Annotated in this window: 103 protein-coding genes and 1 riboswitch (2 of these 104 running past the window's edge); of the genes, 46 read left to right on the top strand and 57 right to left on the bottom strand. The window is 60.4% G+C overall.

The window, feature by feature from the left end; all coding sequences use genetic code 11:
* From EDF61_RS10765 to EDF61_RS10740, 6 genes are all read right to left on the bottom strand, one after another.
* On the bottom strand, positions 1-695 hold the 5' portion of the coding sequence (locus EDF61_RS10765; RefSeq protein WP_286172202.1) for an asparaginase. The gene continues 301 nt to the left of window position 1, outside the view; only the first 695 of its 996 coding nucleotides appear in the window; it begins with the start codon at positions 693-695; its stop codon lies off the left edge, out of view.
* Positions 692-1,396: a FadR/GntR family transcriptional regulator gene (locus EDF61_RS10760; RefSeq protein ID WP_105656225.1), complete on the bottom strand. Its 705-nt coding sequence runs from the start codon at positions 1,394-1,396 to the stop codon at positions 692-694. Before EDF61_RS10760 ends, EDF61_RS10765 begins: the two co-directional genes overlap by 4 nt.
* Before the next feature lie 136 nt (positions 1,397-1,532).
* Positions 1,533-1,970, bottom strand: a complete 438-nt coding sequence (locus EDF61_RS10755; protein WP_133834082.1) for an SRPBCC family protein — start codon at positions 1,968-1,970, stop codon at positions 1,533-1,535.
* Between the two features lie 9 nt (positions 1,971-1,979).
* The gene (locus tag EDF61_RS10750; RefSeq protein WP_133834081.1) at positions 1,980-2,960 is read right to left on the bottom strand and encodes a TIGR03086 family metal-binding protein; all 981 of its coding nucleotides are present in this window, start codon (positions 2,958-2,960) and stop codon (positions 1,980-1,982) included.
* Complete coding sequence (locus tag EDF61_RS10745; protein ID WP_133834080.1) at positions 2,957-3,295, bottom strand: ArsR/SmtB family transcription factor; 339 nt, start codon at positions 3,293-3,295, stop codon at positions 2,957-2,959. Before EDF61_RS10745 ends, EDF61_RS10750 begins: the two co-directional genes overlap by 4 nt.
* 137 nt (positions 3,296-3,432) lie before the next feature.
* Entirely contained in the window at positions 3,433-4,383 is a 951-nt protein-coding gene (locus tag EDF61_RS10740) for a beta-ketoacyl-ACP synthase III (protein ID WP_133834079.1), read from the bottom strand.
* A 247-nt stretch (positions 4,384-4,630) separates the two neighbouring features.
* On the opposite strand from EDF61_RS10740, the gene EDF61_RS10735 reads away from it, so the two are divergent.
* Positions 4,631-5,461: a metallophosphoesterase family protein gene (locus EDF61_RS10735; protein ID WP_133834078.1), complete on the top strand. Its 831-nt coding sequence runs from the start codon at positions 4,631-4,633 to the stop codon at positions 5,459-5,461.
* A gap of 64 nt (positions 5,462-5,525) precedes the next feature.
* Positions 5,526-6,086, top strand: a complete 561-nt coding sequence (locus EDF61_RS10730; RefSeq protein ID WP_133834077.1) for a histidine phosphatase family protein — start codon at positions 5,526-5,528, stop codon at positions 6,084-6,086.
* A gap of 98 nt (positions 6,087-6,184) precedes the next feature.
* Here EDF61_RS10730 and EDF61_RS10725 read toward each other — a convergent pair whose 3' ends face one another.
* The 5 genes from EDF61_RS10725 to EDF61_RS10705 all read right to left on the bottom strand — a co-directional run bounded on the left by EDF61_RS10725 (position 6,185) and on the right by EDF61_RS10705 (position 12,087).
* On the bottom strand, positions 6,185-8,707 hold the full coding sequence (locus EDF61_RS10725) for a hypothetical protein (RefSeq protein ID WP_133834076.1): 2,523 nt from the start codon (positions 8,705-8,707) through the stop codon (positions 6,185-6,187).
* Positions 8,708-8,945: 238 nt separating this feature from the next.
* Positions 8,946-10,115, bottom strand: a complete 1,170-nt coding sequence (locus tag EDF61_RS10720) for an acetyl-CoA C-acyltransferase (protein WP_133834075.1) — start codon at positions 10,113-10,115, stop codon at positions 8,946-8,948.
* Positions 10,112-10,762 carry a 3-oxoacid CoA-transferase subunit B gene (locus EDF61_RS10715; protein WP_133834074.1) on the bottom strand — a complete coding sequence of 217 codons (651 nt, stop codon included), beginning with the start codon at positions 10,760-10,762 and terminating at the stop codon, positions 10,112-10,114. Before EDF61_RS10715 ends, EDF61_RS10720 begins: the two co-directional genes overlap by 4 nt.
* Positions 10,763-10,764: 2 nt before the next feature.
* A complete protein-coding gene (locus EDF61_RS10710) occupies positions 10,765-11,469 on the bottom strand; it encodes a CoA transferase subunit A (protein WP_133834073.1) in 705 nt (234 codons plus the stop codon).
* A 162-nt stretch (positions 11,470-11,631) separates the two neighbouring features.
* Entirely contained in the window at positions 11,632-12,087 is a 456-nt protein-coding gene (locus EDF61_RS10705) for a VOC family protein (RefSeq protein ID WP_133834072.1), read from the bottom strand.
* 102 nt (positions 12,088-12,189) lie between these two features.
* On the opposite strand from EDF61_RS10705, the gene EDF61_RS10700 reads away from it, so the two are divergent.
* Together EDF61_RS10700 and EDF61_RS10695 are read left to right on the top strand one after the other, a co-directional pair.
* Positions 12,190-12,960 (top strand): IclR family transcriptional regulator, encoded by a 771-nt coding sequence (locus EDF61_RS10700; protein ID WP_133834071.1) that lies wholly within the window; start codon positions 12,190-12,192, stop codon positions 12,958-12,960.
* Positions 12,961-13,085: 125 nt separating this feature from the next.
* Positions 13,086-14,186: an alanine racemase gene (locus EDF61_RS10695; RefSeq protein WP_133834070.1), complete on the top strand. Its 1,101-nt coding sequence runs from the start codon at positions 13,086-13,088 to the stop codon at positions 14,184-14,186.
* A 9-nt stretch (positions 14,187-14,195) separates the two neighbouring features.
* Here EDF61_RS10695 and EDF61_RS10690 read toward each other — a convergent pair whose 3' ends face one another.
* Entirely contained in the window at positions 14,196-15,194 is a 999-nt protein-coding gene (locus EDF61_RS10690; protein WP_133834069.1) for a DNA topoisomerase IB, read from the bottom strand.
* Positions 15,195-15,401: 207 nt separating this feature from the next.
* On the opposite strand from EDF61_RS10690, the gene EDF61_RS10685 reads away from it, so the two are divergent.
* Positions 15,402-17,090, top strand: a complete 1,689-nt coding sequence (locus EDF61_RS10685; RefSeq protein WP_133834068.1) for a long-chain-fatty-acid--CoA ligase — start codon at positions 15,402-15,404, stop codon at positions 17,088-17,090.
* On the opposite strand, the gene EDF61_RS10680 is transcribed toward EDF61_RS10685, so the two are convergent.
* The 5 genes from EDF61_RS10680 to EDF61_RS10660 all read right to left on the bottom strand — a co-directional run bounded on the left by EDF61_RS10680 (position 17,087) and on the right by EDF61_RS10660 (position 22,816).
* A complete protein-coding gene (locus EDF61_RS10680; protein WP_133834067.1) occupies positions 17,087-18,682 on the bottom strand; it encodes a dipeptide ABC transporter ATP-binding protein in 1,596 nt (531 codons plus the stop codon). The two genes, EDF61_RS10685 and EDF61_RS10680, sit on opposite strands and share 4 nt — an antisense overlap.
* The gene (locus EDF61_RS10675; protein WP_133834066.1) at positions 18,679-19,476 is read right to left on the bottom strand and encodes an ABC transporter permease; all 798 of its coding nucleotides are present in this window, start codon (positions 19,474-19,476) and stop codon (positions 18,679-18,681) included. The genes EDF61_RS10680 and EDF61_RS10675 overlap by 4 nt, the downstream gene beginning before the upstream one ends.
* Positions 19,473-20,405 carry an ABC transporter permease gene (locus tag EDF61_RS10670; RefSeq protein WP_133834065.1) on the bottom strand — a complete coding sequence of 311 codons (933 nt, stop codon included), beginning with the start codon at positions 20,403-20,405 and terminating at the stop codon, positions 19,473-19,475. The genes EDF61_RS10675 and EDF61_RS10670 overlap by 4 nt, the downstream gene beginning before the upstream one ends.
* Positions 20,406-20,411: 6 nt before the next feature.
* Positions 20,412-22,076 carry an ABC transporter substrate-binding protein gene (locus tag EDF61_RS10665; RefSeq protein WP_133834064.1) on the bottom strand — a complete coding sequence of 555 codons (1,665 nt, stop codon included), beginning with the start codon at positions 22,074-22,076 and terminating at the stop codon, positions 20,412-20,414.
* Positions 22,077-22,207: 131 nt separating this feature from the next.
* Complete coding sequence (locus EDF61_RS10660) at positions 22,208-22,816, bottom strand: NAD(P)-dependent oxidoreductase (protein ID WP_133834063.1); 609 nt, start codon at positions 22,814-22,816, stop codon at positions 22,208-22,210.
* Positions 22,817-22,899: 83 nt separating this feature from the next.
* On the opposite strand from EDF61_RS10660, the gene EDF61_RS10655 reads away from it, so the two are divergent.
* Positions 22,900-23,268 carry a winged helix-turn-helix transcriptional regulator gene (locus tag EDF61_RS10655; protein ID WP_105656244.1) on the top strand — a complete coding sequence of 123 codons (369 nt, stop codon included), beginning with the start codon at positions 22,900-22,902 and terminating at the stop codon, positions 23,266-23,268.
* On the opposite strand, the gene EDF61_RS10650 is transcribed toward EDF61_RS10655, so the two are convergent.
* On the bottom strand, positions 23,265-23,774 hold the full coding sequence (locus EDF61_RS10650) for a GNAT family N-acetyltransferase (RefSeq protein ID WP_133834062.1): 510 nt from the start codon (positions 23,772-23,774) through the stop codon (positions 23,265-23,267). The two genes, EDF61_RS10655 and EDF61_RS10650, sit on opposite strands and share 4 nt — an antisense overlap.
* 118 nt (positions 23,775-23,892) lie before the next feature.
* Here EDF61_RS10650 and EDF61_RS10645 point away from each other — a divergent pair, with 118 nt between their 5' ends.
* A complete protein-coding gene (locus EDF61_RS10645) occupies positions 23,893-25,029 on the top strand; it encodes an acyl-CoA dehydrogenase family protein (RefSeq protein WP_133834061.1) in 1,137 nt (378 codons plus the stop codon).
* A 10-nt stretch (positions 25,030-25,039) separates the two neighbouring features.
* Here EDF61_RS10645 and EDF61_RS10640 read toward each other — a convergent pair whose 3' ends face one another.
* Entirely contained in the window at positions 25,040-25,744 is a 705-nt protein-coding gene (locus EDF61_RS10640; protein ID WP_133834060.1) for an NUDIX hydrolase, read from the bottom strand.
* A 247-nt stretch (positions 25,745-25,991) separates the two neighbouring features.
* Here EDF61_RS10640 and EDF61_RS10635 point away from each other — a divergent pair, with 247 nt between their 5' ends.
* Positions 25,992-26,762 carry a 3-hydroxybutyrate dehydrogenase gene (locus tag EDF61_RS10635; RefSeq protein WP_133834059.1) on the top strand — a complete coding sequence of 257 codons (771 nt, stop codon included), beginning with the start codon at positions 25,992-25,994 and terminating at the stop codon, positions 26,760-26,762.
* Between the two features lie 28 nt (positions 26,763-26,790).
* On the opposite strand, the gene EDF61_RS10630 is transcribed toward EDF61_RS10635, so the two are convergent.
* Complete coding sequence (locus EDF61_RS10630) at positions 26,791-27,849, bottom strand: YeiH family protein (RefSeq protein WP_133834058.1); 1,059 nt, start codon at positions 27,847-27,849, stop codon at positions 26,791-26,793.
* Between the two features lie 72 nt (positions 27,850-27,921).
* On the opposite strand from EDF61_RS10630, the gene EDF61_RS10625 reads away from it, so the two are divergent.
* Entirely contained in the window at positions 27,922-28,854 is a 933-nt protein-coding gene (locus tag EDF61_RS10625) for a LysR family transcriptional regulator (protein WP_133834057.1), read from the top strand.
* 125 nt (positions 28,855-28,979) lie between these two features.
* On the opposite strand, the gene EDF61_RS10620 is transcribed toward EDF61_RS10625, so the two are convergent.
* The gene (locus EDF61_RS10620) at positions 28,980-30,215 is read right to left on the bottom strand and encodes an aminotransferase-like domain-containing protein (RefSeq protein ID WP_133834056.1); all 1,236 of its coding nucleotides are present in this window, start codon (positions 30,213-30,215) and stop codon (positions 28,980-28,982) included.
* Between the two features lie 429 nt (positions 30,216-30,644).
* Positions 30,645-31,034 carry a helix-turn-helix domain-containing protein gene (locus EDF61_RS10615; protein ID WP_105662004.1) on the bottom strand — a complete coding sequence of 130 codons (390 nt, stop codon included), beginning with the start codon at positions 31,032-31,034 and terminating at the stop codon, positions 30,645-30,647.
* Positions 31,035-31,414: 380 nt separating this feature from the next.
* Here EDF61_RS10615 and EDF61_RS10610 point away from each other — a divergent pair, with 380 nt between their 5' ends.
* The 3 genes from EDF61_RS10610 (at position 31,415) to EDF61_RS10600 (ending at position 33,690) form a co-directional block, all read left to right on the top strand.
* Positions 31,415-32,590, top strand: coding sequence for an NAD(P)-dependent malic enzyme (locus EDF61_RS10610; protein ID WP_133834055.1), 1,176 nt, complete (start codon positions 31,415-31,417; stop codon positions 32,588-32,590).
* 175 nt (positions 32,591-32,765) lie between these two features.
* Positions 32,766-33,209 (top strand): DUF4262 domain-containing protein, encoded by a 444-nt coding sequence (locus EDF61_RS10605; protein WP_105656254.1) that lies wholly within the window; start codon positions 32,766-32,768, stop codon positions 33,207-33,209.
* Between the two features lie 73 nt (positions 33,210-33,282).
* The gene (locus EDF61_RS10600) at positions 33,283-33,690 is read left to right on the top strand and encodes a DUF4262 domain-containing protein (protein ID WP_166650781.1); all 408 of its coding nucleotides are present in this window, start codon (positions 33,283-33,285) and stop codon (positions 33,688-33,690) included.
* A 24-nt stretch (positions 33,691-33,714) separates the two neighbouring features.
* Here EDF61_RS10600 and cycA read toward each other — a convergent pair whose 3' ends face one another.
* Positions 33,715-35,196, bottom strand: a complete 1,482-nt coding sequence (gene cycA / locus EDF61_RS10595) for a D-serine/D-alanine/glycine transporter (RefSeq protein ID WP_133834053.1) — start codon at positions 35,194-35,196, stop codon at positions 33,715-33,717.
* 608 nt (positions 35,197-35,804) lie between these two features.
* Here cycA and EDF61_RS10590 point away from each other — a divergent pair.
* Entirely contained in the window at positions 35,805-36,650 is an 846-nt protein-coding gene (locus EDF61_RS10590) for an HpcH/HpaI aldolase/citrate lyase family protein (RefSeq protein WP_105656257.1), read from the top strand.
* An 87-nt stretch (positions 36,651-36,737) separates the two neighbouring features.
* Here the strand turns inward: EDF61_RS10590 and EDF61_RS10585 are convergent, their stop codons facing one another.
* The 4 genes from EDF61_RS10585 to EDF61_RS10570 form a co-directional block, all read right to left on the bottom strand.
* A complete protein-coding gene (locus tag EDF61_RS10585) occupies positions 36,738-38,228 on the bottom strand; it encodes an alanine/glycine:cation symporter family protein (RefSeq protein WP_133834052.1) in 1,491 nt (496 codons plus the stop codon).
* 227 nt (positions 38,229-38,455) lie between these two features.
* Positions 38,456-38,578, bottom strand: a complete 123-nt coding sequence (ykgO, locus tag EDF61_RS10580; RefSeq protein ID WP_073707785.1) for a type B 50S ribosomal protein L36 — start codon at positions 38,576-38,578, stop codon at positions 38,456-38,458.
* The gene (locus EDF61_RS10575; RefSeq protein ID WP_133834051.1) at positions 38,568-39,629 is read right to left on the bottom strand and encodes a GTP-binding protein; all 1,062 of its coding nucleotides are present in this window, start codon (positions 39,627-39,629) and stop codon (positions 38,568-38,570) included. The genes ykgO and EDF61_RS10575 overlap by 11 nt, the downstream gene beginning before the upstream one ends.
* A 111-nt stretch (positions 39,630-39,740) precedes the next feature.
* A complete protein-coding gene (locus EDF61_RS10570) occupies positions 39,741-40,598 on the bottom strand; it encodes a fumarylacetoacetate hydrolase family protein (RefSeq protein WP_133834050.1) in 858 nt (285 codons plus the stop codon).
* 220 nt (positions 40,599-40,818) lie between these two features.
* On the opposite strand from EDF61_RS10570, the gene EDF61_RS10565 reads away from it, so the two are divergent.
* From EDF61_RS10565 to EDF61_RS10550, 4 genes are read left to right on the top strand one after another with little or no spacing between them, the layout of a single operon-like run.
* A complete protein-coding gene (locus EDF61_RS10565; RefSeq protein ID WP_105656261.1) occupies positions 40,819-41,460 on the top strand; it encodes an ABC transporter permease in 642 nt (213 codons plus the stop codon).
* Positions 41,453-42,715: a betaine/proline/choline family ABC transporter ATP-binding protein gene (locus tag EDF61_RS10560; protein WP_133834049.1), complete on the top strand. Its 1,263-nt coding sequence runs from the start codon at positions 41,453-41,455 to the stop codon at positions 42,713-42,715. The genes EDF61_RS10565 and EDF61_RS10560 overlap by 8 nt, the downstream gene beginning before the upstream one ends.
* Complete coding sequence (locus EDF61_RS10555; RefSeq protein ID WP_133834048.1) at positions 42,712-43,440, top strand: ABC transporter permease; 729 nt, start codon at positions 42,712-42,714, stop codon at positions 43,438-43,440. Before EDF61_RS10560 ends, EDF61_RS10555 begins: the two co-directional genes overlap by 4 nt.
* Positions 43,437-44,414 carry a glycine betaine ABC transporter substrate-binding protein gene (locus EDF61_RS10550; protein WP_208294260.1) on the top strand — a complete coding sequence of 326 codons (978 nt, stop codon included), beginning with the start codon at positions 43,437-43,439 and terminating at the stop codon, positions 44,412-44,414. The genes EDF61_RS10555 and EDF61_RS10550 overlap by 4 nt, the downstream gene beginning before the upstream one ends.
* A gap of 149 nt (positions 44,415-44,563) precedes the next feature.
* On the opposite strand, the gene EDF61_RS18805 is transcribed toward EDF61_RS10550, so the two are convergent.
* Positions 44,564-44,722: a hypothetical protein gene (locus EDF61_RS18805; RefSeq protein WP_166650780.1), complete on the bottom strand. Its 159-nt coding sequence runs from the start codon at positions 44,720-44,722 to the stop codon at positions 44,564-44,566.
* A gap of 221 nt (positions 44,723-44,943) precedes the next feature.
* Here EDF61_RS18805 and EDF61_RS10545 point away from each other — a divergent pair, with 221 nt between their 5' ends.
* Positions 44,944-45,492, top strand: a complete 549-nt coding sequence (locus tag EDF61_RS10545; RefSeq protein WP_105656264.1) for a YceI family protein — start codon at positions 44,944-44,946, stop codon at positions 45,490-45,492.
* 113 nt (positions 45,493-45,605) lie between these two features.
* Here the strand turns inward: EDF61_RS10545 and EDF61_RS10540 are convergent, their stop codons facing one another.
* The 5 genes from EDF61_RS10540 to EDF61_RS10520 all read right to left on the bottom strand — a co-directional run bounded on the left by EDF61_RS10540 (position 45,606) and on the right by EDF61_RS10520 (position 50,748).
* Entirely contained in the window at positions 45,606-46,049 is a 444-nt protein-coding gene (locus EDF61_RS10540) for a DUF4190 domain-containing protein (RefSeq protein ID WP_133834047.1), read from the bottom strand.
* Positions 46,050-46,176: 127 nt separating this feature from the next.
* A complete protein-coding gene (locus EDF61_RS10535) occupies positions 46,177-47,349 on the bottom strand; it encodes an MFS transporter (RefSeq protein WP_133834046.1) in 1,173 nt (390 codons plus the stop codon).
* A gap of 536 nt (positions 47,350-47,885) precedes the next feature.
* Positions 47,886-48,518: a LutC/YkgG family protein gene (locus tag EDF61_RS10530; protein WP_133834045.1), complete on the bottom strand. Its 633-nt coding sequence runs from the start codon at positions 48,516-48,518 to the stop codon at positions 47,886-47,888.
* Complete coding sequence (locus EDF61_RS10525) at positions 48,515-49,966, bottom strand: LutB/LldF family L-lactate oxidation iron-sulfur protein (protein WP_133834176.1); 1,452 nt, start codon at positions 49,964-49,966, stop codon at positions 48,515-48,517. Before EDF61_RS10525 ends, EDF61_RS10530 begins: the two co-directional genes overlap by 4 nt.
* 17 nt (positions 49,967-49,983) lie before the next feature.
* Complete coding sequence (locus EDF61_RS10520) at positions 49,984-50,748, bottom strand: (Fe-S)-binding protein (protein ID WP_105656268.1); 765 nt, start codon at positions 50,746-50,748, stop codon at positions 49,984-49,986.
* 146 nt (positions 50,749-50,894) lie between these two features.
* Between EDF61_RS10520 and EDF61_RS10515 the strand changes: the two genes are divergently transcribed.
* Both EDF61_RS10515 and EDF61_RS10510 read left to right on the top strand, forming a co-directional pair.
* Entirely contained in the window at positions 50,895-52,571 is a 1,677-nt protein-coding gene (locus EDF61_RS10515) for an L-lactate permease (protein ID WP_105656269.1), read from the top strand.
* 24 nt (positions 52,572-52,595) lie between these two features.
* Positions 52,596-53,303, top strand: a complete 708-nt coding sequence (locus EDF61_RS10510) for a FadR/GntR family transcriptional regulator (protein ID WP_133834044.1) — start codon at positions 52,596-52,598, stop codon at positions 53,301-53,303.
* A 74-nt stretch (positions 53,304-53,377) separates the two neighbouring features.
* Here the strand turns inward: EDF61_RS10510 and EDF61_RS10505 are convergent, their stop codons facing one another.
* The 6 genes from EDF61_RS10505 to EDF61_RS10480 form a co-directional block, all read right to left on the bottom strand.
* Entirely contained in the window at positions 53,378-55,105 is a 1,728-nt protein-coding gene (locus EDF61_RS10505; RefSeq protein ID WP_166650778.1) for an ATP-dependent nuclease, read from the bottom strand.
* A 35-nt stretch (positions 55,106-55,140) separates the two neighbouring features.
* Positions 55,141-58,335, bottom strand: a complete 3,195-nt coding sequence (locus EDF61_RS10500; RefSeq protein ID WP_133834042.1) for a type I restriction endonuclease subunit R — start codon at positions 58,333-58,335, stop codon at positions 55,141-55,143.
* A 57-nt stretch (positions 58,336-58,392) separates the two neighbouring features.
* A complete protein-coding gene (locus EDF61_RS10495) occupies positions 58,393-59,502 on the bottom strand; it encodes a PDDEXK nuclease domain-containing protein (protein ID WP_133834041.1) in 1,110 nt (369 codons plus the stop codon).
* Between the two features lie 72 nt (positions 59,503-59,574).
* Positions 59,575-60,675 carry a restriction endonuclease subunit S gene (locus EDF61_RS10490; RefSeq protein ID WP_133834040.1) on the bottom strand — a complete coding sequence of 367 codons (1,101 nt, stop codon included), beginning with the start codon at positions 60,673-60,675 and terminating at the stop codon, positions 59,575-59,577.
* Positions 60,672-62,243 (bottom strand): class I SAM-dependent DNA methyltransferase, encoded by a 1,572-nt coding sequence (locus EDF61_RS10485; RefSeq protein ID WP_133834175.1) that lies wholly within the window; start codon positions 62,241-62,243, stop codon positions 60,672-60,674. The genes EDF61_RS10490 and EDF61_RS10485 overlap by 4 nt, the downstream gene beginning before the upstream one ends.
* Before the next feature lie 31 nt (positions 62,244-62,274).
* The gene (locus tag EDF61_RS10480; protein WP_133834039.1) at positions 62,275-64,317 is read right to left on the bottom strand and encodes a hypothetical protein; all 2,043 of its coding nucleotides are present in this window, start codon (positions 64,315-64,317) and stop codon (positions 62,275-62,277) included.
* A 224-nt stretch (positions 64,318-64,541) separates the two neighbouring features.
* Here EDF61_RS10480 and EDF61_RS10475 point away from each other — a divergent pair, with 224 nt between their 5' ends.
* The 3 genes from EDF61_RS10475 to EDF61_RS10465 are packed head-to-tail and all read left to right on the top strand — an operon-like array spanning position 64,542 to position 66,494.
* A complete protein-coding gene (locus EDF61_RS10475; protein WP_133834038.1) occupies positions 64,542-65,015 on the top strand; it encodes a hypothetical protein in 474 nt (157 codons plus the stop codon).
* Between the two features lie 2 nt (positions 65,016-65,017).
* A complete protein-coding gene (locus EDF61_RS10470) occupies positions 65,018-65,653 on the top strand; it encodes an Rv1352/Rv1906c domain-containing protein (protein ID WP_133834037.1) in 636 nt (211 codons plus the stop codon).
* Between the two features lie 52 nt (positions 65,654-65,705).
* Positions 65,706-66,494 (top strand): TM2 domain-containing protein, encoded by a 789-nt coding sequence (locus tag EDF61_RS10465; RefSeq protein ID WP_133834036.1) that lies wholly within the window; start codon positions 65,706-65,708, stop codon positions 66,492-66,494.
* Between the two features lie 164 nt (positions 66,495-66,658).
* Here EDF61_RS10465 and EDF61_RS10460 read toward each other — a convergent pair whose 3' ends face one another.
* The gene (locus EDF61_RS10460; protein WP_286172200.1) at positions 66,659-67,258 is read right to left on the bottom strand and encodes a hypothetical protein; all 600 of its coding nucleotides are present in this window, start codon (positions 67,256-67,258) and stop codon (positions 66,659-66,661) included.
* Positions 67,259-67,495: 237 nt separating this feature from the next.
* Between EDF61_RS10460 and EDF61_RS10455 the strand changes: the two genes are divergently transcribed.
* Positions 67,496-68,266: an SDR family oxidoreductase gene (locus EDF61_RS10455; protein WP_133834035.1), complete on the top strand. Its 771-nt coding sequence runs from the start codon at positions 67,496-67,498 to the stop codon at positions 68,264-68,266.
* Entirely contained in the window at positions 68,256-69,311 is a 1,056-nt protein-coding gene (locus tag EDF61_RS10450) for an L-idonate 5-dehydrogenase (RefSeq protein WP_133834034.1), read from the top strand. Before EDF61_RS10455 ends, EDF61_RS10450 begins: the two co-directional genes overlap by 11 nt.
* A 76-nt stretch (positions 69,312-69,387) precedes the next feature.
* Here the strand turns inward: EDF61_RS10450 and EDF61_RS10445 are convergent, their stop codons facing one another.
* Complete coding sequence (locus tag EDF61_RS10445; protein ID WP_133834033.1) at positions 69,388-69,939, bottom strand: OsmC family protein; 552 nt, start codon at positions 69,937-69,939, stop codon at positions 69,388-69,390.
* Between the two features lie 31 nt (positions 69,940-69,970).
* A riboswitch (SAM riboswitch) is annotated at positions 69,971-70,092 on the bottom strand.
* A gap of 140 nt (positions 70,093-70,232) precedes the next feature.
* On the opposite strand from EDF61_RS10445, the gene EDF61_RS10440 reads away from it, so the two are divergent.
* Positions 70,233-73,448, top strand: coding sequence for a DEAD/DEAH box helicase (locus EDF61_RS10440; protein WP_133834032.1), 3,216 nt, complete (start codon positions 70,233-70,235; stop codon positions 73,446-73,448).
* 62 nt (positions 73,449-73,510) lie between these two features.
* On the opposite strand, the gene EDF61_RS10435 is transcribed toward EDF61_RS10440, so the two are convergent.
* Complete coding sequence (locus EDF61_RS10435; protein ID WP_166650777.1) at positions 73,511-73,954, bottom strand: MarR family winged helix-turn-helix transcriptional regulator; 444 nt, start codon at positions 73,952-73,954, stop codon at positions 73,511-73,513.
* 423 nt (positions 73,955-74,377) lie between these two features.
* On the opposite strand from EDF61_RS10435, the gene EDF61_RS10430 reads away from it, so the two are divergent.
* A complete protein-coding gene (locus EDF61_RS10430) occupies positions 74,378-75,175 on the top strand; it encodes a dioxygenase family protein (RefSeq protein WP_133834030.1) in 798 nt (265 codons plus the stop codon).
* Positions 75,176-75,262: 87 nt separating this feature from the next.
* On the opposite strand, the gene EDF61_RS10425 is transcribed toward EDF61_RS10430, so the two are convergent.
* From EDF61_RS10425 to EDF61_RS10400, 6 genes are all read right to left on the bottom strand, one after another.
* Positions 75,263-77,224: a S8 family peptidase gene (locus EDF61_RS10425; RefSeq protein WP_105656277.1), complete on the bottom strand. Its 1,962-nt coding sequence runs from the start codon at positions 77,222-77,224 to the stop codon at positions 75,263-75,265.
* A 642-nt stretch (positions 77,225-77,866) separates the two neighbouring features.
* On the bottom strand, positions 77,867-78,808 hold the full coding sequence (locus EDF61_RS10420) for an AEC family transporter (RefSeq protein ID WP_105656278.1): 942 nt from the start codon (positions 78,806-78,808) through the stop codon (positions 77,867-77,869).
* 122 nt (positions 78,809-78,930) lie between these two features.
* Positions 78,931-80,259 carry an enolase C-terminal domain-like protein gene (locus EDF61_RS10415; protein WP_105656279.1) on the bottom strand — a complete coding sequence of 443 codons (1,329 nt, stop codon included), beginning with the start codon at positions 80,257-80,259 and terminating at the stop codon, positions 78,931-78,933.
* 3 nt (positions 80,260-80,262) lie between these two features.
* Positions 80,263-81,864 (bottom strand): aldehyde dehydrogenase (NADP(+)), encoded by a 1,602-nt coding sequence (locus EDF61_RS10410; RefSeq protein WP_105661988.1) that lies wholly within the window; start codon positions 81,862-81,864, stop codon positions 80,263-80,265.
* 50 nt (positions 81,865-81,914) lie between these two features.
* Entirely contained in the window at positions 81,915-82,853 is a 939-nt protein-coding gene (gene kdgD, locus EDF61_RS10405; protein WP_105656281.1) for a 5-dehydro-4-deoxyglucarate dehydratase, read from the bottom strand.
* A 138-nt stretch (positions 82,854-82,991) separates the two neighbouring features.
* A complete protein-coding gene (locus EDF61_RS10400; RefSeq protein ID WP_105656282.1) occupies positions 82,992-83,882 on the bottom strand; it encodes a LysR family transcriptional regulator in 891 nt (296 codons plus the stop codon).
* A 151-nt stretch (positions 83,883-84,033) separates the two neighbouring features.
* On the opposite strand from EDF61_RS10400, the gene EDF61_RS10395 reads away from it, so the two are divergent.
* From EDF61_RS10395 to EDF61_RS10375, 5 genes are all read left to right on the top strand, one after another.
* Positions 84,034-85,032: a Bug family tripartite tricarboxylate transporter substrate binding protein gene (locus tag EDF61_RS10395; RefSeq protein ID WP_105661987.1), complete on the top strand. Its 999-nt coding sequence runs from the start codon at positions 84,034-84,036 to the stop codon at positions 85,030-85,032.
* Positions 85,033-85,081: 49 nt separating this feature from the next.
* Positions 85,082-85,666 carry a tripartite tricarboxylate transporter TctB family protein gene (locus EDF61_RS10390; protein WP_133834029.1) on the top strand — a complete coding sequence of 195 codons (585 nt, stop codon included), beginning with the start codon at positions 85,082-85,084 and terminating at the stop codon, positions 85,664-85,666.
* 23 nt (positions 85,667-85,689) lie between these two features.
* Entirely contained in the window at positions 85,690-87,219 is a 1,530-nt protein-coding gene (locus tag EDF61_RS10385) for a tripartite tricarboxylate transporter permease (protein ID WP_105656285.1), read from the top strand.
* Positions 87,216-87,608 carry a universal stress protein gene (locus tag EDF61_RS10380; RefSeq protein ID WP_105656286.1) on the top strand — a complete coding sequence of 131 codons (393 nt, stop codon included), beginning with the start codon at positions 87,216-87,218 and terminating at the stop codon, positions 87,606-87,608. Before EDF61_RS10385 ends, EDF61_RS10380 begins: the two co-directional genes overlap by 4 nt.
* A 419-nt stretch (positions 87,609-88,027) precedes the next feature.
* On the top strand, positions 88,028-89,386 hold the full coding sequence (locus EDF61_RS10375; RefSeq protein WP_105656287.1) for a GntT/GntP/DsdX family permease: 1,359 nt from the start codon (positions 88,028-88,030) through the stop codon (positions 89,384-89,386).
* Between the two features lie 94 nt (positions 89,387-89,480).
* Here the strand turns inward: EDF61_RS10375 and EDF61_RS10370 are convergent, their stop codons facing one another.
* The 3 genes from EDF61_RS10370 to EDF61_RS10360 all read right to left on the bottom strand — a co-directional run bounded on the left by EDF61_RS10370 (position 89,481) and on the right by EDF61_RS10360 (position 92,878).
* Positions 89,481-90,194, bottom strand: coding sequence for a FadR/GntR family transcriptional regulator (locus EDF61_RS10370; RefSeq protein WP_133834028.1), 714 nt, complete (start codon positions 90,192-90,194; stop codon positions 89,481-89,483).
* Between the two features lie 66 nt (positions 90,195-90,260).
* Positions 90,261-91,394: an L-talarate/galactarate dehydratase gene (locus EDF61_RS10365; RefSeq protein WP_105656289.1), complete on the bottom strand. Its 1,134-nt coding sequence runs from the start codon at positions 91,392-91,394 to the stop codon at positions 90,261-90,263.
* Between the two features lie 260 nt (positions 91,395-91,654).
* Positions 91,655-92,878 (bottom strand): mandelate racemase/muconate lactonizing enzyme family protein, encoded by a 1,224-nt coding sequence (locus EDF61_RS10360; RefSeq protein WP_105656290.1) that lies wholly within the window; start codon positions 92,876-92,878, stop codon positions 91,655-91,657.
* A gap of 280 nt (positions 92,879-93,158) precedes the next feature.
* On the opposite strand from EDF61_RS10360, the gene EDF61_RS10355 reads away from it, so the two are divergent.
* The 4 genes from EDF61_RS10355 to EDF61_RS10340 all read left to right on the top strand — a co-directional run bounded on the left by EDF61_RS10355 (position 93,159) and on the right by EDF61_RS10340 (position 97,427).
* Positions 93,159-94,085 (top strand): carbohydrate ABC transporter permease, encoded by a 927-nt coding sequence (locus EDF61_RS10355; protein WP_105656291.1) that lies wholly within the window; start codon positions 93,159-93,161, stop codon positions 94,083-94,085.
* Positions 94,078-95,058, top strand: a complete 981-nt coding sequence (locus EDF61_RS10350; protein ID WP_286134060.1) for a carbohydrate ABC transporter permease — start codon at positions 94,078-94,080, stop codon at positions 95,056-95,058. The genes EDF61_RS10355 and EDF61_RS10350 overlap by 8 nt, the downstream gene beginning before the upstream one ends.
* A gap of 96 nt (positions 95,059-95,154) precedes the next feature.
* Positions 95,155-96,510 carry a Gfo/Idh/MocA family protein gene (locus EDF61_RS10345; protein ID WP_105656292.1) on the top strand — a complete coding sequence of 452 codons (1,356 nt, stop codon included), beginning with the start codon at positions 95,155-95,157 and terminating at the stop codon, positions 96,508-96,510.
* A gap of 8 nt (positions 96,511-96,518) precedes the next feature.
* Positions 96,519-97,427: an NAD-dependent epimerase/dehydratase family protein gene (locus tag EDF61_RS10340; RefSeq protein ID WP_105656293.1), complete on the top strand. Its 909-nt coding sequence runs from the start codon at positions 96,519-96,521 to the stop codon at positions 97,425-97,427.
* Positions 97,428-97,503: 76 nt separating this feature from the next.
* Here the strand turns inward: EDF61_RS10340 and EDF61_RS10335 are convergent, their stop codons facing one another.
* From EDF61_RS10335 to EDF61_RS10315, 5 genes are read right to left on the bottom strand one after another with little or no spacing between them, the layout of a single operon-like run.
* Complete coding sequence (locus EDF61_RS10335) at positions 97,504-98,598, bottom strand: M24 family metallopeptidase (protein ID WP_105656294.1); 1,095 nt, start codon at positions 98,596-98,598, stop codon at positions 97,504-97,506.
* A 2-nt stretch (positions 98,599-98,600) separates the two neighbouring features.
* Positions 98,601-100,730: a DUF6807 family protein gene (locus EDF61_RS10330; RefSeq protein WP_105656295.1), complete on the bottom strand. Its 2,130-nt coding sequence runs from the start codon at positions 100,728-100,730 to the stop codon at positions 98,601-98,603.
* A gap of 30 nt (positions 100,731-100,760) precedes the next feature.
* Positions 100,761-101,669: a sugar phosphate isomerase/epimerase family protein gene (locus tag EDF61_RS10325; protein ID WP_133834027.1), complete on the bottom strand. Its 909-nt coding sequence runs from the start codon at positions 101,667-101,669 to the stop codon at positions 100,761-100,763.
* The gene (locus tag EDF61_RS10320; RefSeq protein WP_402696964.1) at positions 101,666-102,904 is read right to left on the bottom strand and encodes a dihydrodipicolinate synthase family protein; all 1,239 of its coding nucleotides are present in this window, start codon (positions 102,902-102,904) and stop codon (positions 101,666-101,668) included. Before EDF61_RS10320 ends, EDF61_RS10325 begins: the two co-directional genes overlap by 4 nt.
* Before the next feature lie 11 nt (positions 102,905-102,915).
* Positions 102,916-104,052, bottom strand: a complete 1,137-nt coding sequence (locus EDF61_RS10315; protein WP_133834173.1) for a Gfo/Idh/MocA family protein — start codon at positions 104,050-104,052, stop codon at positions 102,916-102,918.
* A gap of 174 nt (positions 104,053-104,226) precedes the next feature.
* On the opposite strand from EDF61_RS10315, the gene EDF61_RS10310 reads away from it, so the two are divergent.
* From EDF61_RS10310 to EDF61_RS10265, 10 genes are all read left to right on the top strand, one after another.
* Complete coding sequence (locus EDF61_RS10310) at positions 104,227-105,246, top strand: LacI family DNA-binding transcriptional regulator (RefSeq protein ID WP_133834025.1); 1,020 nt, start codon at positions 104,227-104,229, stop codon at positions 105,244-105,246.
* Between the two features lie 173 nt (positions 105,247-105,419).
* Entirely contained in the window at positions 105,420-106,736 is a 1,317-nt protein-coding gene (locus EDF61_RS10305) for an ABC transporter substrate-binding protein (RefSeq protein ID WP_105661977.1), read from the top strand.
* A 571-nt stretch (positions 106,737-107,307) separates the two neighbouring features.
* Positions 107,308-108,237 (top strand): N-acetylglucosamine kinase, encoded by a 930-nt coding sequence (locus EDF61_RS10300; protein ID WP_133834024.1) that lies wholly within the window; start codon positions 107,308-107,310, stop codon positions 108,235-108,237.
* Between the two features lie 96 nt (positions 108,238-108,333).
* A complete protein-coding gene (locus EDF61_RS10295; protein ID WP_105656303.1) occupies positions 108,334-108,651 on the top strand; it encodes a bifunctional 3-phenylpropionate/cinnamic acid dioxygenase ferredoxin subunit in 318 nt (105 codons plus the stop codon).
* Positions 108,652-109,785, top strand: coding sequence for an NAD(P)/FAD-dependent oxidoreductase (locus tag EDF61_RS10290; protein ID WP_133834023.1), 1,134 nt, complete (start codon positions 108,652-108,654; stop codon positions 109,783-109,785).
* A gap of 7 nt (positions 109,786-109,792) precedes the next feature.
* Positions 109,793-111,049, top strand: coding sequence for an MFS transporter (locus tag EDF61_RS10285; protein ID WP_133834022.1), 1,257 nt, complete (start codon positions 109,793-109,795; stop codon positions 111,047-111,049).
* A 152-nt stretch (positions 111,050-111,201) separates the two neighbouring features.
* Entirely contained in the window at positions 111,202-111,690 is a 489-nt protein-coding gene (locus tag EDF61_RS10280; protein ID WP_105661972.1) for an Lrp/AsnC family transcriptional regulator, read from the top strand.
* A gap of 200 nt (positions 111,691-111,890) precedes the next feature.
* Complete coding sequence (locus EDF61_RS10275; RefSeq protein WP_105656307.1) at positions 111,891-112,136, top strand: hypothetical protein; 246 nt, start codon at positions 111,891-111,893, stop codon at positions 112,134-112,136.
* Positions 112,137-112,494: 358 nt separating this feature from the next.
* Entirely contained in the window at positions 112,495-112,866 is a 372-nt protein-coding gene (locus EDF61_RS10270) for a hypothetical protein (protein WP_105656308.1), read from the top strand.
* A gap of 163 nt (positions 112,867-113,029) precedes the next feature.
* Positions 113,030-113,218, top strand: coding sequence for a hypothetical protein (locus EDF61_RS10265; RefSeq protein WP_038993331.1), 189 nt, complete (start codon positions 113,030-113,032; stop codon positions 113,216-113,218).
* Here EDF61_RS10265 and EDF61_RS10260 read toward each other — a convergent pair.
* Positions 113,215-113,395, bottom strand: partial view of a LapA family protein gene (locus EDF61_RS10260; RefSeq protein ID WP_105656309.1) — the 3' portion only. It continues 41 nt past the right edge of the window; the window shows 181 of its 222 coding nt (coding positions 42-222); its start codon lies off the right edge, out of view — the gene reads right to left on this strand; it ends in the stop codon at positions 113,215-113,217. The two genes, EDF61_RS10265 and EDF61_RS10260, sit on opposite strands and share 4 nt — an antisense overlap.

The following is a 113,395-nucleotide window of genomic DNA, read 5'->3' as shown; positions in this document are numbered from 1 at the left end:
GCGGCCACGCGTGCCTCGGCGGTGCCTTGCGCGGCGCTGGCCAGCTTGCCGAAGGCGCGGGCCAATCCGGCCAGGGTCATCCGGTAGACCGGGGTGCCGCAGCCGTCGGTGCTCACCCCGGAGATCTGTTCGCCCGAAAGATCCTCCACGGTGTCCTGCAGCAGCTGCAGGAGGCGCTCGTCGTGCAGGTAGTTGGCGGTGTCCCAGCCCTTGAGCTCGCACAGGGCCGCCAGTGCGGCGTGCTTGCCCGAGCAGTTCTGCGCGAGCGCGGTGGCCTTGCCGCCAGCGGCCAGGTAGTCCTGGCGCTCGGCAACGCCGTAGGGCAGGTCGGTGGAATTGCGCAGCGCTGTGTGGTCCAGGCCGGCGGCGGCCAGCGTGGATTCGGCGACCTGCAGGTGGCGCGGGCTCCCGGAGTGGCTGGCCGAGGCCAAGGCCAGCTGCTGGTCGTCGAGCTGCAGTCCGGCGCGCAGCATGCCCACGGCGAACAGCGGCTTGAGCGCCGAGCGCGGGTAGAACGCGGCCTGGGCATCGCCGCGGCTGGCGGCGATGGAGCCGGCGGGATCCAGCAGCACGGCCGAGCCGTAGTGGATGGACTCCACGGCCTCGCCGCGGGTGGCGATGACCAGCGGTTCGTGCTGCGGCAGTGCCTCAACGACCAGCGAAGCGCGCAGGGTCTGGGGATCGGCGGGGGTCACTTCTTGCTCCTGACTATGGTGGATACTGCTTGCTGCACCGCATTGAGGTGCTTGGCCATCGCATTGTTGGCCGCTTGCGGGTCTTGGGCGGCGATGGCCTGGTAGATTTCCTGGTGCTCCGAGTTCGACGGCGACCGGCGGCCGGCAACCAGGTTCACGGTCTCGGACTGGCGGGCCATGGCCTCGCGGATGTCCGCGACGACCTTGGAGAACACCGAGTTGCCGCTGGCCTGGGCGATCGCGGCATGGAAGGCGGCGTCCAGCTCGACCCAGGCTGCCGGGTCGTCTTCCTGCTCCATCGCCTCGATCAGCCCGCTGATCCGCTCCAGGTCCTCGGCGGTGCGCCGGGTGGCGGCGAGGGTGGCAGCCGGGATCTCGATATGCGGACGGGCTTCGTGCAGGTCGTCGGAGGAGAACGTGCCCAGTTTCAGCTCGCGGGTGGGCCGGTGGGAGACCACGAAGGTGCCGCGCCCGGTTTCGGTGCGGGTCAGGCCCAGGGCCGCGCAGGAGCGCAGCGCTTCGCGGATGACCGAGCGGCTCACGCCGTAGTCGGCCGCGAGGGCAGCTTCGGATCCCAGTTTCGCGCCGATGGCGATTTCCTGGGCTTCAATGGCTAGGCGGAGTGCATGGAAGACGCCTTCGGCAGCGGATCGTCGTTCGATCGGTTGCTGTCCGGGTGTCCAGCTGTCAGACAGGTTCACGTGTACCAGTCTGGGGTGTGATCCACTTAACGTCAAGTCGAGAACTGGAGCAATCGGGAATGCTCAGGTCAGTGACGCGCGAACACCGCGGACACGATGCCACAGGCAAGGTATCCGCGGTGTTCGCCGCTGGTCCTCAGTCTTTCTCCAGGATGCTTTTCAGCGCCCGGAGATCAGCCATATTGGCTCGCCGCATCATCATTTCCATCAGCGGGCCGGCCAGTTTGCCGAAGCCAGTTGGCTCGCCGTCATTGCGCAGGTGGACCCGAGTCGCCGTTGGCCCTATCGCTTCGAAGCGATAGGTGGTGCGCATGGGAAACGGGCCCTGCGCGGTGGCCATGACCAGTTCCTCGTTCTGCGCGAACCTGGTGACTTCGTAGGTGTAGGAAAGCTTCCGTCCAAGGAACCTGGCTTCGAAGGCGGTGTGTGATCCGAGGCCGAAGCCATGGGGATCCAGCCGGCGCACCGAGTGGATATTCCGGTACCACGCTGGAGCGTTCAGCGGGTTCATCGCGTAGCCGGCCACCACCGAACGTGGCCGGTCGATAGCGATGCTCGTGGAGACGTCAACCATGGGAGGTCCTCAGGCTCCTGCGGGAACGCGGCCGGTGAACGCAATCAGGCGATCCAGGCTGCTGGCGGATTCGGCGACCATGGTTTCTTCCGCGAAGGAACCGGAGGTGCGCTGAGCCGGTCCCACAGTCTTGCGTGCCAAGCCCAGTACGTATTCCGCGTGGCCAGGATGGATCGCGAACTCCTGGCCGGTCGCCTGGGCGAAGTCCCACCCGTGAACCATCAGTTCCAGATTCAGGATCCCGGCAACCACTGAAGCCGGCATGACAGCGAATCCGAGATCAATCTCGCCGGCAACGCCGCGAGCGGCAAAAGCCTCCAGGGTCGGCTGCACCAGGTTGGCGATGCGAGCTTCCGGCGCCAGGGCCGGGTCATCGGATACCGCAGCGCCCAGGGCACCGCCGATCATCGAGACCGAACCCGCAAGGTGATCCAGCAGCTCGCTCACGGAGAACTCGGAGCAGGGAGTGGCTTTGGCCAGGTCCGCTGCGCAGATGTTGTTCAGGATGAACTGCAGGGCTGCCACGGAGCCCTCGGCGGAAACGATCGGATTCTGCGGCTCGGGCACGGCGTTCCACTCGTCGATGGCTGCTTCGCCGGTTTCGGCAAACTCCTTCAGCCGATCCAGGAAGTGGTTCCATCCCTCGGCGTGGCCCGAGGACTGCTCGGCGTCCAGCCCCTCATGGCGCAAGGTCAGGGCCGTGCCCTGATCCAGCGGTTCCAGGGTGATGAAAACCGTCGAATCGCCGGGCGGAACGGCATCCGAACCTTCCCATCCCATGGTGAAGACCAGGCGCTTGCCGGGCTCGATTTCGGTGAAAGTGCCCGAGGCCTGGTGGCCCGGACCCATGGTGAAGCGGTAGCTGCCGCCGGTCTGCAGGTCAACGCGGTTGGCAACGGTTTGCCAGCGGCGAAGGCGTTCCGGGTTGGTGACCAGTGCAAAGGCGGTGTCGGCGTCAATGGGGAGGATGACTGTTCGTTCAAAGCTCATGGCTTTTCTCCTGGTGGCTGGTGCGGTGGCCCATTGAACGACGCCAATTCGGCGGCCTCGGCAACGAGCAGGTCGAGTTCGGTATTCCAGAACGAGTCAAGGAGGGCCTTGAGCTTCGTGATGCCTGCAGGGTCCAGCGAGTAGTAGCGGCTGCGGCCATCCTTGCGGGCTTGCAGCAGTCCTACGTCAATCAACAGCAGCAGGTGTTGCGAGATGGCGGAGCGGCTGACGGCGAAGTTCACGGCCAGTTCCGTCACCGTGCGTTCCCCGGAACCCAGCAACTGAATCAAGCGCCTGCGCGTTGGCTCGGAAGCGACTTCCAGTAGATCAAGCATGAAAAATACGTTAGCAGTCACTAACGCGTTGTTGCAAGGGGTTCGGAGCAGCTTTTTAGGCTGATGCGGAAGGCGCCGTTAAAGCACTAGTGGGCGCCACGGCAAAATGCCGTAGCGCCCACTCATGGCGAAAATACTTAAGGGATCGTGATGATCTGGCCGGCGTAAGCCAGGCCGCCACCGAAGGCGAAGAGCAACGCCTTGGAACCCGAAGGCAATGGCTCATCCGAAGCCATCAACTTGGAAAGGGCCAGCGGAACCGAAGCGGCCGAAGTGTTGCCCGAGTACACCACATCGGTGGCCACGCGCGCGTTCGGTGCGCCGATCTTCTCTGCCAATGGCTCGATGATGCGCAGGTTGGCCTGGTGCAGGACAATGGCATCCAGCTCCTCAGGCTTCATGCCGGCACGGTCGATGATTTTCGAAGCGATCTTCGGCAGCTGCGTGACGGTCCAGCGGTAAACGCTCTGGCCGTTCTGCGCGAACTTCATGTTGTTTTCCTCTTCGATGCGCACTGCATCGGACAGGGATGGAACCGAACCCCAGACCACCGGCGAGATGCCGTTGTCTTCCGATGCGGTGATCACGAAAGCGCCAGCGCCGTCCGCGGTCAGCACGCAGGTGGTGCGATCGGTGAAGTCGGTGTAGTCGGTGAGCATCTCCGAGCCGATAACCAAGGCATTCGTCGCCGAGCCAGCGGCAATGGCGCCCTGGGCCAGGCCAACTGCGTGGGCAAAGCCTGCGCAAGCCACGTTCACGTCCACCGCTGCCGGCCCTTGGTCCATGCCCAGGGCGTTAGCTACGCGTGCGGCCATGTTCGGCGAACGGTCCGTAGCGGTGCAGGTGGCGACGATGATCATGTCGATATCGGCTGCCTTGATGCCAGCTGCGTTGCCCAGCGCCATCTCCGCGGCCTTGAGGGCCATGGAGTCTACGGTTTCAACACCGGTTCCCCAGCGGCGTTCTTCGATGCCGACACGTCGGGTGATCCATTCATCACTGGTTTCCACCAACTTTTCCAGCTCGGTGTTAGGGACGATGCGCTCTGGCTGGAAGTGGCCAAAGGCGACGACTTTGCTGCCGGTCATGGATATAGCTCCTCGGTGGATTCAAATCTTCTCTTCTAAGATTAGTCGTTTTGGATGCTACTCGCCGTTCATATGCGCCAGAAAGCATGTGTCAGCCAGTTTTACCTGCCTTCCATGACCCATTTGTCCGATTATCGGCAAAACCCCGATTCTTCAGGACTTCATATGGCGTCGACACCCTGTTCACCTGCTGGCCAGAACCCCGGCGTTCAATGGGATGAAATGCAGCAGCCGTGAAGGAGGAAAAATGGAACCTCTGACGATGATCCAATTGAGCGACACCCACCTGCGTCCCGAAGGGCAGCTGCTTCACGGATCCATTGATTCGTGGCAACGAACAGAACAGGCGCTGGAAGCAGCCGCGTGCCTGGATCCGGATGCCATTGTGGTGACCGGCGATATCGCAGACCGCGGTTCGGACATCCATGAGCGGGCCGCAGGGATCTTCAACCAGGCCCAGCGCGAACTGGATTGCCCGGTCATCACCGTTCCGGGCAACCATGATCCGTTGGGCGCGATTGGAGAATCCTTCAACACCAGGCGCCTGTCCACCGGTCCGCATCCAGCCGACACGGTGCACGAGGTCCTGGGGCTTCGGATTATCGGTTTGGACAGCGGGGGATTCCAATTGGCCCGGGGACGCTTGGAACAGCGGCAGCTCGATTGGCTTGCCTCGCTGCTGGCGGTTCCGGCGCCGCGCGGATCCCTGCTTCTGCTGCACCATCCTCCGGTGGAAGCCGCCAATGAAGCCCGCGCCGGCCGCGGGCTGGAGAACCCGATGGAGCTGGCGGCCATCGCCGCCGGAAGCGATATCCGTGCAATCCTTTGCGGCCACTACCATCAGGCGTCCACCAGCCAGCTGTTGAGCACCCCGGTGTTCATGGCTCCTGCAGTGTCCTACAACATGAATCCATTTGCCCCGACGCAGATCGTTGACGAGCCTGCAGCGGGATTCAACGTCATCAAGGTCGGGGCCAAATCGGTCGACGCGTTCGCTGCAACCAGCGGCCAGTACGCCGCGCTGCACGCCAGCACCCCGCTGCCAGCGCCGGTCAAGAGTTCGCAGACCGGCAACTGACTCCAAGAACACTACTTCGCACCGGGCACCTGTTGCTTCGGTGCATGCCAGAAAGAAGAAGACGATGAGCGCAAAGAAACTGATCCTGATCCGCCACGGACAGACCGAATGGAACAAGGCAGGACGCCTGCATGGACGCAGCGACCTGCCACTGAACGATACCGGCATCCGCCAAGCCCAGCAGCTGGCCACCGAGCTGGCACCCGAAGGTACTTGGGACGCAGTGTATTCCTCCCCGTTGTTCCGTGCCCGCCAAACAGCGCAGATCCTCGCCAATAGCCTGGGCATCCGTGCCCTGCACGAAAACCAGGAACTGATGGAGCAGGACTTCGGCGATCTCGAAGGCACCTTGGTGGCCGATGGCGCCGACGAACAGCGTCAGCTGCTGGTTGGCACCGGAGAAACCGAAGATCATCTGGTGGGGCGTGCAGTGAACGCATTGTTCAAGATCTGCCATCAGCATCCCGGGCAGAACGTGATGGTCGTGAGCCACAGTGCCTTGATCTGCTCGGTAATCGCCGCGCTCACCGGCGAAAGCAATCCGCGCATGGCCAATGGAACCTATGTCGAGCTGGATGCGCAGCTACTGGTCAACCACGTCTCGCGCGAACCGCTGTGGCATTAGGAAGCAAAGGGCAAAGCCGCGTGCCGGCCATAGATCATGGCCGGCACGCGGCTTTGCGTTCTAGTCAGCGGCGGGCTAGCAGCAGCTGAAGCAGCGGCTTACCACCAGGATGCGCCTTCGACGGTGACCTGGGGCTTCTCGCCGTACCAATCCACGCTGCCCGTGAAGCTGCGGGTGAGCTCTTCTTCGTCGTAATCAATGAACTCCATGTCATTGAGCTTGTACTTGAAGACGATCTCGGAGCTTGAGAAACTGCCCGATTCCTCGATGGCCACGCTTTCAGCATGCGACTTCACAGAGAACGATGCGATGTCCTTGGACTGCAAGGTGCTCGGGCAACCGTCATCGAGGTTGGTTGGAACGGTCACGCAGGCAGTAGCGAACTTCTTGACCTCATCCAGAACCAGCTCGTCGAGCTTCTCGGTGGTGGTCGTAACCAGCGCCGCCTGTGCCGGCTGCGAATCAGGATGGTTGACGCGCAATTCCTGCGCTTCGCTCGTCAGGTATTCATTGCCAGGCGCTGAGACATCATAGATGCCCGGGTAGGCGTAGAAGCTGCCGGTGAAGGAACGTCCCTCGCCGTAGTAGTCCTCGCTTTCAAGCAGCTTGACCTTGGCCTTGCCGACAGTGACTTCCGAGCTCTTATCGGAGGTGATCTCCACCGGAACAATCAATGCTTCATTGAGCACCCAGGTATCGAGCAGGCCGAAGTCCTTGTCGCCCGCGTCGACATTGAAGGAGCGTTCGTGGCGCTCGCCGTTGATGGAGTAGATCGCTCGCACACGGGCCGAGTCCTTGCCCTTGGATTCCTCGATGACATCAACGAGTTCCAAGCGCTGCTTGGCGTTGCCCAGGACATCGCCGCTGAGCAGGACGCGCGAGGCGTTGTCGATCCCCGGGTCGACCATCTCGGTCGCCTTGCCGGCCTGGCCCTCGGCAAGCAGCGCGAGGTATTTCTCAACTTCAGCTTCGGGCTTGCGCTGCCCGTTCAGGTAGGCGATGGCACCGAAGCCCAGACCGGCAATGACTGCCAGCGCAAGAACCGAGAAGCCAACGGCCTTGGCCTTCTTCTTGGACTCTTCCGAGGCCGGGGCCAGCGCCGGAGCCGGTTCACCAGCCATCGGCTGGCCGTCGGCGGACACGGCAGGGGTGGATTGGGCTGCGGCGGCAACTGGAGCAGCCTGGCTGGGTGCGGCTGCAACCGGCGAAGCCGGAGCAACGGCAGGTGCCTGGCCGGAAACCCATCGCGCTGCGGCGTCCTTGCCGGCAATCACTGCCAGCAGGGATGGGGCGAAGCGGTAGACCTGCAAGGGCAGGATTTCTGCCAGCAGCGAGACAACTGCGGCCCCGAGTGCCAGGAAGATCACCGAGTACCAGGTGATGCCGTAGGACATGCTGCCGCTCATGTTGCCCATCTCGTTGGCGGTGATGGCGCCACCCAGGGAGATGTTGGTCAGCCCGGCAAGAATCATCCACAGGACCAAAGCCGCTACCGGCAGCTGCCAAGCGCGCTGCATGTTGAAACCAGCGGCCAGTCGACCACGGTGCACGCCAATACGGATAGCCGCCAGGAGTACCAGGAGGGCGCTCAGGACCAGGAGCCAAGCACCCTTGCCGTCGGCGATATCCCAGATGCGCAGGACGGATTCGGGCATGGCATCGGCGGTGTATTCGCCCAGGAAGCTGGCCATGCCGGAGACATTCGGAGCCAGCGCCCCGAGGAAGCCCAACGCTGCCACATATGAACCGATGGTTCCCAGCAGCGGGAGCAGGATCAGGCCCAAGCTCCAGGGCATGTCATCTGGACGCTGGGTGAATGCGGCAATGATGCCGACCAAGGCGAAAGCCGCCAAGGTCGAAACGGCCAGGGCCACGGCCTCGCGGACGCCGGTAAGCAATGGGGATCCGGCGTTGGCGCGCTGGGGTGCGGTGGCAAGGAACTGCGAGAAGAAAACGGCCAAGGCAATCGTGAAGAAGACACCTGCATATCGCGGGGACACCGCGGCGGAGAAGAATTCGCCACCCTGGATGCTGAGCTTCCCGAAGAGCGCAATGACCAGGAAGACCAATGCCAGGACCAGCGCGTGCAGTCCGGAGGCCAATGCAGCGCTCTTCCAACCGCCGTTGCGTGCGCCACGACGCAGCTTGCGCACGATCAGGTAGTTCGCGGCGCAGATTGCCACGATGGAGGTGACCGAAACGAGGGCGAATGCGAGGCTGAGCTCGCCGAACATGCCGAATCCGCCCCCGGATCCGGTGATCTTCAGCCCGCCGCCCAGGACGGCACCGAAGACCATGATGAAGGCCTTGAAGGAATTGAGCTGGGACGCCACGTTGAATTCAGCGGAGCTGCCGCCACCGATCTCCTTGGCCATCGAGGCCAGGGGGATCAGGTAGCAAAGAGCCAGGACGATGCCAATGGCCGCAATGGCGCCGGCTTGGAATCCAAGAAGCTCCAGGCTGGCACGCGACTTCAGTTCCAGGACCGCGTTGGTGAATTTCCTGACCTGCCGGTTCTGCCCGGCATTCTGGAACGGGTTCGCCGGTGCCGCCGGCGCTGGCAATGGATCCGAAGGTGCCGGTGGCACCTTTGGATCATCAGGCAATTGCGTATTTTCCAAGGTGAGTCCTCACATGGTGCGATGATGGCGTCACATCCGGGCGTTCTTGGAAACTTAAAGTCGAACAATTGGAATATGACCTTCCAATTACAAAACAAGTAAGTGGAAGAACAAAGTCCAGTTAAGAAATATGCGGCGGCTTAAGGAGCGAGTTCCGCCTTTCACTTCACCGGTAAATGGAAAAGCCGGTGCGGTTGGATCCCAGAAGACCCAACCGCACTGGCTAATCGGACAGCGGCTACAGCGAACGCAGCACCACTGCGGTGCCCTGGCCGCCACCACCGCAGATGCCGATGGCACCCAGCGAGCCGGCCGGCATCTCGTGGAGCTGGCGGGCCAACGTGCCAATGATGCGTGCACCGGAAGCGCCAATCGGGTGGCCCAGGGCAATCGCGCCACCATGCGGATTCACGATGGAGGCATCGAGACCCAGCGCCTTGGTGGACTGCACCGCGACAGCGGCGAAAGCTTCATTGATTTCGACGGCCTTCAGGTCCTGGGCTTTGGCCCCGGCCTTCTCCAGGGCTGCGCTGATGGCATTGGATGGCTGCTCGTGCAGGGTGCGGTCCGGGCCGGCAACGAAAGCGTGCGAGAGAATTTCAGCCAACGGCTCCAGGCCCAGGCGCTCAATGGCCGCATCGCTGGCCAGCACCACGGCTGCTGCGCCGTCGGTGATCTGCGAGGAGTTGCCCGCAGTAATGGTGCCTTCCTTGGCAAAGGCCGGACGCAGCTTGCCCAAGGATTCCACGGTGGTTGCTTCGCGGATGCCATCATCTTCGCTGATCGTGGTGTCGCCGCGACGGCTGGAAATGGTAAATGGCGCAATCTCGCCGGCTGCGAAATCGCGGGCCGCGGCAGCGCGCTGGTGGGATGCGGCCGAGACCGTATCCTGGGCCTCGCGGGTCATCGACAACTTGGCATTGTGCTCCTCGGTGGAAGCGCCCATCGAACGCTTCTCGGCAGCATCGGTCAGGCCGTCGTATTCCAGGGTGTCAATCAGTTCAATGGCACCGTACTTGGTTCCGGCACGGGCGCGCTGCACGTGCGGAGCCAGGGACATGGATTCCTGGCCGATAGCCAGGACAACGTCTGCCTCGCCGCTATTGATCAGGCGGGCTCCTGCCACAACGGCCTCGGCACCTGAGAGGCATACGGCATTCACGGCGATGGCCGGAACGTCCAGCGCAATGCCGGCACCCACAGCGGATTGGCGGGCCGGGTTCTGGCCGGCGCCACCTTGCAGCACCTGGCCGGCGATGACCTGCTGGACCTCGCTGGGATCAATTCCGGCACGTTCCAGCGCGGCCTTGCCGGCATGGGCGCCGAGCTCGGTGGCCGGGACGGAGGCGAAGGCGCCGTTGAATTTCACGAATGGGGTACGGGCGTAGCCCACAATTTTTGCGGTCATGCTTTCAGATCCTCCACAATATCCACGGCAAATTCTGCTGCCGTGATGTCCTTGATGGTTTCCACGCTTTCACCCGGGGCTACTGCACGCAGGGTCAAGGTCGAGTTTTCTATATCAAACACTGCTCGGTCGGTGATGATGCGGTTGACCACGCCGACTCCGGTGAGCGGCAGGTCGCATTTCTCCACAATCTTGGATGTCCCGTCCTTGGCCACGTGATCGGTCAGAACGATCACGCGCGGGGTGCCGGCGACCAGGTCCATGGCGCCGCCCATGCCCTTGACCAGCTTGCCCGGGATGGTCCAATTGGCCAGATCGCCATTGGCAGCCACTTGCAGGGCGCCGAGGATCGCGGTCTGGACGTGGCCGCCGCGGATCATGCCGAAGGAGGTCGCCGAATCGAAGAAGCTGCCGCCGGGCAGGATGGTCACGGTCTGCTTGCCTGCATTGATCAGATCCGCATCTTCTTCACCTTCATAGGGGAAGGGACCCATGCCCAGCAGGCCGTTTTCGCTTTGCAGCTTGACCGAAACGCCTTCCGGCAGGTTGTTGGCCACCATCGTGGGGATTCCAATACCGAGATTCACATACTGGCCATCGGTTAATTCGCTAGCGGCAATGGCCGCCATTTCATCGCGAGTCCACATGCTCAGGCCTCCTGTCGGCTGCGCACGGTGCGCTGTTCAATGTCCTTGACCGCATCGGCCTGCACCAGGGTCTGCACAAAGATGCCGGGGGTCTCCACCAGCGACGGATCCAGGTAGCCCTCGGCAATTTCCTCGGCTTCGGCGAAGGTATGGCGGCCGGACATGGCGGCCAGCGGGTTGAAGTTCTTCGAGGTCATCCGGTAGCGCAGGTTGCCTTCGGCGTCGGCCTGGTGCGCCTTGACCAGTGCGATATCGGCAAAGATTCCACGCTCGAGGATCGCTGGCTTGCCGTTGAATTCCATGACTTCCTTGCCTTCGGCGATCGGAGTTCCCACGCCGGTGGGGGTGAAGAAGGCGGGAATGCCCACCCCGCCGGCGCGCAAGCGCTCGGCCAAGGTCCCCTGCGGGCAGAATTCAACTTCCAGGTCCCCATCGAGGAACTGCTGTGCGAACAGCTTGTTCTCCCCGACGTAGGAGGCCAGGACCTTGGAGACCTGCTTATTTTCCAGCAGGATGCCCAGCCCTTTGCCGTCTACGCCCATGTTGTTTGACACGATGGTCAGGTTGGTTGCCTTCGAATCCCGCAGTGCGGTGATCAGGCGGTTGGGGATGCCGGAGAGGCCGAAACCGCCCACTGCGATGGTCATGCCATCCTTGACGACGGCAGCCAAGGCGGCGGCTGCGTCATCCCGAAACTTCGTTGTCATCGATTCCTCCATGTGTCCACTATGTGGAGCGCGGATCTGCTTATCCTCTAACGTACGTAGTCGCAGGGGAGCATGCAATAGACCCGGTGCATTGCCGGGTAACTGGTCGGATGGTGAGGAGGAATGGCCAAGGGGTCCATATTATGGACACATCTGAGAGGGCTAGACGATGTCGAACTCGTTACCTTCGATATCGAGCATGCAGATAGCGAAATGGCCCATCTCCGGCATGTCGTGAACGGTGCGGACTTTGGCCCCCAGTGCCACCAGGCGCTCTGCCTCGTCGGTGATGATTTGCCTGCGTTCCTCGAAGCGAACGCCGCGGCCGCCGCTGACCAGCAAGTCCAGATGCAGGCGATTCTTGATGCTCTTGGCCTCCGGTACCTGCTGGAACCAAATCCTTGGCCCACCACCTTGCGGATCGACCAGCGACTCCGGTTCATCACCGGTTCCGGGCGGCAATTCATCATCCGGCACGCCCATGGACTGCCAGTAGGCGCGCCACGTGGGATGCCCGTCCGGGGCGGGCTCGGGAACGTAGCGCAAGGCTTCGGCCCAGAACCGGACCATTGCTTGCGGGCGGGCGCAGTCGATGACGATTTGCCATGTATTTTCCATGTGCTGAATTATCCGCCGACCAGCTCGATAGCAACAGGGGTACGGCGACAAAGTATGAAGCGGGAATTATCCGGCCCGTAACCGATCGTCCATAATGTGGTCATGAGCAATTCCCCGGCTGGAACCCAAGTCGTAGGGCGGCTGGCTGCCGTGCTTCGCACCGTGAGCACAGCAATGCCCGAGGGCATCACCACGACGCAAACTGCCCGGAGCACCGGTTTGGCCCGGCCCACCGTGCATCGGCTGCTCAGCGCGTTGGCCACCGAAGGATTCTGCGACCACGATCATCGCACCGGCCGCTGGCTGCTTGGCCCCGAGCTCTACCTCATGGGCGCGGTGGCAGCCGAGCGCTACGACATCAGCGAACTGGCCCGCGAGCATGTCGCCGCGCTGGCCGAGGCGACCGGGGAAAGTGCGTTCCTCTCGGCGCGGCGAGGCGACGAAACCGTGTGCTTGCTGCGCCAGGATGGAGCCTTTCCCATCCGCTCGTTCGTGCTGTATGAAGGACGGCGCTTCCCGCTGGGAGTCGCTTCGGCCGGAATCGCGATCCTTGCTTTCCTGCCTGAACAGGGCATTGAGCGCTACCTGCGCGATGCCGATCTAGAGCCAGGATATGGGCCGGCGCATTCGCGCGAAGAGCTGCGCAAAAAGGTCGCCGAAACCCGCCAGCTGGGCTATTCGGTCAACCCCGGCTTGATCGTCGAGGGCAGCTGGGGCATGGGTGCTGCGGTTTTCGACAACTCGGGACAGCCTGCCTGGGCACTGAGCCTGACCGGGATCCAAACGCGCTTTGAAGCGGACCGCCGCGAAGAGCTGGGCAACCTGCTGCTGCACCACGCGCATGAGTTGTCCACCAAGCTGTCGGCCCGGTGAAGCACGCTGCCACGCTAGTTTTTCCTTCCCCTGTACAAAGCTTCCTGCGGTAATCTTTCAGATCGGCGGGAATGCCTATTTCCAGGATTCTCCGTGACGCAGCCAAGTGCAGAAGGACGGAAAATTTGGGCACTATCCCGGCCGGAATCAACACCCCGCAGGTCATCGTTGACGTAGCGAAGCTCCAGCAGAACATTGACCGGGTGGCCCACCGGGTGGCGAGCCAGGGCCTGAAACTGCGCCCGCATGCCAAGACGCATAAGATGCATGAAATCGCCGAACGCCAGATGGACGCCGGTGCCGCCGGACTCACCGTGGCAACTGTCGGCGAAGCCCTCGCGTTTGCGCTGCACGGGGTCGCGAAGATCTTCATCGCCTACCCTCTGTGGGTCAATGAATCCCAGGCGGCACGCATCCTGGAGCTGATGCGCCGTGCCAAGCTGAGCATCGGCACGGACTCTGTCCAGGCCGTGCAGCAGATGGCCAGGATGCTGGGGGAGAAGGCCTCCAAGATCAAGCTCGTCATCGAGATCGACAGCGGCCATCACCGAAGCGGCACCAGCCCGCAAGGCGCGGTGGAAATAGCCGATGCCGCCCGTGCGGCAGGCATGCGCGTGCATGGGATCTTCACCTTCCCCGGCCACAGCTACTCGCCGGACGGCATCGACGCGGCACTCAACGATGAGCACAAGGCCCTGGCCGAAGCGGCGTGCCTGCTGCGCGAGGCCGGGCATGCCATCAAACGCATCAGCGGGGGCTCCACCCCGACCGCCGAACTGAGCGACAACTCGGTGCTGACCGAGGTGCGTCCAGGGGTGTACGTCTTCGGCGATGCGCAGCAGTTCGAGCTGGGGCGCGTGCGCTGGGAGGATATTTCCCTGACCGTCGCGTCCACCGTGATCAGCCGCCATGAAGGCGATAGGCAGATTCCCCGGCGCATCGTGCTGGACGCCGGCAGCAAGGTGCTCGGAAGCGACCGCCCGGCCTGGGCCACCGGATACGGGCGCATCGCCCAGTGCCCTGAAGCCCGCATCAGCGCACTATCGGAGCATCACGCCACCGTGCTGTGGCCCGAGCACTTGGACCTGCCAGCCCACGGCGAGCAGCTCCACGTCATCCCGAACCATGTCTGCGTCGCGGTGAACCTGGTCGACAACGTGCTGGCAGTGCATGAGGACGGCACCAGCGAGGTATGGGATGTAGCGGCCCGCGGACTGAACTTCTAGATTCTGAACCTAGCTGGCCCTTTCAAGGAACCGCAGCAGGCAGCGCGAAGCCGGATCCAAATGGTTCTTGGTCCCCAGCTGCCGTTTGGAACGGCGCAGCGCCGCCAATTTTTCCGGATCGTCCGCCAGCTCCAGCACACGGGGATCGATATAGGAGCCGGCCGCGATTTCGGGAGTATTGCCCAGTTTTCCGGCGGCCTGCTCGATGGCCAGCTTGCGCAGATTCCTGGCATCATCGGCAGCCATAGCCGAGGCGGGAGCCTCGATCAGTGCCCTGAAAGCCGCTAAGCTGCCGCCCCAGGTCCTGAAGTCCTTGGCGGTGAATCCGCTACCCAGGTGCTCCTCGAGGTACCGGTTGATTTGCGCAGGCTGGAGCAGGTGCGAGTGCCCATCGTCATCCAGGTAGCGGAAAAGCTCGTAGCCCGGCTGATCGCGCAATTGGATCAGCACTCGTGCCAGTCGCCGGCTCCTGATTTTCACATGCTGCTGCTGGCCGCTCTTGCCGGGAAACTCGAGGGTGGCGCAATGCCCTTGGACCTCCAGATGCTTGGCTCGCAGCGAAGCGGCCCCGAAGGATTGGTTGGAACGCGAGTAGGCGTGCGTGCCGATGCGCAGCAGGTGCAGATCCAGCAGCAGGACCACGGCCGCAGTGACCCTGTCCTTGTCGTTTCTTCCCCGGCGCAGATCCCGCAGCAGCTGGCGGCGGAGATTGGGCAGTGCGCGGCCGAACGCCGGCAACCGGTCGAATTTGGCGGCATCCTGCCGCTCGCGGAAATCAGGGTGGTAGATCATTTGGGTGCGCCCTGCCGCATCGATTCCGCGAGCTTGGACCTTGGCCCGCGCACTGGCCGCGATCTGGACCTGTTTCCATGCCGGCGGGATCGACAATTGCCTGATCCGATCCAGCAGGTGCTGGTCCTTCACCGTGCGTGCCCCTTCCAGATAGAAGAAGCCGGTTCCCGCGCGCCGGCGCGTGATGGGAAGCCGTTTGCTTCGGCGTGCTGCCATGGACGCCTCCCGGTAGTTGCGTAGCCGTGCAATCACGCACACGCTATCGCCGATCGCTGCCCTGCTCCGGGTGTTCGCAGGAAAATCCCAGCTGTGCGGTGCCGGGGTATTTCTGCCAGCGGGCGGATCCGCCACCTGCAGCGCGTCGTTTGCGCCTGGGAAGCCCTGGAATCGCGCCGCGCTTCGTTACAGGGCATGATTGGAGGTATGGAAAATAGTGCTGCGCCCGCATGGGTGGCAAATTACCAGCCGGGAGTCCCGGCCGAAATCGAGCTGCCCACCGAACCGCTCAGCCGCATGTTCGAGCGCTCCGTGCGTGAAGCCGGCCAGAACCCTGCGACCGAGTTCTTCGGCCGCCGCACCAGCTACGCCGATCTGGGCGCGCAGGTAGCCAAGGCCGCCGAGGGCCTGCGCAAGCTCGGCGTGCGCGCCGGCGACCGCGTTGCGCTGATCCTGCCCAACTGCCCGCAGCACGTGATCGCCTTCTACGCGATCCTGCGCCTTGGCGCCGTCGTGGTGGAGCACAACCCGCTGTACACTTCGCGGGAACTGCGCCACCAGTTCGAGGACCACCAGGCGCGCATCGCGATTGCCTGGGACAAGGTCGTGGCCAACGTCCAGGAATTCCCCAAGGACGTGCAGCTGGACTCGATCGTCTCGGTCAACCTGCTGGAAGCCTTCCCCGCGGTCAAGCGCCTGGCGCTGAACCTGCCGGTCAAGAAGCTGCGCGAGACCAAGGCGTCGCTCACGGCCCGCACCTCGGGCACCGTGGCATGGAAGGACCTGCTCTCCGGTGCGCAATTGGATGCGAACCACCCGCATCCGGATGTCGATGACCTGGCGGTCATCCAGTACACCTCGGGGACCACCGGCCATCCCAAGGGCGCCATGCTCACCCACTTCAACCTCTATTCCAACGCCTTGCAGGGCGAGGCCTGGATGCTCGGGGCGCAGGAGCGCGAGGAAATCCTCTACGCGATCCTGCCGATGTTCCATGCCTTCGGCATGACCCTGTACCTGACCTTCGGCGTGAAGAAGCAGGGCCTGCTGGTGCTCTTCCCGAAGTTCGATCCGCAGATGATCCTGGATGCCTGGAAGAAGTCCCCGGCCACCGTGTACTGCGCGGTGCCGCCGATCTACGAGCGCACCGCCCTGGCGGCCAAGGAGCGCGGTGTCTCGCTGAAGAGCGCCAAGTACTGCATCTCCGGGGCGATGAACCTGCCCGACCATGTGGTGGAGCTGTGGGAATCGATGTCCGGCGGCCTGCTGGTAGAAGGCTACGGCATGACCGAGTCCTCGCCGGTGGCCTTGGGCAACCCGTTCCACCCCAGCCGCCGCACCGGCACCATCGGCGTGCCCTTCCCCTCGACACTGATGAAGGTCGTCGACGTGGAGGACCCGAGCCGGGAAGTGGCCCAGGGAGAACCGGGCGAATTGCTGATCAAGGGCCCGCAGGTGTTCCAGGGCTACTGGAACAACCCGGAGGAAACGGCCAAGGCCAAGACCGGGGACGGCTGGCTGCGTTCGGGCGATGTGGTCACCGTTGACGAGGACGGCTTCGCCCAGGTGGTGGACCGCGCCAAGGAGCTGATCATCACCGGCGGCTTCAACGTTTCACCGACCGAGGTCGAGATCGCCCTGCGCCAGCACGCTGACGTGGCCGATGCCGCGGTCTTCGGAAAGCCGTTGGCCCGCGGCGGCGAAATGGTAGTTGCCGCGGTGCAGCTCGAAGAGGGGTGCGGGCTGAACGAGGACGCGCTGCGCGCCCACTGCCGCGAGCTGCTGGCCGCCTACAAGGTGCCTAAGCGCATTGTGCAGATCGATGAGATGCCGCGCTCGCTGCTGGGCAAGATCCTGCGCAAGCAGGTCAAGGACCAGATGGTCGATCTGGTCTAGCGCAACCGCGGCATCGCCGAGAGCAGCAGTTTCGTGTAGTCATGCTGCGGGGCGCCGAAGACTTGGTCAGTAGAGCCCTGCTCGATGATTTTGCCTTCATGCATCACCGCAACGGAGTCGCTCATGTGCTCGATCACCGACAGGTCATGGCTGATGAACAGGTAGCTGGTTCCGGTGTCCAGCTGGATCCGATCCAGCAGGTCCAGCACCGTGGCTTGGATTGATACATCCAAGGCCGAGACCGGCTCGTCAAGGACCAGCACCTGCGGCTTGGGCGCTAGCGCGCGTGCAATCGCCAGGCGCTGGCGCTGCCCGCCGGAAAGCTCGCGCGGGCTGCGGCCCAGCAATTCGGTGGACAGCTCGACTTGTTCGAGCAGTTCAGCCGCCGGCTTGCGGTACTCGGCTGCGCGCTTGGACTTGCCGCGGCTCAGCGCATCGGCCAGCAGCTGCCCCACCGAATAGCGCGGATCGAAAGACCCCAACGGGTTCTGGTAGATCGCACCCATTTGTTCGCGCAGTTTTCGGCGCTGGGATTCGAGGGCCGGGGCAAAGTGCTCGCCGAGCAGCTTGACGTTGCCTGCATCAGGCTTCTGCAAGCCCAGCACCATGCGCGCGGTGGTGGTCTTCCCGGACCCGGATTCGCCGACAACGCCCAGGGTCTTGCCCCGGGGCAGTTCGAAACTGATCGCATCCACGGCCTGGTGCTTGCCGAACGTTTTGGACAGCTGCGTGACTGATAACGCGGGGGCAGTAGTGGCGGGTGCTTCTGGCGGTGGTGCCGTCAACGGCTTGCTGGCTGCCGACAACGGGGCGAAGCGCGGTATCCCCGAAGGCACGGCCCGCAGCAATTGGCGGGTGTACTCGTGCTGCGGGTCGCCCAGGATCTGCCCGGTGCTGCCGGCCTCAACGATTGCACCGTTGCGCATCACCGCAATGTCGTCGGCCAAATGCGCTACCTGGGCCAGATCGTGGCTGATCATCAGCACGCCGCGGCCCTGCTCCTTGAGCTCGCGCAGCTGCGAAAGGACCAGTGCTGTCAGCGCCGAGTCCAAGGCGGTGGTTGCCTCATCGGCGATGACTACCTGCGGGTTGCCGGCCAGGGCCTGGGCAATCAGGGCACGCTGGCGCATGCCGCCAGAGAGCTCGGTGGAACGCTGCTTGGCACGGCGCCCGGGCTCGGGCATGCGCACGGATTCCAGCACCTGGAGCACTCGCTGCTGGCGTTCGGATTTGGACATCTTGCCGTGCGCCTTGAGCGCATCACCGATTTCCCGGCCCACCGGGCGCAGCGGATCGAGCGCCATCAGCGCATCCTGCAAGATCATGGACACCGAATTCCCGCGGATCTGCTGCCAGCCGCGGTCGGCGAGCTCCAAGGCGTCCTGCCCGCAGACAGCTAGCTCGGCGGCGCTGATCGTGCCGCCGGAGAGGCCAAGCAGGCTGCGGGCGGTGACGGATTTGCCCGACCCGGATTCGCCGACCAATGCGAGGCAACGTCCGGCCTTTACGGTGAAGGAAATGTTCTTCACCGCCACGGCGGAACCGAAACGGACCGAAAGGTCCTTGACCGTAATCAGTGCTTGCTCGTTCATGCTGTCCTTGCCCTTCCGCCCAGCGCGCGGCCAATCAGCGTGGCGCCTGCGGCCACGACAACTATCGCCAAGCCGGGGAACAAGCTCATCCACCACGCGAAGTGCAGGTAGGTGCGCCCGGCCGAAAGCATGGCACCCCATTCGGGCGCTGGCGGGGGAGTGCCCAAGCCCAGGAAGGACAGGGCAGCAGCCCAGATCACGGCTTGGCCGATCCCCAAGGTCACCAGAGCCAGCAGGGGCTTGAGGGCGTTGGGAACCAAATGGTTGCGGACCAGCAGCCACGAGCCGCGGCCCAGCACGGTGGCTGCCTCCAGCATTTCCGAACTCTTCAGCGTGCGGATCTGGCTGCGCACCAGCCGGGCATATCCCGGTGCGGTGGACAGGCCCACCGCGACGATGGCCGGCCCGACACCGGGGCCGGTGAAGGCAATGATCAGCAGTGCCAGCAGCAAGGACGGAATCGCGTAGAGCGCTTCGAGCACGCGCAGGATGATCTCGTCGAGCCAGCGCGGGGACAATGCCGCAACTGTGCCCAAGACGATGGCCAATCCCATGCCCAATCCTGTGGCCGCCAGGCCAATAGCCAACGAGTCGCGGGCACCATGGATGACACGGGTATAGATGTCGCGGCCCGATTCGTCGGTTCCGAAGAAATGCGCGGCGCCGGGTTTGCTGAATGCCTCGGCCGGGTTGATGGCCAATGGATCGCCCGGGGCCAGCACCGAAGGAACCAGCGCGATGAGCATCCACAAGGCGATGAATGCGGCGGCGAAGATTTTTGCGGTGCGGCTCATGAGCTCGCCCCTGCCGGATTGATGGCTCGTTCGATGCCTTCGGTGATCGCCATGACCACGATGTAGACCAGTGCAGAGAAGAGCGCGATCCCGGTGACCATCGGGATGTCGCGGGCCAGCACCGCAGAAAGCAGCGAGCGCCCCAGGCCCGGACGGGCGAAGATCGCCTCGACCACCACCGCGCCGGAAAGCAGCGAGGAGAAAGCCCAGCCGGTCAGGCCCAGGGCAGGCAAGGCGGCATGGCGCAAGCCATGGTGCCAGAAGACCGCCAGCCGGCTTTCGCCACGGGCACGCGCGGCCAGCGCGAACTGGCTGCCCAGGGCTGCGCTCAGCGAATCGCGCATCAGCTGGGTGAGGAACCCGGCCAGCGGCAATGCCAAGGTCAGCACGGGAAGTACCAAACCCTGGGCGCTGCCGTTATCCACGGCCGGCAGCCAGCCGAGCATCGAGGAGAAGAGCATGATCAGCACCGCGCCGAGCCAGAAGTGCGGCACGGCGGCGGCAATGATCTCCACGATATTTCCCAGCCAGGCGCCAAAGCGGTTGGCCCGCATGGCCGATGCCGCGAAGCCCAAGGCCAGCACCCAGGCGGCCGCCAGGGCCAGTAGCGCAAGCCAGAGGGTATTGGGCAGGAGATCGCCCATGATGCCGGCGACCGGCTGCTTGAGCGAATAGGAGGTGCCGAAGTCCAAGGTGGCCAGCTTGCCCAGGTACATCAGGTACTGGGAGATGAGCGGCAGGTCCAGTCCGTACTCGGCGCGGGCCGCGGCCAGCGCTTCGGCCGAGGCCTGGGAACCGGGGCCGCCCATGATTGCTTCGGCCGGGTCGCCGGGGATCAGCCGGATGGCGATGAAGATGGCGGTGGCCACCAGCCACAGCACCACCAGCGCGCCGCCGATCTTGCGCCCGGCCCAAGCAATCGTGCCCATGGGGTGCTACTTGGTGATGAAGGTGTCGTAGTAGACCGGCGAGGACACCGCGGTGGTGGCGCCGATGCCGTGCACGTTCTTGCCGTAGAGGAAGTGGTTCTGCTGGTCGTAGAGCGGCAGCACGTAGTAGCCCTCCAGGACCAGCTTCTGGGCCTGCTCGTACAGCGCAGCGCGCTGGGCTTCATCGTTGGCCTCTTCGGCCTGGGCCAGGATCCCATCGAGCTTCTCGTTCTTCACCTGCGCGTTGTTGGCGAAGTAGCCCGATGGCGCCGGGACGGTCGAGTCGGAGTGGTACAGGATGCGCAGCACCGACGGGCCGACCTTGGTGTAGGGAGCCGAGACCAGATTGTAATCGTGCTTGGCCAGGGCGCCGTACCAGCTGGACAGGTCCAGCAGCTGGATCTTCACGTCGAAGCCCACGGCCTTGGCCTGGGCCTGGAACTGCTCGAACAGGGACTGCTCGGCAGGAACCGATTGGTTGGTGGAGACCGGGAAGACCAGCGACAGGCGCTTGCCGTTCTTCACGCGGTAGCCTTCGGCGTCGCGTTCGCTCCAGCCTGCTTCATCGAGCAGCGCGTTGGCCTTGGCAACGTCGGTGGTGAACAGCGATTCATCGGAGTAGCCCAGCGGTTCGGCTGAAGACAGCAGCGAGTAGCTGCGCTCGGTGGTGCCGAAATAGAGGGCCTTGACGCCGGCGCTGGCATCCACGGAGCGGATGAACGCCTCGCGAACGCGCTGGTCATCGAATGGCGCCTTGGAGCTGTTCAGCTCCAGGCGGTTGGAAGCACCCGGGCGCGGAGCGTCCAGATGGCCCAGCGAGCCGTCCTGCTTTGCCGTGGCGATGGTGTCCGGCTGCGCGTTGTCGATGACATCGACTTCGCCCGAGACCAGGGCTGCGTAGCGGGTGGCGGCCTCAGGGATGAAGCGCCAGGTGATGGCCTCCAGGTAGGCCTTGGAATCGGAGCGCTCCGCGTTCTTGACCGGCGGCACGTAGTCTTCGTTGCGGACCAGGTTCACGGCCTTCTGGTGCTCCCAGGATTCGACCTTGAACGGGCCGGTGCCTACCGGTGAGGCGCAGTTGGTCGCCTGGTCGCGTTCCAGCGCCTTGGGGGATTCGATGGCGGTCCATGGCATGGACAGCGATTCCAGCAGCGCGTTATCCGGGGCGGAGAGCGTCAGCTTGGCGGTGAGCTCATCGGCGATCTCGATATCCACGACCTTGCCCACGGCCAGGTAGCCGGTGGAGGACGCGGTATTCGGATCCTTCAGGTGCTCGATGTTGGCTTCGATGGCTTTGGCGGTGAGCTTCGTGCCGTCGGTGAAGGAAATCCCATCGCGCAGGGTGATGGTGCGAGTCAGGCCGTCCTCGGAAACTTCGGTGCTTTCGGCCAGCCACGGGATGATCTTCCCGTCCGCATCCTTGGTGAACAGGGATTCGAGGTACTGGCTTGCTACCAGGGCTTGCGGGTAGTTGCCGCCCACATGCGGATCCAGGCAGGCCGGCTCGGCGTCGCCCGAAGCATAGACCAGGGTGCCGCCGGCAACCGGCTTCGCCTCCTCTGCGGGGGCATCGGGTCCTGCCCCTGCCGAGCAGCTGGCTAGAAGGGATCCAAGGAGCGGGAGCGCGATAGCGCAGCCAAGGATCTTGGACGCGCGCGAGTTTCGTTGCATGGGGAAGGGCTTACCTCGATGAACTAGTGGTGATGACCAAACCAACTCTAGCCATCTGGAACGCATTCGTCAGATCGGAGCGAATCGCTCCGATCCGACGAAACCTGGCTAGCGGAGATCCACGAGGGGATCTACTTTTCGCTGGCCACGGTCATGCGGCGGTTCTGGTGGACCGGGCTTTCGATTTCATCGAGGATCGCCACGGCGAAGTCCTGGGAGGAAACGAAGTCGCCTGCTGGCGAATCGGTGCCCAGGATGTAGCTGCCGGTGCGGCGTGCAGGCATGATCACCGGGGCTGGAGCCGCGACGGTCCAGGTGATGCCGGAAACCGAGGTGAACATGTCGTAGACCTCGGCGCAGGTGGTGGCTTCGGCCTTGTATTCCTCCGGGAAGCCCGGGGTGTCGACCAGGCGGACGCCGTCTACCTCGGTAGCGCCGGCGCCGCCGACAACCAGCAGGCGGGCTGGGACCAGGGTTTCGGTGATCTGCTCGAAGGCATCCAGGTATTCCTGGTGGTCGCCACCGGTGCGCGATGGCGGTACGGCAATGACGAGCACGTCGTTGTTCTTTCCCAGGTCGCGGTAGGTTGCCCCGTCGCCCAGCTCGGCGGCCACGGTGGTGGTTCCGTCGATTCCCTTGCCCGAACGGGAGACCGAGGTGACCTCATGGCCGCGTGAAATGGCTTCGGCAACGACTTCCGAGCCGACCATGCCGGTAGCTCCGTAAACTGCAATCTTCATGGTGTTCTCTTTCCTTGGGAAATTGGGTCCGGCACAATGGTATCTTTTAGATACCGCCCACTACAACGAAACTAGGTTTCCTCATGGATAGCCATGGCTCTTTTGACGTGTTCGTGCAGCAATGCCCTTCACGTGAAATCATGCAGCGCCTAGGCGATAAATGGACTCCGCTGGTCCTCTTGTCCCTGGCTGGCGGCCCGCAACGTTTCTCCGCATTACGCCAGCGCATCGGCGCGGTCACCCCGAAAGTGCTCACCAATACCCTGCGCAACCTGGAGCGCGACGGGCTGGTGCAGCGCACCGTATATGCCCAGGTGCCGGTGCGGGTCGACTACGAGCTGACTGATTTGGGACGCGGGATCCTGGAACCCATGGAAATCCTGCGCCTGTGGTCCGAGGAGCATGTGCCCAAAGTGCTCGCTGCCCGTGAGCGGTTCGACGCGCGCGGCTAATGGCCAGGTGGAGCAGCAGGACGCAGCGGCAGGAACATGAAGTGCTGGCCCACCAGCCCCTTGGTCGGATGGTTGAAGGCGCCCGGAATGGTGCCCAGGATCTTGAAGCCCAGCGATTGCCATAGACGCACTGCAGCCTCATTGGTCTCGACGACCGCATTGAACTGGATGCCGTGATAATTTTCCTGCCGGGCCCAGTCGATCATGTATTCGCCCAGTGCTCGTCCCACGCCGCGATTGCGGCATTCCGGATCGACCAGGAAGGACGCGGTGGCGATGTGGGCTCCCCGTCCGGGCTTGTTTGGCCCCATCTTGGCCGAGCCGATGATCCTGCCATCTGCCACGGCAACGACCGTTTGCCCTGGTGGCGTCTCCATCCACCAGGGGCGGGCTTCTTCAAGGGTTTGGCCTTGGGGGAAGGCGTAGGTCTGTCCCTCATCCATGATTTTGCGGTAGAAGCCGAAGATCCCAGGCCAATCCCCGGCGGTGCTTGTCCGGATTTGCATGCGCTTAGCCCAACTCTTTCGAAATGAATGCTTCGGAACTCATCCTATTGGCCCTCATTGTATCTTGCGTCACATAGACTGAGGTCAAAGACGCAAGGTGCAGGCAAAGGAGCCGGTGTTGTTTGAAGCAAGCGAAGACCAGAAGTCGTTGATCGAGATGGTCCATGATTTCGCCGAGACCAGGATTGCTCCCAATGCCCTGAAGTGGGACCAGGAACAGCACTTCCCGGTGGATGTGCTGGCCGAAGCCGGACAGCTGGGCATGGGCGGAATCTATGTTTCTGAAGATCATGGCGGATCCGGTCTGAGCCGCAGCGATGCGGTGCTGGTCTTCGAGGAACTCGCCAAGGCCGACCCGACCCTGGCCGCCTACATTTCCATCCACAACATGGTCGTGTGGATGGTCGACACCTTCGGCAACGACGCGCAGCGCGCCAAATGGCTGCCATCAATGACCGCCATGGACGACCTGGGCTCCTACTGCCTGACCGAGCCCGGAGTCGGCTCCGATGCGGCGGCCCTGTCAACCCGTGCCCGCAAGGACGGTGACGAGTATGTGCTCAGCGGCGTCAAGCAATTCATCTCGGGAGCTGGAAGCTCGGCGCTCTACATCGTCATGGCCCGTACCGCTGATACCGGTTCGCGCGGCATCAGCGCCTTCCTGGTTCCCGGCGATGCCGAGGGCCTGAGCTTCGGGCCGAACGAAAAGAAGATGGGCTGGAAGGCGCAGCCCACTCGCCAGGTGATCATGGAAGGCGTGCGCATTCCCGCCGACAACCTGCTGGGCGAGGAAGGCCAGGGATTCTCCATGGCCATGCAGGCACTCAATGGCGGCCGCCTGAACATCGGGGCCTGCTCGCTGGGTGGCGGGCAGAGCGCGCTGGAGAAGTCGGCGCTGTATTTGAAGGAGCGCCAAGCCTTCGGCGGACCGCTGACCAGACAGGAAGCGCTGGTCTTCAAGCTGGCCGAAATGGACATGGAGCTGGAAGCCGCCCGCTCCTTGCTGCGCCGCGCCGCCGCCGCACTGGACGCGAAGAGCCCGGACCGCGTCCGCCTCTGCGCGATGGCCAAGAAGATGGCCACGGACGCCGGATTCAACGCCGCCAACAGCGCTATCCAGCTGCACGGCGGCTACGGCTACCTCGCGGACTACGGGATGGAGAAGATCACCCGGGATCTGCGCGTGCACCAGATCCTGGAAGGCACCAACGAGATCATGTCGCTCATCGTCGGACGCACGCTGCTGGAATCCTGACCGGTGGCAATCAGGCGTTGAACTGCTTTTCCGAATTCCGCACAGCGTTTCCCGAGAGGGAATCGCGGGGATCCGGATGAACCGATGAGATGGCTGGCTCGCTGGCAATGATCTGCTCGATGCTGCCCTGCTCCATCGCATCCCGCAAGGTGCGCTGGGTAGGGCGCATCATTTTAATCTCGCCGCGTTCCAGGGAAGCGAAGAGCTCCTGGGGGCTGATCCATGTGGAGATCACCGCTTCGGTGGTCTGGTGGAGCGGTTCCTGGCCGGCGCGCAATGCCGCGACAAAGAAGTACGTATCGAACCGCCGCGGGAAACCGGCTGGGGTGACCCAATTGGCCCAGGGGCGCAGTTGGCCAGGATCCAGCAGCAGCCCTGTCTCCTCGAAGACTTCACGACGTGCTGCGGCCAGGATCTCCCCGGCCAGATGCTCCGCGCGATCTGGTCCTTCCCCAAGGATCGAGGTGCGCGCCCATTGCCGGGCGTGCTCGCTGAGCAAGGCGGGATCCAGCTCTCCTGCCGCCACCGCTTGGCCGTCTTGGGCATCAACGCGGCCGCCGGGATAAACCACCATGCCGGCTGCGAAGTCCATGGTGTTCACGCGATGCTGGACGAAAACCTCAAACCCGCCAGCTGCCTCGCGCAGCAGCAAAACACTGGCCGCTTTGCGGATCGGGACCTCGGCGGGAGTCGCAGGTATCGGGGAAGTCGTCATTGCCTACCATGTCCTTGGCTCTTGGAAGTGAAAATAGCCTTCGAGAGCCAGCTTAGCTTCCAGCGCACAGCAAACGGGCAACCGGCAGAAGCCGCTGTGCATGCTTGCACATTGACCTGCGGAATCTGCACAGCAAATGCCGTTGACCGGATTCCTGACGGAGCCTAGTTTGAATCACAGAGACCTGCGCGAAGCTGCGGGCATCGCAACTGGAAGCCGCAGGGGAGCCGAGCAGAGGATGAGCGCAATGGCGGAACAAATTGGCCCATGGCCCCAGGGGTTAAAGGGGCGCCGCGCCTTGGTTACCGGTGGCGCCTCCGGCATAGGCCTGGCCAGTGCCCGGGCATTGGCCGACGCCGGTGCCACCGTGACGATTGCCGACCTCAATGAACAGGCCGCTGAAGAAGCGGCCCGCGAGCTCGGCGGAAAAGCATGGGCTGTGGATCTTTCGGATACCGCGTCGCTGGAAGATCTCAGCGTGGATACCGACATCCTGATTAACAACGCCGGCGTGCAAAGGGTGGCTCCAATCCATGAGTACGACCCCGAAGCCTGGAGGCTGATCCATCGGCTCATGCTGGAGTCGCCGTTCCTGCTGATCCGGGCAGCACTGCCCGGCATGCGCGAGCGCGGCTTCGGCCGCATCATCAATATTTCTTCGATCCACGGACTCCGGGCCAGCGCATTCAAGAGCGCCTACGTTGCGGCCAAGCACGGGTTGGAGGGACTGTCGAAGGTCACTGCATTGGAAGGTGCCGACTACGGGATCACCAGCAACTGCATCAACCCGGGCTATGTGCGTACCCCGTTGGTGGAGCGGCAGATTGCCGATCAAGCGAATTCGCATGGCATTGACGAGTCGGATGTCATCCAGGAGATCATGCTTGCCGAATCGGCCATCAAGCGCCTGGTTGAGCCAGAGGAAGTCGCTTCGCTGGCGGCCTGGCTCAGTGCCGATGCCGCGGGCATGGTGACCGGAGCGTCCTACACCATGGATGGCGGCTGGAGCGCGAAATAGGTGCGGCGGGATCACCTAGCTGCCATGCCTAGGCCGGCGGGAACAGCAGGGTTCCGCCGATCGACACGGCGATGATCACCACGGTGGACAGCAACCCCAGCAGCAATGAACGTCCGCCGGTTTTTGCGATGCTGCGCAGGTGGACCCCGAGCCCCAAGGCGAACATGGCCGCGGCAAGCAGGAGCGTCTGCGCGCTGGCCGCAACTGCAAGCCACGCCTCGGGAACCAGCCCGGTGGTGCGCAGCAGCATTGCCGCCAGGAACCCGAGGACGAACAGCGGCACCAGTGGCGGGTTCTTGCCGCCTTGCACCGATTGGCGCCGCCGCATGTAGACGCCGACGCCGGCAATGATTGGAGCCAGCAGGACCACCCGGGCCAGCTTGACGGTCACCGCCACGGCCAAGGCGCCGGCACCTACCGAACCGCCGGCGGCGACGACTTGTGCGACCTCATGGGTGGACGCGCCGATGAGCATGCCGATGCTGCGTTCATCCAGCCCGAGCAGCAAGCCCACCGCCGGCATGAGCGGAATCATCAATGTCCCGAAGAGCACTACCAGCCCGATCGCGGTGGCGACCTGATCCTGCTTGGCCTTGACGACGTTCTCCGCACCTGCGACCGCGGCGGCACCGCAGATGGAGAAGCCGGTGGCGATGAGCAGGCGCTGCGGCAGATCCATGCCGAGCTTCTTGCCGATCCACAAGGTGGCCAAGAACGTGATGCCAACCGAGAGGGCCACCACCAGCAGTACCCCGGGGCCCAAGCCGAGGATGGTGCCCAGCGAGAGCTGCAAGCCCAGCAGCACAATGCCCAGGCGCAGCAGCTTCTTGCCGGCAATTGCCGTGCCGGGGGCAAAAGCCTGCGGGACCGGGGCAAGATTGCGCCACAGCGCACCGAGCAGGATAGCCAGCAGCAGGGCGCTCAGGCCATGGATGTAGCGGCTGGCGAACATGCACAAGATGCCGGCGGCAAGGCAGAGGAGCAGTCCCGGAAGAGCCGGAGCGAAACGCGAAGCAGGTTTTCGATGTCCGGACTGGTCACGTTTGGAGGTGGCAGATTCTTTGACGGGACTTGTGGAGTCGTGCATGGAAATAATTCTTCTCCGGCATGGCGAATTGCGGTATACCACTTCTTGCTATCGCGGACATATGATCATGATATGGAAAGCAGCTCGTCATCTCTCGAAGACATTGCCCGCTGGATTCAACCCTCCTCATTGGAGTTGCTGGTCGGCATCGCCGATCACGGGAGCCTGAGCGCCGGTGCCCGTGCGGCCGGGATGGCGCAGCCAAATGCCACCCGCGCATTGAAAACGTTGGAGCGCCGGCTGGGATACCAGCTTGTGGCACGCAAGACCACCGGATCGCGCTTGACGGCAGAGGGAGTGCTGACCGTCCAGTGGGCTCGTGAAGTCCTGTCCAGCCTGGAAGCCTTCGCCGCTGGCGCGCGCTCGCTGGCTGAAACCGGAGAGGGAGAGCTGGAATTCGGAGCCAGCATGACGGTGGCAGAATTCTTGGCGCCAAATTGGATCGGACTACTGCATCGTGCCCTGCCACGAGTCATCCCTCGAATGAAGATCATGAATTCCCAAGATGTTATTCGTGCAGTGCAGCAGGAGGAATTGGGACTAGGATTCGTGGAAACCCCGCACATTCCTCTGGGCCTGAAAAGCCGGCAGGTACTTCACGATGAAATGCTCGTGGTCACGTCGCCTTCACATGCTTGGGCACAACGGAAGGAACCGCTGAGCCTTCACGAATTGCAAAGCACGGCGCTGATAGAACGCGAGGAAGGCTCCGGCACCCGGGCATTCTTGGATTACATTGCCCATGCCGAACGCCCGAATCCGGTCGCTGTCTTCAACTCGAACGCAACGATTTGCCAGTGCGTGGCGCGCGGAATGGGACCCGCTGTGCTCAGCCATTTGGCGGTAGAGAGCCAATTGGAGCAGGGGCTGCTCGTCGAGATCCCGTTTGATGGGCCGGCGCTGTTACGCGAGCTGCGGGCGATATGGCCTGCGCACCGTGTCTTGAAAGCGACCGAGCAGAAGCTGCTTGAGATTTCCGTGGAATCCCGGATCGCGCAGGGCTAGCCGGAGATCCAGCCCCGACTGGATCTGTGCGGACTTGGCCAGGAGGCGGACAGCAAGCTTCCCATCAAGGATGCAGGGGCGGCCATTTGTACCGGGCCGTGGGCTCCCGGTACAAGCCTCCGGACTTAGAGTTTGAAGATCTCGTTCTTGAGCAGACCCGACAGACGCTGGACGCCTTCGTCGATGGTCTTCTCGTCAACGGAGCAGAATGCCAAGCGCAGCTTATTGTCGGCTTGGCCGCTCGGGCTGAATGCCGCGCCTGGAATGAAAATGACCCCGGCCTTCACGCCCTGCTGCAGCAGCGCGTAGGTGTCAATGCCTTCAGGCAAGGTCAACCAGACGAAGAAGCCGCCTTCGGGACGAGTGTGGGTGACACCTGCCGGCAGGTACTTGGCCAATGCTTCGAGCATCGCGTCGCGGCGGGAACGGTACAGGTCGTTGTACTTGGTGATCTGCCCCTTCCAGTCATGCTCGTTGAGGTAGGCGCTGATGATCATCTGGTTCAAGGTCGGTGGGCACAGGGCTACCGCCTCGCCGGCCAGGTAGAAGCGGCGGAAAAGGTGGGTCGGGACCGCGGCCCAGCCGATGCGCAGGCCGGGCGCGAAGATCTTGGAGAAGGAACCCATGTAGATGACGTTTTCCGGGTCCAGGCTCCGCAGGGTAGGCGCAGGAGTTCCTTCGTACCGCAGCATTCCGTACGGGTTGTCTTCCAGGATCAGGATGCCGGCTTCGCGGCAGATGTCCACGATTTCCTGGCGGCGTTCGGCCGCCAGAGTGATCCCTGATGGGTTGTTGAAGTTCGGGATGGTGTAGAGGAATTTGATGCGCTCGCCGGCGGCGCGCAATTCGGCGATGCGGGCACGCAAGGCATCAGGAATCAAGCCATTTGCATCGGTGCCCACGGGGCGGGCGGACACCTGGTAGGCCTCGAAGGTATTCAGGGCCCCGACGTAGGTCGGATCTTCGCAGAGCACAGTGTCTCCGGGATTGCAGAAGACCTTGCAGGCCATGTCTTGTGCTGACTGGGAGCCGTTGGTGACCACCACATCTTCGACCCCCACGTTCGTGATGCCTTCAGCTGCCATGACATCGATAATTTGTGCACGCAGTTCAGGAGTGCCAAGTCCGGAGCCGTATTGCAATGCTTCGGGGCCCTGCTCGACGATGATGCGCCGGGCCATTTCACCGACCTTTTCCAGCGGGAGCAGCTGCAGGTAGGGGTTGCCTCCGGCCAGGGATACCAAGGAAGGGTCCAAGGAGAGCTCGAAGACGTCGCGCACCGCGGACTGCTTGATTCCGGCCGCGCGCTCGGATAGCAAGGATTCGTGCGAAGTGGTCAGCGATTCTGATGCGGTGGTCATGGTTCTCCTCGGCAAGGCTCCAGGGGCGGGGGAGCGGGGTTCCTGCGCTGGGTGCGGCACAGGAATTGTTTTCAAATAGAATACTTTGGTATTCCAGCAGGAAATTCAAGGCTTGGCAAGAGCTGAGTTTTCAACCACGTGATTCTTTGCTCCAGGCGAGGCGTTGCGTTCCTCGATCTTCAGCTGGCCCAACGCCGCATTGACGCGGCCGTGAAGTTTCTCGGAAAGGTTTCGCGGCTAGCTCCCGGCCAGCCAGCACTGCCGGACCAAGAGGACCAGTAATTCGACGCAGTCCGCCGAAGCCCGGAAATACCCAAGACCGGGAGGCGCCCATCCATGCGAACAGGGAATAACCCGGGACCCTGATCAGCAGGCGATCCCATCATCCGACTTCCTGCGGGCCGCTGGCGTATTCGCCGGCTGGTTGGCTCACTTCTCGGTTTCGGTGCGGGAATCCAGCCAAGACTGGATGGCGCTTGGGCGAATGCGGCGATGCGTTCCACGGTATTCCACCGGAATAATCCCCGCATCGGCCAGCTTGCGCAGGTAGCTGTTGGAAATCCCGGCCATTTGGGCTGCTTGGGAAGTATTAAGGAGCAGCTCGGGTGTGCCGATGCTGACGGACTCGCCATCTGCAAACCGCGAGAGCACCTCGATCAGCGCCTGGTGCGCTTCTTTGGGCAACTTCAACGCGGTGCCGTTGACGAACACGGTCGTGTCATCCGACTCGTCCAGCGCGCGGCGTAGCCGCGCGGTGGTCTTCTCATCTAACGCCTCGAAGGTGCGGACCCTGCCCAGTGCTGAAGTCGGTGATGCCATGGCCCTTATTTTGCCTGAGATGTCCTTCGGGCGCACCTCATGACGCTGCAAATGGACTGCCTGTCGCAACTCCTTTATGACACAGATGCGACGAATGGGGGTTGTACAGCGCCAAGCGGTTCCCGTATGGTGGAAAACGTAGGTCTAAAGAAAGTACTGACCAGCCATCTTCCGGCACACCATGACGGATCCTTCAGCCTCACCCGGCGGAGCCCCTCTGGGAATTGTGTACATGGAAGCCTGACGCCCTCCTTAATTGCCTGTGGGTCACGCTCCATTGCGGTCGGATGAATGGTCATGCGCGTTCCTACGCTCTGCCACCAATTTCGTGGGTACTGCGTTTTCGTCAATCAGAACTTTCTTGAAAGAAGAGCTATTCAATGTCTGTTGAATCCACTAAAGACCTGTCCACCATCACCGACGAAGAGATTTTCGACGCCCATCTTGGCGGCAAGCTTTCCGTCTCATCGCAAATGCCGCTGAACACCAAGCGCGACCTGTCCATCGCCTACACTCCGGGTGTAGCCAAGGTATCCCAGGCCATCGCAGATGATCCAGCCAAGCACGCCACCCACACCTGGGCCTCCCGCCTGGTTGCTGTGGTTTCGGACGGCACCGCTGTGCTGGGCCTGGGCAACATCGGCGCCGCTGCCTCGCTTCCGGTCATGGAAGGCAAAAGCGCCCTGTTCAAGGAATTCGGCGGTCTGGATTCGATCCCGCTGGTATTGGACACCACCGACGTCGGTGAAATCGTCGAAACCGTCATTCGCCTGCGTCCGAGCTTCGGCGCCGTGAACCTGGAAGACATCTCCGCCCCGCGCTGCTTCGAAATCGAAAAGCGCCTGATCGAGGCGCTGGATATCCCGGTTATGCACGATGACCAGCACGGCACCGCGGTGGTAGTGCTGGCAGCTCTGATCGGCGCTGCCCGCCAGACCAAGCGCGACATCAGCTCGTTGAAGGTCGTCATCTCCGGCGCTGGTTCGGCTGGCGTCGCCGTCACCAACCTGCTGCTTTCGGCCGGCGTGGATGACGTCATCGTGCTCGACTCGCGTGGCACCATCCACCGCGATCGAGACGACCTTAATCCGGTCAAGGCCGACCTGGCCAGCCGCACCAACCGTGAAGATGTCATGGGTGGCCTGGCTGAGGCACTGGACGGCGCGGATGTCGTAGTAGGACTTTCCTCCTCGACCTTCGAAGAAGCTGCCGTGGCGAAGATGAACAAGGACGCCATCATCTTCGCGCTGTCCAACCCGACCCCGGAAATCATGCCGGATGCTGCCGCGAAGTATGCGGCCGTGGTGGCCACTGGCCGCAGCGACTTCCCGAACCAGATCAATAACGTGCTGGCCTTCCCGGGCATCTTCCGCGGCGCCCTGGACTCGGGCGCCAAGAAGATCACCGAGGGCATGAAAGTCGCGGCGGCCCATGCCATTGCCGACCTGGTTGGCGATGATCTGGCAGCGGATTACATCATTCCTTCGGCAACTGATGACCGCGTGATGCCTGCTGTTGCCGCGGCTGTGGCTGCGGAAGCAGATAAGGCCAAGTAGAAAAAACTGGCGAAAAAGCACTGCCTGCAACGACTCGTTGCGGGCAGTGCTTTTTTCATGCGCCGGCCTGTTCTGAGGCCGTTGTCTTGGGATATCCACAATCGTAGAAAGTTCCTGCCGGGGCGAGGAATTCGCGCCACACTTGCTGGCATCAGATCAACCAAGGAGGAATGCGATGAGTAATCCTGAAGGCGTCCATCTCAGTGTCCGCAGCTCGTTGCCCGAAATGCAGCTACTTGGCGTTGTTGCGCTGCGCGAAATATCAGAGAAGGGGTATGCCGTAGTCCTCAGCACTATGGCAAGGCAGCAACAGGTCCTGGGGTACACACTGGGATTGGCGAAACGAGGGCATCCTGAAATCGTCAGTATCGGTGGAGACGAAGATGATGTTTTTGGGCTTCTCACGCATCTGGCATCACAAGTCGTCGAGCATGGACAAGTCTTTTCCGAAGGTACCCACAACACATCGCTATTTAGCGAGCTCATTTTCTCGGAGCCAGAGGCGGAACTGAACACTCTTCCCCTCACCAGTCTGATCCTTGGCGACATCCCGATAAGAACTCTGCATTGCACGGAACCCAGGGACTTCGCCGTGATCCAGCAACAGTCGGCTCACTAGGAACTGCGCCGCATCGTCAAAAGATGAGCAGGCAGAGGAAAGGAACTTGACCATGTGCGATATGTGCAGTGGCATGACACGCAAGCAACTGGAAGCCCTGATCGACCAGCGGATCCGCGACTACGGACATGAAGTGATTTTTGTTGAGTCGGACCGGATCAGCCCATCGCTTGCCTACACCGTTGGCCTGAGTCGCATCGGGCACCCAGAATTCCTTGTTCGAGGGCTGGACATGGATGACAGCATCCAGATGCTCAACGGATTTTCTGCGTCCGTGCTGGAATGGAATGAGGTTTTCGCCCACAGGCACACCGGCCGCTGGAAGGACGGAACACTGTTGTACTTCTCCAAGATCAGTACCGGGATCCGCAAGCAGGTGCCCTTGGCTTATCAGAGATACGGAGAAAGCCTGGGGCTGCTAGAAGTCTTACTCGTCGGCAGGGATATCCCTTACGAATATGTAGTTGCCCGGCACAATTAGGCCTTGGCATCCTTTGCCAAGGGTCTAGCTTCGCCGATGGATTGCAGCGGCCTCGTTCTCCGCGCGGACTTTTGCCCGATGTGCTGCGCGCAGAGCCTGATGGCCATCGGATTTGCGCACCTTCAGGTAGAACATTCCAACTACCAGGAACCACAGGGGCGTAGCCAGCAACGCAGCACGCGTATCGGCCTGCGTGGTCAATGCCCACAGGACGAATACGAAGAAAGCTAGGACCATGTAGGGGGCTCCCATGCCGCCGGGGACCTTGAACTTGGAGGCATCATGCAGCTGCGGGCGGCGCTTGCGGAAGGCCAAATAGCTGATAAGGATCATTGACCAGACGAACATGAAGCACAGGGCAGACACCGTGGTCACCAACGTGAAGGCCTGGGCTACGGAGTCACCCGCGTACAACAGCACGACGGCAGCAAGAAGGAAAATGCAGGAGAACAGCAACGCATTGCGTGGCACCTGCGTGGCAGAAAGCTTGCTGAACTTCCGCGGAGCGTCTCCATCTTGCGACAGGGCGTACAGCATGCGCGATGTTGAATAGATCCCGGAATTTGCACTTGAAGCGGCGGCTGTCAGCACGACAAAGTTGACCAGACCCGCAGCTGCGGCTAAACCAGCCATCGAGAACATGCCAACGAATGGCGATGCATCAGCGGAGAACTTGTACCAGGGGGTGACGGCCATCAGGACGGTCAAGGCACCGACGTAGAACAGGATCACGCGCAGCGGAATGGAATTGATGGCCTTAGGGAGATTCTTTTCAGGATCCTTGGTTTCAGCCGCAGCCGTACCTACCAATTCAATGCCGACGAAGGCGAAAACGGCGATCTGGAAGCCCGCGACGAAGCCCATGAAACCAGTGGGGAACATGCCACCGTGCGCCCACAAGTGGGCGAAGGAAGCGGTGTCTCCCTCGGGAGAACTGAATCCGGTGGCAATCATTGCCAAGCCGCAAACGATCAATGCCAGGATTGCAACGATTTTCACCAATGAGAACCAGAACTCGGTTTCACCAAAAGCCTTGACGGTGGGCAGGTTCAGCCCGACCAATAGCAGGATGCAGCATAGCGCCGGGAGCCATAGCGGGATCTCGGACCACCAGTAGGCGACATATTGGGCGATCGCGACTACGTCCGCAATGCCGGTGACGACCCAGCAGAACCAATAGGTCCAGCCGGTGAAGAAGGCAGCCCAAGGTCCCAAGAGATCGCCGGCAAAATCTGCGAAGGTCTTGTAGTTCAAGTTGCTGAGCAGGATCTCGCCCATGGCACGCATGACGAAAAAGAGCATGAAGCCGATGATCATGTATACGAAGATGACCGACGGACCAGCAGCGGAAATGGTCTTGCCGGAGCCCATGAACAGTCCGGTGCCGACTGCTCCGGAGATCGCCATGAGCTGGATGTGCCTGCTGGACAGTCCGCGCTCAAGATTCGTTCCATCGGAAACGGTTTTCAGTTGCGTGGAATCGTTCGCCACGGCTGCACCTTTCATGAGCAGATCCCTTCGGTTTTTCGAAGGAGACGGCCTGCTTCGAAGGAGAACGAGACCGCTGAAAGAGGTTATCGCAGATATATTGACCAGCTATATTTGTTCGTCACCCTGGACTGCGAGCAAGCTTAACAGTTGTGAAGTTGGTTATACGCCACTGGATTCGGGCAGGCAGCCCGCTGCTTCGCGCAGTGGCCAGATGGGCAGAACCTGCACTTGAATGGGGCATTTGGTTGCTGCTGGACCTCCGGGTGGCCGGCTGTGTCCGAGAATGAAGCCACGGGAAACTATGCGAAGGAAATCCTCCGGTTCCGGCGAATGGAGTTAGCGGGAGGCAGTTGATCTGCAGAATCAGAACCACCGATGATCAATTCCCGCGTTTCCAGCCTGCGGTCGGATTTCGGAAATGGCAGAACGCGGGAGCCCGTGGAGCGCCGCAGGCAACACTGCATCCATGCTCAGCTCCACTGCGCAGAAGGCTACCCGGTTCAGTTTGGTGTCGTGCATCCGGACTGCTCCAGCGCTGCATTCCGCGCCTTTCGGTTCACTTGAAGCAAATACTGTACATGGCCAGTGGAAGCTTGGAGGGCCGAGTGAGTAGTGTAGGACGTATGGCATTCCGAAATCGTCGAGCTGCGGCTCTTCCTGCAAAATTGTCCCGTTCCTGGCTCTTGGTCAATGCGGCCAAGGAGGAAACTTTCGCTCCTTCACTGGCTTGTGAAGCGGACTCGGTGATTTTTGACATGGAAGCTGCCGTTCCTGACGACCAGAAGATCCAGGCTCGCGATAACGTAGTGCGAGCACTGTCCAATGGCATGACTGCGTGGGTACGCGTCAATGGCATTGACACTGATTTCTGGGCCGATGATCTTGCCGCGCTGTCGGGAACTCCCGGCCTGCGTGGAATCATGCTGGCCATGACCGAGCAGCCTGAACAGGTTACCTACAGCGCAATGCGGCTTCGCGCGGGTACTCCCGTCCTGGCCTTGATCGAAACCGCTTTGGGTATCGAGAATGCTACGCAGATCGCTTCGGCCCCGGGTACCTTCCGCCTGGCGTTCGGCATCAACGACTTCCGCAAGGACACCGGCGTCTCCGACGACCCGATGGCATTGGCCTACGCACGCGGACGGCTCGTGATCGCTTCGCGTGTAGGCAAGCTGCCTGGCGCTATCGATGGACCTCCACCGGCAGGTGCCGACGCCGCCAAGGTGACGGAGGAAACTCGCATCACCGCCTCCATGGGCATGACCGGCAAGCTGTCATTGTCCACCGATCACGTTGATGGCATTAACGCCGCATTGGCACCCAGCGAAGACGAGCTGTCTTGGGCAATGGAACTGCTCGAAGCGCACGCTGCCGGCGCTTCGGTGGGCGATGGCTCATACCTGCCGCGTCTGGCCCGTGCCCAAAAGATTGCCGACCTGGCCGACTCCTACGGCCTGTGGAACGCCTAAGCCTCTAGCTGTCTTCCAATAGCAAAGAACCCGTCCAGCATCTGGTATCAATCAGATGCTGGACGGGTTCTTTGCTGTTTGCGGAGCCTATGCCTCGTGGGCACCGCGGTTGCGCGAGGAACCGACGACGTCGCCAGCCTTCCATTCAGCCCAACCCGGACGCTCATTCATGAAGTCCTCGATCTGCGCCTTGTTGGCTTCCAGCTTCGGGTCATGCTTGAGGTACCAGCGGGTTTCGCGGGCCACCATGCCCGAGAGGATCAGCAGGCCGATCAGGTTCGGCAGCGCCATCAGGCCGTTCATCATGTCCGAGAAGTTCCAAACGGCGGTCAGCTCGGTGGTGCAGCCTACGTAGACGACCAGCGAGAACACGATGCGGAACGGCATCACGAGCTTGCGGCCGAAGAGGCGCTCGATGTTCCGCTCGCCGTAGTAGCACCAGCCCAGGATGGTGGAGAAGGCGAACATGACCAGGCCGACGGTCACAATCCAGTGGCCCCACTGTCCGGGCAGGCCATTGGTGAATGCCTGGCCGGTCATCAGTGCAGCGGAGATCTGCTCGCCGGTTTCCCCATCGAGCATCTTCCAGGTACCTGTCGTGATGATGACCAGGCCGGTGCAGGTAACAACGATGATGGTGTCGATGAAGGTCTGGGTCATGGAGACCAGGCCCTGGCGAACCGGGTGGGTGGTCTGTGCCGAAGCGGCGGCGATCGCTGCTGAACCCATGCCGGACTCGTTGGAGAAGATGCCGCGGGCCACACCATACTGGATAGCAATGATGATGGCCGAGCCGACGAAGCCGCCCACTGCCGATGTGCCGGTGAAGGCATCGGTGAAGATCTCGCCGAAGGCGGCAGGAATGCCGCCCACATTGGCGATCAGGATGTAGATCGATGCTGCTACGTAGAAGACGATCATCACTGGAACGAAACCAGCGGTAACGCGGCCGATGGACTTGATGCCGCCAACCAATACGGCGATGGACAGCACGGTCAGGATAACGCCGGTAACCCAAGGGGTCACATGGAAGGAATTATCCAAGTTGGCGGCAATCGAGTTGCCCTGGGTCATGTTGCCGATGCCGAAGCTGGCCAGGGTGGCAGCGATAGCGAAGAACAGGGCCAAGAACTTGCCCAACGGACCCTTGACGCCGCGTTCCAAGTAGTACTGCGGACCGCCGGACTTTTCGCCTGCGGCGTCGGTGCCGCGGAAGCGCACGCCCAGATACGCCTCGGTGTACTTCGATGCCATGCCCAGCAGGCCGGTAACCCACATCCAGAACAGGGCGCCCGGACCACCGATGCCGATGGCGGTTGCGACACCGACGATGTTACCGGTGCCAACGGTGGCGGCCAGTGCTGTAGTCAGTGCCTGGAACTGCGAGATATCGCCTTCTGCCTCGGCATCCTTGCGCTTGAGCAGGCCAAGGCGCAACGCTGCGGCGAGCTTGAAGAATTGCAGGCCGCCCAAACGGATAGTCAGGTACAGGCCAGTGCCCAAAAGTAGCGGGATGAGGACAAACGGTCCCCAAATGACGGAGGAAATATCTCCGAAGAGAGCGCCCAAATCGTCCATGGATTTAACATCCTTATTTGCGAGTGACTGATGATCAAGAGTCTCAAGCCAGAAGCCGATCCCCTTATGTGAGTGCCATCATATGACAAGGGGAGAGCCGTGTCACAAAGCGCGCTGGACGATGCCATGTCCGGTTCGTTAACTTAATTTCACGAAAAGGCCAAGGGCTCGAGCTGGCTGCCGCATTGCCGGCATCCACTGACGTGGACGCCGGCAATTCCCGGGGTTCAGCCCTGCCGTGCTTTCATGCGCGGATTCTTCTTGTTGATCACGAATACGCGACCTCGTCGTCTCACTACCTGGGAGCCGGGCGCCTTCTTCAGTGCACGGATGGAGTTCCTAACTTTCATGCCATTCACCTCCTTCATGATGTGCGGAGCTGAACAGGTCCTTGAGTTCTTCCTCGGTGACCTGGCATTGCTCGAAGACCGTCTCGATCTGCGAAGCTTCGTGTTCGGATCCGTAGAGCAGCAATTCCGAGACGGCGATCTTCGAGTTCCACGCTCCGGTGTTTTCCATCCAGATGCGCGGACCGGCTCCCCCGATGGCCACGCGCTCGCTGAGCGCACTAGCCACCCAGAGGATGCCGCGGATGCACGTGCAGGATTCGGCCAGGGAGGGAAGGGCCTGGCGGAAGCGCTCGGGATGAAGCGGGCGCTCGGCGTGCAGGCGGATCGGCATAGTGCGAGCATTGGTTGCTGTTTGCGGCAGGTGCCCGGCGCTGGTGCGTTGGTGCGCTGCTCCGGGGTGGAAGGAGCCGAGTCCTTCTTCGTGCACGCAGATATGCGCATGCGGTGCCATCTGCCGAGCTAATTCGAGGCCGGCTTCAAAGTCGGGGCCGCCTGCGCGTCGTGGACCGGTGGCACTTTCGAGCAGTTGGGTTTCCAGGCCTTCGACCGGAATGAGGGTATCTGCCTGCATCAATTCGGTGAAGAAGAACTCTCCCGACGTCCTCGCATCGCGTTCCATGGCGTTGAATCCCGATTCCCAGAGGGTGTGCCGGTCCCACATCTGGTTTTCCAATTCGGCGGGATCCAGGGACAAGACGATGCTGCTGATCCGGATTTCCAATGGTTCGAGCTTTGTGCCGAGCATGTCCAGCACTGTTCCGCTAGGCCATGTGGCGGGCAACGCCAGGATCATTGCGGCCTCGGAATCTTCGGGGGCCAGGCGTTGGATCGTCGGCAGGATCTCGAACTTCGTCGCACAGCCGATGCAGGGGTGCCCAAGAACGGTTTCGGCATGTTCTGCGGCTGCAGATCCGGAGACGTGGCGCACCAGCCGGTTGCCGTCGACGAAGTCATAGCGCAAGATGACGGCATCAGGATGGTGGCGTCCCAGGTGGCTGAGGCCGGAGTCGCGACTGGAAGTATCAAGTGCGGAGAGAACGATGAGATTCACGCGTTCAAGCTTATATGAGAATGAGTCTCAATAGCAAAATTGTGAACGGGGCTTAATGCCTCGGGGGCCCGCCCGCAACTGCGGACAGGCCCCCGGAAGCACCGAGAAAAATCAGTTCTGCGGCGCGTTGAAAACTACCGCAGAGGTACCCAGGCCTTCGATCGAGGTTTCAAGTGCATCGCCGTGCTTGAGCCACGGGTGACGCCCATTCTCGTCGCGGCGGCCCAACGCAACACCAGAGGGCGTACCCGTCAGGATGACGTCGCCTGGCTGCAATTCATTGAACGTCGAGAGGTAGGAAACCAAGGCATCAGCCGAGAAAATCAGATCATCGATCTGTTCGTCCTGCACCACGGTGCCATTGACTGTGCTGGTAATGCGGGCGGCGGGATCCAGCTCATCCGGGGTCACGAGCCACGGGCCCAGGGGAGTGGAGCGATCCCAGATCTTGCCCTGCAGCCACTCTTGGGTGCGGCCCTGGTAACCGCGCATCGACACATCGCTGGCCACGGCGTAACCGGCAATATGCGCGGCTGCAGCCTCCTGGCTGATGCGGCGACCCGGCTTGCCGATAATGATGGCCAGCTCTGCTTCGTAATCCACCCGGTGGTCTTCCACTGGAATTTCGATGGTGTCCTTGGCACCGCATAGGGTGGAAGCGAACTTCGCGAACACCGTCGGATACTTCGGCAGGTCTTCGCCGACCTCGGCCGCATGCGTCTTGTAGTTCAACCCGATGCAGTAGATTTTCTCCGGCTTGGGGATCAGCGGAGCGTAGTCGGCTTCGCCCTCGGCGATGGAATCACCCACCAAAGCGCGAGCAACTACTTCTTGCTGAGTTGCGTCATCAAGACGCAGGAAACGCTGCACTGAATCGAGGTTGTCCAAGTAGTAGGCGCGGCCATCTTCAATGACAGCAGCGGTGGTATGGCCTGGTTCGCTGGCGAGGCGGAGCGTTGCAAGTTTCATGAATCTATCTCACTACACTTTTCGCTGAAAGTGCACCATATTTCGTGATCGGCAATTGATAGCAATTGGCCTTAAATACGGCCGAGCCAGAGCTTTGATCTGGAAAACGTGGCTTGGCCATGCTCCGCTGACCCGGCTAAACTCATGGCAAGCTACGGTCCCAGAGACCAGTCTTGAAATAACGATCTGGATACGAAACTAAAGTGAAGCAGGTTTTAATGTGGGTGACTTTTTTGGCGAGCGATCTCGCCATATCCTCTTCGCCTCGTGGCAGCACTTCTCGCTAGTCGCGCAGTGCTTGATCCTGGCGACAATTATTGCTGTGCTGATTGCCGTATTGGTATACCGCAACAAGCCCCTATCCGGCTTGGCTAACGGCATTAGCGCCATCGGCCTGACTATTCCGTCCTTTGCCCTGATCGGTTTGCTTATTGTCCCCGTGGGCTTCGGGGTTACTCCGGCAGTCATCGTGGTGACGTTCTTCGCCGCCCTGCCAATTCTGCGCAACGCGATCGTTGGGCTGAACAACATCGAACCAACCATTATCGAGTCAGCGCGCGGCATCGGCATGAGCCGGCTGAAGACTCTGATATCAGTAGAAATTCCCATAGCTTGGCCGGTGATCCTGACTGGCGTACGAATTTCAGCCCAGATGGTGATGGGCGTCGCCGCAGTGGTCTCCTACGCCCTGGGTCCTGGCCTCGGCGGGTTCATCTTCCAAGGACTCTCGCGTCTGGGCGGCGCGAACTCCCTGGAATCCGTGATCACCGGCGTAGTTGGCGTCGTGATCCTGGCGCTCATCCTTGATTTGATTTTGCTCGGCATTGGCCGACTGACTACCCCGCGAGGTATCCGTGTCTGAACATAAGATCCCTGAAAATGCCGTGGCCCAGAATGTCACTGGCGCTTCGATCATGCTCGAAGAAGTAACCAAGACCTACCCGGGACAAAAGAAATCGGCCGTAGGCGGCCTGACCCTGGAGATCCCTGCCGGGTCCATCGTGATGTTCGTGGGGCCATCGGGCTGCGGCAAGACGACCACCCTGAAGATGATTAATCGCCTGATCGAGCCGACCAGCGGCAAGATCGTCATTGACGGCGAAGATGTCACCGGCATGAACGGTGATGAACTGCGCCGCCGCATTGGCTATGTAATCCAGGCCGGCGGCCTGTTCCCGCATATGACCGTGGCGACCAATATCGCCATGGTTCCAAAGATGCTGGGTTGGCCCAAGGAGAAGATCGCTGCCCGCGTCGACGAGCTGCTGGAACTCGTCTCGCTGGATCCGGAACTTTACCGGGACCGTTTCCCCAAGGAGCTCTCCGGCGGCCAGCAGCAGCGTGTGGGCGTCGCCCGTGCATTGGCAGCGGATCCACCGGTCTTGCTGATGGATGAGCCATTCGGTGCAGTTGACCCCATTACCCGCCAGCGTCTGCAGGATGAGCTGCTGAACATCCAGTCTGAAGTCCAGAAGACGATCGTGTGCGTGACCCACGACTTCGACGAAGCGGTGAAGCTCGGCGACTGGATTGCGATCTTCAACGAAGGTGCGCAGCTGGAGCAGTACGACTCCCCAGAAAGGATCCTGGCCAATCCGGCCAGCGAGTTCGTGGAGAACTTCATCGGTTCGGGTGCCGGCTTGAAGCAGCTGACCTTGACGCGGGTGAACGAAGTGGAACTGGGAGAAGCCATCACCACCACACCGGGCAAGAATGCTTCGGAGGTGCTCTCGCAGCTGCAGGGCGCCGGACGCAAATACGCGGTAGTGCTTGATTCGCGGGGACGTCCGCTGCGCCGCATGGACCGCCGGCAACTGTCGCGTGCCCAGATCATCGAGGGTACCTACGATGAATCCATGCCGGTCGTCGGTGAGCAGGCCACCTTGAACGACGCATTGGACACCATGCTGGTGGCCAGTTCCGAGTCGGCCCTGGTAACGGGACGCCGTGATGTGCTCACGGGTGTCATCACGGTGCAGACCGTCATGGAGGCGATCGCGGCCGCGAACAACACCACGGATGCTAATCACGAGGCGCCGGTTGGCCTGAACTCGGGTGCCATCAACGTCGTGAATATCGATCGTGCGGCCACCGGGCAGGATGGTGAATCGGCATGAGATCCGAAACCCGCAGCTTGATTTGGCAGATCGCCGGAATCGCAGCTGCTTTCGCCACCTTGGTGGGTTGGCTGGTAACAGCCGACCTGACCGAGACCGAACAGCAAACGCTGGATCCGGCAACGATTTGGGGCTACACCCTCGACCACCTGAAGATCACGGTCATCTCGGCGCTCATCGTTCTGCTGATCGCGATTCCGCTCGGCGTGCTGCTCACTCGCCCCGGACTGCGCAAGGCAGCCCCGGCGGTGCGCGCCATTGCCAACTTCGGCCAAGCCGCACCCGCCATTGGCGTCATCGTGCTCTTGGCCTTCTGGTTGGGGTTCGGCCCGAAAACTGCCATTGTCTCACTGGTGATCTATGCGATTCTTCCGGTGCTCTCCAACACCATTGTTGGCCTGCAGCAGGTTGATGAACGCCTGGTGGAGGCCGGGCGGGGAATCGGCATGAGCCAGATGTCCGTGCTGTTGAAGGTCGAGCTGCCGTTGGCCGTCCCGGTGATGCTATCGGGCATCCGCACAGCCCTGGTGCTGCTGGTAGGCACCGCGACGTTGGCAACCTTTATCAACGGCGGCGGGCTGGGCATCTTGATCACTACGGGAGTGAACCTGAACCTGAATGTGGTGCTGATTGCCGGCTCGTTGCTAGTGGCCTTGCTGGCTTTGACGATTGATTGGCTTGGCCGCGTCGTCGAACAGGTGGCACGACCGAGAGGACTTTCGTGAACCGCAAACTGAATTTAGCTGTCCTGTCCATGGCCGCGCTGATCGGAATGACTGGGTGCGGACTTAGCCCATCGACCGGGACGGTGCCCAACGCCGGCCCCGCCGAGATCAAGCCGCTGGTCGAAAACGCTGAAGGCACCACCGTGACCGTCACGTCCAAGTCCTTTACCGAGCAGCTGCTGCTGGGGAAGATCACCGTGATCGCGCTCAAGGCTGCCGGCTTTGACGTCACCGACCTGACCAATGTTCCTGGCTCCCAGCCGGCACGTCAGTTGCTGCTTTCCGGCGACGCGAGCGTGCTCTGGGAGTACACCGGTACCGCGTGGCTGACCTACTTGGGCCACGAATCACCTGTTGTGGGTGAAGAAGAGCAGTGGCAGTCGGTGCACGATGAGGATGTTGCCAATGGAATTATCTGGGGAAATCCGGCACCGTTGAACAACACCTACGCATTGGCGATGAACGAAGAAACGACCAAGCGGCTGGGTATCACCAAGCTTTCCGAACTGCAGACGCTGGACCCCGAAGATCTGACGTTCTGCGTCGACCCGGAATTCAATTCCCGTCGAGACGGTCTGACTCCAATGCTGGAACACTACGATATCGACCGTGGTTCAGAAGTGGCTGAGGACAATATCGGTCTGTACGACGTGGGTGCCATTTACCAGGCAACCGCTAATGGCGCGTGCAACTTCGGTGAAGTCTTCACCACTGACGGGCGCATCAAGGCGCTTAACTTGACCGTGCTGGAAGATGACCGGAAGTATTTCCCAAGCTACAACGCCGCCCCGGCTTTCAACGGAGAATTCCTTGAAAAGCACCCGGAAATCCAGCAGATCATGGACAAGATCGCTCCGTTGCTGACTGATCAGGTCTTGATGGACCTGAATTACCAGGTGGACGTGGTTGGCCGTGAACCGGCAGATGTTGCCTTCGAATGGATGGTTGGCCAAGGCTTGGTCTCCAATCCCTAACCGAGTCAACGAAAACTGCATGGATTAAGCAATGGATCCCCGTCATCGCGATGCCGGGGATCCATTTCAATGTCGCCGAGGATTCACTGGGGATTGGTTTCTCTCGGATGGATTTGCTTGCAGGATGGAAATAGGTGGAGGCCATCTACCTATTGCTGATTCCGGGTACCTAGCTCGCCGTCGACTTCATCGGCGATTTCGGTCGTGGCAGCGGTAGTGATGGATTCTTCCTGCCAAATTTCCTCTAGCTCTGCGGATAACTCGGCTTCTTCTTGGGCATGATCGGGAACTGGGTCATTTGCGTTCATGGCCTCAGTCTAGCCATGTACACGTCGGAGTAAAGAGGTGCATGAAAAATAACTTCAGTGGAAACTTTCCTAGTCAGTATCAAAATAAGGGTCTCTTGAAGAGTCAGATGAAACTTTTTTAGGGAAAGTGGTTGACGCTTCAACTTCATTAGTGTCATACTGGTATCAGCAAAACAAATTGAGGCGTCAACTACTTGATGGCCCGACGAAAGGATTTAGACATGACTGCATCTGCACTGACCACCGGAACCTGGAACCTCGACGCATCGCACTCCGAGATCGGCTTCTCGGTTCGCCACGCAGGCATCTCCAAGGTTCGCGGCAGCTTCACTGAATTCGACGCAACCCTGACCACCGGCGCAACCCTGGCAGACTCCTCGGTCGAGGCAACCGTCCAGATCGCATCGGTCAACACCAAGGACGCTAACCGCGACGGCCACCTGAAGGGCGAGGACTTCTTCAACGCCGAGCAGTTCCCAACCATGACCTTCAAGTCCACTGCGGTCAAGGGCGAGGCTGGCGAGTTCATTCTCGTTGGCGATCTGACCATCCGCGGCGTGAGCAAGGAAGTTGAATTCGAAGCAGAGCTCGGCGGCGAAGCTGTAGACGCTTTCGGTGCAACCCGCGTTGGCTTCTTCGCATCCACGACCATCTCCCGCAAGGAATTCGGCATCACCTGGAACGCAGCACTGGAAGCCGGTGGCGTTCTGGTCAGCGACAAGGTCAAGATCGAAATCGACGCTTCGTTCGTACTGCCAACCGCAGAGTAAAAGTTTCCCGAAGTCCGTCATGGGGATGACGGGATAAGGGCCGATACCGGCAAAGCCTCCGGCTCACGAAAGTGAGCTGGAGGCTTTGTCGTTAAAGTCGAGGGAAGATGTGCCTAGGACCCGCTGAACGACGGGTCCACGGAAAATGCGATAGCACCGATGACAAGGAATGCGACATACACGATCCAGAGCACGCCCAAAATGGTGCCGATCCAACCGGTCACTTTGCCGACCGTGGATACCGTATTGAATTCCCTTTCGGCTTTATTGGCCTTGAAAATAGCAATCGGGCCAAGGATCACGCCTGCAACGAAGATTGACACAATGCCAAGAATCATCGAGGTCTGTGCCAGCTGGGTGCCTTGAAATTGGGATGCTGTCGGATAGCCGAAGTTGCCCGGGGGATACTGGCCCGGTTGGCCATGTGCCTGTTGATTGTAGTAAGGCTGTTGCGGGACGCCGTTGAGATCGTAGGAACCAGGCTGCTGGTACTGACGGTTCTGACCCTGGTGCCCTGAAGAATAAGGGTTTCGTGGTTCTTCGCCTGGACTGGTCATGGCAACCTGCTTTCCACTTGTGAGGCTCGTTCGCTTAATTCAAGATTCTCACATGCAACCGGCAATAACATCTAATCTCTAGAAGAACTCTCTGCAATGCCAGAATGCCCCGTACCTGCCAGGGAAGTCAGCTGGCTGGGTGCATTCTGCGCCACAGCGCATGAGTGCCAGTCGCCAACGCCACGAGTAACAGGCTCAGTGCCAAGCCGATCCCGGAGATCTGTCCGTAGTGGCCATTCTGCGCTAGATCTGCAGATAGGTGGGTCGCCGCAGAGGCCCCGGCGAACAGGGCGAAAACGAACAGTGAAACGGTGGTGGCTCGCGCGTCAGGCGAGATTTCGGTCGCCCACCCCTGCATCGATGAGTGCATGATCGCGTTCGCGGCACCCAGGAAGAACGCGGTGAGGGTGTAGGAGGCAGGGGAGGGAGCGAACGCCGAAGGGAGGAAAGCTGCGCAAAGCAGCAGGCCTCCACCGCCAATAAGCCACGTTCGGCCAATGCGCGCCACCAATCGGCGCATCAAGCGTGCACCCAGAATGACTCCCAGGGCAAAAGCGCAACCTAGCGCTCCTGCCAAGCCAATAGCGACACCGGATTCTTGCAAGGCGGGAACGATATAGGTCAGCAATCCCATGAGCAGCCCGCCTTCGAGGAAGACGATGGCATAAAGGGCCAAATTCATGGGACGCAAAGCTGCACGGAATTTGAATCCGGAACGCGAATGCTCGGGCTCTGCCGCCTTCCGCAAGCTATACAGGGCTGCTACGCAACCCAGTGCAGGCAACAGGAACACCAGCCGCCAGTTCGCGTATGTTGCCAATGCTCCTGAAGCTAATGTCGCCAGGGTGGTTCCCAGCGAGGAATAGATCTGCAAATCTGATAAGCCGCGAGCGCGTTCCACCCCGGTGCGGGTATCGCCCAGGAGCGTCATCAGTGTGGGATACAGTGCGCCGAACATGAACCCGGTGACGGAGCGGGCAATGAGTAGCGGCAAATAGTCGGTGAACAGGATGCTGGCGACCGCACCGAGGCCAGCGCCGATGAGCGCCGCGCGCAAAACCGCAAGACGCCCGAAACGATCGCTAAGCACGCCCCAGATCGGCTGGCCTATGGCATAGAACAAGGCATAGGAAGCTACCAGTTGGACGGCTTGGGCGAAACTGAGCGAGGTACCCAGCGAAAGTGCGACCAGCATGGGAGGGGTGCCATAGCGGTCGAAGAAGGAAAGGAAGCCGACGAAGCGCAAAGCCGAATCGGGAATGGTGCGTACCGAAATCCGAAGGTCCTGTTGTTTCTCCATCCCGGCCCTTCAAGTGAGAATCTTCCGCCTGCCTATCCATGTAATCAGAATCTGCCCGCTGATGCTGTTTTGGATGACAGCTGCCACGGGCAGATGACGCATCGGCAGCTAGGCAGTTACTGGTGATTCAGTCATGAATTGAGCGAAGAATTCGCCCAACTCACCGGTCGCGTCCAGCGGCAGCGCCATGGACACGTCCAAGCCTGGACAGGATTGGCGGGCTGGGTGCGCCAGGTATCTCCGGTGATGAAAATCCGAGGCAAGGGAAGCATAACGGATTGCCGTCACGATGGAGCCAGGGAAGTCATCGCGGGCTTGAGCGTTTCCATGCCACCGGTGCGCTTCCGCGAAATGTTCGAAGCTGGACTGCCGGATTCGCTTTTTTGCCGCGCGCGATCGAATAGAGGCGGACCTGAAGGGTTTCATTGCCGGCGGCTAGGGCAAGAAGCCGACAGCACGCTTAAATGCACTCGCGGCCGGTTCCCCTGGAGGTTTAGGAGGGGGGGAACCGACCGCGAAAGCTTAATGCGCCAGCCTTACAGGCCGCGAACCATCAGGACGTCCAAGGTACGCGGGCCGTGCACGCCTTCAACGCGCTCCAGCTCGATATCACTGGTGGCCGACGGGCCGGAGATCCAGGTCTGCGGGCGGGTGATGGCCAGTCGCGGCATGGCTTCTGGCAGCAGGCGCACGATCGAGGAGAACGGCACGATGCACACATGGTGGTCGGGTACCAGCGAAATCGCGCGGCGGCCCTGGTTTGGCTCGCCATCGAGGATGATGGTGCCGGACTCGGCGACCGAAACGGCCGACGAGGTGACCACGGCGCTGGTTTCATCCAGTTCGGCGATGCTCAGCCGGGCGCCCGGGGCATCGATGCGCTGCTCGACCTTCTCGCCCAGCCCTGAGAGCCAGCCGGTGTCCAAGCCATGCGGGTAGACAACGCTGGAGGCTCCCGCCAGCTTGGCCGCTACGTATTCCGGGATCTGCGCGGCGTCAATGACGTCCACCCCGGCCTTGTAATCCACCAAGCGGTCCACCAGCAGCTCGATGAGCTCAGCTTCACCCATATCCGAGGTCTTGCGGTATTCGCGGGGTACCTCTTGCGCGACGGGAGCGTCGGCTAGTGCCGAGCGGATCCGTCCCAGGATTTCGTCTTTTGCGCTCACTTGGACTCCTTCTCGTCGCTCCACCAGTCGCGGAAGGACTTGTTTGGCGGGGCGGGAATGTCGCGGCTGGCGGTCCACCCTGCGGCGATGCCCGGAAGCTTCTTGATCTTCTTTTCCTTGCCGGAGATCAGCCGGCCCAGCGGCAAGGCCTTTTCGAGCAGGCCGAGGTTCTTGCCCTTGCCCAACGCCCAGGAGCCGCCCTTCATCAGCAGATCCATCTGGGTCGGGAGCTTGTGCTTGTCGCGGTTGGCATCCACGTCCTCGCCGCGCAGGTGCACGAGGATTTCCGGGATGTTGATCTTCACCGGGCAAGCGTCGTAGCAGGCGCCGCACAGCGAGGAAGCATATGGCAGGGAACCGTTTTCCTCGACCTCGATGCCGGTCAGCAGCGGGGAGAGGATTGCGCCGATCGGGCCCGGGTAGGTCGAACCGTAGGCGTGGCCGCCGGTGCGCTCGTACACTGGGCACACGTTCATGCAGGCCGAGCAACGGATGCAGTTCAGCGCGGTGCGGCCGAAGCGGTCGGCCAGGGCGCGGGTGCGGCCGTTATCCAGCAGCACGATGTGCACGTTCTGCGGGCCATCGTCTTCGCTCACGCCGGTCCACAGCGAGGTGTAGGGATTCATGCGCTCGCCGGTGGAAGACCGCGGCAGCAGCTGCATGAAGACCTCGATGTCCTCCCAGTGGGGGAGAACCTTCTCGATGCCCATGACCGTGATCAGGGTTTCGGGCAGGGTCAGGCACATGCGGCCGTTGCCCTCGGATTCCACTACGCCCAGGGTGCCGGTATCAGCCAGCGCGAAGTTCGCGCCGGAGATGGCGACCTTGGCGGAAAGGAACTTCTTGCGCAGGTGCTTGCGGGCAGCTTCGGCCAGCTTGGCTGGCTCATCGGTCAGGTTCGGATCCACTACCGGCATTTCCTTGAGGAAGATGTCGCGCACCTCGGTGCGGTTCTTGTGGATCGCCGGAACCAGGATGTGGCTTGGCTTGTCGTTGCCCAGCTGGACGATCAGCTCGGCGAGGTCGGTCTCGAAGGCTTCGATGCCCTCGGTCTCCAGGTGCTCGTTCAGGCCGATTTCCTGGGTGGCCATGGACTTGACCTTGACGACCTCTTTCGAGCCGGTCGCCTTGACCAGCTCGGTAACGATCTTGTTGGCTTCGTCCGCGTCACGGGCCCAGTGGACAATGCCGCCCCGGGCGGTGAAGTTCTTCTCGAACTCTTCCAAACGCTCTTCGAGGTTGGCCATCGTCAGGTTCTTGATGGCGCTGCCGGCGTCGCGCAGCTCTTCCCAGTCCGGAAGCTCGCCGACGACGTTCAGCCGCTTGTCGCGAATGGTGTGGGTGGCGTGGCGCAGGTTCTTGCGCATCTGGGTGTTGCCCAGTTCGCGGTGCGCGGCCTTGGGGAATGGCTCGGTCTCGAACAGGTTGCCCTGCCCGCCGGCAGGCATGCCGAGGAATACCTGAGTCACAGTGACACCGTCTCTTCCATGGTGCTGGCCAGGATATCTGCCAGGTGCAGGGTCTTTGGCTTGGCTCCGGTGCGCGAAAGTCCGCCGCCGATGTGCATCAGGCAGGAGGCGTCGCCGCCCGCGCAGGCCGAGGCGCCGGTGGAGCAGATGTTCTTCATCTTGTCTTCGAGCATTGCCGTGGAGACATCGGAGTTCTTGATCGAGAAGGTACCGCCGAAGCCGCAGCACTGGTCAGCTTCCGGAAGCTCGTTGACGGTAATCCCGCCCACGGTCTTGAGCAGATCAAGTTGCCGATCGCCGAGTTTCAGCGAACGCATGCCGTGGCAGGAAGGGTGGTAGGTGATGGTCTGCGGGAAGTAGCTGCCCAGCTGCTCGGCGGCGTTGGTGATCCCCAGGACATCCACCAGCAGTTGGCTCAGTTCATAGGTGCGCTTGCCCACGGCAACTGCGCGTTCCTTGAGCTCCGGCTTGCCCAGGCGCTCTGCCAGGAAAGGGTGCTGGTGCTTGACCGAAGCAACGCAGGAGCCCGAGGGGGCCACCGCGACGTCATAGTCTTCGGTGTCGAAGGCATTGATGTGGTTTTCGACCACGGGCAGGGCTTCAGGCATATAACCGGAATTCATGTGCATTTGCCCACAGCAGGCTTGCGCCTTGGGGAAAATGACTTCATGGCCCAAGCGTTCCAGGATTTTCACTGTCGACTTGGCGGTTTCCGGATACATAGCATCCACAATGCACGTGGCAAAGAGAGCAATTCGCATAATAAATGACTCTTTCAGGGTGTGGTCAGACCATACTATGCCACGTACTTCGTAATAGTCAAGACTTGTTGTGATAGCTCTCACCTTGTACTCTAGGTGGTCGGACCACATATGGTCAGACCATCTCGAGTAAGGACGCCCACACCGTGTTTACACCCTCCACGGATCCGATCGCGGGGAGCATAGCTGTTTCAGCGCTCATCGCACTGATCCCGCTTGTAGCCTTCTTCGTACTTCTGGCGGTAGTCAAGGTCAAGGCCCACTGGGCCGGCCTCGGCTCGCTCGCTGTTGCCATCCTCGTGGCGATCTTCGGCTGGAACATGCCGGTTGGATTGGCATTGAACTCCGGACTGATGGGCATGGTCTTCGGTGCCTTCCCTATTGTCTGGATCGTTGTCATGGCGATCTTCCTCTACCAAGTCACCGTCAAGTCGGGCCGCTTCGAAGACCTGCGCCGCGTCTTCGACGTCATCGGCGGCGGCGACGTGCGCATCCAGGCCGTGCTGATTGCTTTCTGCTTCGGCGGCCTGCTTGAAGCGCTGGCCGGCTTCGGCGCACCGGTGGCGATTACCGCCACCATGCTGCTGGCATTGGGCCTGTCGCCGCTGCGCGCAGCCTGCGCCGTGCTGATTGCCAACACCGCCCCGGTGGCCTTCGGCGCCGTGGCGATCCCGATTACCACCGCCGGTGCCCTGACCGGCATCCCGGCTGCCGACATCGGCGCCATCGTTGGACACCAGTCCCCGCTGCTGGCGCTGTTCGTCCCATCGATCCTGGTCCTGATCCTCGACGGCTGGCGCGGCATGCGCCAGACCCTGCCGGCAACGCTGACCATCGGCATTTCCTTCGGTGTCGCCCAGTGGCTGTGCTCGACCTACTTCTCCTATGAGCTGACCGATATCGTTGCTGCGCTGGTTGGCCTGGCCGCCGCAGTGATCCTGCTGCGCTTCTGGACTCCAAAGGGTGCCGACGAGGCACGCCAGCGCGTGCTGACTGCTGAAGCCGCCGCAATTCCATACGAAGCCAATGCCAAGCTGCACCCGGTCAACACCTGGATGGCTTTGTTCCCGTACCTGCTGGTTATCGTCATCTTCGGCGTGGCCAAGCTGTGGAAGCTGGGCGTGGACATTCCTGCATGGCTGGCAACCACGGACATCAAATTCGGCTGGCCAGGACTGGACGGCAAGATCCTGAATGCTGATGGCGAAGCGGTATCTTCGACCATCTACAACTTCCAGTGGCTATCCTCCCCGGGCACCTTGCTGCTGATCACCGGCCTGATCGTGGCCCTGGTCTACGCGAAGAACGACGGCAACGGCAAGTACAAGATGACCTTCGCCGAGGGTGCTGCCGAAATCGGCAAGACCGTCTACAACATGCGCTACGCCGCGCTGACCATCCTGTCGGTCCTCGGCCTGGCTTACGTGATGAACCTTTCGGGCCAGACCATCACCATTGGCACCTGGCTGGCAGGCACCGGCGCATTCTTCGCCTTCCTGTCGCCAATCCTGGGCTGGATCGGCACCGCGGTGACCGGCTCGGACACCTCGGCCAACGCGCTGTTCGCCAAGCTGCAGCAGACCGCTGGCATCAATGCCGGCATCGATCCGAACCTGCTGGTTGCCGCCAACACCTCCGGCGGCGTGGTCGGCAAGCTGATCTCCCCGCAGAACCTGGCCATCGCCGCTACCTCGGTGAAGATGGAAGGCCAGGAGTCGGTGATCCTCAAGAAGGTTGCCGGTTGGTCCGTAGGCATGCTGCTGGTGCTGTGCTGCTTGGTTTACCTGCAGTCCACCCCGGTTCTGTCCTGGATGCTGCCTTAGCTTCGAACGGCTAAAATAGATCCGATGCCAGTAAACCCAGCTCCGCGTGCGTACCAGATTGTTCTCCAAGCAATTGAACAGGATCTGCGCAAGGAGAAGCTCTCCGTTGGAGACCAGCTTCCCGGCGAGCGTGCGCTCGCGGAGCAGCATGGGATCTCGCGGGCTTCGGTCCGAGATGCCATCCGCATCCTTGATGTGATGGGCATTATCAAGACTTCCACCGGCTCCGGGCCCAACTCCGGAGCGGTGATCATCTCCAACCCCTCGGCAGGCATTTCGCAGGCATTGCGCCTGCACTTGGCGGCCAAGGGGATCAACGTCCGCGAGATCGTCGAATCCCGCATCCTGCTGGAAACCTGGGCAGCGCAAATGACGCCGCGCGATCCGATCCATGCCCAGCAGGTCATTGACCGCACCGCGGTGCTGATCATGCGCATGGACGACGCGCAGCTCTCGCGCGAGGCATTCCACCGCATCGATGCCGAGTTCCATGTGCTTTTGGCATCCATGGCCGGCAATGCAGTGGTGGAATCGATGATGGAATCCCTGCGAAACTCGATCAGCGACTACGTCTCCGACTCGGTGCCCAGCGACGAGGCCTGGCAGCCGGTGGTGCGCGTGCTGCGCCGCCAGCACAAGGCCATCCACCACGCCTTTGCGACGAACCAGCGCGAGCGGGCAGCCCAGCTGCTCGAAGAGCACATCAACTGGTTCTATTCGCAGACGCGGTAGACAAAACCAAAGCCGGGGCACTTTACCGGTGCACCGTTGGAGCCCGCTTAATATCTTGAGTAGCTTCTGACAGGCTACACAAGCGAAATTTCATGATTTTGCTCGAGAACGTTGACGATTTGGTTTGCCAATGCTTTGAGGATAGGAATGCTGTCATCAGATAAGCAATCGACCTCAGAGCGTTCCAAGTGTTCGATAAGGGCCACCTTTAATCCATCGATCGTCCTCGCATCATCGCTTTTCCCCTGAGTGCGAAGAAAACTCTTGGCTTGAGTACTCCATTTGGCGCTCTGAGACCATGGAACAAATTTACTGGCGTCCAACCCGAAGTGTCGGCCGAGGACAAATCTATGTGTATCTTCTGAAAGCAGGTCTTCCAATTCTTTATTGAAATGACCCCCGGGGGTGGTAAGGGTTATGTTTTCCACGGGCAGCAGTTGATCTGAAACGAGCTTGTCTCGTGAGCCTTTGCCAGCGTTGTCACCGTCAACTACCGCGAAGAGAACGATTGGTTCGTTAAGGAGCAGTTTGGCTGTAGCCTCTACTCCGTTGCCACCGCCTGTATGTCGAAACGTGAGAAGCCCATTGTCGATCGCAACTTTGAGCCTCGGTTCAACTAGAGGAAGTGCCCATCTGAAGAATCGCTCGTCCGTGAGGCCCTCAACCAGAACACAGTATGCGGCCGACGTCATGTTGTCTCCAGGCCGCACACCAAGACAATTGCGGAGATCTTCCATCCGCTGTGTAGGATGGGCACGATTATTTTGGACCAAGATGTTATTGCTGACTTTTGTTCGGTTGATCAGTATTGGGCTATGAGTTGTAAGGAGCACCTGCCGGCGTTCTGCTACGCCGCGCAGTACCTTCCTTATCTCATGAATCGCATCAGGGTGGAGATGCGCCTCAGGTTCTTCAATTGCTAGGATTACTTGCTTGTCGGGATATGTATGTTCCGCAACATCGTGCAACATGGCAAGCGAAACAATACTTTTTACACCATCCCCCTTTTGTCGTAGCGAAGTTCGCGTCCCGTCATCGATTAATACGTCTTCTACTCTTGCCCTCGGTAAGAGCGCCTCACTCTGAAGCTCAATGCCCGAGAACCCAGCTAGGTAGCTCTCAAGCCGTTTCGAGACGCTGGATTCCACCTCCTTCAAGTACGATTCTCTTTTTTGCGCTAGTCGATCAAGTAGTGCTATGTAGTCGGGGTCAGTTTCCAAGGCGCCCAGCCGTTCCGAGACGAGCTGGTTCATAACACTCATCGACTGCTCGACCGTCCGGACAGCGGGGACATAGATGAAATGAATTCGGTTCTGAATGAAATCCGCAATTTCAGCTGACTTTGCTGAATACGTTTTATTTCCCTTACCTGGTTTGGGTATGGAGATTATTGGGGGCTTTCGAGCATGGAAGCGCACGTCAATAGGAAGCACTCCATTGACAGATAATCCGACTTCCCGTTTGAAGTCTGCGACCTCCGCTTCATCGAGTTGGAATTCAAACCTGATCGCAGAGTAACTCCGCTGGGGATCCCCTGAAAGGCTTAACGGAAAGTCTCTTTCCCAATCGTACTTTCGTACCATCTCTTGCTCCGGTCGGCTCGGAAACCGCCATCGCCAGGATTTTTGACTAGTTAAATTGGATGACTGTTCGATGGCTGCCATACCCAAACTAAGCCCATGTAGCAGGTTTGACTTACCTTGATTGTTTGGGCCAACTAGTACGGTCAAATCTTCAATTGGAAATGACGCAACCGTCGAGATACTTCGATATCTAGAAATTCGTACTGCTGAAAGTTTCAAGCGACTTTCCTCGTGGTAGATGTGTGTCGTTCGTTCTAAGCGTGCCGTTGCGCCATTGATTCCATCTGCTCGATAACGAGCTTGATGGCCTCGGGCCGCTTGTCTGGCGGATATCCGTTCAAGATCAATAGCCGTTTCACCGATGACCGCAGCTTGGCACGGACATCCTCGCGGACGGTCCAGTCGGTGCGTACATCCCGGCGCATCACCTGAACCAGCTGGCGGGCAATGGTGGCTAGCATATCTTCGCCCTGCTCCAGAAGCGCAGATTCATTCATGGCCACCGCGTCGTAGAACGCAAGCTCATCGTTGTCCATGGGCGGCGTGAACTTCTGGCCGCGGTTGGATTCCTCGGCGACTTCCTTGGCCAGCTCCACAAGTTCAGCGATGACTTCTGCCGAGGTCAACTGCTGATTAGTGTACTTGGTCATCAGTTCTGTGATGCGTTCAGAAAACGCACGCTGACGGATGACGTTATTCCGGGTGGACTTCGCTGATTCTTCAGCTACCAGTTTGCGCAACGCTTCGATGGCCAGTTGAGGATTCCGAGCCTTTTGCGTCTTGGCAACGAATTCCGGTGTCAGGTCGCTGAGCGATGGCTTCGGCATGCCTGCGGCCTCGTAGATATCCAGAACCTTGCCTGTTGCGTCCGTTGCCGTGGCAATGATCTGGGCAAGCTGCCGTTGGATTTCCTCCGGTACGGGCAGGCCTTGCGCCTGTCGGTCCTGGGCATCGAATTTGCCCATCCACACGCGGATTTCCTCGTAGACCTGGATCTCCGGGCGGAGCTCTTCCAGCTTGCCGGAACCGGTGCACAGTGCCCACGCCCGTGCCAGCCGACCAGCAGTAGTCCGGTACTCGACCGCCAGGGGCTGTGCGCCTTCGGCAACTCCACTGTTCCCCGGGGTGGCAGGATCACGCAGATAGTTGACTGCGCCGGTGACAGCGTTCAGGAACGATTTCGGTCCGGGCTTGCCGAGCACGGCTTTCCAATCGTGGTTGGACAGCAGACCACGGATCTGGTTGACCAAGTCCACCACTAGGGCGATGGCTTCATCAATATTCCTGCCCACAGGCTGGTTCTTTCGGTCATCCGCAGTGTATTCAGCCAACGCGTTGGTGAGGTTTTCAGCCAGCGGGGCATAAGCGACAAGCAGGCCATCGCTCTTTCCACGGAAGGTGCGGTTGACACGCGCGAGAGTCTGCATGAGCAAGGCGCCCTTGAGCGGTCGGTCCAAATACAGTGTGTGCAATGGAGGGGCATCGAAGCCGGTGAGCATCATGTCCTTGACGATCACCAATTCCAGCTCGTCTTCAGGATTTTTGAGACGTTCCTTGATGACGTTATTTGCGGAGTCTCGACGGACGTGCTCGGAGACAGGGGGACCGTCCGACGCGGTGCCGGAGTACACGACCTTGATCTTGCCCTTGTCCAGCTCGTCTGAATGCCAATCGGGTCGCAGAGCAATGATGGCCGAGTAGAGGTTCGCGCAGATTTCGCGTGTGCCGCCAACGATCATGGCCTTGCCAGATGTCGGCGTGCCAGAAGTGTCAGCAATGAATGGGGCCACCGTGTCCCGGCGATGTTCCCAATGCGAAACCATATCCCGGGCCAGTTCAGCCAGGCGTTCCGGTGCGCCGTAGACCGCGTTGACCACGGCCACGGACTGCTCAATGCGCGCCCGCTCGGTGTCATCCAGGCCCAAGGTCACCCTATCGGCGTCCGCATCCAGATCCTCCAGGGTGCGTCCGTCGGCCAGCTGTACCTTGATCAGCCGTGGCTCGAAGTAGACAGGAACGGTGGCACCATCATCCACGGCACGGGAAAGATCATAGACGTCGATGTAGTCGCCGAAGACATCGCGGGTATTGCGGTCTTCGAAGGAGATCGGGGTTCCGGTGAATGCGATCAGCGTGGCGTTGGGCAGCGCGTCGCGCAGATGCCTGGCATAGCCGTCCAAGTCGTCGTAGTGGCTGCGGTGGGCTTCGTCGACAATGACAATGATGTTCTTCCGGTCGGAAAGCAGCGGGTGCTCGGTGCCCGCATCTTTCTCATCCTTGGTGCGCCCGAACTTCTGCAGTGTGGTGAAGTAGATGCCTCCGGTGACCCGCCCGGAGAGCTCTGAGCGTAGCTCGGTGCGGCGGCGGATCTGCTTTGGCGTATCAGGCAGCAGCTGGGAGCGGGCGAACCCTGAATAGAGCTGCCCGTCGAGTTCATTGCGGTCGGTGATTACCACTACCGTCGGGTTCTTCAGCGCCGGGTGGCGCATGACCGATGCAGTGTAGAGCTCCATTTCCATGGACTTGCCCGAGCCCTGGGTATGCCAGACCACGCCGGCCTTGCCGTTGGTGCGCACGGCGTCAACTGTGGATCCGACAGCCTTGGTGACGGCGAAGTACTGGTGTGGCTTGGCGATGCGCTTGAGCAGCCCCTCGGCCCCGGCATCGAAGGCCGTGAAGGAACGCAGCAACTGGAGGAAACGGGTCGGATTGTACAACCCGGCGATGGCTGTCTCAATCGGCAGGACAGCATCGCCATCGATGACCAGATCGACCGGGACGGGGACACCGTCATCATCGACATTCCACGGGGAGAAGTGGTTCAGCGGCGTGAACGGGGTCCCGTACTTGGCATCCAACCCGTCGGAGGCGAAGGTGAAGACGCAGAAGCGGAAAGCCAGCGGGAATTCCCGCAGGTAGGTTTGCAGTTGTGCGTGGGCGGCGGCAACGTCCGCACCTTTAGCCCCTGCGCGCTTCAGCTCCATGATGCTCATCGGCATGCCATTGCAGTACAAGACGACATCGAAGCGGCGATTATAGTCGCCCTGGACCAGAGTGACCTGGCTGACGGCCAGCCAGTCATTATCCGTCTCTTCGGTACCGATCAGGCGCAGTGTGGGATTCTGTTCGGTTCCGTCCGGGTCCAGGTAGGTTAGCCGGTAGCCGTCAACGAACATCTTGTGCATCCGGTAGTTCTCGGTGATCGCATCCTGGGATGCAGGCGCCGCGATTTCCGCGCAGGCCTGCTGCAGGTACTGCTCCGGGAAACCTGGATTCAGGCGGCGCAGCGCGGCGAGCAGACGCGGACGGATCAGCAGCTCGTCCCATGACTCGCGCTCGCCGGTGCCCGGTGCGATATCCTGGCCGTGGGTTGGTCGCCATCCGTCGCCGAGCCACTCGAGAACGAGTCCTTCGAGGTCCGCTTCGGAGAAGCTGGTTTGCGTTGTCATTGAGCTAGATCCTCTTCTTGGAGCGAACAATTATCTTGGTTTCTCTGTTGGGAGTTCTCATGTGGAGCCGTCGCCTTTGACATTGTCGGTACCGGCAAGTTCCGCTTCCAGTTCATCGATACTCTGCAGACTGCGGGATACATCTTCAGGAAGTGAATCCGTGATTTCGGCGGCCCATTCGGTGACGCCAATAGGAGAACTGAAACCGCGTAGCGCATATTCGGCGACCACCGAGTTCTTGGTCTTGCTCAGCAACAGGCCAATAGTTGATTCATCCCCGGGTTGATCCAGCAGGTCATCGACAAAGCTCATATATATGCCCAGCTGGCCGAGGTGGTCGAGCTCGAACTTTTCCACCTTCAGCTCGACCATTACGAAACGGAGGAGGACGAAGCCGTAGAAGACCAGATCCGGGAAGAACTCGTCTCCAGCCATATCCAACCGCAGCTGCCGAGCGACAAAGGCGAATCCCCGCCCAAGCTTCAGCAGGAAACGCTCGACGTGCTGCAACAGTTGGCCTTCAATTTCCCGTTCGTTATTGGACTCGGCCAGCTCCAAGAAATCGAAGACGTAAGGGTCCTTCGTGACGTCCTGAACAATCGCCGAAGTTGATGAGGGCAGGACAGTGTTGAAGTTGGAGGTAGCCTGCCGGCTCCGTTCATGCAGGCGGGTCTCGATCTGGCATGCCAGTTGGTTGCGTGACCAGCCTTCGGCAAGCACCGTTTCGGCGTACCAGATACGTGTGGGTTCCTCGTTGAGCTTCTCCAACAGAACCAGTTCATGACCCATCGGCAGTGGTGCAACAGCCTGTTGCACCATTGCCGCCGATGGCCACGCTTCGGCAAAGCAGCGCATGTACTTAAGATTTCGAGGGGAGTATCCCTTGGCATCTGGATATCGTTCCCTGAAGTCGCACGAGAGCCGGTCAATGACTTTGTTTCCCCAGCCCTGTTCAGATTGCCGGTCGAGGATGTCGCGTCCGGTACTCCAATTGGTCCTGATCAATTTCTGATTGACTTCCATGCTGGCTCGCCGTAGTCGCTGGGAAAAGCGATCGCTGATCGAATCAAGGAGCAATGGGTACCACGTGGGAAGGCCAGCGGCAGGTGGCGTGCTGGCGAAGCATACATCGTCTTTCGAAGTCGACGAGTTGCCTTTTGAACTCATGCCGTTTCCCTTCCCTTGTGGAACTACCTCTAATTGGAACTTCTCCACTGTCCGTGACGTAATGGCAATTAGTTACACCGCGGACTCAACGAGCGCTTCTGCATCTTTGACGCGCAGCTTGCCCGACATGAGTTGGGGGAGCAGAGCATCGCGAGTTGTTGCGAGCGATCTATTCTCCTTTGTCAAAACCATGGCCATCCTAAGTAGGTATCCGTAGCGACTAGCGAATTCTTCTCTTTCCTTCTCGTTAGGAACAAAGATTTCTTTATCCATCAGAAGCGACCAATGTCGTTTATATTCTTCCTGTTTTTGCACGCCATTGAGAGCGCAATAAAGTGTCAGTGCCGGAACTCTTATTCCATTGAAAGGAACTGTATTCGGACCTACTGTGAACGGTTGAGTCACAATCCGTAGTTTGCAAGTGTGGTCTCCAAAATACAATATGGGTTCTTCCGTGCTGGCATCCAGGAAACCGTCACCATTTAAATATCCGAGGAGTCCAGTTTCGCTTTGATCGAATACCGGAAAGTCACCCTGCGGCACTAAATCGTCCTTCTTGAACTTTCGTTTCGGTGATATCCGGCGCACCACGTCCCGAGCCTTGACAACTTGCAGGGTGGAGCCGTTGATGAAGCCTCGATAGGAAGCATGAATGAGGTCCTCGGTTGCCCGAAGGATGTTTTCATTTACCGCAATCTTGTCGTCGAGCGACTCGAGGACAGCGGAAATCCGTTCTCGCTCCGCTGGCGGTGGGACAAAAATTGGATGTTTACTTATTTGCGGTTTGGAGAGGTTCGGGAAGACTGAACCTGTTACGGCTGACAATAATTCCGGCAAGGTGTGAGTCAACGCGTAGCGGACGAATTTAGAATCTGAGATAGATTTAGCGCGAATTGCACATAGCCCTCGACCAATGGCGTACTGTTGATTTGCTGTATTCATGCGACCAGTCGTTGATCCACGAACGCAGAACAAGACATCGTCGGTCATCGCAAAACGAACACCAGCGTTCGTCCACTGAACGGGATCTGGGTGGAAAAGGCCAAACTCAGTCGGTCCGTTCAACAACGGGGTACCCTTCCCCACGTTATTGGTTGAGGAACCGTTTGGCGATTGCCCCATTATCACGTCAGCAATTTCTGAGAGCGGCCCATTTGGCCAAATATCGTTCATGAAACTCTCCCAAGTTGCTCGCGTACTACAGTTGCCAAGCGCTCTGATTCTGTTAACAGTCCAAACAATTCATTTTCGAGTCGCGCGATTTTCTCTTCGATTGGCTCACCATCGTCTTCGACTTGGGCTGCCCCAACGTATCGGCCTGGCGTTAGTGCGTAATCGGCTTCCTTAATTTCAGCCAAAGTGGCCGAGTAGCAGAAGCCAGCTTCGTCCGCGTATTCCTTGCTCTCTCCGGACGCGCTACCACGCCAAGCATGGAATGTGTCAGCGATCTTCGCGATATCCTCTTCGCTCAATGCCCGCTCGGCGCGGTCCACCATGTAGCCCAGGTTGCGGGCATCGATGAACAGCACCTGCCCGGTTCGGTCAACAGAACCTTGAGAACCAGCGGTCTTGTCCTTTGCGAAGAACCAAGTGCACACAGGGATGCCGGTGGAGCGGAAAAGCTGAGTTGGCAGCGCGACCATGCACGAAACTAGATCCGCCTCGACTAGCTGGGCACGGATATCTCCTTCACCACCTGAATTCGACGACATGGAACCGTTTGCCATGACAACACCAGCGGTGCCACCTGGTGCCAGCTTGGAAATGATGTGCTGGATCCATGCATAGTTGGCGTTGTTAGCCGGCGGAACGCCGTAGCGCCAACGCGGGTCGGACTCATTGCGTGCCCAGTCCTTGATATTGAACGGAGGGTTAGCCATGATGTAGTCGGCTTGCATTTCCGGGTGCACATCGCGAGCAAAGGTATCCTGCCAGCGCGGCCCTAGATTGGCATTGAGGCCATGGATGGCTAGGTTCATTTTGGCCATGCGCCAGGTGCGTTCGTTCAGTTCCTGACCGTAAACGGAGATCGCAGTGCGATCTGCGTTGTGGGCATCCAAGAACTTCTCGGTCTGCACGAACATGCCACCCGAACCGCAGGCTGGGTCGTAGACGCGTCCGCTGGTCGGTTCCAAGACCTCCACCAAGACGCGGACCACACCGGCAGGCGTGTAGAACTCTCCGCCGCGCTTGCCTTCGGCGCGCGCGAACTTTTCCAAGAAGTATTCGTAGACTTCACCGAGCAAGTCGCGCGCACGTCCAGAACCTTGGCCGGTGAAACGAGTGGTGTTCAGAAGATCAAGCAGTTCACCGAGTCGGCGTTGGTCCACAGATTCGCGGTTGAAGACGCGTGGCAGCGTGCCTGTGAGCGTCGCATTAGAAGCCATGATTGCATCCATGGCAGCATCGATCAGCTCGCCGATATTCTTGGGCGCCTCACCGTCGAGCGCCGGAAGTCCCTTGGCATTCTGGGTCAGGTACTCCCACCGGGCATTTGCCGGAACCCAGAACACCCCTTGGCCGATGTACTCATCTACATCATCCAGCAGCATCCCTACTTGTTCTTCGGTCATGCCGTCGGCAGTCAGCTCGGCTTCCAATTGCTCACGGCGCTCGGTGAAAGCATCGGAGACATACTTGAGGAATACAAGGCCAAGGATGACGTCCTTGTATTGTGAGGCATCCATGGAACCGCGAAGCTTGTCTGCGGCTTTCCACAGCGTATCTTTGAGTTCCTTCATCGTGCTTGGGGCAGCCACGGCCGCCACCTTCTTAGTTCGTGCCACTAGGGACGTCCTTCCTTAAACGTTCTGGAACAAGTATCTCAAGCCCATCGGACAATAATGCGCTGGTTATTTGGCTGGACAGGGAATTCAAAAGCTCAATGCGGCTGGTTGCATGCTGACGTTCCTCATCAATCAACTGAAGCGCGCGACGCATCGCCTCATAAGAATTCGGCGGGATCTTGCGAACCGCCCACTGCCGCCAATTGGCTGATTCGGCATTGGTGATGTCCTGGGCGAGTACTTGTGGATGGAGCCCGGAACCAGCGGTTGAATTGATTCTCAGGATCCTCACCGGGAAATTCACTGCTTTCGAACCTTCGACATCAACTGTGGCCGCCGGCCCGCCCGAAGAACTGAAGACAATGTCACCAGGCTCGGTAATTACCGCACGGCCATAAGCTTGCGCAAGGTTGAAGTAGGAAATTGAGGCGGTGGGCTGTTCAGATTGAATATCCTCTGAATTCCAAACTCCTATTCCGTGCTGAACCGTGGCACGCAACGAATCCTTGTTAAATCGGGTTCCCGGCAGGACTCGAAGCTGCCCTTGGGAAACCAGCTCGCCCAGCGTTCTCAAACCGGAAGTTTCGACAGGTTGCGCTTCTGATTCGCGCAACTGCAGCTCCCAGTTCAATTGAGGGCGAGCGACGCTGGATTCATTCAGAGCAGTCAGCAGTTTCTCGAACTCGACCTGATGTTCAGCCAGAGAAGCAGCGTCTGCATGGGTATGAAGGCGTTTAACCCGATTCCGGGGTATTAGCCCTTGCGAACTGGCGATGATCCGACTTGTTCGTCCCCACCGGGCGAACCTGAAAGAGTGTGCTCGAAGTCCGTGCAGTTCCATGAGGCTTGCCGCTAGATCTGCGACAAAATCATCCGTGACATTGTCATCCAGCGGCAAGCCGCTGAGATCAGCAAGCATGATGCGACGCTCCGCCAGCGGAGCATCCGAGGTATCCGGACCGATGACCCACAAGCCCAGAGGAATTCGGGGCTTGAAAAGGAAGTGCCCCTGCGGCAACAAGGCAGCAGCGCGAACTCGTCCCATGCGCAAAATCGAAGCCCGCACGTTAGCGACTTCCTTATGGTCCGTGGCATTGACCAAGGCGTTCGCCGGGGCAATGACGATCGCACTGTGGCTTGGGCCAAGTTCAAGGACCAGATCATCGATGGCCTGCAGGACCGCCAGCGGATCATCGTCCTGCATCTCCGGAGAGGGGAACTGGGCCAGATGGATTATCGGCTTGATTCCATGCGATGGTGTAGAAGCAATGAAGGACTCATTTGTGGCGAGCAGCATCTTCAACCGGCGTACGGTCAGCCGGGAAGTATCGCGTTCTCCTGTGGCAGACGGAAGCTGAATCTGCAAAGAAGCCGATTCTTCAACTAGTTGCATCAGTGCATAGATAAGGTCGCTGCCTCCCGGGGTTGCCTCGTGGAATACGGAATCCGGTCCCGCCAGTTCCAGCGCGCACTGGGCGACAAGTCGGCGGGCAGGTCCTGACAGCGCAGTGCGGCTTATCGCGATTTCGTTGGCTCGAAAACGATCATTGAATAGCGATTCAAACGCAGGCAGAGCTCCGTAAGACGCATCTATTAGCTTGTCGACGTACCCAACGATGGAAGCTAACTTGTCGTGTCCTGCTTCGATTTCTGAATAGAGGCATTCGTCATCCGGGTCCAGTTCGTCTGCGGCATCAAGGAGCTCGATCGGCGAAAACTGCGACAATGGCCGGCCCAGGAATTGCTGCAGGGACAGAAGCGAAGTGACGAGAGGAAAATTCTCCCGCCCCAGAGTTGCGTAGGACGCTGAGTCTTCTTTGAACTCGGGGTTGTTTCCGCGGCCGGTTACTTGCAGCCACTGAACTATTTCTTCGGATACGAATAGTTCCTGGGCGCCGCTTTTCAGTTTCGAATCCGGAAATGGAAAATCCGTGCCCCGGCTCCTTGTGCGCCAGACGGAAACCACGGGGCGCTGGACGTTGGCGAGGCGTGCGATGTCCGGCAAGGAAATCAGCTCTTGCGCGTTCATCGTGGACTCCTTGATGTCGATCGGTTGATAGGTCCGACCCTATAAGATGATTCATCAATTATCCATGAGTACTCCTGATAACCCTCATTATCAGTGATTTGCTACTCAAATTAGAGCTACGTCATCCAATCTGGTTTCACGACGGATTCAGGCCGCATCGCCGCACCAGGTGCTCCAGGCAAGGACGTCGAAATCATCGAATACTCGCCCCCCAGGAGGCCGCCGTGGAACCACAGACGCAGGGACCTATGGTCCCGCCTGAAATGCTCAGGCAACGCCCGAAGAAATCATGGCTGTTGCCAGCCTGCATTGGAATAGCAGCAGGTACGGTTCTGGGGCTGCTGATTGGTTCGGCTGTATCAGATGGCGGTGGCATTGCCAGTGGGTTGACTCAAAAGAAGATTGACCAAGCAGTCGAAGCTTGCGCCATCGATTCTGAGGGATTCACCGTGATGAATGACGGATCTGCAATCTCGCTCAACACCAAGGGTAAGGATTATACGGACACCGGAACGTCCAACATCTTCGCCTATTACTGCATGCTCAACGAGTTGGGCGTCCCTGAGACAACCCAAGAAAAAATGGATCGCACCAGAGCTATGGATGGCACACAAAGCGATACCTGGGACTCGTTAAAAGCTAGCTGGTCTTATCACCCGGACAGCGGCGTCAACGTGGTTATTGAAGGAGTGAACTAGAAATGTTAAACGACAAGCAGATTTCAGCGGAGTCGTTCGATAACCCAGCAAAGACTAAAGGCAAGAAGAAGCGCTGGGGACTCATCCTCTCTTCAATACTCGTTGTTGGGGCCTTGGCCGGAGGCGTGTTCTGGGGTATGAACCTCGTCAATCCGAAGGAATCCGAAGAGTATTTGGCCCTGTCCGAGTCGCATTCAGCGGTCGCAGCGGAACGGGATTCGCTCCAATCCGACTTCGACGAGCTTGAAGCCGGGATCGCCGGCAGGGAAGAAGCCGTGGAGGAACGCGGCGCCGCCCTGGATGAACAGGCCGCCAATCTGGATACGCGTGACCAGGAGCTCCAGGATGCGGAAGACAAGGTCGCTGCCCGCGAAAAGGCGGTCGGAAAGATCGAGGCGGAACAGCTGGAAAATTCCGTCGAGGACGGAGTATGGACGGTCGGCAGCGACATCAAGGCCGGCACCTATCGCGCCAAGGAAGCTGTGGGCAGCGACTGCTATTGGGCAGTGGTCAAAACGGGAACCAATGGCAGCGACATCATCGACAACGGCATCCCTGGCGGAGGGCGTCCCGCCGTCACGGTCAAAAAGGGCCAGGACTTCGAATCGAAGCGCTGCGGCACCTGGGTGAAGCAGTAGAAGCCCGCACACCAAACATCAGTGATCATCACCTACTCTTTTAGGAGCCATCATGAGCTATACCAATGCACAACCTTCGTCAATAGGGCAGTATCCCGCACCTTACCTTCCGCCGAAGTCTTTCATGACGACCTGGTTGCTCTCCCTGCTGCTAGGTGGACTGGGCGTTGACCGTTTCTATCTGGGCAAGGTGGGCACCGGCCTGCTGAAGCTGCTGACTTTCGGCGGTTTTGGAATTTGGTCCCTCATCGATCTCATTATCATCCTTTCTGGTGGCATGACCGATAAGTTCCGTCGCCCGTTGGAGGGGTATGCGCAGCACAAGAAGCTGGCATGGATCATCAGCATCGTTCTGATCGCCATCGGCGCAGTGATTGGAATCAGCACCGGGGTCTCTGCCGGAAAGGCTGTGGATCAAGCGGTCACCAACACACCATCTGTCGTTAAAGAACCAACCATCGAGGCTTCGGCGACTGCTGCAGCAACTGAGCAGGCTGCTGTTGAAGAAGAACCCGTGGCAGAGGAACCTGCGGAGGCCACGTGGCAGGAGGTCGTTACCCTCGATGGAAAGACCGACAAGGCCAGCAAGGTGTTCGAGCTCACCGGGGCTGAAGCCCGGATGACCTATTCCTTCAAGGGGGGCGAAGACATGTCCCTTGGCGCGATCTACATTCTCACCGAGGGGACGGATCTGATGAAGGACGGCGGGCTTCCCGAAGCCATGATTGACGGTCCGGTTAGCGAAGAAACGGCTCTGCACAAGACCGCGGGCAAGTACTTCCTGGATGTGAACGCTGCAAACTTCGACGGCTGGACCGTCACCATCGAAGAAAAGCGCTAACAGAGATTCCGAGGCGGATCATTTGGGAGAAACTCCTCGGAAATGTGCTCCGGTGGGAACTCTTATGGGGAAGAGGACCCACCGGGGTTTGGACAAAGGTAGTCGCCCACGCAAGTCTTGGACTTACGTGGGCGACTATCCGTTCGTAGCATCGATTCTTGAAGTTATCGTTGGTTGCCCAAAGCGAACAAGGCTTGGTCGATTTCTCTGGCCGTCCACGTTTGGTCATGTTCATCAAGGAGCTGAATGAGAACTTCCACTTCTTGCATGTACCGGCGGTACCGGCCGCGACTGTTTGCCAACTGAATGCCGAGGAGCGTCAAACCATGGTGCGCACGGCGATCGTAAATGGCCATTCGTTTCGGTGCTGCGGCGACGATGACCGCTGAAGCTAGTGCGTCACCGGTGGTGAACCCGGGCAATGCTCCTAGAGCGCTTCGTGATTTCTCGGCGGCTTCCGGAACACTGAGCAGCTCGTCATTCGCGTACTTGAGTACGTTTTCAGTGGCCTCACGTACCTCTAGGTCCGGGGTGTTCATGAGCTTCTTTGCCCACTTGGTGTCGGCTCTGAGCCGTTTCCATAGAAGCAAAGAACCAATGTCAGCTTTCCCGAGGGAGCCGGTCTTGGCAAATCGTTCCGTCACCTCTTCAAGAACCTCGTCGTAGTGTTCTGAAGTGTCGCTCGTGTAGTCTTCGTGCGCTCGGGAAAGCTGAATCCAAAGAGGGATTTCGCTACCCTCAGTCAACGTCGTCGATGAGTCCATGATCCTATCCTGACATCAATATTTGAAGACGTGTAAGTCCCGATGTTCAGGGCATCCGAGATGTTCTGACGCTTGCTGAAACTGAAGCTCTTAAATCCTACTTTTAGCTGTCTTGGGCATCATAAGTCTGATATGTTTTAGGGAAGCGACGGGGCTGATTTTTCGGATTTAACAGCTGGTTCATACCGCTGATGAGTTCCCGTCGATGTACCATCGACACTTCATGCGAGGGAATTCATGAGCCAACTTTTTGACCTGTCCGGACGGCTGGCCCTGGTCACCGGATCCTCCCGCGGCATTGGCCGCGAACTTGCCCGTGCCCTGGCCGAAGCCGGAGCCACCATCATCCTGCACGGCCGCGATGCGCAACGCTTGGCCGAAACTGCCGCCGAATTCGGCACCCGCTATGGCGCCGAGAGGATCCACAGCGTCTGCTTCGATGTCACCGATGATGCCGCCGTGCGCGAGAACATCGCCGCCATTGAAAAGAACATCGGCCCCATCCGCATTTTGGTGAACAACGCGGGCATCCAACACCGCGTGCCCATGCTGGAACTGGAAGTCGCCGACTGGCAGCGCGTGATCGATACCAACCTCACCAGCGCCTTCCTGGTGGGCCGAGAAGTCGCACGTGGCATGGTGGAACGCGGCGAAGGCAAGATCATCAACATCTGCTCGGTGCAAACCGATCTGGCCCGTCCCACTATCTCCGCCTACACCGCAGCCAAGGGCGGACTGCGCAACCTCACCCGCGCCATGACCGCGGAATGGGCCTGTTCGGGACTGCAAATCAACGGCATCGCACCGGGCTACATCCACACCGAAATGACGCAGAATCTGGTGGATGACGAGAAATTCAACTCCTGGATTCTTGGCCGCACCCCGGCGGCCCGTTGGGGTACCGTCGAAGACCTGGCCGGACCAGCAGTCTGGTTGGCCTCGGACGGATCGAACTACGTGAACGGTCAGACCATTTTCATCGACGGAGGCATGAGCGTTGTCGTCTAATTCCCTCGCCACCAGCACGTTGGCCGTCGTGGCCCATGCAGCCGGTGATTTGCGTATTGAACAAATCGAGCTGGCAGCGCCGGGAGCAGATGAAGCACGCGTTGCCATCGCTTACGGCGGTATCTGCGGATCAGACTTGCATTACTGGAGCCACGGCGCCGCCGGGGAATCGATCCTCAAGGCTCCAATGGTTCTCGGGCATGAAATCGTCGGCACCATCATCCAGGCCGCCGCTGACGGCAGCGGGCCGGCAGCCGGAACCAAAGTCGCCGTGCACCCGGCAACACCAGGTGAGACGGGGGAACCCTACCCGGCCGACCGCCCGAATCTCTCCCCGGGGTGCACCTACCTGGGCTCGGCCGCCCGCTACCCGCACACCGAGGGCGCATTCGCCCGCGAAATGAACCTGCCATCACGCATGCTGCGTGAGCTGCCTGCTGGCTTAGCACTGCGCGATGCGGCACTGGCAGAACCGGCTGCGGTTGCTTGGCATGCGGTGTCGCGCGTCGGCGAAGTCGCCGGCAAGAAGGCGCTGGTTATTGGTGCTGGCCCGATCGGAGCTCTCGCTGTAGCAGTGCTTAAACGAGCCGGGGCCAGCGAAATTATCGCGGTAGACATGCACGCCAAGCCGCTGGAGATTGCCAAGCAGCTCGGTGCCACCTCCACCCTGCGCGCCGATGGCCAGGAAGCAATCGCCCAGGTGGGCGCGGACGTGGTCATCGAGGCCAGCGGCACCTACCGCGGATTGGCCTCCGCGGTGCGCGGTGCCGTGCGCGGCGGTCGAGTGGTCATGGTCGGGTTGCTGCCCTCAGGAGAACAACCCGCACTCATTTCGCTGGCTATTACCCGCGAGCTGGAACTGGTTGGTTCCTTCCGCTTCAACGACGAAATCGACCATGTGCTTGCTGCCCTGGCCGACGGTTCACTGCAGGTTTCCGAGGCGGTAACCCACGAGTTCCCGGTCGCCGATGCGCTTGAAGCCTTCGAAACGGCCAAGGATTCGGCTCGCTCCGGCAAAGTCCTGCTGAACTTCCTGGGGCAATAGTTGGCTTCAGCTAGAAGTGCACCGCGGCGGCCCCTGAAGTCGGGGGCCGCCGCGGTGCTTTTTAGTTCAGCGAACTCTAGTTGGTCTCTGCGATGCTTACCGCGGTTGTCACGGGCACCGGATTGGCGAAGAGGTCCAGCACCGGGCAGTGTGCATCCACTGCGCGGCGCAGTTCTTCATAGCGTTCAGCTGATTCCGGTCCGGCAATCCGGATGTCCAGATCCACCGACGAGAAGCCGGGGCGGATGGTCTGGTCGATGCCGAAGAGTCCGCGGACATCGAGGTGGCCATTGGCCTGGATCTTCACGTCGTCCACCTGGATGCCGAGGTTCTGCGCGTACAAGCGGTAGACCACAACCTGGCAGGAGATGAGCGCTCCGAGCGCGTATTCCACGGGGCTTGCGGCCAGGTCGCTGCCGCCCAGGGCAGCTGGCTCGTCGACCTGGAAGGTGTGCTTGCCGGAGACAATGTTGCTGGCTACCGAATCGAAGCCTTCGCCCTCGACGGTGAAAGTCAATTGGGCACTTTGCGGGGCAGCCGAAATTCGTTCGCCCCAGCCCTTGCCTGCTTCCTGCAGGCGCTGTGCGCGGTCTTCGGATACGGTTGGGGCAGATGCTGCATTAGTCATGGGGAATTGATCCCCTTTCTGGCGCAAGGGGCGCCATCGCTTACGCATCTTGGCGTTCAAGATGCGTCGAATCTTCACCTGGGGCACCCCGCACAATGACGCAGGAGGGTTGCCGTCCACTCAGCCAGGGCTCAAAGAGTGGAACTCGTGATTCAGTGATTAATTTCTATCGGTTGCAGGGCCCGCGGGTAAAGGGCAGAAGTAACTTTTCGTCACCGGGCATCTTGCTTTCCGGCTCGCTAAGATGGAATCTAGCTCTCGGGCGCCCACTGCACGAACAATGAACGGCGAGTATGGAATTCCAGCTGACACTTTCTGCGGCCCAGACCTTGGTGACCGAATCCGAATACAACCTGGGCCAATTCCTGTGTGATTCCGGAAAAGTGCAGATCGCCAACCGGGTAATGCGCCCGGGATCTACCCGCATCTCCGGTGTGGTGCTGCGCGAATCGGTGATGGCCCAATTGGAAATCACCGCGGGCAATATCAGCTTCACCAGCTTCTGCGGCAAGCATCCGGGGGTTCAGTCCTGTGAAGACGTCGCCGCCTTGCTCATTGAGGTCACCACCGAAGAAGACCAGGGCTTCTTCGTCTCCGACTCCGGGGTGGATCCCCACGCATGGAAACGCAATAGCAAGCCGCAGTGGGAACGCACCCTTGACCGTCTGCTTCCAGTCATTTCCGATGAGCCGCTGGTTGCCGAAGAACCGCTGGGATTGATCCTGAAAGTGGTCAGCGAACCGCGTTATGGCGGCGAGGACGCGCTGACCTTGCAGGCACGCCCGGCCCGCCAGGGCACCAAGAGCCCCTGGATCCAAACCGGGATCAGCTGGCGCAATGTCGCTTTTGATACGCGGTTCTCCAAGAAGCAGCGTCGTGCGGTCGTTGAACTGGACCGGTTGCGTGAACACGTTGAACAAGATACTTATCGCCATTCGTGGGATCCCAAGGAGTGGATCTCCTTGATGGATCTTCCAGGCCAGGACCTGCTGGATGCGTTCGAAGCCCTGCGTGAAGCTGGAGTGCAGATCGTCAACGGCGGTTCTACGGCCAAGGCCCCGGTGGAGTTCAGCGAGCAACCAGCCATGGCACACGTGGATGTGCGTCGCGGTGAACATGGCCTGAGCATGGAAGGGAAGCTGCGCGGGCCGAGCGAAGAGCACGTCTACCTCTTGCCCATAGGCACGCCGCCGACCTTGTTGGCTTACGCGTCCAGCCCCTTGCCGAAGGCCAGGGAAATCGGTTTGGCCCGGTTCGCTGAACCGGTCACGAAGGAACTGGCCACATTTATTGAATCCGGTGCGCAATCCATCCCGCAGGAAGGCGTTGAGCTTTTCGAGCGCCAGCACCTGGACCGATTGCGCCTGATGGCACCGTTGAAGAGCGAGGATGACAGCTACAGCATCCCTGTTCCAGCACGCCCCAGCCTCAAGCTGTCCCTGGAGAGCATCCGAACTCCGCTGACCGTGAGCTATTCCTGGGAGTACGCCTCCGCGGGCCCCCGCCAGTATGCCGTGGAAAAGGAAATTGCTGCTTCGGTGCAGGACAAGCTCGGCGCGCAGGCTTCCTTGGGGCAACTGACCTCTTCAGGAATCTTCCCGCCGAAGGAATTCAGCACCTCCGAATCCATCGATTTCTTGGTCTACGCATTGCCGCTCTTGGCAGAGCATCCCGATGTGGTCGTTGAAGAGCAGAACAGGCTGCCGAAGTACCGGATCAGCCACGCGCCGGCCGCTGTCAGTGTCGAAGCCGGCGAAAGCACGGGGGACTGGTTCGACTTGTCTGTGGAAGTGCTCCTGGACGAGACCAAGGTCCCGTTCCCACTGCTGCTGGAGGCCTTGACCAAGCAAGATGAGTATCTCGTCCTCGATGACCTTACGGTGATCCCGATTGATGGTGCAGATTTCACGCAGCTGCGCCAGCTGATATCAGAGGCCGGGGAGCTGGGCACGGTGCAGGGCGATACGATCCGCATCCATAAGTTGAGCATCGACTGGTGGCAAGAACTGGTGGATCTGGGCATTATCGAAGCCCAGCACAACCAGTGGCTGCAGACCATGAAGGCGCTGCAAAGCGGTGAAGAAATGCAGCCGGTCCAGCTAGCGGAAACGTTCAACGCTGAACTGCGCCCGTATCAGGGCCACGGCCTATCCTGGCTCAACTTCTTGCGTACCCATGATCTCGGCGGCGTCCTTGCCGACGATATGGGTCTGGGCAAGACCGTCCAGCTGCTGGCTTGCCTTGAACAAGCGCGCGTCGAGGATCCTGCCCAGAAATTCCTGGTGCTGGCTCCTACCTCGGTGGTGGGCAACTGGATCAATGAGGCGCAGCGATTTGCGCCGCAGATGAGAGTCACCGGCATCACTTCAACAGCTAGAATGAGCGGCCAAAGCATGGCGTCGCAGATCGGTGACGCCCAATTGGTAGTTACCAGCTACACGATCTTCCGCCTGGCCTATGAGGATTTTGAAGCCGCCGGATTCAACGTCATGATCATGGACGAGGCCCAGCAACTGAAGAACCATGCCTCCAAAGGCTACAAGCAGGCCCGGCAGCTGCCAGTGCCGTGCAAATTCGTGGTCACTGGCACACCCATGGAAAACAACCTGATGGAACTGTGGGCGTTGGTCTCACTGGCTGCACCAGGCCTGCTGGGCGGTGCGAAGTCCTTCAAGGACAACTACCAGAAACCCATTGCCGACGGAGACCAGGAGCGCCTGGAGCGCCTGAAGAGCCGACTGCGTCCGTTCGTGCTGCGCCGTACCAAGGAACAGGTCGTTCCAGAGTTGCCGGCGAAGACCGAGCAGGTGCTGGAAGTCGAACTGGAGCCGGGGCACCGCAAAGCCTATGACCGCCGCTTCCAGCGCGTGCGGCAAGAAGTCCTGGGCCTGGTTGACGACGTTGATTCGAATCGCTTCCAGATTCTCCAATCGCTGACCTTGCTGCGCCAGCTGGCCTTGGATCCGTCCCTGGTAGGCGAGGGCGATGCCCCGAGCGCGAAGCTTGAAATGCTGCGCGAACTCATGGGGGACGCGGTTTCTGAAGGGCATAAGATTCTGGTCTTCAGCCAATTCACCAGTTTCTTGGCCAAGGCACGCGACGTCGCTGAAGAGCTGGGCATTGAGCACGGATACCTTGATGGGTCCACCACTGGCCCAAAGCGCAAGGAACTGATTGACGGTTTCAGCGAGGGAGATTTCCCGGTCTTCTTCATCTCGCTGAAGTCCGGCGGCTTCGGCATTAACCTCACTTCCGCCGACTACTGCATCTTGCTGGACCCATGGTGGAACCCGCAGGCCGAAGCCCAGGCTATTGACCGGGCCCACCGCATTGGGCAAACTCGTCCGGTCTATGTGTACCGCTTGGTGGCAAAGGACACCATCGAATCCAAGGTGCTCGCGCTGCAGGCCAAGAAGACGCAGCTGTTCAATGATGTCCTGGGAGAGACTGCCCAAGCCGCGCAGAGTGCGGCGTTAAGCGCCGATGATTTCCTGGCGCTGATGGAGTGAGCCTAAAAAGCTGAAGCCTTGGAAACCAGAAGGTCTCCAAGGCTTCAGCTGAAGATCGGGAACTAGAGAATCTGTTCAAAGCTGTCGTTGAGGCGGTGCAGGAGATCTCCAAAATTCTTCAGTTCGGAGGCTTCCCATTCCTTGAGCTGGCGGCGCAGTTCCTCACGCAGCGTGTTACCGCTGGAGCGCCATTTTTCCTTGGCGATTTCTGTTGCCGAGACCAGCTGGGCCCGGCCATCGGAAGGATCCTGGGTGCGGGTGACAAGTTCCAGAGACTCGAGGTGCTGCACGAGGCGGGAAATAGTCGCCTTGTCCAGACGCAGTTTTTCTGCGAGTGCTCCCTGTTGCTGGGCTTCATCACGGATGACCACTGCAAGCAAGCGGTACCCCGGATCCTGCAGGTCCGGGTGGATGATCTTGGCGCGACGGATCAGCATCTGGCGGGCGCGCAATAAGATGGCGGTGAATTCTTCTTCGACCGTCTGCATCAGTTCTTCTTCTTGCATACAAACCATTCTAAAGATTAATGGTCAATAAGTCTGATATTGGAAACCGCAGCCGTTCGAAGCCGAAGTGTTGAACGTACTGCGAATCCCCAGCTGAGCGTAATTAATGGCTTGGAAAAGACTGGCCAGGCAACGCCTGATGCCTGCAAAGCCGTACAGTTCCACTTCTCCGGCGCAGCTTAGGAACGACTTGCCAATTGCATTCGTGATTAGAGAAGCAATAGATTTCCGCCGCCGCTCAGAAGCAGAGCAAGAAAGCCATGGCCTCCGTTGCCGCTGGCGTTGGACCCAACGTGGTGCGGCGAATCTGTCCGCACTGTCCACGGGCCTCTTGGAGAGCATTGAGGGTCTTGCATGAATTAGATATCGGGATTCATGAAAATAAAGCTTGACGCTTCAACTAATGGTTGGTAGTTTTTAATCATGAATCAGCTATCCGATACCCCTCCCGTCTTGTTCCTTAGCCATGGCGCACCGCCACTGGCCGACGACCAGCGCTGGACCCAGGAGCTGGCTAGCTGGTCCGGCACTTTCGAGAAGCCGAAAGATATTCTGATGATCTCCGCGCACTGGGAAAATGCGCCGGTGACGCTGAGTGCTACCCAGCAGAAGAACGAATTGGTCTACGACTTCTGGGGCTTCGACCAGAAGTACTACGACGTTCGCTACGACGCGCCAATGGCGCCCGGGCTGGCCAATGAAGTCGAACGGCTGACCTCGGCCTATGGCCATCACGTGGAGCGCGACGAGACGCGTGGACTGGACCATGGCGCCTACGTGCCGCTGAAGGAAATGTTCCCGGATGCGGATGTACCGGTGGTGCAGATGTCCATGCCAACACTGGATCCTGCAGGACTCTTTGATCTGGGCAAGAGCTTGGCACCCTTGCGCGAGCGGGGAACCTTGATCGTTGGCTCCGGATTCACCACCCACAACTTGCGCTGGTTCAACCCAGCCGGCGGGCCGGATTCGGCGCCGCCATCGGCCTCCAGCGAGTTCGACCACTGGGCCGAGGAGGCAATGGCCCGCGGGGATGTGGACTCCATCCTCGACTTCCTGCACAAGGCCCCGGCGGCCCGCGAAGCGCACCCGCGCTCGGAGCATTGGGCTCCGCTGTACGTTGCGCTGGGTGCGGCATACGCCTCGGGTGGAATTGATGCCAAGACGGCAATTGACGGTTTCTGGTACGGCCTGTCCAAGCGCTCCTGGACCTTGAGCTAGGCGATATCCCTATCTTTCCCGCAGCAAGCGCGGCACCGATTGGTGCCGCGCTTGCGCAGGTAATAGTGGACTTTTCTGGTCGATCCTCTAGCTGGCGGCTACCGATGCATCATCAATGCGGAACAAGGTAGCCTGCGAGCTGTCTTCCACGCCCTTGAAACGCAAAGTAACGGTCTTACCGCGGAAGTTGTTCAGGTCAACGGCCTGCAGTTCGTAGGACGAGCCGGCATCCAAGTTCGACCAGGTGCCCATGTTGTAGGTTCCGTAGCCGTCCAGAACCTGTACGGTCAGCTTGTCGTACTGGCTATAGGCAGTAGTTTCATTGGTCAGCACATGCAGGTAGAACTCCAGCTGCGCATTGGTGGCATCTGCCGGGATGGCGACCTTCTGGTCCAGGGTGTAGGTGTTGGAATTGCCCCAACCATTCAGCCCAGCTAATCCGCTGCCGGAGCGGGCTGCCGAGCCGGACTCGAAGGTGTCGGCGCGGTTGGCGGTCCAGTAATCCGCCCCGTTCTCGAAGCCAGCATTCTTCAGCAGGTTGCCGCTTGGCTCCGGATCCGGAGTTGGCTCCGGGGTTGGTGTTGGGTTGCTGCCGTCCAGGGCATTCATGATCTTGGCGGCATCCACCAGTCCGGCGCCGCAACCGATGCTGCAACCGCCTGGCATCGCGCGGGTGCCCTGCTTCAACGCAGTTTCCACGGAGGCGGGGGACATCCCAGGGTCTGCCGACTTCATCAGTGCGACCATGCCCGCTACGTGCGGGGTGGCCATGGAAGTGCCCTGGTAGAAGGCATAGCCCTGGCTGGATGGAGTAGTGGTGCCGGTATTGATGGTGGACAGCACGCCTTGGCCGGCGTAGCGGGTGTCGCCACCAGGTGCGGTGACGTCAACGGCCGAGCCGTAGTTCGTGTAGTACGACGGAGCGCCCGAAGGGTTGCTTGCCGCTACGGTAATGACGTTTTCGCAGTTGGCCGGGCGGGAATTCGAAGCGTTCTGGCTTTCGTTGCCGGCGGCAACTACCACCGAGGTGCCGCGCGAAACCGCGGCGTTGATGGCCGCCTGGTAGGTAGTTCCGCAAGCGCCGCCACCGCCCAGGGACATGTTGATGGTGTCTGCCGGGGTTGGGTTATTGGCAATTCCCGGGACCGCACCGCCCGAAGCCCAAATGATGGCATCGGCGATGTCGGACAGGCTGCCGCCGCACTTGGCCAGGACGCGGACTGGCTGGATCTTGGCATCCGGGGCAACTCCGGCCACGCCGCTGGAGTTGTTGGTGACTGCGGCTACGGTGCCGGCCACGTGGGTGCCGTGCCAGGAGGAATTGCCCGAGTAGCTGCCGCCGCATTCACCGGCGGCGTACCAGTCGCCCTCATCCTGGGGGTTCGCGTCGCGGCCGTTGCCGTCGCGGGCCGAGGCAGAGCTGGAGACGAAGTCGTAGCCGGAAACGATGTTGGCGTTCAGATCCGAGTGCGAGGTGATGCCGGTATCCAGGACTGCGACGATGCTGCCCTCGCCGGTGGCGATGTCCCAGGCCGAAGGCAAGCGCATCCCGTTGGTGCCGCTGTAGTGCCACTGCTCGCCGTACCGGGTGTCGTTAGGCGTCATGGAAATCTTCATGATGGCATCGGGTTCCACCGATTCCACGAGACCAGACTGCGCAATATCGGCCATGAACTCCTTGGCGCCGTTGCCCTTGAGTTTCTTGTCGGCCTTCACCACGAAGCTGCCGGTGGCCATGGCTCGCATTTCCTTGACGGTAACGCCTGCTGCCTTGGCTGCTTGGCCCCAGGCCTTGGCGCGGGAGGACTTGCCCGTCTGCGTGGCTGAAGCCTTGTAGGTGACGATGAATTGGTCGTAGGCCTCGCCTGATTGAACCGAACCGATCTTGACCTTGTCTTCGCCATTTGCCTTGGGGAGGGACTTTTCAGCGGGAGCCGATACGGGGGAGGCGGTAGCTGGCAAGGCGCCAGCGCCGAAGCCGCTCATGCCGATCACTACGGCCGCGGAGACGGCCAGGGTTCTCCGAAGAGGGGTAGAAAAACGTGCCATTGATGTTCTCCTTGTAGGGTTTTTGGGCGCACAAAGGTCGGTGATCAATCGATGTGGTGTGTGCCGGTAGGAGCGTAACTGCTCGGCAACTCCTAAAGGAAGTACTTCTCAAATAAATCTTTTATATTCGCTCATGTACTAAAAAGGTGTTTCACATATTTCTGTGGAACTATCCCGGCGGACTCGCAGATTCGAAAAATGAATGATGGTTATCTGCATGTTTGGGGAGTTCGAAATTTTCAGATCCGCACTGACCATGGAAAACACATAATTATTTGCATAGCGAACGCTATCTTTCCAAAGTTGTTTCACGCTAGGAGTACATTCCGGGATCCAGCTCTCCTGGCGTCGAAGCCGTGGTCCAAGCGTGCTAAGTATCTTGGCTAATTCATTGAATAAATGGCGTCCCTCCGGATTCGGCACCGTGCGATGGCCAATAGCCGCTTGGTTGCCAGCTCATCGGCTGGACGCTTGGCCAGCCCATCAGTTCCGCCGAGTTACCGTTCGGAAGACAGCTGGCAACGGATAGCTTCGGCAAGGTGGTTCGAGCGCATTCGAGGCAGGGATTACGCTGTCGCACGGGATGGGTAGCAGCGGCAGGCCCAAGATGCCCACCGGAGCGAATACCGGTGCTGCACGTATCTAGCCCAGCAAGAAGGCAATGACCAGCACACTGGGAAAGGTCAGCAGGGTGCTTGCCAGCACCACTTCGCGCGGCACGGCGACGGGCAGCTTGAATTGCTGGGCAAACAGCAAGACGTTTTGCGCGGTTGGAAGCGCCGCCATGATCACCACTCCGAGAAGTTCGATTCCTGATAGGCCGAAAACGAAGCGGGCAACGAGCCAGGCGAGCAAAGGCATGAAGAACACCTTGAACGCGGTCGCCAGATAGATTTCGCCGCGCAGGTTCTTATCTGACAATGGACGCTGGCCGTATAGCGCCATTCCAAAGGACATCAGCAACAGGGGGATGGATGCGTCGCCAATCATTTGCACTGGCGCATGAATGACTTCGGGCAGTGCCAGGCCAAAGAAGGAGAACACCGCACCGAGGAAGGTCGCAATAGAGACAGGGTTGGCGATGGACTTGAGGATCATTTTCGCACCGGGCAGGCCATCCGCGTCACCGGACTTGGCGCGGGAGAGCACCGCGAACATGCACAGGTAGACGGGAGCGATGATCAGCAACTGCGCGATGAGCACCGACACTACGGGACTGGTGCTGCCCACCGCATAAAGGGCCAGCGGCACACCGATATTTCCAGCATTCACATAACTCGTGGACATGGCCGCAACGGGCAGCCGATGAGCTGGAGTCTTGAAGGCCAGCCGCGCGACCAATGCATAAGCGGAGCCGGTCAGCACCGCAACCATCAAGGCTATCGGGGTGAATACACCAACCACCGCATGCAGATCGGTACTGGCAAGCAGGGTGAACATCAGGGCGGGGTTGGTGATGTAGAAGATGAGCGGGGTGAGCCCCTGGGCAATGGCCGCGCGTTGTCGCGGCAGTGCGACCGACATCAGCAGGCCGATGCCGATGAGGATCAAGACAACGGAGAATCCCTGTAGAACTCCTTGCATATTGCCTTTCCCGCCCGGTACTGGTGTTCCCAGCTCCGGGGCTTCTCGAAGCCGTGGACGGCGAGGGTGCGAAAGCTCCCTCTACCGTCCACGGTGCATTATTCAGATTCCCTGGCAGCCCATCAGCGAACCAGCGCGGGACTCTTCGAATCGAAGGTCCAGCCGGGAATCAGGTATTGCATGGACACCGAGTCGTCACGCGAGCCCAACCCATGTTCCAGGTACAGTTCGTGGGCTTGGGCGACCCGATCCATGTCCAGGCTGACACCCAAGCCGGACCGCTGCGGAACCTTGATCTCTCCGTCCCGAATCACCAATGGTTCCTCGGTCAGGCCCTGTCCATCCTGCCAGATCCAGTGGGTATCGAGTGCCGTGATCTCGCCCGGAGCAGCGGCGCCGACCTGGGTGAACATCGCCAGCGAGATGTCGAAGTGGTTGTTCGAGTGCGACCCCCAAGTCAGTCCGAACTCGTTGCACAGCTGGGCAACGCGCACTGAACCGGACATGGTCCAGAAATGCGGATCTGCCAGGGGGATGTCTACCGCATTGGTGCGCACCGCGTGCGCCATTTCTCGCCAGTCAGTCGCAATCATGTTCGTGGCGGTCTGCAGACCGGTCGCCCTGCGGAATTCGCTCATGACCTCGCGGCCCGAGAAGCGGCCCTCAGGGCCGCACGGATCCTCGGCATAGGCCACCACTCCACGCATGCGCTTGCCAAGCCGGATAGCATCTTCGAGCAGCCAGCCGCCATTGGGGTCAAGCGTGATCCGGGCTTCGGGGAAGCGTTCCTTCAAAGCGATGACAGCATCGACCTCGGAGTCCCCGTCCTGGACGCCGCCCTTCAGCTTGAAATCCTTGAACCCGTAACGGGCCTGAGCCGCCTCGGCCAGGCGCACCACGGCTTCTGGTGTCATGGCTTCCTCGCGGCGCAAGCGCTCCCAATCGTCGTTGCCCTGCGGTTCGCGCAGATACGGCAGATCCGTCGTATCCGGGTTGCCCACGTAGAACAGGTAGCCGAGCATCGGAACCGCGTCGCGCTGCTGCCCGTCGCCGAGCAGTTCGGCCGCCGGCACTCCGAGGAACTGGCCGTGCAGATCCAGCAGTGCAGACTCAAGTGCGGTGACTGCGTGCACGGTGGTGCGCAAATCGAAGGTCTGTGCACCGCGTCCGCCGGAATCGAGGTCTGCGAAGCGGGCTGCCACCTGGCGCAGCAGCGAACGGTAAGTCGCCACAGGGGCGCCGGTAATCAGTGTGCCGGCCTCCTCTATGGTCGAACGGATCGCTTCGCCGCCAGGTACCTCGCCGAGGCCCGTGCGGCCTTCGGAGTCAGTGAGGATAGCGATATTGCGAGTGAAGAACGGCCCGTGCGCCCCGGAGAGGTTCAGCAGCATGGAGTCATGCCCGGCGACCGGGATGACCTTCACCGAGGCAATGGTGGGCTGGGAAGTCATGGATTATTCGCCTTTCGCCTGCAGGACGCCGTCAATCCGGCGGGTCAACTTCCACGGGTTGTCTTCCGCGATGGGCTTGGGCAAAAGCGCGTCCGGGAAGTTCTGGTAGGCGATCGGGCGCAGGAAGCGCTCGATGGCCAGGGTGCCCACCGAGGTGGTCCGCGGGTCGGACGTTGCCGGGAATGGACCTCCGTGCACCATCGCGTGGCCCACTTCCACACCGGTTGGCCATCCGTTGACCAGGATGCGCCCGACCTTGGTTTCCAGCGTCCCGATGATCTGCCCTGCGGCTTCGTGATCCGAATCGTCCAGCTGCAAGGTGGCGGTGAGCTGGCCTTCCAGCCGGCCCAGCGCGGTTTGCAGCTGTGCGGCATCGGCGTAGCGAATCACCAGCGAGGCGGCTCCGAAGATTTCGTCTTGCAGCACCGGGTTGGCCAGCAGCTGCTCCACTCCAGCGGTGTAGATGGCTGGTGCCGGAGCGTTCTCGGTTGCCCCTTCGGTGCCACGGCCCAGCAGTTCGACACCGTCCTGGCTGCCGAGCGCTTGGACACCAGCGGTCCAGGAATTGTAGATTCCCTCGGTGAGCATCGTCTGCCCGGAAGTTTCCGGTGCCTGGCCGCTGACGGCGCGGGCGAATGCGTCGCCGGCAGCTCCGGTGGGAACAAAGACGAGTCCCGGTGCGGTGCACAGCTGCCCGGAAGAACCGACAACAGAAGCCAAGTAGGCCTTGGCCTGCGCAACGGGATCCTGAGCCAATGCTCCCTCGAAGAAGATCACCGGGTTGATGGAGCTCATCTCGGCATACACCGGGATGGGTTCCGGTCGCGCGGCCGCGGCGGCCATCAGGGCGGTGCCGCCGGCCCGCGAGCCGGTGAAGCCCACGGCCTTGATGGCCGGATCCTTCACCAGGGCTTGGCCGATCGACGCGCCGGGGCCATAAACCAGTGAGAAGACTCCCGGGTGCAGCCCGAAGTCGGCGACGGCCTTGCTGATGGCATGGCCAACAATCTCGCTGGTTCCGGGGTGCGCATTGTGGGCCTTGAAGACCACCGGGCAGCCGGCAGCCAGTGCGCTGGCGGTGTCGCCGCCTGCGGTGGAGAACGCCAGCGGGAAGTTCGACGCGCCGAACACCGCGACCGGTCCCACCGGGATCTTGCGCTGCCGGATGTCCACGCGCGGGGCTGGGGTGCGCTCGGGCAGGGCCGGGTCCACGCGCACGCCGTGCTGGTCGCCCTGGCGCACCACCTGCGCGAACAGCCGCAGCTGTCCGGTGGTGCGTCCGCGCTCGCCGGTCAGGCGCGCCTCGGGCAAGCCGGTTTCGGCCATGGCGCGAGCGACCAGTTCGGCGCCCACTGCCTCGATGTTCTCCGCGATGGCTTCCAGGAACTCTGCGTGCTTCGACGGTTCCAAGGAACGGAAGGACTCGAAGGCCTCGGCCGCCGCAGCGGTGGCCAGCTTCAGCTGCTGCTCATTGATGAGGCTGTAGGCAGGTTCCAGGCGCTCGTTGGTCGCCGGGTTATAGCCGTTGACCTTGCGTCCGTTGCCTTCGGTGCTGGCGCCGGCGAGGATGGACTCGCCGGTGAGGTTCTGCGTGGTTGTGCTCATGAATTGCTCCTGAGTCGACTGATTGGTGTGTCGTAAAGTGCCAGTGCTGGTTAGAGGCTCGCGCCGGCGGGAACGATGCCTGCCTGCTGGATCAGCGCGGACAGGTCCGCCAGGTCCTGCTCGGTCAGATCCTGCAGCGGCGGGCGCACCGAGCCGGAGTCGCGGCCGATGGCCTTCAGCCCGCCCTTGACGATGGATACGCCGTAGCCCTTGACGCGGTCGCGGATTTCCAGGTACGGCAGCACGAAGCGGTTCAGCTTCTCGTTGACCGCCTTCAGGTCCTGGGCGCGCACATCCTTGTAGAAGTCCAGCGCGAATTCCGGAACGAAGTTGTACATGGCCGAGGAGTAGGTGCTCATGCCCAGCTGCAGCAGCGGCAGCGCGAAGGTCTCCGCGGTAGGCAGCCCGCCCAGGTAGAACAGGCGGTCGCCGTTCTTGGCGTACACCTTGGTCAGGTGCTCGATGTCGCCCAGCGCGTCCTTGAAGCCGATGAAGTTCTCGTGGTTATCGGCCAGCCGGGCCACGGTGTCCGCCGAATAGATCGCGTTGGCGCGGTTGTAGACGATTACGCCGGTCGTCGTCGAGGCGCAGATGGCCGACGCGTGCTGGTAGAGCCCTTCCTGGTCGCATTCGGTCAGGTACGGCGGCAGCAGCAGCAGGCCCTCGGCCCCTGCGGCCTCGGCGTCTTGCGCATTCTGGATGGCCTGCTTGGTCGAACCGCCGGCCGAGGCCAGCACCGGAACCTTGGAGCCGGCTTCTTCCACTGCCATGCGGACCACACGCGAGGCCTCTGCCGGGGTCAGCGTGAAGCCTTCGCCCGTGCCTCCGGCGGCGAACAGTCCCGCGACATCGAAGCTGGACTGCCAGGCCAGGTGGTTGCGGTACGCGGCCTCGTCGATTTCCAGGTTCGCGTCGAATGCGGTGACCGGGAAGGAGAGCAACCCGTCCTTGAGCTTGGAGGCAAGTTCGGCGGGGGTGTACTGGGCCATGGTTTGTTCCTTTGACTGGTTCCCGCCTCAGGCGAGGCGGGAAAGCTGGGGGCGGTGCATTGGTATTACCCTCAGCCTAGGAACCCTCTATGATGCCTGTCCAAGCCCATATTTGTATTGTTTGATACCTACTGTGCATCATTCAGCGTGCAGCGCGTGGCGCACGATCGAGACCACCCGTTCCAGCGCCGGATTGCGCGAGGACTTGCTCCAGATGGCGTGCAGCTGCACCGGATCGTCGGTAACCTCGCCCAGCCGCAGGTAGCTGACCCCGCCCACGCCCAGCAGCTTGGCACTCTCCGGGACGAAAGCAATACCGCGCCCGGCGGAGACCAGCGCGAGCATGGTCAGCACCTGGCTGACGGTATGGCGCACGTTCTTGTGCTCGATGTCGACGCGGCGCACCACCAGGTCGTAGAAGTAGCGGGCCTTGGTGGGGGAGTGCATGATCAGCGGTTCATTGCGCAGGTCATCGAACAATACCTCCCGCTGCAGCCGGGCCAGCCGGTGGCCGGAGGGCACTGCCACGTAGAGCCCCTCGGTTAATAGCAGTGCGGATTCGAAGAGCTTCTCGTCGAAGGGCGGGCGGGCTAAGCCCAGATCGATGTCGCCGTCCAGCAGGGCGTCGACCTGCTCGCCGGTCACCATTTCCGACAGCTCCAGGTGCACCTGCGGCATCTGCGCCGAGATTTCTCCCAGCAGCGGGCCGAGCAGGCTGAAGCCCGAGGCTGCGGTGAAGCCGATGCGCAGCTCGCCCAGCTGGCCGGCGGCGATGCGGCGGGCATTGTCCGGGGCACGCTCGGCGGCCACGACCAGCCGGCGGGCATCCTGGAGGAAAGCATGGCCCGCCGCGGTGAGGGCCACGCGGCGGTTGTCGCGCTCGAGGAGTTCCACGCCGACCGTGCGCTCGAGTTTCTGGATCTGCCGGCTCAGCGGCGGCTGGGTCATGTTCAGCCGCTCGGCGGCACGGCCGAAGTGCAATTCCTCGGCAACGGCAACGAAACTGCGTGCTTGGTCCAGAGTAAACATTTGATACCTTTCTGGAATCATTCTATGCACATTCAACCTTGGACATGCATCACTTCAAGTTTCTACGCTTGACTCCAAGACCAGCAAGGTGAGCTGTCTCACTCGAGGCCTCGGCCGGGGTCCCACACTCGACACCACAGGAGAACTTCCCATGAAAAATCGCTTGACTCGCCGCTCGCTGCTCGCCCTCTCGGCCACTGGCGCGGTACTAGCGCTTTCCGCCTGCGGCGGCAACGTCGGCGGGGGCTCGGCCTCCGCCGAATTCCCCAGCGGCCCCATCACCCTGACCGTCGGCCAGGCGCCTGGCGGCTCCACCGACCTGATCGCGCGCGCCGCGGCGGACGGCATGGCGGATTCCCTGGGCGTGGCCCTGCCCGTGGTGAACAAGCCGGGCGCCAACGGCGCGCTGGCCACCGAAGAAGTGGCGGCCATGGCCCCGGACGGGCAGAACCTCGTGCTGCTCAACGCCTCGTTGATCACCATTACCCCGCTGGCGGTATCCGCGGACGAGGCGGTTTCGCTCGATGACCTCGATGTCCTCATGGGACTGAGTCAGGATGACTACGTCATGGTAGCCAGCACCAAGTCGGGGATGGAGAACTTCGATGACATCAAGAACAGCGGCAAGAAGCTGTCCTTCGGCACTACCGGCGTGGGCACCGGCTCGCAGCTGGCCCAGGAACTGATCCTGGCCCAGGCGGGCATCGAAGGCACCACAGTACCATTCGACTCGGGTTCCCCGGCACTGACCGCCGTCATGGGCGACCAGGTACAGGTCTCCACAGTGCAGCTGGGCGAAGCCAAGCCGCAGATCGACGCCGGCACCGTCACCCCGATCGTGGTCTTCTCCTCCGAGCGCAATGAGTTCCTTCCCGATGTGCCCACCGCCATCGAGGCAGGCTATGAAGTCCCGGTCTCCCAGTACCGCGCCATCGCAGCCCCGAAGGGCCTGAGCGATGACGCCAAGCAGAAGCTGGTGGCCTCCATCAAGGACGCGGTAGCCACGGACACCTACACCTCGTTCAACGAGAAGAACATGCTGACTCCGAACGAGATTTCCGGCGAGGAAGTCACCGCCGAATGGAATGAGCTGGCCGCGAAGTACAAGGAACTGACCGATGAGTACGACATCTCGCTGGCCGGCAAGTAGCCTCCCGGCAGCCAGCTGATCCGGAACACTTCAAGCACAGGAGGACATCATGCAAGCCAAACACGTTGAACGCCCGCCGGTGCCCGGCGCGCCCCGCGCGAAATCCGGCCCGGTGCAGCCCGAGGACGATTCGTCGCCCGAGGCGCTGACCCCGGAGGAACTCGCCGCCCAGTGGGAAGCCGAGGCCCCGGAACCGGCCGGACCGGTGGCGAACCTTGCCTCCAGCCTGGTGGTGCTCGCGCTGGGCTGCGCCGGCATGGCGCTGTCCGTTGGCCTGGGGCTGGGCACCCCCGCGGCGCCCAGCGCCGGGATGTGGCCCTTCATCGTCACGCTGATTGCCGCCGTCATGGCCGTGGTGCAGCTCATCGTGGGCAGGCGCGGCGGGCAGGACGGGGAGAAGTTCAGTGCCATGAGCTGGTACACCGTCATTGGTTTCGCCACCCTGATCCTGATGGTGGTGCTCATGCCGCTGATCGGCTTCGAGATTCCCGCGCTGCTGCTGTGCTTCGTGTGGATGCGCTGGCTGGGCGGTGAGCGCTGGCGCTCTGCCGCCTTGTATTCGGTGCTGGTGGTCGTGGCCTTCTACGCCATCTTCATTGCCGCGCTCGGCACCACGATTCCCCGACTGTTCTAAGTCGCAATTAAAGGTTGACTCCCATGGACTTCTTCGGACCAGTCCTGGACGGCTTCGGCACCGTCCTGGACCCCACAAACCTCTTGTATTGCCTGCTCGGCGTTGTCATTGGCATGCTGATCGGCGTGCTGCCGGGCCTGGGCCCGGCGGCCACGATCGCGATCCTGCTGCCGTTGACCTACGGTGTCGAGCCGGTGACCGCCATCATCATGCTGGCCGGCATCTTCTACGGTGCCCAGTACGGCGGCACGATCACCTCGGTGCTGCTGCGCCTTCCCGGCGAGGCCAGCTCGGTGGTGACGGTCTTCGACGGCTATGTCATGGCCAAGCAGGGCCGGGCCGGCACCGCACTGGGCATTGCCGCCATCGGCTCGTTTATTGGCGGCACGATCGCCATTGTGGGTCTGACCTTCCTGGCTCCGCTGGTGGCCAGTTTCGCGCTGGACTTCGGCCCGCCGGAGTACACGGCGCTGGCGCTGCTGGGCATCTTGCTGGTGGCCACCATCTCCGGAGGCTCCAAGATCAAGGCGATCATCGCCGCGGCGTTGGGCCTGTTCCTGGCCACGGTGGGTCGCGATGGCTTCACCGGGGCCGAGCGCTTCACCTTCGGCAACCTGTCGCTGGCCGACGGGATCGACTTCGTGCCGATCGCCATGGGCCTGTTCGGCGTGGGCGAGATCCTCTACAACCTGGAGGAGCGGCACCGGGCCGTGTCCGCCCCGCTGAAGGTGGCCAACGTGTGGCCGCGGCGCCAGGACCTGAAGCAGGCCTCCGGGGCGATCGGCCGCGGGTCGGTGCTCGGCTTCTTCCTGGGCATCTTGCCCGGCGGCGGCGCGACGATCTCCTCGCTGGCCTCCTACGCGCTGGAGAAGAAGACCGCCAAGGACCCTACGCGCTTCGGCAAGGGGGCGATCGAGGGTGTCGCCGGACCGGAAACCGCGAACAATGCGGCGGCGACCAGCTCGTTCATCCCATTGCTGACTCTGGGCATTCCTGCGAATGCGACGATGGCGATCATCTTCGGGGCGTTGCTGATCCAGGGGGTCACCCCCGGCCCGCAGCTGATCTCCAATGACCCGGAATTGTTCTGGGGCGTGGTGAACTCGATGTATATCGGCAACATCCTGCTGCTGATCATGTCGATCCCGCTGATCGGGGTATTCGTGCGGATCCTGCGCATCCGCGCCGCGATCCTGGCGCCGATCACCGCGTTGATTACCCTGCTGGGCGCGTACACCATCCGCAACTCCATGTTCGACGTGATGCTGGTGGTCATGTTCGGCGCCGTGGGCTACCTGATGAAGAAATTCGGTTTCGAGCCCGGCCCGCTGGTGCTGGCGTTCGTGCTGGGCAGCCTGCTGGAATCCAACCTGCGCCGATCCCTGCTGGTGCTGGAAGGCGACCCCTCGGGCTTCCTGTCCCGACCCATCTCCGCAACGCTGCTGGTGGTGTTCGTGTTCGTGGCCGTGTGGCCGATGATCAAGTCCGCCATCGATCAGCGCAAGAACCGCTTGGTGGCCGTGCAGGCCGTAAAGGAAAAGGAAAACGCATGAGCATCATCGTGGGATACGTCCCCACCCCAGTAGGGCAGGCCGCCGTCGACGCGGCCATCATCGAGGCGAAGCTGCGCGCCGAACCGTTGCTGATCGTGAACTCCTCGCGCGAGGGGTCGCTGGTGGACAAGCACACCGCTTCGCCCGAGGACCTGGAACGCGTACTGCTAGCTGCCGCCGCGGCGGGAGTCGAGGCTCGCATCGTGGAGTCCAGCTACCGTGATGACCTGACCGAGGAGTTCCTCGGGCTGGCCGAGAAGCACGAGGTGTCCTTGATCGTCATCGGGCTGCGCCAGCGCAGCCAGGTGGGCAAGTTCATCATGGGCTCGCACGCCCAGCGAATCCTGCTGCAGGCGCAGCATCCGGTGCTGGCCGTCAAGGCCGGCTGACCCGCTACCGCACCGCTGCCAAGGGCCGCGGAAGGCTTCAACGGAAGCCTTCCGCGGCCTTTGCGCGTCCACGGTCCGGTGGCTCCTCAATGGTTGCAGCGCGTCAACTACTGTGAGGCTCGTCACTCAATGCACGGTTCCCGGGGAGTGCCGAAACGCCGAGCCGAATGCGCTACCGGGCGCGGAGTGCCGGAATGTCGCGGGATCGCGGGGATGGCCGCCACCCGGGCACGCAACGCGATGCCGGCTGGGTATCAAAACATGCGGATCGAGTCTTGGACGGGAGCGATCCCGGCTTACTAACGTGACTACAGGCACATGGCGATATGCGGCAGCTCACGTAAACCCAAGCCCCCGCCGCCACCCGCGATGCCGAGATTCCACCCTTTCCAAAGTATTCCCCAGATCGGAGCCCCTTTATGCCCCTGCTTGTCGTAGCGCTGGCGGTAGTCGTGCTGCTGATCCTCATGATGAGGTTCAAGCTCAACGGATTCATCGCCCTGATCCTCGTCGCCACCCTCGTGGCCTTCTGGGCCGTCGCCACCGGATCGCTGAGCGTGGACGGCGAGCCCGCGGGCGTCGCTGACATCCCGGAGATCATCACCGAGGGCCTGGGCGGGCAGCTGGGAAGCACCGCCGTCGTCATCGGCCTAGGCGCCATGATTGGCCGCGTCATGGGCGACGCCGGGGCGGCGCAGCGCATTGCCCGCAAGATCCTCTCGGTCTTCGGCGAGCGTGGCGTGCAGTGGGCCATGATCATTTCCGCGATGCTGATCGGCGTGACCATGTTCTACGAGGTCGCGTTCGTGATCCTGGTGCCGGTCGCCTTCACCCTGGTGCGCGCCACCAAGGTCAACCTGCTGTGGGTGGGCCTGCCCATGTCCATCTCGCTGTCCACCATGCATTCCTTCCTGCCCCCGCACCCGGGTCCGACCGCAGTGGCCGGGCTGTACAACGCATCGGTCGGATTGACGCTGGCCTACGGCCTGCTCATCGCCATTCCGGCCGGTGTGGCCATTGCGATGGCCTGGCCGCGGCTGTCCTTCGTGCGGCAGATGAACCCGCAGATGCCCTCGGGGCTGCTCGCGGAAAAGGACTTCGCCGACGACGAGCTGCCCTCGGGCGCCTTGTCCTTCCTGGTGGCGCTGCTGCCCATCGTGCTGATTGCCGGTTCGGAAATCCTGCGCATGACCGTGACGCTGAGCGAGGAGGCCGACGATGTGCTCGCGCTGCTGGGCTCGGCGGAAATTGCGTTGCTGATCGCCCTGCTGGTGGCGATTGCCGCCTTCGGCCCGCTGAACAACCGTTCCATGGCGCAGGTCGCCAAGTCGATGAGCGAGGCCGCGCGGGCCATGGCCATGATCCTGCTGGTCATCGGCGCCGGCGGCGCCTTCAAGCAGGTGCTGGTTTCCGCCGGCATTGCCGACTACATTGCGGACACCACTGCGGGGTGGAATCTCAGCCCGCTGTTCCTGGCCTGGATCATTGCGGTGATCCTGCGCATCGCGCTGGGATCAGCTACGGTGGCGGTATCGACCGCCGCCGGCATCGCCGCACCGCTGGTCGCGGCCACCGGAGCGTCGCCTGAGCTGATGGTGCTGGCCACCGCCTGCGGCTCGATCGCCTTCAGCCACGTGAACGACCCGGGCTTCTGGATGTTCAAGGAGTATTTCAACCTCAATGTCGGGCAGGCGCTCGCGGTGCGCACCACCTACACCACGACGTTGGCGGTACTCGGGTTGCTCGGGGTCTTCGCACTGGACCTGGTGATCACCTAGGCCCGGTACGGAACTTTGAAGGAAAGACCTCTCGGCGAAATGGAGCTGATGGCAGCTGCCACGGCCAGCCGGAGGTCTTTTCCGCGTCCCGGCCCTAAAGCGCGGGGCCGAGCCCCGCTTCGGATTGCAGCCGCAGCATGGAGTTGCCCAGATGCATGCGCATGGCCGCGGCCGCCATGTGCGGGTCGCCGGAGGCAATGGCATCACGCACGGTGCGGTGCTCTGCGGCCACCGAACCCAGCCGGTCGGCGGTGATCGTGTCGGCCGAATCCAGCCGGCCGCGCGGCATCGCGATCATGGAGGGACCGAAATTCTCCACAGCCTGGCCGAAGTAGGGATTGCCGGTAGCCCTGGCCACGGCCAGGTGGAACTCGAAATCGCAGCTCATGCTCACCGCCGCATTGCCCGCTGCGGCCTCGAAGCCCCGCAGGGCCTGGTCCATTGCGGACAAATCCTGCGCGGTGCGGGAGCGGGCCGCGACGGCGGCGGCCTCGGTCTCGAAACCCACCCGGTACTCGATCAACTGGCGGCGTTCCTCGACGGTCCGCGGAACCAGTGCTTGAGCGGCAGGCTCGGCGGGCGGTGGAGGAGTCAAAGCGAAGCTGCCCGCGCCGCGCCGCGTGTAGACCAGCCCTTCGGCCTGCAGCCGGGTGATGGCCTCGCGGACCACGGTGCGCGATACCCCGTGCTCGGCGATCAGCTCGTTCTCGCTGGGCAGCTTCTGTCCCGGAGGAATGGCCCCGCCGCTGATCTGCGCGCGCAGGTGCCCGACCAAGGCCGATGCCAGATTGGGTTTGGCGTTGTGCATGCTTAAAGGATAAGCGCCGGAACCGCCTGGCAGGCGGTTCCGGCGCGAAGGTCCAGTCATGGGGACTCAGGCGGTGCCGAATTGCGCGGTTTCGGTGGTCCACGCGCGGGCCTGGTCGCTCAGGGTGAAGCCGAGCCCTGGCCTGTTCGGAACGATCATCCGGCCGTCCTTGGTTTCCAAGTGCTCATTGAACAGCGGGTCGAGCCAGTCGAAGTGCTCCACCCAAGGCTCGCGTGGGTACGCTGCTGCCAGATGCAAGTGGATTTCCATTGCGAAGTGCGGTGCCAGATCCAGCCCAGCCTGGTCAGCGAAAGTTGCCAGTCTCTGGAACTGGGTGATGCCACCGACCCGGGGAGCGTCAGGCTGGATGATGTCGCAGGCGCGTGCGGCAATCAGGCGTTCGTGCTCGGATACCGAAGCAAGCATCTCTCCTGTGGCTATTGGCGTATCCAGGGCAGCGGTCAGGGCCGCATGGCCTTCAGCATCGTAGGCATCCAGCGGTTCTTCGATCCAGACGAGGTTGAACTCCTCGAGCCTGCGCCCCATGCGCAATGCGGTAGCGCGGTCCCATTGCTGGTTGGCGTCGACCATGAGCGGGAAATCCGGGCCAATATGCTCGCGCACTGCGGCAACGCGGCGCAGGTCTTCGGCGCTGTCCGGCAGGCCGACCTTGATCTTGATGCCGCCGATCCCTTCCTCGATGGACTGGGTAGCCCGATCCTTGACCTCCTCGATGCTGGCGTTCAAGAAGCCGCCGGAAGTATTGTAGGTGCGCACCGAATCGCGGTGGGAGCCGAGGAACTTGGCTAGCGGAAGCCCCGCGCGCTTGGCTTTCATGTCGTAGAGCGCGATATCAAGTGCGGCCAACGCCTGGGTCGCCACACCAGAGCGGCCCACCGAAGCGCCGGCCCAGAGGAGCTTGGTGTACAACTTGGCGATGTCACTTGGATCTTCGCCAATCATCGCTTGTGCGACTTCCTTGGCATGGGCGTACTGTGCAGGACCGCCAGCCCGCTTGGAGTAGGAGAACCCGAAACCCTCATGGCCCTGTTCCGTGGTGATCTCCGCGAAGAGGAAGACCACCTCGGTCATTGGCTTCTGACGACCGGTGAAAACTTTCGCATCGGAGATCGGTGTGGCCAGCGGCAACCGGGCCGTTGAAAGCTTGACGTGGCGGATGGCGTCGGGGGTATAGGTCATGGCGGGAATCTCCTGTTGGGATCACTGTGGGGGTAAGCTCATTTAATTACTTATCCTATAAGTAAGAAACTTATTACACAAGTGATTTTTCGAGTGTTTTCTTCGGTGGCCTGCTGCCCCTTTCTTCTCTGTGGTCGAATGCGCCCGGAGCTGCCTCTCGGGTGCTTGAAACCACGGCAGGTTCCCGTCTGGACGGCGGGGCTCCAGGCAATCGCGGGCTGTCCGCAATGCTTGAAGCGGCTATTGCCTTGCCGGATCATTTACCCTTCGCAAGGCGCAGTGGTCAAGACCAGATGCTTGAGGGCATGGTTTTCAAGAACGACTGGATCCGGAGTGAAACCGAGCCCGGCTTCCGTTGGCAGACGGATCGTACCCTCGTTAGTGAGCTTCCCCTGATGCGGCGCATGCCAAGGGTGGAGCTGGGTTTCCCAACCGAGGAAGGGGATTTCCAATTCCGGACGGAGTGACCCGTTGGCAAGCTGGACTTCCTGGTCTGCGGCGATCAGCTGCGCGGTGGCCAGGAGGGCCGGACCGTAGTAGAAGCAGTGTGGCACCACATGGACATTAAGCCGTTGACCCGCCTCGCGAATTTTGAGCATGGCGCTGAGTCCGCCAATCTTTCCGACGCTAGGCTGGGCAAACTGCAGGGCGCCGAGTTCCATATCCGAGGTCAGCCCCTGGACCCCTGAATGGTTTTCTCCACCGGAGACGTTGCCGAAACGAGCATTGAGGGCGGCTAGTGATTGCGAATCATCTGGCGGGAAGATCGGTTCTTCGATCCACAGCAGCTCCAGGTCCGCCATGGCAGCAATCGACGACCCGGCTTCGGCTGGATGATGCCACTTGCAATTGACATCGACCATCAGCGGGTGGGAGCCCACGGCCTGCCGTGCGGCCTTGATGGCTGGAATCGAGGACTCATGGATTTTGAATGCCTTGAATCCGTGTTCCAAAGCCCTGGAAAGATGAAAAGCAACCTCCTGCGGATCCTCGGCATAGTGGACCAAAGACGCGTAGGCATTGATTTCATGGCGGGCATCGATATTGATGAATTCCCGCAGCGTCTGTCCTGCACGACGTGCCGCTATATCCCAAAGAGCGATGTCCACTGCGGATAGTGCGAAGTGAATGGGTCCGGTGCGCCCGAAGGCGTGGAATGCATATTCGGCCGAGGCAATGCTCCCGTCGAGGGCCGATGAACGCCCCAAGAAAAAGGGGGCCACGATCTGTTCAAGGGCAGCCCATGTCGCGGGATTGGATTTGTGGCCGAAGGCTTCGCCCCAGCCGGTGAACCCATCCGCGGTTTGCACCTTCACCATTAATGATTCCATCTGGGTCAACGTGCGTGATGATGCATTGAAAGCATCGATTGATTCCGCATTGGAATCTTCCTGGCTTCGCCGCGCGGCATCAAAAGGCAGTGATATCCAATAGAGCTCTATTGACACGATAGTGTCACTTAAACCGTCTTTGGCCTGCGACATTTTACTGATCTCCTATTTTCATATGGACGCATCCAGCGACTGTTCGCACCGTGTGATGGCGTCCAGCGGTGGCTCCGAGGCGATTCCTCAAACCTATCTCGCCAGTGTGGTTGACCTCACGTTGGTGTTTAGTTTAGCGTTGAGGAATAGAGATTGGAAAGCGCATTCCTGAAGTCGATTTCGAATCATCTTCACCAAGCGCTTCTAGCAAGGAGTCACTCATGTCGGTCCCGATTCGTAAGGGCTGCCTTCGCGTTTCGTCGAAAGGAGGTAGTGGTCAATGAGCGCCATTGCCGAACTGCAGAACCTCAGCAAGAACAATGGCCGCAAAGTCCCTCCCAAGGACAACAAGGCAGCGCATATCTTCCTCATTCCGTGGACGATCGGGTTATTCCTTATCACCCTGGGGCCCATGGCCATGTCGCTGTATCTTGCGTTTACGGACTACAACCTTTTGCAGGCTCCGTCCTTTTCAGGGTTTGAGAACATTGAACGGATGCTCGACGACCAGCGGCTGCATAATTCATTGCGGGTCACGTTCACCTACGTTTTGATCGGTGTTCCGTTGCAGCTGGCAGTGGCCCTCGCCGTAGCAATCTTGCTTGACCGGGGAATGCGCGGGCTCTCTTTTTACCGCTCAATTTTCTACCTGCCTTCCATGCTGGGTTCCTCAGTTGCAATCGCAGTGCTGTGGAAGCAGATTTTCGGTACCACCGGCCTGGTGAATCAGCTCTTGGAATTGGTCGGTATCCAAGGCATTGGATGGATCTCCGATCCAAACACGTCACTTGGAAGCCTGATCTTGCTCAACGTGTGGACCTTCGGCTCACCGATGGTGATCTTCCTTGCAGGTCTGCGTCAAGTTCCCATGATGTATTACGAAGCAGCCTCCATTGATGGGGCGAGCAAATGGCGGCAGTTCCTGAGTATCACGTTGCCGATGATTAGCCCCATTATTTTCTTCAACCTGGTCCTGCAGATCATTGGGGCCTTCCAGAACTTCACTCAAGCTTTCATCGTGTCCAATGGATCGGGCGGTCCTGCCGATTCCACCATGTTCTTCACGCTCTACCTGTACCAGCAAGGATTCAAACAGTTCGATATGGGTTATGCCTCAGCCATGGCATGGCTCCTGGTGCTCATAGTTGGTGCATTTACCGCTGTGAACTTCTTCGTTTCTAAGTATTGGGTGTTTTACGATGACTAATCAAACTTCACTTCCAGATTCGCAAGTACGCGGTGGGTCACCGCAAGAACTCGTGCTTGATGAGGAAGAACTTCTCGGAAAAAAGCCGCCGGTTGGCGGTACTGATGAACGAGGCAAGACCGTAAAGGGTAAGAGCCCGAAGTTCAAGGTTTCAATGCGCTCATTGCTAAAGCATGCGCTGCTGATCCTGGGTGCCGGAGTCATGATCTATCCATTGCTGTGGATGGTAGCTAGCTCCTTCCGCCCGAACGACCTGATCTTCCGCGAGGCCGGTTTGGTTATTTCCCAGGTGGACTGGAATAACTACCCCAGCGGTTGGAACGCGCTGTCTGAACCTTTCAGCAAGTACTTGATGAACTCTGCGATTTTGGTTTTGGGATGCATCCTTGGCAACTTGGTGTCCTGCTCCATGGCGGCATACGCATTTGCCAGGCTTGACTTCAAGTTCAAGAAGATTATGTTCGCGCTGATGCTGATGACCATCATGCTGCCGATCCACGTGATTATCGTTCCGCAGTACATCATGTTTTCTCAGATCGGCTGGGTCAATACCTTCTGGCCAATCATCGTTCCGAAACTGCTTGCCACGGACGGGTTCTTCATCTTCCTGATGATCCAATTCATCCGAGGAATCCCTAAGGATATGGATGAAGCAGCCCGAATCGATGGCGCCGGCCATCCACGGATCTTCCTGCAGATCATCCTGCCGCTTATGGTTCCAGCCTTGGCAACTACGGCAATCTTCACGTTCATCTGGACCTGGAGCGACTTCTTTACCTCACTGATCTACCTCACCAACCCGAGTAATTACACCGTGCAAGTTGCGCTCAACGCATTCATAGACTCCACCGGAGAATCCAACTGGGGCGCACTGTTCGCAATGTCGATCGTCACGTTGGTCCCTGTATTCCTTGCCTTCCTCTTCGGGCAGAAATACCTGGTCAAGGGCATCGCAACTACTGGTATCAAATAGCAGGAATATGCCACTGGCCTAGGACAACAGCGCTAGGCCAGTGGCCTCGACCGATACCAGACACAAGCGCCAGAAACTTATCGTAGGAGAAACCGCATGGGAAGCTCATCACGCACCAGCTACGTACTGATCGGCACAGGGAACCGATGCGAAATGTACCTGACTGCTATCTTCGGTGAACATAGCGACGTCGCTGAACTTGTCGCATTGGCAGATACCAACCAGGGGCGAATCGAGTACTACCAAGACGTAGTTGAACAGACCTTCGGCGAGAAGGTTGGGTCCTTTGACCCGCAAGACTTGGCCAAAGTCATTCGAGAACGCCACATTGACCGGGTAATCATCACGAGCCCGGACTACACGCATGCTGAGCTGATCTGCACCGCTCTGTATGCCGGCGCCGATGTGATAGTTGAGAAACCACTAACAATTGATGCGCCGAGCACCGCTCGTATAGCTCGGGCGGTGGAAGAAAGCGGCCATGAAATCGTGGTCACGTTTAACTACCGTTATTCTCCTCGGAATACAGCCCTGAAGAAGGCCATCGACGATGGGAAAATCGGCCAAGTCACATCCGTGGACTTCAACTGGATGCTGGATACCGTTCACGGAGCAGACTACTTTCGCCGATGGCATCGACTCAAGGAAAACTCTGGCGGCTTGCTAATCCATAAGTCCAGCCATCATTTCGATCTGGTCAATTGGTGGCTCGACGATTCACCGCAGAAGGTCTTTGCAACAGGAGGGCTGAAGTTCTACGGGCCCGACAACGCAGAGTTCAGGGGCCGCCAAGCCAACGAACGCGGTACCCACGGGCTAAGCGATAAGGATCCGTTTGATTTGGATCTTCGCAGCGATGAGCGGTTGGAAAAGCTCTATCTAGAGAACGAACACTTTGATGGGTACCGCCGAGACCAGGGAGTCTTCAATGGCGAGATCACCATCGAAGACAATTTGAGCCTGACTGCTGAGTATCAAAACGGACCGGTGCTTTCATATTCCCTGAACGCGCACAGCCCATGGGAAGGATACCGGGTTGCGGTGAACGGGACGGAAGGACGCCTGGAACTGGACGTTGTCGAACGGGCAGCAGTACTGCCCGCGGCCGGCGGGCATCCGGTGGATCCTTCATATAGCAATGATGGCCAGAGCGGCAATGCCAGGTCGAAAGGCGAGAGATTGCTTTTGCAGCGGCATTGGGAAGAAGCAGTGGAGATTCAGATCGAAAACTCGAATGGATCGCATGGTGGCGGCGACAAGCTCCTGCTCGAAGAGCTCTTCCGCGGAGCCAACGAGGATGGATATGCGCGGCAAGCCGGATTCATCGACGGTGTGCGCGCCATTGCTGTCGGGATTTGCGGAAATCAATCGCTGGAAACCAGGCAGCTCGTGGACGTCGGGAGTGCTGGCCTGGGCGTGGACATTTCGTTTCAACCGAAGGTCAAGGTGTAAACGGAGCCATGGGTGAAAAAGTCGTCATCACCGGGGGAGCAGGGCGTTTAGGCCGTGCCGTGCTCGCGGGGTTTTCTCACGCAGGGCATGAAGTGATCTCTCTTGACAGGCAGATTCCGGAAGAACCTCTCGATGGCGTGGAATATCACTGCATCGATCTGATGGATGCGAAGGCTACGCATGCGCTATTCGAGCAGCTTGCTCCGCAAGCGGTGGTGTCCCTCGCGGCAATGGCTGTTCCTTTCATGGCCCCGGAAGAGGTGCTTCTGCACACGAACGCGACCATTGCCCATAACGTCACCTCGGCGGCAGTGGAGGCCGGTGCTACCAGGGTCGTGCTGGCCTCCAGCCCATCAATAATGGGCTATGGTTCTCCGGGCGGATGGGTGCCGGAGAAGCTGCCTCTTGATGAAAACGAAGTTCCCAAGCCATGGCATGCTTATGGGCTTTCCAAATTCGTAGCCGAGCAGATTGCCGCCATGTTCGCAGCGAAAATGGGACCGGCAAGTTCGGTGAAGTTCGCTTCCTTCAGGCCCTGCTATGTGATCGCAGAGGAAGAGTGGGCCGGCGCTCCAACGCAGCAGGGACACACTGTTGCTGAGCGCCTACAAGATCCTCGCTTGTCAGCGCCTGCGCTATTCAATTACGTTGATGCGCGGGACGTGGCAGATTTCCTGCTGGTACTGCTTGAACGGTTTGACCGCGTAGAGAATGGCTCGGTGTTCTTCGTTGGTGCAAAGGATGCCATGGCAACGCGTCCGCTCGCAGAGCTGATCCCAGAGATTTATCCGGAGCTCGAGGACGTCGCAGCGGGACTCACCACGGATAGCCCTGCCTTCAGTATCCAGAAAGCGCGAGATGTCCTTGGCTGGGAACCGAAACGCAGCTGGCGCTCGGAATTGAAGGCCACCGTATAAAAGGCATCGGTACATAAAATTATTGGCTGGGAAACCTCAAAAGGATTTCCCAGCCAATAATTGTTTAGGGGTGCGCTTAGCGTTGAAGTACTGCCGGCCGTGGCAAACCGTTAACCAGGTTTGAGGGCCAGAGCGGATCGAAGGTGAGAACCTCAAAATCCCCGGACTCGGTCAGCAGCATGGTGTCCTCAACTTTGAACGCCAGACCATCGCGTGCTGCACTGGGATTGAACGCAAAAGCCTGGTTCAACTGGAAGAGATCAGTTGCTCCTGGGGTGAGCCGGGGATCTCGTCCGTTGTAGCCGGCAATGCCGCCTTGATGATGCAACGACCATTCCCCGGCATCGAAACCATGCTCCGGGTAGGATTCCTGGATGACGGGCAATAATTCACCGAGAACGCCGCCAGGGCGAATTGCCGCAAGGATATCTGCCTCGACAGCCAGGATGTCGTCTTCTCCAGAGAGTTCCTGAGGCGTCGGCGCACCGAATCGCACCCACCTGGTGATGTTGGCAATGAGCCCATGACGTCTTACGCACAGCACTGCCATGGCTTTGCCTCCGAGCGGGGCCGCGGTGGGCAGGGGGTGCCGGGCTGCGGCACGTGAATCGCCGCTGACCAAGGCAACGAGCACTTCGCCTCCTTGGACGACGGCTCCAGCTGTCAGCTTGGCTGCCACGTCGAACTCGGAATCATCGCTACGGGCGGCCGACAGCACTTGGGTCATGAGCGCAGCCGTGTCGCGGCAAAGAGCGCGATACCTATTAATCTCAGTTTCATTGAGTGCTGAGCGAAGGGCTCGCAAATCGGACTCGATTTCCCGCTCGCTGAGGATCTTTTGTCCGCTCGCCGCTGGAAACCATTCTCGGACATTGTCGAGATCCTGGTACCAGGCGGTGACATGCACCGAAACTTGTTCCACGTTGCCGAGCTCTTCTCGCTGGATCCGTGCAGCTTCGCTCACGGACGTGGCAAGCTCGCACCCCTGGGCATGAACCAGAACCCTGGCAATGGGTGGTGCCGCAAGAGATACGTGCGTGCGGGCACCGCCCAAGAGCCAGGCAAGCGAAGCGGGGGTTGAGAGAAGCAGATACTGCCCATCGCGGCTTCTGATGAGCTCGACCAGTTGGGCATGCTTCTTTGCGTATTCATGAGTGGCGGTGGTGGGCACAATCAGCCTTCCTTGGAACCTGAACCGTATTTTCGGGCTAGCAGGGCCACGGTCTGCACCGGGACCCTCCCATCAACCACGAGTACTCGAACTTGGCGGGTTATCGCTTCCTGAGGGTCCAGCACAACCGGTGTAGACCAGGCCAGCGAACTGCCGACACCCGGATATCCAGAACTGCGAACAAACCATGGGTCATCTTGCTCACTGCAGAAAATAATGGTGGCATCCCCGTGGCCTTCAGCAAGATCAGCCAAACCCACCGAGTCCGAAGAGAATGTAGCACTGAAGGCGAGCCATGGACTGTGCACACCGTGGACTTGCGATTCCCCGGAAGCCGATGGGGTAAAAATCTGTGGATCAGCGATTGGAGGCAGACGCCAGAAGAAACCTCCGTAGCCGCCGTTGTGACGGCCGTTGGTACCCGGAGAGCCAAGCGACACCTGGCGTTCGCGCGCCGAGAGCCTGAAACTGAAATCCAGGCTCCAGCCGGTGATGGCGCTTTCGTGGTCCTCAAATGCATTGAGCTCAATCGAACGGTGCTCATCCAGCAGGATTTCCTGTTCGTGGCTGACCCATTCAAGCTGCGAATCCAAAGCGCTGCCATTGCGGGCGAACGCATTGGACGCTGTGCGGATATGTCCATGGTCCGCACGCCATATGTAGCGTGAGGCGTCGCGGGTGTAGGTGCGCCCTCCCCAGAAATTGGTCCCGTTCACATCTTGCAATGCAACCCCGACACCTAGATGCCAGGTGTGGTCAAGCGGTTGCTGCTCACTGACCACAACTCCGTTGAAGGTCTTCAGGTTATCCAAGAAGGGACGCGGTGAATTGGTGCGGGAAATATCTTCTCCCGTCCGCAACTCCGCAAGGGTGCGCTGCTTCCCCGTTGCGGGATGGATCAGCGACAACGAGCCACTGGTTTTCGCTGGCAAGGCCCAAGGCGCTCCGAGTGAAGAGAAACTGGACTGCGCCGCCACCGCTCGGTCGATGAATCGTTCGATGTTCGGTATCACTGGGTGGAAATCTGCTCCATCCCCGGCAGGGATAACCTGCACTTCTGCGATCTGAGTTGGAGTATCCGAGGTCCGTATCTGCTCGAGAACGCGCATGAAAGCACCGGCCGACGCCAAAGAGCTCAAGAGTTCGGTTTCGCTGCCGTTGCGCACCTCGACGAGGTTCTCGAGAAGGTTGACTCGTCCGAAAACTTCAGAAGATTCTGGAAGCCCCAAGTCCGGGTTGGGTCGAACCAGCAGCTCATCACGGGTGTAGTACAAGGTTGCGGTGCCTTCGGTGCCATAGATGGTGATCCATGGATCCTGCTGTTCACTGGCGCAAACGGTCAGCGCGGCAATGACGGGGATTCCGGTGCTCGTTTGCACGCGCACCACGGAGGTATCGTCTGCTTCGATGCTGTGGGCGTGATACAGCTCGGTGGCCAGATGGGCGACATCCTGGGCTTTGCGCGCTCCGGCGATGTGCAAGGCGCTGGCGACCGCGTGGGCCAGGGGATTGGTCACTACACCGTCGGCAATCTCGACGCCGTCGAGTTTCCGATGTCCTGCCCAAGGCGAACGTTCATAGTAGCCCGTGGTGCGGAGCCAATTTCCACTGGCACCCACCGCACGAAGGGCCCCGATGGGAGAGTTCTTCGCGTTATCGGCGAAGAACCCATCTATGGTTTTCAAGGCTGTCGAGCCAAGGGCCTGGAACCCTACCTGCACGTGGGCGCCAGCATCGGCCGCGGCTTGCAGCAGGCGTGAATACTGATCCAGGGTCGCTGTCGGCGGTTTTTCGAGGTAGAGATCTGCACCTGTACGCAAGGCCCTCATCGCCAGGTCGGCATGCGTACTGATCGGCGTTGAAATAATGATGATGTCCGGGGTTAATCCGGAGCTGAGGAAAGCATCAAAGTCGGCGAACACGTGCGTGTCCTTGCCGCGAATCTCTTTCCCGGGATCGACCGGATCGATGCCGGCAAGGAACGTGATTTTCTCCTCGGCTGCGAGTCGATGGATATTTGCCAAATGCTGGCGTCCGAATCCGTTCAGACCAATCAGCACCACCGCAGGAGCAGTTGGCGCTGCCAGGGCACTAGTCGTTGCAGATCCCGCTGCGGTGGCTTGCTGATTCATCGTGTTCCTTCAGAGATATTCGAATTCAGATCAGTTTAATGCGCTGGCCGGCTGAACGCCCGCAGCTTGCTCAAGGTGGGGCAGTACTAGAGTTTCGTAGCGCTGGGACATGGTTGCCAAGGTCAGCGCGGAATCCTGCTGGTTGATCTCCTCATTGAAGATCTCGACTTCAACTGGACCTCGGTATCCGGCCTGTGACACCCATCGGGAAATCGCCGAGAAATCGATATGGCCGTCGCCCATCATGCCTCTGGATTGCAGTGCATTGCTGGCAATCGGCAGATTGAAATCACAGATCTGGTAGCTGGCCAGGCGATGCTCAAGGCCTGCCCGCTGGATCTGCTGCTGCAACTGCGGATCCCAGAACACATGGAAGGTGTCAACAACAACGCCCACGGCCTTGGTTGGATAAGGACTGGCCAAGTCCAGGGCCTGTCCGAGTGTGGAAAGCACCGCTCGGTCGGCGGCATACATTGGATGCAACGGTTCTAGCACCAGCCGAACGCCGTGTTCCAGGGCGATGGGAACCAGCTCTTCCAAGCCGCGCGCGACGCGATCACGCGCCGCGACAATGTTCTTGTCTGCTGGATCCCCGGTGCCGCCCAGAATATGCGCGGCCGACGGCAAGCCGCCCACGACCATGATCAATTCATTGGCGCCGATGACGGCAGCTTCCTCGATGGCCTGCCGGTTCGATGCCAGCGCGGCAGCTTGGGCTTCGGCAGAAGGTGCAGTGAGAAAGCCGCCACGGCACAAGGTGCTGGCTTTGAGCCCTGCCCCAGCGATGATCTGGGCTGCTGGCCCAGCGCCACCGGCCTCGGCAAGCAAATGCCGCCACGGACCAATATGGCTCAGGCCCGCCTGCGCTGCAGCTTCAGCGGCTTCGTGGAGGCTGAGATTCGGGGTAGTGCCGGTATTAAGCGATAGTTCGAATGTCATGACACACCTGTCAGGGACGAAGTTGTAGTTTTGATTCCAGAAATTGCCAGGAGCTGTTCCATTCGCCCAGCAGCCAGATCAGGGTTTTGCAACAGGCCAGCGCCATCAGCGAGAACGAATGTGCGCACCAAGTGCGGCAGTGAACGTCCGGCGTGCAGCCCGCCGATCATCTGGAAACCGCTTTGGTGCCCATTGAGCCACGAAAGAAAGGCAATCCCGGTCTTGTAGTAGAAAGTTGGGGCGCTGAAAATATGCAATCCCAGCTCTCTGGTGGAGTCCAGGATCTTCCGGCCGCGTTCTGCGTCGCCTGCATCGAAAGCCTGCAGGGCCGTTGACGCAGCGGGATAGATGGCGGCGAAAATTCCCAGCAACGCATCGGAATGCAGTTGCCCGTCACCGTGAATCAGCTCGGGATAGTTGAAATCGTCTCCAGTGTAGAGGCGCACTCCAGCTGGCAATGCGGCACGAAGCTGCTTCTCATGCTCGGCATTGAGCAAAGAGACTTTGACGCCGTCGATTTTCGACGCGTGCTGCTCCAGAATGGACTGGAAAACCCCGGTGGCTTCTGCCAAATCCTGTGTTCCCCAGTAGCCGCTCAACTGTGGATCGAACATGTCTCCAAGCCAATGCAGGATCACTGGCTGCTTGGCAGCGTCGAGCAAAGTCGCATACACGTCCAGATAATCCTGCGAGGTGCGCGCTGCCTTGACCAGGGCCCGGGAGCACATCAAGATCGCCTTCGAACCTGAATCTTCAACAAGGCGCAGCATCTCCAAATAAGCGTTGGTGACTTCAGCCAGCTGGCCCGGCTGGACAGTGTCTGCCGACAGCTGGTCCGTGCCGACACCGCAGGCGAGGATATCCCTGACGGTGAGCCCGGCCAAGGCCGGGTAGCTGTTCTTCTGGAGAACCACGGCCGCTTCGATCGCCGATCGCCTGATCAACTCGCAGGTAGCCGCGTAGTCCAGCCCCATGCCTCGCTGCGCCGTATCCATCGCATCGGCGACACCCAGCCCGTAGGACCATAGCTCGTGCCGGTAGGCCAGCGTCGCATCCCAATCGATGCTTGCCGGTGCGCCAGGCGTATTGTCTGCTCCCATGAGGGGGATGACATGGGCTGCGGCATAGGCCTTGCGCGAGGAAAGCGGGGCAGACGGCCGCTGGAATTCGCCGGGGCCTTTCAACCGATAGGAAAAGTTCTGCCCGTTTTCGTCAATGAGTGTCAATTCGGGCAAGGATGCGTAGCTCATAGCGTGATCTCCGGGATATCGAGGGTGCGTCGTTCGGCGGCTGACTGCAATCCCAAAGCCGCCAGCTGGACACCGCGAGCGGCCGAAAGCAGGCCATACTGGTGTTTGCGTCCCGCTGCGATGTCGGCCAAGAAATCTTCCCACTGCAGCTTGAAGCCGTTATCCAGGTCGGCATTGGCGGGAACTTCCATCCACTGGTCGCGGAACGACTCAGTGACTGGCAAATCGGGGTTCCAAACAGGCTTCGGAGTGTGGGCGCGTTGCTGGGCAACGCACTTGTTCAATCCCGCGACGGCGGAACCGTGGGTGCCGTCGATCTGGAATTCCACCAGTTCATCGCGGTAGACGCGCACTGCCCACGAGGAGTTGATCTGCGCAATTACTGCATCGCCGGAAGGAGTTTCGAGTTCGAAGATGCCGTAGGCCGCATCATCTGCGGTGGCTTCGTAGGCTTCGCCTCGTTCGTCCCAGCGGGTAGGGATGTGGGTTGCCGTGGTCGAGGTGACGGACTTGACCTTGCCGATGATTCCTTCAAGGACGTAGTTCCAGTGGCAGTACATGTCGGTGGTCATCGATCCGCCATCCGCAAGACGGTAGTTCCAGGAAGGCCGCTGCGCTTCCTGGATGTCTCCCTCGAATACCCAGTAGCCGAACTCGCCGCGCATTGAGAGAATGCGTCCGAAGAAGCCTTCGTCGACCAAACGGCGTAACTTCACCAGGCCCGGCAAGTAGAGCTTGTCGTGCACGACGCCGGCGGTAATTCCCTTGGCCTGTGCCTGGCGGGCGAGATCCACGGCCTCTTCGAGGGTTTCAGCGGTCGGTTTCTCGGTGAAGATATGCTTGCCTGCCCCGATGGCTTTCGACAGCGTTTCGTAACGCAAGGAAGTCATGGACGCGTCGAAAATGATGTCGACACTCGGGTCATCAATCAGGGAGTCAAGATCGGTGCTGTAGTGCTCAACCTGGTGCTTCTGCGCAAGTTCGCGCAGCTTCGCTTCGTTACGTCCAACGAGGATCGGTTCAACGGTCAGCTTCGAACCGTCCCCGAGAGTGATTCCTCCCTGGTCTCGGATAGGAAGGATTGAACGCAGCAAGTGCTGGCGGTATCCCATGCGGCCGGTGATGCCGTTCATGGCGATGCGTAGAACTTTTGTTTCTGTCACTGGGGTCTCCTCGAAACGGGGAATGCGTAAGGGAATAGAATGGGAATGCGCTTTCCACGATAGTGAGGTGTAATTGGAGTGTCAACCATCACGTTCGCGAAAGATAAGCTTGTGCCAGGTTGCAGAGAATGATAAGGATTTCAGATGGCTGTTCGACTAACTGATGTGGCTAATGAAGCCGGGGTTTCCCTGGCGACCGCTTCGCGAGTGCTCAATGGGTCAGCACGCAAGCCGGCTGTGGAAATCTCGGATAAAGTGCGTGCTGCGGCTGAAAAGCTCGGTTACTTCCCCAATGCCCAAGCGCAAGCGCTTGCCAGATCCACCACGAAGCTGATCGGCTTGGTGGTCAGGGACATAGCCGACCCCTACTTCTCTACCATCGCCCGGGGAGTGCAGCGCTCTCTTGGTGATAGCGGTGTCCAGCTGCTTTTGGCCAGCACGGAGTACGATCCCGAGCGGGAAATCGAAGCCGTTCAGGCATTCATGTCGCAACGGACGGACGCTATCATCCTGTCGGGATCGCGCAGTTTGGGCGAGAACGGGCAGTTGCTGAAACTGATCGAGAATTATCAGGAAAATGGTGGCCAAGTCATGATTATCGGCCAGCCCATGACCGATATGGGCGGCATACAAATCGACAACGAGGCAACTGCCGAGCACCTGGCGGCCGAGTTGATCAGTGCCGGCCACCGCAGGTTTGTCGTATTGGCCGGGGAAGCGAATCTGCTGACATCAAGGGACCGTTCCAACGGGTTCCTGGAGAAGCTGAAGCGCAGTGGCCTGGATGCAGAGGAAGTTATCAGCGGCCCCTTCTCGCGCGAGGGGGCCTATGTTGCAATGAGCGATTACCTCAAGCGGCAGAAGTCGGCAGGCGGTGTCCATCGGGTGTGCGTGTTCTGCGTTTCGGATGTCATGGCCCTGGGTGCCATTCGGGCGATTCGCGAGAACCGCTTGTGTATTCCCGAAGATATCGCTGTGGTGGGATTCGACGACATCCCGACCCTTATCGACATTACGCCCACGGTCAGCACTGCTCGACTTCCTCTGGAAGAAATCGGAAAATGGGCTGGTGAGATGGCGCTGAACCACGGCGAACTGCGGAAGATTGTGGTTTCCGGTGTGCCGGTCCTGCGCGAGTCCACGCAGCTGGCTGACGGCCAGTAGTGATGTTCATTGGGAATCGTGCCATGCGAAAACTAACTGACTTGATTCCCGAAACCCCTTGACCAGTGACCGCAATCACACCTAGATTGTTTGGCAAGCGCTTTCCACAATGAAAAACCAGGTGTTGCTTGCAGGATGGCCTCGCATCACCACCCCACCCAAGGAAGATTTTCATGACTCAGCAGGTATGCACGAGAAAAACTGGACGGAAATTCGGTCTGCGGCTAAGCAAATCAGTTGCAGTTGTGGCGGTAGCCGCTCTGGCCCTCACTGGCTGTGGCGGTAGCAGCGCTGCCGACGGTGAGGACGGGAAGATCCAGCTTCGTTTCTCATGGTGGGGCTCGGATTCGCGGGCCCAGGCAACCAATGAAATTATTGAGGCTTTCGAAGCGGCCAACCCGGACATCGATGTCCAAGGCGAGTACTCCGACTGGAGCGGCTACTGGGACAAGCTCGCAACACAGGTTGCCTCCAACGATGCTCCGGACATTATCCAGATGGACGACAAGTACCTTCGCGAATACGCGGACCGCGGCGCATTGCTGGACCTCGAAGGCGTAGATGTTTCCAAGTTCGAAGACGTTGCCGTTCAAAACGGTACGACCGATGCCGGCCTTGTCGGCATTACCACCGGAATCAATTCCTTCACATTGACCGCAAATCCAAAAGTCTTAGCCGAAGCTGGCCTGGAAGTTCCAGATGACAAGACCTGGACGTGGGATGACTACCGGACGATCACCGAGACGGTGAGCCAGAAGCTCGACGGCAAATATGGAGCCGAAGCCCCGAACGAACCGGCCGGGTTGCAGACCTGGTTGCGTCAAGACAAGAAGAATCTGACGAGCTCGGATGGATCACTCGGATTCTCGCCTGACGATCTGGCCAAGTACTTCCAGCACCACAAGGACTTGATGGATAACGGTTCTTATCCAAAGGCCTCGGTCCTGGCGGAAAACCAGAATGCAGGTCCAGACCGTTCTATGACAGGCACGGGAGTGGCAGCCTTCGGCATGTGGTGGAGCAACCAGTTGGGAGGCCTTTCCACAGCGGTTGGTTCGGACTTGGTTCCGCTGCGACTGCCAAGCCACACCGGCAAGGCTGAGGACAATGGTCTTTGGCACAAGTCGTCAATGATGATGTCGGGGTATGCTCGCACCGAACACCCGGAAGAGGTCAAGAGATTTGTTGACTTCATGGTGAATTCGCAAGAAGCTGGCGCGCTGAACCAGATGGACCGCGGGTTACCTTCGAACACCGAAGTGCGGGAACAAGTCGTCTCAAAATTGGATTCAATCGAAGCTTCTTCTGCAGAATTCGTGACGAGCTTGAAACCCGAACTTCAGAGCACGGAACCAATCCCGCCAATGGGGTTCAGTGCGGTTCAGGATGTCCTCTACCGTTATGAAATGGAAGTGTTCTTCGAGCGCCAGAGCGTAAGCGACGCGGCGCAGAATGCCTTCAAGGAAATCGAAACTGCGGTAGCCCAATAGCTGAACGAGAATCAACCATCGTTCTTGCGGTCGTTGCAATCCCTGGATCCCGGGGATTGCAACGGCCTTTGCGCGTTCGAGGGAAAGTTCATTCTGCTCCTCCTTCAACTCTCTGCGCGGTGCAATCCTTGAATTCGCCACGGCGCGTGCCGTACAGGGCTGTGGTTTGAACCAGGGCTTCCAGATGCCTCATAACCTTGTTCGGTCGTGATCTGCGCCCAAGCAAGCCTCTCCAGCCATTTGCGTGCGACGAGTCGCGAGTGCACCAGCAACCGGGATGCTAGTCGCCAGCGGCCGTTGAACTTTCCAGAGCATGGCCTATCGGAAGGGTGCTGCCAATCAGCTGGAATCCCGCAGAGGTGAATTGCCATTGGGTTCCTGCTTTCTTCCATCCATTGCCAGAGGTAACCACACCGCGGTGCCCGCAGTTCTGGGCCGCAAAGCTGCTGGCTCGACCTTGCCGGTGATCGGTTTGCGGCACCTGCGGATTGCAGGTCGAACCCCGCCAGCTCTGCGGCCAATGCGGGGAGCACAAAGTATCCTGAAAACTAAGTGCAAGAGGAATGGAAAAATGGCATCTGGACTTTTGGCAGTAGACGGCGGGCAGACCGGAATCAAGCTGAGATTCGAGCAGGATGGCGAAACTGCAGAATTAGCGCTTCCCGGTGTGCAAACCCATGAACCCGTCCTGCCCCAACTGGCACGCGCCATTAACCAAGCTGCCGCTGCCGCCGGATGGGACTGCGGCACCGTGAGCGTAGGCACCACAGGCCTGGTGAAAGCCGAACATGATGCACGGCAGCTCTACGACCTCATCGGATCCAGCGCTATTTCCCATATTGCGCTGGCCCACGACTCGGTGACCAGCTATCTCGGAGCGCTGGGAGAACGCTACGGCGCTGTCGTTGCAGCCGGTACCGGTGTCGTCACCTTGGCGGTAGGCCCCTGCTCGGTGGCCCGAGTTGATGGATGGGGCCACATCATGGGTGATGCCGGCAGCGGCTATTGGATTGGCCAGAAGGCAATGAACGCGGCCATGCGCGGCTTTGACGGCCGCGGGCCAGCTACCGCGCTGACCGGGGAACTCGCGAAGCGCTGGCCCGATCTCTCCGAAGCGTATATTGACTTGCAAGCGATGCCGGACAGGGTGGCCATCGTCGCCTCCTTTGCGCAGAGGGTTGCCCAGTTGGCCGCGACCGATGAAATGGCGGCGCGGATCTGCGCGCTCGCCGGTGCAGAACTGGCCAGCTCCGCAGCAACGGCATTGCGCCGCGCGGGGCTGGAACAACAGGCCGGAGCGATTCCGGTCGCAGCCATCGGGGGAGTGCTCGCCGGCGAATTCGCCCGAAGCAGCTTCGTGCGGGAGCTGCACCTGCTGGTCCCTGTCGGGCAAGTCCAGGATTCGCCGGGAAATGGGCTGGACGGAGCCCGTGGATTGGCCCTCCTGCCAGCGGACCACGCCTTGCAAGGCCTCGTATCGCGCTTTCGCGCCCAGCCATAAGACGTGGGCAGCGGTGATAACTGGCCATCAAATAGGCGCAGGCAATCAATAGGTGACAAGATTAGTGGAGAACGTCGTGATTATTAAGGAGTCATCGTGAGTTTCCGAGTCGGTCCCGTAGATCTTGTCCCCGAAGGCGAATCGCTGCTGGTTGAAGCCAAAGACAGCGGCGCAAGCGAAGACATCGCGATCTTCCACGCCGAAGACGGCAACTTCTATGCGCTGCAGGATGAATGCACCCACGAGGTCGCTTCGCTTTCCGACGGCTGGCTCGAAGACTGCAGCATCGAATGCCCCATCCACTCCTCGACCTTCGACCTGAAAACCGGCAAGGTGCAGTGCATGCCCGCCACCGTGGACGCCCGGACCTACAAGGTGGACGTCGTGGACGGCTTCTTGGAGCTTGAAATCTAAATGCCTTCCGTGCACATCATCGGAGGCGGGGTCGCGGGGTACGCACTGGCCCGGCACCTGGTGCAGCAGCAATACGCCGGATCCATCAAGATCAGCGATGCCCAGGGCCTGCCCTATGATCGTCCGCCGCTGAGCAAGTCCCTGCAGGTTGAACCGTTCGCACCGGTGTCCTGGTACCAGCACCATGGCGTCGGCCTGATCCAGGAAGATGTCCAAAGCCTGCAACTGCCGCAATCCGCTGACGACTGGGTTGTGCTGGCTACTGGCACTACCCCCAAGGCATTGGATGTTCCCGGTGGGCACCATGCGCTCAGCCTGCACAGCGCAGCTGACGCCGCCCGCATATCCGACGTCCTGGAATCGGGGATGTTCGGCCAGCGGGTGCTTGTCATCGGAGCGGGGCTGGTAGGGGCCGAGTTCGCGTCCACCGCCAGGATGTCCGGGGCGCAAGTCACCTTGATTTCCAGCTCCGACGCACCTCTGGCCCACGTGCTGGGCCAAGAACTTGCCGAACAGCTGCACGCGGATCATGCCAACCACGGCATTGCCACCTTGACCGGTGCGGTGACCGAGCTCGGCCCCAACTATGCAATGGCCAATGGCCAGCGCCATGATGCGGAGCTGATCGTGGCAGCCATCGGCGTCGAACCCGAAACTGCGCTCGCCGAGCAGCTGGGCCTGGAAGTCGACGACGGGATCGTGGTCGACGCGCAGCAGCGTTCTGCCAGCTGCCCCCAGGCGCTGGCTATCGGCGACGTCGCCCGGGAGGAAAACCAGCCCCGTGCGGTGCACTGGGAAGCTGCCATGGAAGATGCCGCCCAAGCGGCGGCAACCATCATGGGCACAGCCGCACCGAAGCGTTCGGTGCCATGGTTCTGGAGCGACCGCCACGAAATGCACGTGGAAACCGTGGGCGACTTCAGCCAGGCCGCCAGCACCGTGACGCGCCTGAACCGGCGAGGCAAGATCCAGACGGTCTTCGGGCTCGACGCCAAGGGCTCACTGGTGTCCGCCTCGATGATCGATGGCGGCCTGATGGCCAAGGCCGTGAGACGGCTCATTGCGAAATCAGCCACCCCAAGCATTGAACAATTGAAGGACCCCCTGACGGGTCCGCGCGAGTTAGGCCGGTAAGAAACTTATGAATGCAGCCGAACCACTGAAGGTTCCCGCGGCCCTGCAGACGCCCACCAAACGGGTTGGCCCTGGCTGGATCGCTGCGGTTGTCATTGTCCATATCGGTATCAATGTCGGCTTCTTCGCACCGATCCAGGTGCTGCTCGGATTGCACGCCGAACAACTGGATGCCAGCCAGAAGAACGCGATTCTCTCGCTGGTCACCGGCGTCGGCGCGGCCGTCTCGCTGGTAGCCAACCCGCTGTTCGGCGCGCTCAGCGACCGCAGCACATCGAAATTCGGGCGCCGCATCCCGTGGGTGTTCTTTGGAACTATCTGCGCTGCGCTGGCCCTGCTGCTGATGTCGACCTCGCAAACCGTGAGCACGCTGGTCATCGGCTGGGCGCTGATGCAAGCTGCCGGCAACGCCGCGCTGGCTGCGATCTTCGCGGCCATCCCGGACAAGGTGCCGGTAGAGCAGCGCGGCATGGTTGGCGGGCTGGTGGCCTTGGGCCAAACCTGCGGTTCGCTGATCGGTGCCGTGATCGGCATGGTCGCTGCGAGCAATCTGGTCTTCGGCTACGCCATCGTCGCTACCGCCGTGGCCATTTGCTCCATTCCGTTCGTGCTGATGCGCCAGGATGTTCTGCTGCCCAAGGGAGCACTGGAGCCTGTCAAGCCGCTGGAATTCTTGCGCAGCTTCTGGATCAACCCGGTCAAGCATGCCGACTTCGGATGGGCCTGGCTGACCCGCTTCTTGCTGTATCTCGGTTGCCAGCTGTGCCTGGTCTACTTGCTGTTCTTCCTGCAGGATGCCATCAAGCATCCAGAACCGGCCCAGGGCGTGCTGGTGCTGACCGCGATCTACGCCTTCTGCGTGATCTTCTCTTCGGTGATCTCCGGCAAGCTCTCGGACAAGGACGGCAAGCGCAAGAAGTACGTCATCATCTCTTCGGTCATCGTGGCCGCCGCGGCCGGCGTGCTGGCGACGGCAACCTCCTTCGCCACCGCCATTGTCGCCGCAGTGCTCCTGGGCATCGGCTTCGGCGCCTACCTGGCGGTGGACTTTGCACTGCTGACCCAGGTATTGCCGAACGCCGATTCGCGCGGCAAGGACCTGGGTATGATCAACATTGCCAACTCGCTGCCGCAGGTGGTCGCCCCGCTGATCGCCTGGCTGGCGGTGAGCTGGTTCGGCGGCTACCCAACCCTGTTCCTGTGCTCTGTGGTGATCAGCCTCCTCGGCGCCGTGCTGGTACGCCAGATCAAGAGCGTTCCGTAGGTCCTGGACGAAGCATTCCCCAGCGTCGCGCACCGAGCGGAACGGAAACGGTGCGGCACCGGGAACTGGTGGCGGAAAAACGCCAAGGGGACGCCAACCGGGCCGTATGATGAATCCAGCGAACCGCGATAATGAGGAGCAGGTGCGGCTGAATGTCGATGAACGAATCCGGGCGGGAGAGCCGTGCAACGCAGCTTGATGGCATAGACCGCAAACTGCTGGCGTTGCTGACGAAGAACTCCCGGCGGACCAACAACTCCCTCGCCGAGGAGCTGGGCATAGCACCGTCCACCTGCCTGGCGCGGTTGAATGCCTTGCGCGATTCGGGAGTGATTTCGCGCTTCACCATCGAAGTGGATCCGCAGGTTCTGGGCCGGGAGCTCGAAGCGCTGATCTTCGTGAAAATCCGTCCCGGAGCCCGTCACCTGATGTCGAACTTCGCTACTGACATGCGCAGCAAACCGGGGGTGCGACAGCTGTTCTTCCTGGGCGGCGCTGACGACTTCGTCCTGCACGTAGCGGTGCGCAATTCTTCGGATGTGCGCCAGTTCGTGCTCGATAACCTCTCGGCCAATCCGGCCGTGGCCACCACCCAAACCTCCCTGGTATTCGAACACGGCCACGGCAGCGGAGAGTACTAGGCCCCATTCTTGACCGATTTCCATCTCGCCGATGTTCGCAGGAACAACCCGCAGCCCTGCGTTGGTCGAAGAAACATGCTAAACTTGATGTTCTTCTCTTAGCATGGCTGCGGCCCGTTGGCAGCTGGGGATCGGTTCTCCAGACAAGCAACGGACCCCACCGCAGCTGCGACTGAAAGAATGGGGAGGTCGAGAAGATAATGCATTTTGACGCAACTGTTGTCACCGCACTGGTGACCTTGATTGTTCTGGCCATCGCAACCGTTGTGCTGGTGATCCGGTACAAGCGCACCCACCAGGCAGAAATCCGCCAGGCCCTGGTTGCCAAGGCCCGGAAGCGCGGCGTTGCCTCGCCGGAAGACCTGTCGAACCACGATCTGGTACTGCAGATCCGCGCGGCAAAGCGCCAGCGCAAGCAGGATGGGCAGGACCTGAAGACCGCATAGGGTTTGCACCCATGCGCTGACGATGCTGGGCCCCAGTCCATTTCCGGACTGGGGCTCAGCCGCGTCAAGGGCCTTGGGCAGCCGCTGGCCCCGTCTTTACCCAATGCCAATGAACCGGGAAATGGTGTCGGGAATAAACGGCAGGTGCCAGCGGAATGCAGGCAGGTAATTAACCTCGCGCAATTCCGGGAAACTATGTCCCCGGTCACCAGAAAGGCCGATTTAACCCCTGAATCATGCGGATTGCATCACAGGGGCATGTGGGGTTCTGAACAAACCACTTCTCAATAGATAAATGGTCGGAAATGATGGATATGACTGGAAATGCAGCAGCGTTAATTCTTTAGGAGCAACAACAATGGCCTCGATCCCACTCGGTGAAGACATCCTCTTGGCACGCCACGGCGCCAACATCGTCAAGCTCCGCCAGGATCGGAAGAACCGCACCACTGTTGCCCATCTGCGCGGTGGAGCCACCGATACGGCCTCGAACCTGCTCACCGCACCAGTTCCCGCATTGACCCCGGCAGCCAGCTTCACCCAGGGCGCGGCTCGCTACCTCAACGATGAAGCCGAGGTTAGCCGCGGCGAAGTTCGTTCGCTGGTCAAGATCTCGCTCGGCTTTTCTGCCATCATGGGCATCGTCTTCGGCGGCCTGGTCTTGGCTTTGTACAAGGTCGGCGGCAATGAAGCTCTCCAGTCGCTGAGCTACATGGGCGCAAGCCAGTAGCTCTCGCAAGCATTTCCAGGAAAACGGGATTCCGAGGCAACTCGGGATCCCGTTTTCCTGTTTCCGGACCAGGTGCTTACTCCGAGGCCGGGCTTGCGGCAAGTCTCGTATTTCTTGCCCGGCAGGCATAGGATGGCGGCAACGGGAAGGACAGGAGCAGGCCATGCGTTTTGTTTTGGAAGTTAACTTCGATACCGAGAACATGCAGCTCAAGCCATTGGAGGAGCTGCAGAAGATTCTGCGCGACTGGTCGACGAACATCACGATGTATCCGATCGTTGCCGGAGCCCAGGAAGATGTCTACGACTCGGATAACGAGCAGGTGGGGGAGTGGGCAATCCTCGACGACTAGCCTCGCCGTCTGGAGAACCACCCGATGGCATACCCTGCGGCCAGGGTAATGAGCAGGACAAGCCACAGCGGAGCTGTGGAATGGATCAAGAAGAATTCAACGCGGACGAAGGCCAGGTTCTGCAGCATGAAGACCACCGCGAGGATCACCAGTGCAATAGCTGCCCATTGCTTGGCG

The organism is Arthrobacter sp. JUb115 (genome assembly GCF_004365035.1).
GTDB lineage: Bacteria > Actinomycetota > Actinomycetes > Actinomycetales > Micrococcaceae > Glutamicibacter.
Note: the sequence above shows the minus strand (reverse complement) of the source record. Positions and strands in the feature narration are given on the sequence as shown.

Excerpts from the sequence above, each read along its gene's own strand:
- EDF61_RS10755 (WP_133834082.1), bottom strand. The coding sequence starts at position 1,970 with ATGGTTGACGTCTCCACGAGCATCGCTATCGACCGGCCACGTTCGGTG.
- EDF61_RS10750 (WP_133834081.1), bottom strand. The coding sequence starts at position 2,960 with ATGAGCTTTGAACGAACAGTCATCCTCCCCATTGACGCCGACACCGCC.
- EDF61_RS10745 (WP_133834080.1), bottom strand. The coding sequence starts at position 3,295 with ATGCTTGATCTACTGGAAGTCGCTTCCGAGCCAACGCGCAGGCGCTTG.
- EDF61_RS10740 (WP_133834079.1), bottom strand. The coding sequence starts at position 4,383 with ATGACCGGCAGCAAAGTCGTCGCCTTTGGCCACTTCCAGCCAGAGCGC.
- EDF61_RS10735 (WP_133834078.1), top strand. The coding sequence starts at position 4,631 with ATGGAACCTCTGACGATGATCCAATTGAGCGACACCCACCTGCGTCCC.
- EDF61_RS10730 (WP_133834077.1), top strand. The coding sequence starts at position 5,526 with ATGAGCGCAAAGAAACTGATCCTGATCCGCCACGGACAGACCGAATGG.
- EDF61_RS10720 (WP_133834075.1), bottom strand. The coding sequence starts at position 10,115 with ATGACCGCAAAAATTGTGGGCTACGCCCGTACCCCATTCGTGAAATTC.
- EDF61_RS10715 (WP_133834074.1), bottom strand. The coding sequence starts at position 10,762 with ATGTGGACTCGCGATGAAATGGCGGCCATTGCCGCTAGCGAATTAACC.
- EDF61_RS10710 (WP_133834073.1), bottom strand. The coding sequence starts at position 11,469 with ATGACAACGAAGTTTCGGGATGACGCAGCCGCCGCCTTGGCTGCCGTC.
- EDF61_RS10705 (WP_133834072.1), bottom strand. The coding sequence starts at position 12,087 with ATGGAAAATACATGGCAAATCGTCATCGACTGCGCCCGCCCGCAAGCA.
- EDF61_RS10700 (WP_133834071.1), top strand. The coding sequence starts at position 12,190 with ATGAGCAATTCCCCGGCTGGAACCCAAGTCGTAGGGCGGCTGGCTGCC.
- EDF61_RS10690 (WP_133834069.1), bottom strand. The coding sequence starts at position 15,194 with ATGGCAGCACGCCGAAGCAAACGGCTTCCCATCACGCGCCGGCGCGCG.
- EDF61_RS10685 (WP_133834068.1), top strand. The coding sequence starts at position 15,402 with ATGGAAAATAGTGCTGCGCCCGCATGGGTGGCAAATTACCAGCCGGGA.
- EDF61_RS10680 (WP_133834067.1), bottom strand. The coding sequence starts at position 18,682 with ATGAACGAGCAAGCACTGATTACGGTCAAGGACCTTTCGGTCCGTTTC.
- EDF61_RS10675 (WP_133834066.1), bottom strand. The coding sequence starts at position 19,476 with ATGAGCCGCACCGCAAAAATCTTCGCCGCCGCATTCATCGCCTTGTGG.
- EDF61_RS10670 (WP_133834065.1), bottom strand. The coding sequence starts at position 20,405 with ATGGGCACGATTGCTTGGGCCGGGCGCAAGATCGGCGGCGCGCTGGTG.
- EDF61_RS10665 (WP_133834064.1), bottom strand. The coding sequence starts at position 22,076 with ATGCAACGAAACTCGCGCGCGTCCAAGATCCTTGGCTGCGCTATCGCG.
- EDF61_RS10660 (WP_133834063.1), bottom strand. The coding sequence starts at position 22,816 with ATGAAGATTGCAGTTTACGGAGCTACCGGCATGGTCGGCTCGGAAGTC.
- EDF61_RS10655 (WP_105656244.1), top strand. The coding sequence starts at position 22,900 with ATGGATAGCCATGGCTCTTTTGACGTGTTCGTGCAGCAATGCCCTTCA.
- EDF61_RS10650 (WP_133834062.1), bottom strand. The coding sequence starts at position 23,774 with ATGCAAATCCGGACAAGCACCGCCGGGGATTGGCCTGGGATCTTCGGC.
- EDF61_RS10640 (WP_133834060.1), bottom strand. The coding sequence starts at position 25,744 with ATGACGACTTCCCCGATACCTGCGACTCCCGCCGAGGTCCCGATCCGC.
- EDF61_RS10635 (WP_133834059.1), top strand. The coding sequence starts at position 25,992 with ATGGCGGAACAAATTGGCCCATGGCCCCAGGGGTTAAAGGGGCGCCGC.
- EDF61_RS10630 (WP_133834058.1), bottom strand. The coding sequence starts at position 27,849 with ATGCACGACTCCACAAGTCCCGTCAAAGAATCTGCCACCTCCAAACGT.
- EDF61_RS10625 (WP_133834057.1), top strand. The coding sequence starts at position 27,922 with ATGGAAAGCAGCTCGTCATCTCTCGAAGACATTGCCCGCTGGATTCAA.
- EDF61_RS10620 (WP_133834056.1), bottom strand. The coding sequence starts at position 30,215 with ATGACCACCGCATCAGAATCGCTGACCACTTCGCACGAATCCTTGCTA.
- EDF61_RS10615 (WP_105662004.1), bottom strand. The coding sequence starts at position 31,034 with ATGGCATCACCGACTTCAGCACTGGGCAGGGTCCGCACCTTCGAGGCG.
- EDF61_RS10610 (WP_133834055.1), top strand. The coding sequence starts at position 31,415 with ATGTCTGTTGAATCCACTAAAGACCTGTCCACCATCACCGACGAAGAG.
- EDF61_RS10605 (WP_105656254.1), top strand. The coding sequence starts at position 32,766 with ATGAGTAATCCTGAAGGCGTCCATCTCAGTGTCCGCAGCTCGTTGCCC.
- EDF61_RS10600 (WP_166650781.1), top strand. The coding sequence starts at position 33,283 with ATGACACGCAAGCAACTGGAAGCCCTGATCGACCAGCGGATCCGCGAC.
- cycA (WP_133834053.1), bottom strand. The coding sequence starts at position 35,196 with ATGAAAGGTGCAGCCGTGGCGAACGATTCCACGCAACTGAAAACCGTT.
- EDF61_RS10590 (WP_105656257.1), top strand. The coding sequence starts at position 35,805 with ATGGCATTCCGAAATCGTCGAGCTGCGGCTCTTCCTGCAAAATTGTCC.
- EDF61_RS10585 (WP_133834052.1), bottom strand. The coding sequence starts at position 38,228 with ATGGACGATTTGGGCGCTCTCTTCGGAGATATTTCCTCCGTCATTTGG.
- ykgO (WP_073707785.1), bottom strand. The coding sequence starts at position 38,578 with ATGAAAGTTAGGAACTCCATCCGTGCACTGAAGAAGGCGCCCGGCTCC.
- EDF61_RS10570 (WP_133834050.1), bottom strand. The coding sequence starts at position 40,598 with ATGAAACTTGCAACGCTCCGCCTCGCCAGCGAACCAGGCCATACCACC.
- EDF61_RS10555 (WP_133834048.1), top strand. The coding sequence starts at position 42,712 with ATGAGATCCGAAACCCGCAGCTTGATTTGGCAGATCGCCGGAATCGCA.
- EDF61_RS18805 (WP_166650780.1), bottom strand. The coding sequence starts at position 44,722 with ATGAACGCAAATGACCCAGTTCCCGATCATGCCCAAGAAGAAGCCGAG.
- EDF61_RS10545 (WP_105656264.1), top strand. The coding sequence starts at position 44,944 with ATGACTGCATCTGCACTGACCACCGGAACCTGGAACCTCGACGCATCG.
- EDF61_RS10540 (WP_133834047.1), bottom strand. The coding sequence starts at position 46,049 with ATGACCAGTCCAGGCGAAGAACCACGAAACCCTTATTCTTCAGGGCAC.
- EDF61_RS10535 (WP_133834046.1), bottom strand. The coding sequence starts at position 47,349 with ATGGAGAAACAACAGGACCTTCGGATTTCGGTACGCACCATTCCCGAT.
- EDF61_RS10525 (WP_133834176.1), bottom strand. The coding sequence starts at position 49,966 with ATGCCTGCCGGCGGGCAGGGCAACCTGTTCGAGACCGAGCCATTCCCC.
- EDF61_RS10520 (WP_105656268.1), bottom strand. The coding sequence starts at position 50,748 with ATGCGAATTGCTCTCTTTGCCACGTGCATTGTGGATGCTATGTATCCG.
- EDF61_RS10510 (WP_133834044.1), top strand. The coding sequence starts at position 52,596 with ATGCCAGTAAACCCAGCTCCGCGTGCGTACCAGATTGTTCTCCAAGCA.
- EDF61_RS10500 (WP_133834042.1), bottom strand. The coding sequence starts at position 58,335 with ATGACAACGCAAACCAGCTTCTCCGAAGCGGACCTCGAAGGACTCGTT.
- EDF61_RS10495 (WP_133834041.1), bottom strand. The coding sequence starts at position 59,502 with ATGAGTTCAAAAGGCAACTCGTCGACTTCGAAAGACGATGTATGCTTC.
- EDF61_RS10490 (WP_133834040.1), bottom strand. The coding sequence starts at position 60,675 with ATGAACGATATTTGGCCAAATGGGCCGCTCTCAGAAATTGCTGACGTG.
- EDF61_RS10485 (WP_133834175.1), bottom strand. The coding sequence starts at position 62,243 with ATGAAGGAACTCAAAGATACGCTGTGGAAAGCCGCAGACAAGCTTCGC.
- EDF61_RS10480 (WP_133834039.1), bottom strand. The coding sequence starts at position 64,317 with ATGAACGCGCAAGAGCTGATTTCCTTGCCGGACATCGCACGCCTCGCC.
- EDF61_RS10470 (WP_133834037.1), top strand. The coding sequence starts at position 65,018 with ATGTTAAACGACAAGCAGATTTCAGCGGAGTCGTTCGATAACCCAGCA.
- EDF61_RS10465 (WP_133834036.1), top strand. The coding sequence starts at position 65,706 with ATGAGCTATACCAATGCACAACCTTCGTCAATAGGGCAGTATCCCGCA.
- EDF61_RS10460 (WP_286172200.1), bottom strand. The coding sequence starts at position 67,258 with ATGGACTCATCGACGACGTTGACTGAGGGTAGCGAAATCCCTCTTTGG.
- EDF61_RS10455 (WP_133834035.1), top strand. The coding sequence starts at position 67,496 with ATGAGCCAACTTTTTGACCTGTCCGGACGGCTGGCCCTGGTCACCGGA.
- EDF61_RS10445 (WP_133834033.1), bottom strand. The coding sequence starts at position 69,939 with ATGACTAATGCAGCATCTGCCCCAACCGTATCCGAAGACCGCGCACAG.
- EDF61_RS10440 (WP_133834032.1), top strand. The coding sequence starts at position 70,233 with ATGGAATTCCAGCTGACACTTTCTGCGGCCCAGACCTTGGTGACCGAA.
- EDF61_RS10435 (WP_166650777.1), bottom strand. The coding sequence starts at position 73,954 with ATGCAAGAAGAAGAACTGATGCAGACGGTCGAAGAAGAATTCACCGCC.
- EDF61_RS10430 (WP_133834030.1), top strand. The coding sequence starts at position 74,378 with ATGAATCAGCTATCCGATACCCCTCCCGTCTTGTTCCTTAGCCATGGC.
- EDF61_RS10425 (WP_105656277.1), bottom strand. The coding sequence starts at position 77,224 with ATGGCACGTTTTTCTACCCCTCTTCGGAGAACCCTGGCCGTCTCCGCG.
- EDF61_RS10420 (WP_105656278.1), bottom strand. The coding sequence starts at position 78,808 with ATGCAAGGAGTTCTACAGGGATTCTCCGTTGTCTTGATCCTCATCGGC.
- EDF61_RS10415 (WP_105656279.1), bottom strand. The coding sequence starts at position 80,259 with ATGACTTCCCAGCCCACCATTGCCTCGGTGAAGGTCATCCCGGTCGCC.
- EDF61_RS10410 (WP_105661988.1), bottom strand. The coding sequence starts at position 81,864 with ATGAGCACAACCACGCAGAACCTCACCGGCGAGTCCATCCTCGCCGGC.
- kdgD (WP_105656281.1), bottom strand. The coding sequence starts at position 82,853 with ATGGCCCAGTACACCCCCGCCGAACTTGCCTCCAAGCTCAAGGACGGG.
- EDF61_RS10400 (WP_105656282.1), bottom strand. The coding sequence starts at position 83,882 with ATGTTTACTCTGGACCAAGCACGCAGTTTCGTTGCCGTTGCCGAGGAA.
- EDF61_RS10395 (WP_105661987.1), top strand. The coding sequence starts at position 84,034 with ATGAAAAATCGCTTGACTCGCCGCTCGCTGCTCGCCCTCTCGGCCACT.
- EDF61_RS10390 (WP_133834029.1), top strand. The coding sequence starts at position 85,082 with ATGCAAGCCAAACACGTTGAACGCCCGCCGGTGCCCGGCGCGCCCCGC.
- EDF61_RS10385 (WP_105656285.1), top strand. The coding sequence starts at position 85,690 with ATGGACTTCTTCGGACCAGTCCTGGACGGCTTCGGCACCGTCCTGGAC.
- EDF61_RS10380 (WP_105656286.1), top strand. The coding sequence starts at position 87,216 with ATGAGCATCATCGTGGGATACGTCCCCACCCCAGTAGGGCAGGCCGCC.
- EDF61_RS10375 (WP_105656287.1), top strand. The coding sequence starts at position 88,028 with ATGCCCCTGCTTGTCGTAGCGCTGGCGGTAGTCGTGCTGCTGATCCTC.
- EDF61_RS10370 (WP_133834028.1), bottom strand. The coding sequence starts at position 90,194 with ATGCACAACGCCAAACCCAATCTGGCATCGGCCTTGGTCGGGCACCTG.
- EDF61_RS10365 (WP_105656289.1), bottom strand. The coding sequence starts at position 91,394 with ATGACCTATACCCCCGACGCCATCCGCCACGTCAAGCTTTCAACGGCC.
- EDF61_RS10360 (WP_105656290.1), bottom strand. The coding sequence starts at position 92,878 with ATGTCGCAGGCCAAAGACGGTTTAAGTGACACTATCGTGTCAATAGAG.
- EDF61_RS10355 (WP_105656291.1), top strand. The coding sequence starts at position 93,159 with ATGAGCGCCATTGCCGAACTGCAGAACCTCAGCAAGAACAATGGCCGC.
- EDF61_RS10350 (WP_286134060.1), top strand. The coding sequence starts at position 94,078 with ATGACTAATCAAACTTCACTTCCAGATTCGCAAGTACGCGGTGGGTCA.
- EDF61_RS10345 (WP_105656292.1), top strand. The coding sequence starts at position 95,155 with ATGGGAAGCTCATCACGCACCAGCTACGTACTGATCGGCACAGGGAAC.
- EDF61_RS10340 (WP_105656293.1), top strand. The coding sequence starts at position 96,519 with ATGGGTGAAAAAGTCGTCATCACCGGGGGAGCAGGGCGTTTAGGCCGT.
- EDF61_RS10330 (WP_105656295.1), bottom strand. The coding sequence starts at position 100,730 with ATGAATCAGCAAGCCACCGCAGCGGGATCTGCAACGACTAGTGCCCTG.
- EDF61_RS10325 (WP_133834027.1), bottom strand. The coding sequence starts at position 101,669 with ATGACATTCGAACTATCGCTTAATACCGGCACTACCCCGAATCTCAGC.
- EDF61_RS10315 (WP_133834173.1), bottom strand. The coding sequence starts at position 104,052 with ATGAACGGCATCACCGGCCGCATGGGATACCGCCAGCACTTGCTGCGT.
- EDF61_RS10310 (WP_133834025.1), top strand. The coding sequence starts at position 104,227 with ATGGCTGTTCGACTAACTGATGTGGCTAATGAAGCCGGGGTTTCCCTG.
- EDF61_RS10305 (WP_105661977.1), top strand. The coding sequence starts at position 105,420 with ATGACTCAGCAGGTATGCACGAGAAAAACTGGACGGAAATTCGGTCTG.
- EDF61_RS10300 (WP_133834024.1), top strand. The coding sequence starts at position 107,308 with ATGGCATCTGGACTTTTGGCAGTAGACGGCGGGCAGACCGGAATCAAG.
- EDF61_RS10290 (WP_133834023.1), top strand. The coding sequence starts at position 108,652 with ATGCCTTCCGTGCACATCATCGGAGGCGGGGTCGCGGGGTACGCACTG.
- EDF61_RS10285 (WP_133834022.1), top strand. The coding sequence starts at position 109,793 with ATGAATGCAGCCGAACCACTGAAGGTTCCCGCGGCCCTGCAGACGCCC.
- EDF61_RS10280 (WP_105661972.1), top strand. The coding sequence starts at position 111,202 with ATGTCGATGAACGAATCCGGGCGGGAGAGCCGTGCAACGCAGCTTGAT.
- EDF61_RS10275 (WP_105656307.1), top strand. The coding sequence starts at position 111,891 with ATGCATTTTGACGCAACTGTTGTCACCGCACTGGTGACCTTGATTGTT.
- EDF61_RS10270 (WP_105656308.1), top strand. The coding sequence starts at position 112,495 with ATGGCCTCGATCCCACTCGGTGAAGACATCCTCTTGGCACGCCACGGC.
- EDF61_RS10265 (WP_038993331.1), top strand. The coding sequence starts at position 113,030 with ATGCGTTTTGTTTTGGAAGTTAACTTCGATACCGAGAACATGCAGCTC.